We start from the raw sequence: 115,343 nt of genomic DNA on the forward strand, positions 1-115,343 counted from the left end.
ATCTCATCTGTTGAAAATGGTTCATTGTGTTCACATTTTTTCACAGCCGATTCAATCGCCTGCTCTCTTTTTTGTTCAAGTGCAAGAAAAGATTGGATATGGGCATGTTGTTTCTGTGAATGTGCAGAAATTTCTTCGTGTACGCTCGTCATCGTCTATCAGCTGCTTTCTTTTTTATATAGTCTATCATGAATCATATCGTTTTCAACTGGTTCTTCCATTCATTTGTTTGTTCATAAACTTGTTCAATGACCGCCTGTTTTTCAGCATCTGTTGTAAGGCTCGTCATAAATGTCTGTTTTTGCTCATTGAGCTGTTGGAGAGCATCTTGTTCGTACCTTTCCGTATAGGTCTTCACTAGCTTTTCATATCTGCTCAGCAACTCTTCTTTTTCGTTATCTGCCCAACGTGTTGTCATTTGATGTAGAACATCTCGAATGGCTTCAATAAACGTAGCCTTTTCATTTTGTTCAAAGAAGGCTTTCGCTGATTTTTGTTTCTTTAAAAGCGGCTCAAATGGTGCAATCTCTGCTTCGACTTCAATTTGTTTTAGCTCAGCGTTTTTCTCCTCAGGGGCTGATAGGCTGAGAGAAAAGTAAGGATCTTCCGCACATGCAGCCTGCATCCCTTTTTCCCACTCCTCCTGGAAATAATGGTGGATAAACGATTCCATTCGGATATCAAGCGCCTTGAGCTCCTGCACAAATTCAAATTCATACTCCTTTAACGCTTTCTCAAGTGCCTTTTTTAGCTGCTGACCAAAATTCCCTTGAGATATGCCAGGATAAAAGGCCGACTTTAACAGATCATTCGCAAATAATGAAAGCCGCTGTACAATATGATAAAGCTGTTCATGCACGTCTTTTTTTACGCTTTCGGTCACTAGCTTAGACCGTTTCACATCTTGCATTTTTTCGAGAATGGCTTCATAGGATGTCTTGATGTTTTTCTTTTCAGCTTCTTTCTCATCTTCTGATTGATGCAAGGTCGCACGTAGTCTATCGACCGTTGTACATAATGTATTAGCTTCAAAATGCAAAAGTTCAATGGCATCTTTCGTTAATTCTTCCTCAATAAAATAGTCGAGCTGTTTTCTCAGTGTTGCATATTGATTATAAGATGTCGGCTCTTTCCCCTCGATCTCTTCCTTACTAGACACATGATGCAGGTTGGGATTGCGGATGCCTTCTTTTGTAAGCTCGCTTCGTACATAGTCAAATACGGTTTCAAGCTCTGCTTGATCCTTAGCCAAATCAGCTGCATTGATGATAAAGAACATTTTATCCATGCTAAAGGAATCTTTTACGAGTCCAAGCTTCCGTAAAAATGAGCGATCAGCTTTTGAGAAAGAATGCTGATAATACGTTAAATAAAGAAGGGCGTCTGCATCCTTCATATACTGGAAGGCGATTTCTGTATGACGCTTATTCATACTGCTTGCACCTGGTGTATCGACAATCGTCAGCCCTTTATCTGTCAGAGGTGTACTTAAATACACCGTCACTTCCTTCACCACACAAGAAACAGATTCTTCCGCTACATAAGGCTTTAATTCTTGAAGTGTGACATGTAAATTGGTTTGGTTGTCAATGTCATCATGAAACTTGGCATAGGCTTGTAGAAAATGTTCTACAATGATTCGGTGATCCTGTTCGAGCTGCCGTTTTTTCAGTACTCTTTCCAGCTTTGCCTTAAACGAATCTCCTTTTTCTGTTGTGATCGAAAATCCAAGAATCTGATCGAGTTCCTCTAGAATGTCCTGCTTGGTTTTAAACACCACTTTGACACTTTCATGAGGATGATCTTCCGTAGGTCGTGTCAGTTTGTTAATTGTTGCAGTTGTTGGCGTAGGAGATGATGGTAACACCTTCCGTCCAACAAGCGCATTGGCAAAAGAAGATTTTCCAGAACTAAAAGCGCCAAATAAAGCGAGTGTAAATTCTTTTGCTTGCAGCCGTTCTGTTCGTTTTTCAAAGGAATCTCTTTGAGACTTTAGAATATCTAAAGGCGATAAAATGCGGGAAAGCTCTTTAAATTGTGCAATCGATTGTGCTGTTGTTAAATGCTGCGATTGGCGGTATTGATCACGCTCTGTCCGTTCAGTAGCTTGATCGCTCTCTTCAACATGAATTGATGCGCGATTCTTCTCCAGCTGGTCGTGCTGCATCCATTGCTTTTTCGCATAAAACCAGTCGCCTGGGATATGCTCATCCGTTCCGTTTTGCCAAATATCCCATAAATGCTGAATATCTAGTCTTATTTTTTCATTTTTTTCGTTGTACCCCTCAAGCCTCTGAAGCTCTTGTTTCGCTTGTTTCCATTTTTCCTCTTGCTTCTCTTGTTCATTCTTGAGCTGGTCTTTCAAGGTCTCAATCATCTGTTCAATCAATTGAAGCGCTTGCTGTTTTGCCTGTCTTTTCAATGCTTCACCAGCATCTTTTGCATATTGAAGAACGTATTCGTTAGAAAAAGTTGCCCCTTGGTGAATGACCTTTTCAAGCAGGGATTCTTCAATAGGTGTCTCAAATGCCATGGCTTTGTCTAATAACGCTTCCCCAAGCTGATGCTGTTTTATTTCTTTTTTGAAGAACTCGGCAATGTGCCAGTCAACTTCCGCTTTCATTCTCTTTTTTACATCTGCTAAGAAATCACTTGCCCGCTTTTCCTTTTCCTGCTCGGTTTTATTTTTGGCAAAAAGTAAACCCACTTTAAAGCCAGGTGCTTTCGATTCGATATAGTCACTTGCAAGCTCTCGCATCTTAAATGGCGTGAGGTTTGCATTTTTTAAGATGTTCTCTACTTCAGAAGACACTTCATCTTCTACTTGCTTTGCACCATTTTCAATAAATCGGCGTTTCTCTTCTAGTTCTTTCACTTCATTCCTTTTTTCTTGAAGCTGCGCGTCAAGGTCCTCTTCATGCAGTTCTTCTTTTAACGAGTCAATATGTTCTTTTAAAACATGTTCAATTTTCTGCTCTGTATAGGCTCGAAGCGATGCTTTAGGCATGGTTTGTAATTCTTGTAGTTTCTTCACTAAACGGATCATTTCGTTTTTTGGGTGTGCCTCATCCGTCACAGAAGTAAAATATAGATGTTCTTCTTCAATGCCTTCTTTTAAAAGCATCTCAACGACTTGTTTTTTGTAGTCTTCAAAAGTTGTCTCTTGTTCATCATGCCGATCCACTTGATTGACGATGAAATAAAGATTAGGCACTTTCTCTTTAATCGAGCGAATGAAGCGAATGTTTTCTTCAGAATGGACATGGTTATAATGAACGACATAAAAAAGAGCATCCGCTTGATGAAGAATAGAAGCAGCGGATAAAAAGTGCGCATGATCCGTTGAATCAATTCCCGGTGTATCGATGAGTGCCACTTTTTCTTCAAGTCCACTATAATCACCGCTAATTTCCACCATCTCAATCTGTTCCCCATCTTTACAAAAACGCTGCACCGCTTCTTTATCATAAGAACCGCTCATTTTTGCAAAACGTCCATCAGACGTATGGAGCTGAACTTCACTGACCCCTTTTCTGACAACAACCAAGTTTGCACTCGTTGGAATTGGGCTTGTGGGCAGGATGTGATCATGAAGAAGATGATTCACTAGTGATGACTTACCAGCAGAATAGTGGCCGGTAAATGCGATATACACTTCTTCTTCAGCTTCCTTTTTCATAATAGATGCAAGTTTGGCTGCGCGCTCGTGATCACCCCTTTTCAGAAGGCTTTGATATAAAGCACCTGTAGTTTGAACGAGCGAATCTCGAATAGACAAGTCTTTCATGACGATAAACCCCTTTGTTTTTAGAAAAGTCAGTTATGTATGTGTACCATTTTACACAAAATAAAGAGATTTTTCTTCTGATCTGAGGAAATAAAAAAATCTGCTGCCCGATCAGTCGCAATGGACTGCAATCAGGAAGCAGATTTTTTTGAAACACCTTTTAATACGAAGCCAATCAATAAGCTGTATACACAGACCGTACCGAGTAAGAAAATCATTGTCATGTGATCACCGTCCATCCTTCATGATTGAGAATGTTTATCATTAATGAAAGTGTAGCACAATTGATAATGATTTTCAATATTAATTTAGTAAATACTGATTCAGTGCTTTTTCTTCTGTTTGTATTCTGACCATCATCATCCATCCATTTAAACACGTAAACAAAATAGCAGTAATAAATGCGTTAAATAGCAGCGGAATGAACATCAGTTCAATCGCCACCACCACATAGTTAGGATGCTTTAACCAGCGATACGGCCCCTTTTTCACAATCATCGCATTTGGAACGACTAAGATTTTTGTATTCCAAAACGTCCCAAGTGAACATAGTGCCCAGTACCGAATCACCTGGGTCGCAAGCAGAAACACAAGCAGCAATAGGAAAAAACGAGACGGTTGACGATGCAGGAGCCATGTCTCTCCAATAAGCGAGAGGAAAAAAGCTGCATGCATAGCGACCATATAAGGATAATGGCTTGCACCAAATTCAATTGCTCCGATCGCCTTCACCTTCTTTTCATTTCTTTTCGCCACAAGCACTTCAATGAGGCGCTGACAAATGAAAATGCCAATCACTATCCAGAAAATCATCACGAGAGCCCCTCCCATTTCATGAGCAATAATTCTGACGAAAAGCCTGGACCAAGTGCTCCGCAAAGGCCCACCTGTCCTGCATCTAGTGACTGATGTTCAAGAAAATGCTTCATGACATATAAAACGGTGGCAGAAGACATGTTTCCATGCTGTTTCAGAACCTCTTTTGAAGAAAATAGCTGATGCTCTTGTAAAGATAGGCTTTCAAGATAGGCATCAATCACTTTTTTTCCTCCAGGGTGAGCAAGAAAAACGGATACATCCTCTGTTGAAAACCCTAGCTGATGTAAAAATTGATCCACTTGCTCTTTTAACCACCCAGAAATGATGGACGGAATGTCACGTGAGAAGATGACCCGAAATCCGTCGGCGGTAAAATCCCATCCCATCACATCTTCAGAATCTTTCATGGTCACTGACTGCGTGCCAAGCACTTTAGGTACTGTTTTTAACCGCGTATACTTAGAGGCAGCCTTTTCTCCAGTTAAAAGAACGGCCGCAGTCCCGTCACCGAACAGCGAGGTTCCAATTAAATTGCTTTTTGATTGATCTTGCGGCTGAAAAGTGAGGCTGCAAAGCTCGCAGGCAACAACGAGCACTTTCGCTTCTGGATACGCCCTGATGTATTCATAAGCTCGGGATAAGCCTGCCGCCCCGCCCCCGCATCCTAACCCCCAAATTGGCACTCGTTTCGTATAAGGAGAAAATGAAAGAACATTCATCAGCTTTGCATCAAGACTTGGCGTTGATAACCCTGTACTGGAGATGAAAAACAAAGCATCAATCTCATCAAAAGGAACTGGCATTGTAAGAAACGCTGTTTCATGCAGACAGTGAAAAACGGCTTCCTTCGCATGAGCCAATGCTTTTTCGACATAGAGATTATTTTTCTCTTCAAAAGAGTGATGTTCTTGATACCAATCAATAGGCTGGACAAACTGCCTGCTCTCTATTTCGCCATTATTAAAAGCTTTTAATAGCCGATCAATATCTTTAAACGATTGTTTAAATTGAGACCTTGCAAATTGAGCAGCTGCTTGCTGATCCACATGATGTTTTGGCAGACTTGTTCCAACTGAAAGAATGTACGCCATCGGCTTCACCTCTTTTTTCGGTTAATATCCCCAATCAAAAAAAGGATATACATGCCAAAACGACACAATTCAGTCAAAATATTTTCCTCCGTCTAACTTTTTGTCTTGACGACAATTGATAAATATTGGATAATATAGGTGAAAACATGATGTAGTTTTCCTCCTTCACAGGTTCGTTCCAAGCCAAGCGAACCTGCTTTTTTTATGCAATTTATGTTCAAAAATAATGGTGATTTAATGAAAAAAAAGAACTCCGTTAATTGGGAGTTCCTCTGTGAATGACCTCTCTTATGAACATCTAAAGAGCAAACCCTCACCTAAATCTTTTCGAGGATTGACTTAATAAAAGCAGTTTTTTCATGTGCGTATTTGTGTTTGTCATTTCCATGTAATCTTGATAATTTAAGTTTAAGCTGTTGGTACTCACTTCTAGCTTGCTCATTATTTCTCAAGTAATCTCTGAAATTTAACTGTTCAAGTAAATACTTATTATGTCTTTGGTACATATGGATTTGATGTGTTCGTGGTTCTCCTTTATTAAAGTAGTGTCTTTCAGGTAATACGTCTGTTCCTTTATATGAGTAACCGAGTGCTTCCAACGCTATTACACATTTTTCACCATCAAAAAAATGTTCTATTTCAATTGCAATATCAATAATTGGCTTAGCGCTTAAACCTTTTACTGCTGTACTTCCAATATGGTGTACATTGATTGTGTATGGACCAATATCAGCTATTATCTGGCGCTTTTCTTTTTCATATTCGTTTTTCCACTCCATAGACCAAGGCACTAAAAAAACTTCCCCTCTTGGTAATCCTAACATTTACTTATCCCACCTTTTATTAACACCCATTTGGAGAATGTTAATAAACCAACTTTATCATAAGTCCCATATGGAGAGAGCGGATAGATTTCAACAATCATCCTATTCGTTTAGATCTATTTCTTGGTTGATGTCATTCAAAACGATTCTTAACCATTCACTCTCATCTTATTTTATATCTAAAGAACAAAAATCCCTTCAACCGATTATTAATAGAGTTATTTAACATAGCTTTATGCAAAAAAACACCTCTCAAATGAGAAGAACCGTAGACAAACCCCACCTTTCATTTAAACATGAATGGATCACCTTTTTTTCTGATCAACACAAATAAATAACCATAAAATGCTAATTTATTTGATGATTATATATGAAAAGGGGGTTTTTTCCTGTATACTTAATCAATATGAACACCATGAAAAACAGTGAAAAAAGACAGAATCTACTTCATGATTCGGCACAAAATTTAATTGATTGGAGTGATTGTCATGAAAAAGGTGTCCAAAAAACAGACACCCTACAACACGATATTTCTCTCGAAGATAATTGGTTTAGTGCTTCTTACACTGTTTCTCGTTTTTATCTGGGATATGTCTAAACCCCATTTGCAGGCGACAAATGGGCAAGCAAAAATTGTTACTAGCAGTGACTTCCGAGACACAAGTATCAGTCTGAAAGCAAAAGATCATTCTACAAGAACATTGGATCAACAATTTAGGACCAATCCAAACCAACAGACAACGAATAAAACGGTCTTTTTAACATTTGATGATGGCCCTTCTGCTACATCAAATCAGCTGTTAAATGTCTTAAAAGCACATCAAGTGAAGGCGACATTCTTCATGCTTGGACCGCAAATCCAAGCTCACCAAGCAGCTGTGAAAAGACTTTATCAAGAAGGACATCAATTAGGGCTTCATGGCATGACGCATGATATAAACCGCTTTTACCAGAACAGTGAGTCTCCCGCAAATGAAATGAAAGAAGCTCAGCTCATTCTTGCTTCTGTTACAGGCGTTTACACCCGTCTTGTGAGAACACCTTATGGCAGTGTTCCAAATTTAACATATGATCAAAAAATACGTTTAAACCAAAATGGCTTTATTTACTGGGATTGGACGATTGATAGCCTTGACTGGAGATATAAAAACTCACAATATGTTCCAGAGGTATTGAATCAACTGCAAATGTTTGAGAAAAATAAACCATGGGAACCAAAAGTTATTTTAATGCATGATCAACCCTCTACCACGAACTATTTAGATAACCTGATTACACAACTAAAAGCAAGGGGCTATACTTTTGCAGTCATTAACGAAACAATGCCGCCGGTACAACATTAATAGCACTAATCACAACAAGCCCGTATCCAAAGGATGCGGGCTTTCAGCTCTCCAAGAGAAGTGATTACATAACAGATTGCTTAGGTTCTTCCATTAGCTCCTGCTCTGTTTCTTTTTTAAAAGGAATCATGTGATAAATAATATGAAGCAAAATAGCGGTAAAGCTTCCGGCGACAATTCCGTTACTTGTTAACAATTTAATCGATTCTGGCAAATGCTCAAACATTTGCGGTACAACCGTTACTCCTAGCCCGATGCCAACTGAGCATGCGACAATGAGCAAGTTTTCTTGTTTTGCAAAATCGACGCGCGAGAGCATTTTAATCCCGTACGCAATGACCATCCCAAACATGGCGACCATTGCACCGCCTAGAACGGACTTTGGAATAATCGTTGTAAATGCCGCGATTTTAGGAAAAAGGCCAAATACCATTAATAATACCCCTGTCACCACAATGACCTGATTTTTCTTCACACCTGTTAACTGGATCAATCCAACGTTTTGGGAGTAGGCTGTGTATGGAAAAGCGTTGAAGATACCGCCTAATAAGACGGCAATTCCCTCTGCACGATATCCCTTTGCTAAATCCTTCTCTTTTAATGAACGATTCGTTAAATCTCCGAGCGCAAAGTATACACCCGTTGATTCGACTAATGACACAATGGCAACTAATGTCATTGTCATGATTGGTGCAAATTCAAAAGTAGGCAACCCAAAGTAAAAAGGCTCAATGATGCGGAAAACTTGTGCATTCGCCACTTCTGCCGTCTCCACCTTCCCTAAGAAAGCAGCAACTGCTGTTCCGAGTAGAATGCCGATTAAGATGGCAATGGCTTTCATGAATCCCTTTGTAAATCGATAAAGAAGAACAATGATAAACAATACAAGAAAAGCAAGTCCAAGATTCTCAAAAGAACCATAGTCTGCACTTCCTTCACCACCTGCCATATTGTTCATGGCGACCGGAATTAAGGTAATTCCAATGATCGTGACGACGGAACCTGTGACAACGGGCGGGAAGAATTTCACAAGCTTCCCAAAGAAAAATGAAAGAGCAATGACAATACACCCTGCGGCGATAATACTTCCATATATAGACGAAATTCCATATTTAGAGCCAATCGCAATCATAGGAGAGACCGCAGTAAATGTACAGCCTAGTACAACAGGCAAACCGATGCCAAAAAAGCGGTTTTTCCATACTTGAAGCAGTGTGGCGGCACCGCACATGAAAATATCTGCCGAAATTAAGTACGTCAGCTGGGCTGGCGTGAGCCCAAGCGCATCTCCAACAATGAGCGGGACAAGAACCGCACCTGCATACATCGCTAGTACATGCTGTATCCCTAGCGAAAGGGTTTTGGCTTTTTTAGCGGCACTCATGATTGTACCTCGCGTACAAACGTGACTTTTCCTTCCTCGAGCGATTCGATACGTGCGAGTGACTCGACTCTATAGCCCATTTGCACAAGCTCTTTTCTTCCAGGCTGGAATGATTTCTCGATAACAATTCCAAAACCAGCTACTTTTGCTTTCGCTTGCTTTGCGATTGCAGCTAGTCCCTTAGCGGCTTCTCCATTTGCTAAAAAGTCGTCGATGATTAACACACAATCATCCTCACTAAGGTGCGTGTTAGAAACAGCGATCGTACTTTCTACTTTTTTGGTAAAAGAATACACACTTGCTGTCAAAAGGTTATCCGTTAAAGTCAGTGATTGCCGCTTTCGGGCAAAAACAACTGGCACATGAAGGGCAAGTCCAGCCATGACAGCAGGTGCAATACCAGAAGATTCGATTGTGATAATTTTAGTAATTCCATCATGCTTAAATAATCTAGCAAACTCTTGACCGATCTCATGCATTAACACAGGGTCAATTTGATGATTTAAAAAAGCATCTACCTTTAGCACTTGATTTGACAGAACGATTCCTTCGTTCTCGATCTTTTGACGTAACAATTCCATCATTCTTCCTCCCAGCATATTAGCAACTTTCATTTTTTTGCATAAAAAAAGCATTGCTGTCCATTAAGGAGCAAGCAATGCGAAAACGATCCACGGGATCTTCAGCTCATACAAAAGCTGTTTCATTTTGCTCACTCATAGTCGGACGGTATCGGTGTCCGGTAGAAACTTGCGTGCCTTCATCACGCGATTATATGAGTGTTTCATAGTGTTCAAATTATAACAAGATTTCAGACGCTTGGAAAGCACTTTTCTAGAAAAATACCGAACTTAAATAATCATTAAGCTTTAAACGTTCGTTTTTAGAATATTCAACCAGCAAAAAAGCACCCTTTTGATTAAAGGGTGCCTTTCATTTATGATAAATATAGTTTCGTGTACTTATCTGTTAAATAATCAATTAAGTATTGAACATTTAATTCTTCACCAGTTGCGTCTTGAATGATTTCAGATGGCTTTTTCCGTTTTCCATGCTTGTGGACATGTTCCGTTAGCCATTCTTTTATCGGTGCAAAAGACCCATTTTGAATCAGTTCATCAAAATTCGGTAAATCTTTGATCATTTGCTGCTTTAATTGCGCCGCATACATATAACCAAGTGCATATGAAGGGAAATAACCAAAACTACCATCAGACCAGTGAACATCCTGCAAAATACCAAGCGCATCGTTAGGCGGCGTAATGCCAAGATATGCTTTATATTTTTCATTCCATAACGCTGGCAGATCTTCAACGGCTACTTCTTCATTGAAAATGGCTTTTTCAATTTCATAGCGAATAATAATGTGAAGTGGATACGTGAGTTCATCTGCTTCAATTCGAATGTAAGTCGGCTTCGATTCATTCACCGCATGCACAAATTCTTCTAAAGTGACATCTTTAAATTGTTCAGGAGATGCCTCTTGCAGCTTTTGATAATACGTTTTCCAGAAATCTTCATGTCTGCCGATAAAGTTCTCAAAGAAAAGAGACTGTGATTCATGAATACCCATTGATGTGCCGTCACATAAGAGCGTTCCGCTCAGTGCCTCATCAATATTTTGTTCATAAATGGCGTGGCCGCATTCGTGAATGGTGCCAAAGATCGCCATGCGAAAATCGTGCTCATCATAACGCGTCGTCACACGTACATCCCCTCTGCTTAATGTCACAGCAAATGGATGAACCGTTGTATCAAGTCGTCCTGCGTCAAAGTCATACCCTAACTCTTTTAAGAAAAAGAGACTCAGCTCTTTTTGTTTGTCGATCGGGAAGCTTTTCGATAAAAACGAAGTATCCGGTTTATTTGGCGAAGCTTCAATTTTTTTCACGAGAGGAACGATGGCGTCTCGAAGTGCACCGAATTTTTGATCGAGTTGTTCAACCGTCATATCCGGCTCATAATTATTGAGCAGCACATCATATGGTGTTTTTTTCACGCCCCAGTATTGAATGAAACGCTTGTTAAAATCAATCAGCTGTTTTAAATAGGGTGCAAAGAGTGAAAAATCTGATTTCTCCCTTGCTTCTACCCAAACATGTTCTGCTTTTGATTGTAGAATGGAGTATTCTTTAAATTCTTCTTTTGGAATTTTGCTGTTTTCATCATATTCTTTTTGCGATAATTCGAGTGCCTTCTGCGTGTCTTTTGACAGCTTTTCTTTCTCTTTATTTAATGCATCAAGAAGATCTCTCATTTCATCAGAAGTCTTCATATTAAAGATATCGCTGGATAATTGACCGATGGTTTCTGCTCTGAAATCAGCACTTTTTTTAGGCGCTTGTGTTCGAGAGTCCCAATAAAGTAAATGAAGCGCCTCTGTATAATGGGCGATTTTTCCTAGTAATTGATAAAACGCTTTCTCTTTTGGTTCAAGACTCATGCGTTCGTTCCCCCAATCAATAAAATATGTATGTACGTTTCAAGGCTACTTCAATAAATGTTCTTTTGTCAATGAAAAAGGAGGATACGCTGATCGTATCCTCCTCTTATTGAATGGTTTTCTATCATTAAGAGATCACTGGCTTTACTGGAAGAACGGATTCAATTTTACTTTGTAGCTCAATATCTTTCTGACTGCCGAAGTAAATATGAATGCTGCCAGCATCTTGGCTTGTCCGAATCAGTCTCCCAATGCCCTGCCTTAGACGAAGCAGCATGTACGGAAGGTCCACTTCAGTAAATGCATCTTTCGCTTCATTCCGTTTTGCTTCAAATACTGGGTCATGCGGTGGATATGGAAGTCCCCAAATGACCACATTTGTTAAAGAATGTCCTGGAATATCCAGCCCTTCCCACAGGTGAACGGAACATAACACAGATGTTTCATCTGCTTGGAACTTTTGAACAATGGTACTGATCTCCTCGTCTCCTTCAAAATACACATGGAAAGGCAGTGGTTCATTTGATGCATCGAGCTGCTTTCTAAATACATGCAGTTCATCAAATGAAGGGAATAAAATAAGAGATCGACCGCCATTTTCTTTTACCTGAGATAGCACGTGCTGACCTTTTACATCTGACTCTGTCATTGGCTGCTGAATTCCGTGGAAATACATTTGCATTTGCTCCTCATAATCATACGGCGAAGCCACACTCATGGATAAATAATCTTTGATCCCAAGGCTTTCAGCTAAATAATCAAATGATTGGTTTTCAGACAACGTAGCAGATGAGAAAATATAAGGAATTTTTTGCGAAAATACCTTTTCACCGAGAACTTCTGCTACCGTTTTTGGCATGACGACAAATGTAGTATCTAATTCCTGTTTCTCAAGCCAGCTAATGGCATTTTTCTGATAAAGCGACAGAGAATACGCCATCTGTTCAATGTACTCTTCCACAACAGACAATTCGTATTGATCAATTGTGTACATCTCTGATTCAAATACGAGCGCTTCTCCAATCTTCTCAAGCAAATCACATAATTCACTTGCTGAACGCTTTACCTCATCTACACGACCAATTTCAAGACGGTGTGATCCTTTGATTTCTTTGGCATTCGTTTTTAAGAGGTAAAAGAACTGATCGTTTGTTGCAAGTGCATCTTCAACAAGCTCTGCAAACTCTTCACGAATGTCATTTTGCAAAAGACGCTCCAAGAACGTCTCAAGTGTTGATTGTTTCACTCGGTATGTTAGCGCTTTTTGTGCTGCAAATTCAAGAAGATGTCCTTCATCAAATACAACGGAGCTATGCTCAGGAAGGAGCGGCAGCTGTCCTTCACGTATACGTGACTCCTTTGTCCATACATGCTCCATGTAAAAGTCATGAGAACAAATGATGAGGTCTGTTGCTTTTCGGTAATGGTCTCTTGATAAATTCAAGCCACAGCGGTGCCGCATGTCGCACGTTAAGCAGTCCTGAAAAGAGTCATAGCCAATTCTTGACCACTCATCATTTGTTAATTCTGGATACTCTTTTCGATCACCATACGGATAAAATGTCTGCATCCCATGAGATTCATGAACAAATGAAGGAAGCGATTCATAAATGTCGAGCCACTTCTCATCATCTTCACGTTGCATCGTTTTCTCTAGTTTCTTTAAGCATAAATATTGATCATGCGATTTACTTAATCTCGCATCTATTTGAATATCAAGGTGATTGGCAATTTTATAGATATCACCTTCTTGTTTGACGAGCTGTTCAATTAACGTTTCATCTGCACATGCAATGATCGCAGGTTTCCCTGTATACCTTGCATATGTGACCGCAAATAAAAGATAAACGATTGTTTTGCCTGTGCCTACCCCAGCTTCGGCAAACATCACACTTTTTTCTTTAAAAGCTCTTTCTAACTGAAAAGCCATGAATATTTGTTCATCTCGAAGATCAAAGCCCTTTTCTGGCAAAATGTCATAAAACACATCACCAATCCAGTTGCCCAGTTCTTCGTAAAAATTATGTTCTTTTGTTAATGAAAAAGGCAAACGAGACGCTGTCACCTGCTTCAACCCCCAACTTTTGAATCATTCAGACATTCAATAGTACCATTTATGCTGGGGTATGACAATCTTTTTTTAAGAGCGCAGGCGATGTTGGTAGCTTTCCTTCATTAAAAATGCGTGCTCTGAATGGTCTATGTAGTTTTGAGCCATTGCTAAGTTCTCGATGGCTGCCGTAAGTTTAGCAGATTGTCCTGTTTCAATCCCTTCTATTTCTCGGGCTGTTGAAGCGAGTGCTTTTTGAATTAACTGAAATTGATCATAATGAATCATGAAGACACCTCTTTTTTTAAAATCAAGTTCAGTTTATTCCGTCCCGTCAAGACTTATACCTTTTTAGCATAAAAAATCCACACCTTCTCGTGGTGTGGACATTTGTTACGATTCAGTTGTTTGCTTTCTAGGCCGGCGTTTTCCCCAGTATTGATAATAGTCTGTTTTAATAAATCCATTAAACAGTTTTCTCTTTTTCGTCGCTTTTCTTCCGAAACATTCTTCGAATTTTTCATGTGACGTTAAAATGTAAATGGACCACGTATTTAGGTTTTTCAATGCTTCGCCCATGCCTTGATACATTTTTTCCACAGCTGGCTTATCGCTGAGACGTTCACCGTAAGGCGGATTTCCGACAATTACACCATACTCTTCTTTTGTTTGAAAGTCCTTCACTTGCATTTGCTTAAATTGAATCAGTTCACTAAGTCCAGCTTCTTCTGCGTTCAGTTTCGCAATCTCTATCATGCGATGATCAATATCGCTCGCGATAATGCGAAGCGGCTGATCATAGTTCGCCTTTTCTTCTACTTCAAGGCGTGCTTTGTTCCAAACGTCCTCACCGATCCATTCCCATGATTCAGATGCAAACTCCCGGTTAAATCCAGGGGCAATGTTTTGTCCAATCATCGCTGCTTCGATAGCAATTGTGCCTGATCCGCAAAAAGGATCGACAAACGGACGGTCAGGTGTCCAGTTCGTTAATAAGACAAGCGCCGCTGCAAGGGTTTCTTTAATAGGCGCCCCGCCTTGATCTGCACGGTATCCACGTTTATGAAGACCCACACCAGACGTATCGAGCGTCAGCAATACTTTATCTTTTAAAAGCGCTACCTCGATTTTGTATTCAGGACCCGTCTCTTCTAGCCATTCAGACTGTATGTTGTAAGATGATCTAAGTTTTTGCGCGATAGCCTTTTTGACGATACGCTGACAATCCGGCACACTGGCAAGCTGAGATTTAACAGATTTACCAATGACAGGGAATGTACTATTTTTCGGTAAAAATGCGGCCCAGTCAATGGCTTTAGTCTGCTCAAAAAGCTCGTCAAATGTTCTAGCCGAAAATTCAGCAACTTGGACCTTGATTCGGTCTGCTGTACGCAGCCATAGATTCGCACGGCAGATGGCAAGCGCATCTCCTTGAAAAATAACTTTTCCGTTATCTACGGTGCACTCATACCCGAGGTCTCTTACTTCTTTTGCAACAATCGCTTCAATTCCCATTGGCGCTGTTGCGATGAGTGTATAGGTTTTCATTTGTTTATCACCTGTTTTCTCGTTCTTTTCTTAATCAAGATAAAAGCTCTCCATATGTAGAAATAGGAGAGCTTTGATTTCATCATGTTTATGATAACGGATATAACGTTCTGTAAGCCATGTTTTGTTCCATCGTACTACAAACGGCAAAAGCCTCGTACTCAGGTGGTAATCATCTATCTACAGAATTCTCTGTCCTTCTCTCCGTTTGGTTCCTTTGAGAAAGTTCCCCTACCAAGTTTGGGTTTCTCGCTCGAGGGGTTTACCGCGTTCCACTCTCACCATTTCTAGTGAGACTTCGTCACTGTGGCACTTTCAAGGATACTTTGCCATATCCTAAAAGGACGTAGGCATTTTTCCTGCCGTCAGCCTTTCCCAGGCTGCCCTGGCTTATTTTTTCGCCAGGCACGAACACTACGGGCATCTCAGCACCGTGCGAGCATGGACTTTCCTCTGCAATGTCAAAGCATTACAGCGATTACCCGAACGTTAATCAACATGCGTTATTATAAACGACAATGTCATCTGACACAAGCTTTTTTGGTATTACTCAATCATAAAGTTTGCTGCCGAAAACGTGTTTCTCAAGATTAGATAGTCTTTTTAAAATATCAAAGTTTGTTGTATTGGACTGTGCAGGCTGTCTTTTCCCTTGCTCAACCGCTTCTTCAAGCTGTTTTGACAAGTGAAGGTTTTCTTGTTGGAGTTTTTCAATTTCTTGATGGAATGTCTCATAGTCTTTAATGACCATATCTAGAAATTTATCGACTTCTTCTTGTTTATACCCTCGGACACCTGTTTTAAATTCTTTTTCTAAAATTTCTTTCGCAGAAAGCTTTACTTTATCAGCAAGCATCTTTTTCACCTCATATCGTGAATTCATAGTATATTTTTTCAGAAATACGTGACGTTGTCAAATTTTCTCTTGCTTTTAGTCAAAAAACGGATCTTCCGCCTCAACCTGTGCTCTTAAATCATCCATTGTGATATACATAATTGGGTAGTCGGTATAGGTTTCAGCTTCTTTAATCATATATTTTGGCGAGCCTTCGTGCTCGGGATCATATAAGACGAGAAGGCCGTCCGTTTTTTCAATAAAAAAGCGGTTCTTTTGTTTAAATTGTGCCGGACTTTCATACGGTCTATGCGTGACACTTTCTACAAAATCAGCTTGTGCAAGAACGCCTTCATACAGCTCTTTATTTTGTTCATTCCAGCGCTCTTCCTGTTCATAAAATGGTGTAATGACAGCAAGTTTTAAATCTGGAAACTCCTCTTGAAGCTCAAAGACCACTTCAGCTGTCCATATTTCTGCCCCTAACTGACCTGAAATGAGCACCCATTCCAGCCCGTCTTCAATGAGTGCCGTCAGCCTTTTCCGAAGTTCCGCTTTTATGTATTGAAGTGCAGGCTCGTCTTGTTTGAAGATCCCAAGCTCAAATGGCTTGTACCCTGTGAAAGCAATAATTTTCATTTTTTCACCTGCTTTTAAAAAAAGGGACTTATAAAAGTCCCATTTCACTTTATCTGTTACAGCAAGGTCCACCGCAGTTAAAGTGTTGATGTGTTGCCGGGTCCACCTGAGAAAACGTATGCGGGAAGTAGTGAACATGTTGGAAATTTTGGTGATGAACATTTGTTACATGCTGCGGGTGGATGTGCGGCACAATTGTAGTTGACTCACTATGCGTACAGCAGTGATTCGTTGGATGTACAATTGGCTGTGTAACATTTGGATTGCAATGATGATGATGGTACATGTAGCATTCCCCTCTCCTTGATTTTCTTACATTAACAATGTATGAATCAAGAGGTGTACATGTACTAATGCATTAACCTATTTTAAAAGTTTGCAAGAAAAACATCTTTATAGTTTGAAAACACAAACGCGACCAATATGACAACAAGAAAAAACAAGTAGAAAAGACCCTTATACATGCTCTACGCTCCTCATTCAATATCTAACGTTATTTTACAGGATTCGTGACTTTTCTACAATAAAAGTGCTAAACAATTTTTATTTTCGGCCGAGAGCCGAACGTTGTCATTTTTTGCGCTTTCCCAGGCAATAATTTCATTGCCCAGCTTTTCTTAAGAGCCGCTTTTCTCGCTTGTCAAGTTCCACAATGTCTCGTTCACTTAAAGACGATTGTGATAACAATGTTTGGGTAAAGGAAAGGGCTGCTTTTGGATCTTTTTGACGGTGTTCTTCATACTTTGCTAGCTCTACACCCGCTTTTAATCTTACATGAACATCACTTGATTCAAATAGACGCCTCCATATGCATGCCGCTTCATCCCATTGTTTTAACCGCTTGTACTGTAATGATAGATCATAAGCTGCTTGATCCGCATGCTCAAACGCTGCTCCCGTTAATTCTTGCAGGTGCTTTGTTGCTTCCTGAACATCTCGGTGAGCAAGATGCCATTTAGCTAATGCATATTTCTCATCGTCTTCCTTCACCGCATCTTTGGATAAGATTTTTTTAGACAAATGAATGTAGAGACTGATTAACGATAAGACATCAAGTTCATTGTGAGTCAAAATTCCTTCAATCAGTTTCGGGTTTTGTTCCTTTAAAAAGTGAAAATAGATCATTGGTGCGAGGAACCCCGGTGTATCTCCCTCTCGATTGACGTGCAGTTCCTCTTTTTCTACAACCGAAAGAGCCATACGCTCATATTTATGTTTCCACAATCTCCTTGACCCATGCAGAAGGTCAAAATGACCAAATTCAGGTAGAGCAGGTATTTGATCGCGTAATAATGTATGCCTCGTTTTGACTTGAGGCCAGTCAAATGATTTTCCATTATATGTCACAAGTGATTCAACATCCACCTCACTAAGAAAGCTTTTATAAAGTGCCGCTTCATTTCCTGGATTCGTGAGCAGATGTTGTTTTACCACCACTTTATCTGAATAAACTCTCGCATGCCCAAGCAGAAAAATCATATTTCCCGTTCCGCCAGATAGTCCTGTTGTTTCTGTATCGAAGAAAAATAGCTCGTGAGGCTTGTAGCCTTTTGCAGAAAGAGAATGCTGAATCTCACTTTTGTTCCATGCACTCACCATCTCCGGCAGTTCTGCAAATGAATATCGCCCATGCTGATGGTCAAGTGGATAGGTCACTTCCCGAATGAGGCAGAAAGAGTCTTCAAAGTAGTAAGGAGCTGCACTTAATTCCCCCCACTCTTTTAGAAATGGAATGGTTTCAGCCGTCACAGTGTGCATTTGTTCCTCTTTTACTGCCACACGCTTTTCATCTGACTGATTGTGTGACAGGTGTTTTTTCATTCTGTTTAATTTTCCTTTTAATGACATGAGTACGTCTATTCCCCCTTCCCTTAAAATCCTGCCATCAATTGAATGATACTGCTTTTTCCATCGATCTCTTTCATTTCCATGCCAATACAAGATGGACAGCCGTTCTCGCAGCTGCATCGCTCAATCAGCTGAGTGGCTGCACGAGCAATTTCATCAAAGCGAGCCTGGACCTCTTTACTTAAACCGATTCCACCTGGGTAATGATCATATAAAAATACGGTCGGTTTCCCCGTATGGGCTGCCTTTATTTGAGAAATGACATGAATGTCTGAACGGTCACACATGACAAACGCCGGAACAATATGCTGAAGAACATTGGCAATACCGAGCAAGAGCTGTTCAAGTGTTTTTTCTTCAAATGTCCGCTCTGCTTCATGTAATTCAAACCAAGCAGCACTCGTATGAATCTCTTCTTCAGGTAAGTGAATCGGGCCGGAGCCGATATTTTCACCGGTTGATAATCGAATTTTTTTGAAAATGGTCGGCATTGCATTGACGGTCACATCACCGTAGTGAACAGATACCGCTTCCTTCTCTGTTGTCTGATCAATTTCAAGCACCTTGAGCTGAACCGCTAAATTCGCATCTGTATAGTATTCTACATCGACTTGTTTCACATAAGCCTTAAGATGCTCATAATCTAGCTTTTCCACTTGATACTGAACCCCTTCATGTAAATAAATCGCTTCATCATGAAGTAAGGTCATCGCACTGAATCGATCCATCTCCCCAATAATTCGAACGTTCGCTACATCGGATTGATCGACAATGACGACATTTTCCTGACTTGCAGATCTCAGACTGATGCCATGAGCCGGGAACGATTGATCTGACCAATAATAACGGTTCCCGCTGAAATGAAGAACCCCTTCTTCATGTAAGTATTGCAAGATTTCTTCTACTTCCATACCGCCAAACTGTTCATCTTCTCGAAACGGTAGCTCGTAGGACGCACATTTTAGATGATCGACTAGGATGATAAGGTTCTCAGGATTGATTCTTGCCGATTCAGGTGGCCTGTTAAAGAAGTATTCAGGGTGTCTGACAATATATTGGTCAAGTGGCGATGAGCTTGCGACCATGATAATGAGTGCTTCCTCATGACGCCTTCCAGCTCGTCCTGCCTGCTGCCACGTACTCGCTACACTGCCAGGATATCCGGTCATGATACAGACTTTTAGCTGTCCAATATCTACTCCTAATTCTAGTGCGTTTGTGCTGACAACACCGAGAATGTCTCCTTCCCTTAAGCCTTTTTCAATCATGCGCCGCTCTTTCGGCAAATAGCCCCCGCGATAACCACGGATCGATTTAGGACCAATTTCTTTTTTCACTAGTTCTTGAATATGACTTAGAATGACTTCAACTCTTACCCTACTTCTAGCAAAAACAATCGTTTGAATTTTTTCTTTTAAAAATGTTTTAGCGAGCTGATTCACAACAGTGGCCGCACTTTGTCTAATATTTAATGGCTTATTGACGACTGGCGGGTTGTAAAAGACAAAATTCTTTTTACCGCTAGGCGCTCCGTTGCGTTCAATGAGATGCACCTTGCTTCCGGTCAGCTGCTCTGCAAGCTCTTTCGGATTCGCAATGGTCGCTGATGTACAAATAAAGGTCGGGTCACTTCCGTAAAACGCACAAATTCGCTTTAGTCTTCGAATGACATTGGCGACATGACTGCCAAACACGCCTCGGTATGTATGAAGCTCATCAATGACAATATACTTTAAGTTCTCAAATAAACTGACCCATTTCGTATGATGAGGTAAAATCGCTGAATGCAGCATATCTGGATTTGTGATGACAATATGTCCTGCCTGTCTGACGCGCTGGCGAATCGCTGGGGAGGTGTCCCCGTCATAGGTTTCACTGTGAATTGGAACATCCATCTCATGAATGATTTCGTTTAATTCACTTTTTTGATCTTGCGCAAGTGCTTTTGTTGGAAATAAATAGAGGGAGCGGCTTGTCTGATCTTCTGAGATCGACTGAAGAACTGGCAGATTGTAACAAAGTGTTTTACCTGAAGCTGTAGGTGTCACAGTCACCACATTCTCACCATCCATCACACGTTCAAAGGCTTCCTTTTGATGAATGTATAGTTCGCTCACACCTCTTTTTTCAAGCGCCACTTTGAGCCTGTCATTTATTCTTTCAGGAATTGGAGAAGTCAGTGCAGGCTTCGCTTCAATTTCATGCCAATGCTCGACCTGTTCGTCTTTTTTTAAATCTTCTATGAGTTCGTTCATTGTTTTCTTCTTCATCTGGTATCCACCTCTCATTCTAGTGTACCGAATATTTGTTTGCATGACTAGGCGGCAATTTTTTGATGCACCGCTTGTGAGCAAATATTTTGATGTGTTGTAACAATATCTATTACACTTCTATAGTGAAATGATTTTATTAAGGAAGAAGATGATGAGATTGAAAAACGAATTTAAGCCTTTATTTGAACCTTTTACATTTCCAGGGGGTGCCTCTATTGTTGGCCGTTTAGTCGTTGCACCAATGACACACTTCGGTTCTCATGAGGATGGCACGATCTCAAAGGAAGAAATTGATTTTATCACCGCTAGATCAAGCGAAATGGGCATGGTCATCACCGCATGTGCAAACGTGACGCCAGATGGTAAGGCGTTTGAAGGACAGCCTTCTATTGCAAGAGATGAAGATATACCTGGCCTTCAAAAGCTTGCTTCTGCGATTCAAGCGAAAGGAACAAAAGCCATTATGCAAATTCATCATGGCGGCTCTCAGGCTCTCCCTCATTTAGTCCCAAACGGTGATGTCGTTGCGCCAAGTGATGTATTTAAAGATGGAAAACAAATTGCGAGAGCTTTGACAGAAGAAGAAATTCCTCACATCATCGACTCATTTAAAGAAGCAGCAAGGCGCGCAATCCAAGCGGGATTTGATGGGATCGAAATCCATGGAGCGAACGGATATTTATTACAGCAATTCTACTCCCCGCATAGTAATCAGCGTACAGATCAATGGGGCGGAAGCGAAGAAAAGCGTCTCGCATTTCCAATTGCAGTAGTAGCTGCAGTGAAAGAAGCAATCAAAGAGCATGTAACAAAACCATTTATCTTTGGGTATCGATTATCACCTGAAGAACCAGAAACACCTGGTTTAACCATGACAGAAACATTTACTTTAGTGGACGTACTTAAGACAAAAAACCTTGATTACTTGCATATTTCTTTAATGGAGATTGACGCTAAAGCAAGACGTGGTGCTGATACAAGTAAGACGCGGATGGAATTATTAAAAGAGCGCTGTGGTGACACGCTTCCACTCATCGGCGTCGGCAGCGTCATTACAGCTGAGGATGCACTGAATGCATACAATCAAGGGATTCCACTCATTGCTGTTGCAAGAGAAGTCATTGTTGATCCCGATTGGGCAGTAAAGATTAAAGAAGGCAGAGAAAACGAGATTGAAACCGTCATTAAACGCAGTCAAAAAGACAAGTACATGATTCCAGAGGGTTTATGGACTGTCATGGAAGCAAGTAAAGGCTGGGTTCCAATGGAGGATTAATGTCCTCAATCAAAAAACTACCCTATCAACTCAGGGTAGTTTTTTGGATTATTTCATTTTCACTGTAAAAAGCTTGGACGTCTGCTTTTCTACAGAGCCCTTAGGTTCTTTGTCAAGATGTTCTACTAAATCACCATTCATGATGACAATTGGTGTCACTGTGCTTGCCGCTTTTTCTTCAATCAGCGCTAAATCACACGTAATGAGAGGATCACCTGCTTTCACTTTATCCCCTTCTTTTATGTGTGCTTCAAAGCCTTCACCATTTAATCCAACCGTTTCAAGTCCGATATGAATCAGAAGCTCAAGCCCCGAGAGTGTTCGAATCCCAATTGCATGTTTTGTATGGAAGAGTTGAATAATTTCACCATCTACTGGCGACACAATGGTTCCGTTTTTTGGTTTTACAGCTACGCCGTCTCCCATCATCTTTTGAGAAAAAACGGGATCTGGTACATCGGTCATATCCATTAACTCTCCATCAACTGGAGAATAAATGACTTCTTCCTTTACATCATCTTGGTTTTTTCCGAAACCGAATAATTTTTTCAGCAATGTTCATTTGCTCCCTTCAAGCTTTGCTTCTAGATCTATTCAGCGTATAAACCTTCACGCCCATACACCTTGCTTCATTCAACACTATTTAATCATAATTTTTTCCTCTCATCAATTGATAACCGCCTGAGCCCCTTTTGCATAGGCTGTAGATGAGAGGTGATTCAAATGAAACATGAAAGTGAAAAGAAACACGAGTTGTTAACAAATGAAGACATTCTATATGAAGCGATTGAACAATTTTTTGCATCATCGCCGTTTCACGACATTTTAAATAGTGCAGAGGCGCTGATGACCACGAGCCATTCACTTGCATCCATTACAACCGATGTGACAGAAGATGATCAATATGTATATATTGAGATTCGATTTCCAGACCATTTTGTCGAAGGTGATATCGCACTAGAAGTGAAAGCGCAATATTTACACTTATCGGTACAGGAAAAAATCAAAACAGACACGACTTCCTCCTATTCGAGCTTTACCAAAACCATTTTAATGCCTGCAAAAATAGATGAAACCAATATGAAGAGCGTTTGGAAAAATCAATCACTTCGTGTGACTGCGCCAAAACAAACAACCCAATAGATGTATATCTATTGGGTTTTGCTATGCTTTAAAAATACTAGTAAATCCTTTCGCCAATGAGCCCACTTGATTCATTGTACTCATCATTTGTCCAGCAGTATCAAACATTTTATTAAAATCGTATTGCCCATTCGTTTTTTTAAATTGTGACAGCACACTTTTAAATTGAGATGATTGCTGTTTTTGTGGCCTTGGCAAAGGATAAGGATTCATAGGCTGTTGCATAGGCATCATGCCCGGCGGCTGCATTTGTGGCTGATTCATTGCTTCAGGCTGCGGCTGATAAGGCTGGAAGTTTTCCTGATATCCAAAAGGCGGCTGATAGCCTGCAGACGGCGGCTGGTTCATTTCACCTTGATATGGGGGCATGAAATATTCTGGAGGCTGCGGAGGCTGCTGCATATCTGGATACGGAAAAGGCCGTTGCTGAAATTGATTCATTTCATAAGATGGCTGGTTTGAATAAGGGAACATGTATCTCGCTCCTCTCGCTCTGAAAACATATTGAAGTCAATGATATATTATGTTCAGGAAGCAGAAGATGTGCCTACAGCAGCCATAAGAAAAACGCAGGCTGTTTCATCAGCTGCGTTTGTTGATTTCTTCTATTAAAAGGTTCAGTGTATAAATCACTGACTCAACTAAATTTTTCACACGAGGTGCATGCTGTTTGCCAAAATAAGATTGCAGCACAACCTCTTTTCCATTTTCTTGGACGGCTTCAAGCTGTTCTTGATGTAAGTATCTAGGTTTGGCCTGATGAATAAATGAGGTAGCAGCAGTAAGCCACTCTTCCATTTGCTGATCAAATTTGACAACGGCCGGTTGAATATCGTTGTAAAAATCATAAACTGGGTATTCCTCTTCTGCCTTTCCCTTTAGGTACTGCTCGTATGCTTCTTCGATCCACGTGATCAACTCTTGTGTATGTTTAAGTAATGTTTGATTATCCAAAGTGTTCACCTCTATGAACCATCCTATCAAACGTTTACTTATTGCTCAAATAGAAAAGCTATCCGGCGTGATATGCGGGTCTTGCCTGCAGTTTATACTCTGCTGCATGAATTTTCAATTCACATTCCTTCACTTCAGATTCAAGACGGTCAATGATTTGTTCTTGCTCCTCTACGGCAGCGTTTTTTGTTTTTTTGACAGCTAAAGACAGTTCTTCTTCCACCTCATCAATCTTTCGCTCAATTTCCTCTAACAATTGCATAATGGATTCTTTTGATACAAATTCGCTCATCATCAGATTCCTCCTTTATCATCTCTCGTTACATTCTCTTTTCTTTTACTCCCTCCTTCATACATGACAAAACTAGAACTAAATCGCCAATCTAAGTGAAGATAAGCGCAATTTCTTCCATTTCGACACGTGCTTGTCCTTCTTTGTATGATCGCGTCCGATTGTGTAAATTCTAAGGACAAAGGAGGTAGATGTCATGAAAAAGCAGCAAGCACCAAAAGAGCAAAAAACAAAAGGGAAAGAAAATAGTACAGATCAGCTTGATAAAAAGCTTGGCGGCCCTAACCGTCCATCCACGTAAAAAAAGCAGGTACCCCCTGCTTTTTATTTATGCAAAAAATAGTGTTCTAATGAGAAAAGAAAACGAAGCTGCCTTTTTTTATGAAAATACCAGTCGGTCAGCTCAATTTGTTTTGGTAAACGCTCTGCTTCAAACAAGGCTGGACTCAATTTCTTTTGAAACCAATCTTCCCTTTGATCGTCTAATGAATGTGTCATGACTGGATACACCGTTCTGAGGAAAGGGCTTGACCTTCGCGCAATCCCTAAAAACGGTTCAAAATCAAATCGAGATCCCGTATGCGGCACAGTATGCAAAAAATGATAAAAATCCGAAAACAAATCGGCTCGAAACAATAGTTTTGCTAGTTTTTTCCCTAACGTAATGCGCTCTTTTACTTGGGAAAACTTTCGTATGGTTAAGCCGTACAAATGCCCGTCTACTGTCGGAAAAACGACGGTTTGAAAATGTGCCCACTCGCTGAAAAGATATTGAATCGAGTGAAAAACATTCTTTTTCAGGAGAGGATTTTGTATAATAGGAGATTGTATAGTATATTGTTCATTTATGATGAGTGCATGCAGCAATCGCTCTGTGTCACGCTTTTGCCAAAATCGTTCCCACTCAGCGCTCATAAAACGAGACACACCGAAATTGGGCAGCAGATGAAATAAAGGTTTGCGGCACCTTTTTGACCATTCATACAAGAGAAGCTGCGGGTAAGCATCTGAAAAGATCAGCCAATTCGCTCTTTCATATGCTGTAAAGAACAGATGCCCTTGCTGATCCGTTAAACCCGGATGGAAGAGCTCGCCTTTTAAATCTGTCATCGACCATCCAGCATTTCTTGAGACAAAAGAAGCAAGCAGAGACCATTTCATCTCTGGATGACGGTCATAAAAGCGCTTGTACGCATTTGTCCTTGTCAGGTTGTCCTTATTTTTCGCTTTCGTTTCATGTAAAATATGCTGGGTAATCATGTGCTCTTGTTGTGACAACATGGTGATCTCTCCAATACAAAATGCATTAAAAGGAGGCTGAAACTTGATGATTCGGTATCCTAACGGAAAATCGTATCAGCCCATTCAACAAATTGGGACAAAAAAAAGAATCAGCGGCGAATCATCTTATAGTAACCGCGGGATGACGCTTGAAGCTGACTTAAATGAAACGAACCAGTACTATTTGGTCAACGGGATCGCAGTCATTCATAAAAAGCCTACCCCTGTTCAAATTGTCAATGTGGATTATCCAAAAAGAAGCGCTGCTGTCATTAAAGAAGCCTATTTTAAACAATCCTCCACAACAGACTACAACGGGGTATACAAAGGGCGCTATATCGATTTTGAAGCAAAGGAAACCAAAAGCACCACCTCGTTTCCGCTCAAAAATTTCCACAACCATCAAATTGAGCATATGAAACAGGTTGAAAAGCAAGGCGGTATTTGTTTTGTTATTATATCCGCATTTGGTTCCGTTTATTATTTGTCCGCTTCTGACCTCTTCTTCTTTTGGGAGCGGCAGCAGCAAAACGGCCGTAAATCCATTAGCAAAGATGAATTAATGGAAGCAGGCCACCTCATGACACTTGGATATTCGCCAAGAATTGATTATATTAAAGTAGTGGAGACACTTCATTTTTCGGATGAAAGCAAGCATCATTTACGTTCGAAAAAGGTTTAACACGAAAGGTTGAGATGTGATGTCTGATCAATTTACAAGTCGTGAACAGCGACGTAAAGCAAGTCAAGAAAACAATAAGAAGCAAAAGAACAAAAAAGGCAAAAAGAAAGCAGGTCTATTTAAAAAAATATTTTTATCTTTACTCGTGATCGGTCTTCTTTGTTTAGTAGCCGGAATCACAACTTTTGCCGTTTTTGCATCAAGCGCTCCTTCTATTGATGATAGCAAGCTAAAAACGCCGTATTCTTCAAAACTTTATGATAAAGACAAAAAAGTCTTTGCAGAAGTCGGGGCGGAGAAAAGAACGTATGTCTCGATTAAAGATATACCCGACGTGGTAAAAGATGCGTTTATTGCAACTGAAGATGCACGTTTTTATAAACACCACGGGATTGATCCTATCCGTATTGGCGGTGCTCTTGTCGCAAACGTCGAGGACGGTTTTGGAGCAGAAGGTGGAAGTACGATTACACAGCAGGTTGTGAAGAACTCCCTGCTTAACAATCAAAAGACGTTAAAACGTAAAGTTCAGGAAGTGTGGCTCTCGATTCAGCTTGAGCAAAAATACTCTAAAGATGAAATTTTAGAAATGTATTTAAACCGTATTTTCTTCTCTCCTTATGCTTATGGGGTTGGGAAAGCGGCTGAACAATTTTTCGGAGTGACAGATTTAAATAAACTAACTGTAGCACAGGCTGCTACACTTGCGGGTATGCCGCAAAGTCCTTCTGCGTATAACCCTGTGAAACATCCAGAGGCAGCGGAAAAACGCCGTAATATCGTTTTAGGTCTAATGAAAAAACAAGGCTATATTTCAGAAAAAGAGTATGAGGAAGCAAAAGCAACACCTGTCAGCAAAACCGTTGTTTCAGCTGATAAATATAAGAGTCAAAACTCAAGTAAGTACTCTGCTTATATTGAAGAAGTCATGGAAGAAGTACAGAAAAAAGCCAAAGTAGATGTATCAACAGATGGATTAAAAATCTATACTTCTCTTGATCGAAAAGCACAGGATCATCTGGATGACATCATCAATGGGGATTCAGCCGGATTTACGAAAGGTATGCAAGCTGGAGTCACCCTGCTAGATACAAAAAATGGTGAAATTCGTGCCATTGGCGGTGGACGTGATGTACCAGCCGGCGGCTTTAACTATGCCACTGATGCAAAACGCCAGCCGGGATCTACAATCAAACCAATTTTAGATTACGGCCCTGTAATTGAAAACAAAAAATGGTCAACATATCAGCAAATTGATGATGCGCCTTATACGTACTCTAACGGTACACCAATTAACAACTTTGACAGAAGACACTTAGGGAAAATGTCGATGAGAAGTGCTTTGGCACAATCACGAAACATCCCTGCTTTAAAAGCTTTCCAAGAAGCTGGTACAGATAATGCTGTTCAATTCGCCAATAACTTAGGTCTGGATTTACCTTCTGACATTCCTGAGTCTTACTCAATCGGCGGATTTGACGAAGGTGTCTCTTCACTTAAAATGGCTGGTGCATTTAGTGCATTCGGTAACAACGGATACTATAATGAACCGCATGCCGTAACATCTGTTGAATTTAATGACGGGACGAAGCTTGACTTAACTCCAGACTCTAAAGCAGCCATGAGTGATTACACTGCATTTATGATCACAGATATGCTGAAAACTGCTGTACAATCTGGAACAGGTACACTCGCACAAGTACCGAATGTTCAAGTAGCTGGTAAAACAGGTACAACCAACTTTACACAAGATGATATTAATAAATACAACATCCCTTCTGGCGGGGCGAAAGATTCTTGGTTTGTCGGTTACACGCCGCAATACACAGCAGCTGTGTGGACTGGAATCGGCAACTCAAAAGATGCGGACGGCAAAATGTGGCTTACGGATTATGAACAACGTGTTGCCAAAGTGGTCTTCCAGAAATTAATTTCTCAAATTGATGATGGAAGCGGCTCATTTGAAAAGCCAGACAGTGTCGTTGAAGCAACGGTTGAAAAAGGATCAGATCCAGCGAAGTTAGCTGGACCAAACACACCAAGTGATAAGAAGACAACGGAATACTTCGTCAAAGGAACTGTCCCAACAAAAGTTTCTGACACATATGAAAAGAAAGAAGCTGACAAACCATCTGACTTAAAAGCGGTGTATGATGAAGAGAAAAAATCGATTACACTCACTTGGGGTTATGATGACGATGCAGATGCAACATTTAATGTGAAGCAAGCGGTCGATGATGGCGGCTATAAAGACATTCAAAACAGCTCTTCTAAAGAAGCCGTCATCTCTGATGTAAAGCCAGGATCCACCTATAAATTCCAAGTGACAGCGACTGTAGACGATGTCACAAGTAAAGCTGCTTCTACCTTCCTCACCATTAAAGATGAGGAAGAAGAGGAAGAAAAAGCAGATGATGAGAACAAAGAAGAAGAGCCACAGCAACCTGATGATGAACAGACAGATCAAACAGATGATAATCAAAACCAAGGCACTGATGAGCAGAAGCCTGATGATAAAAAAGATCAAGATCAAGGCGGAAATACCGAAAATGGCAATGGTGGTTCAAGTGATGGCTCAGACAGTACAAATGGAAACAGCAACTCACAGAGCGATGCCAATAAAGATAAAAAGAAAGACGACGAGAAAGCCAATTCTCAAAGCTCAAATACTCAGTCAAATTCTACTTCTCGCAAAGAAGACGAATAACAAAAAAGCACTTGCCCTATGTGGCAAGTGCTTTTTTAACGATTTTGTTTTAACTTTCTGAGTGCTTCGTATTTTCCATACTGCTTTTTGAGCTCTGTGTATAACTCGTCCAATTGAATAAAGCAATGATATTGAGTAGGTTTAAGTAAAATAAACTCTAATCGTTCTGTCCAGTTAATGGGGGCTACTGGAAACGTCTGTTGTTTGATTTCCTCCCAATCAACGGTTTGAAGCTTCTCTCCTTTGATCCAGTAAAACATTGCAATCATACTGACAATGCCTTGCAGCATATCATCCTCTTCACACCGAGATTTTCTCGTTTGAAAGCGAGGAAGCATGTTGTCTTTTAATTCATTCCACAGATCAAACATCAAAGGAACAAATTCTTCCGTTTTCTGCCACGGTTGCTCATCTAGTAAAGGTTCTGAAGATAGATCAAATGCGAGTGGATTGATTCTTAATATATCCTTTTTTTCGCCGCTTATCTCTACCTTTTTCTCTTTTAGCTTTTCGACATATGAGGTGAAAACAGCTGCTCCGCTCATGCCAGCTTCACCAGCCCTTTTTTCAGCCTCTTCTGCCCTTCTCTGCACATATCAAGAAGTGGACAAGATTCACACTGTGGCCGCTGCGCCTTACAGTGATATCTGCCGAAAAAGATGAGACGATGATGGGTCACGGACCAATCCTCTTTTGGCACCTTCTTCATTAAGGTTTGCTCTACCTCAAGAACAGAATCCTTCCAGCGGCAAATCCCAAGTCGTTTGCTTACGCGCTCGACATGTGTATCTACTGCAATGGCGGGAATTCCAAAAGCGACAGACACAACGACATTTGCTGTTTTCCGTCCAACCCCTGGGAGCTTGATTAGCTCATCTCGATCTCTTGGCACTTCACCGCCATAATCTTCAATCAGCATTTGGCTTAATTTTTGAATGTTTTTTGCCTTATTACGATAAAGACCGATCGAACGAATATCCTGCTGCAACTCTTCAAGCGGCACACTTAAATAGTCTTCTGGTGTTTTATATTTTTGAAATAGATGTTTGGTCACTTTGTTCACTAGAACATCTGTACATTGCGCTGAGAGTGCGACAGCAATCACTAGTTCAAATGGATTGGAATGAACAAGCTCACACTCAGCCTCTGGAAACATATCTCCTATAATATCTAAACATTCATTGATTTGTTTTTTTGATAACATGCCTTCTCCTTTATTGGTTATTGTTCCAGCCAATTATAAAAAGGAACTTGTCTTTTATATGAAGATGTTTCTTCTTTTGAAGGTGGGGCTTTTTGCTGCGAACGGAAATGCTGGCTATGCTCTTTCGCTTCTTCCGCTGTTTTCAGCCCTTTCTTTTTCCACTCAAACAATATTCGATCGATATAGCGAAAATTTAATTTTCCTGATAAAACGGCTTCTCTTAGAGCAAGACGAATCATCTCAGCATCATGATGGTCTTGGTCCATCCAGATCGAGAGTGTTTCCCCTTCAAGAGGAGAAAGTGGTCTGCCAAACTCATCTTCAAATAGCGCATATAAAGATTTTTCAGCCTGCACATGATTCTTTTGCAGGTCTTTCGCCTGTTTTGCTTCTAAAAAGTCATACAGCACACCCCATAAGGGTTCTACCGAGTACCGGTCATGCTGAATACCAGACCTGTCTTCAAACGGCTGGATCGAAATAAACCCTTTTTGAATCAAATACTGCACCATATAAGCACATTCTTCGGCCGAAATGGTCATACCATGTGAAAGCTCTTCAAATGTCTGAAAAAAGACGCCTTGTTCTTCATTCATTTTAATCTTTAACATGACCATCATTTGTGATTCATTCAGTCCTAATTGCTCATAATGGGCAATCAGCAAATTAGGCAAACTGGTCGAACCCATTTTCTGCATATCTATAAATTGCTGCCTTTTCATCGGATACACCTCTTCACTTTCAGTATATCACGTTTTCTCATACGTGCTGTCCTTAAGACGTTTGAAAAAGCCTCCATATGTTGGAGGCTTTCACGTCTTAAGGATATAAACGGTTTAATAATCTTGGGAATGGAATTGTTTCACGCACATGCGGCGCTCCGCTAATCCAAGCAACTGTTCGTTCAAGTCCAAGACCAAAACCTGAATGTGGTACAGAACCATACTGTCTTAATTCTGTGTACCATTTGTACGTTTCTTGATCTAACCCATGTTCTTTTAGTCTTGCTTCAAGCAGATCTAAATCATGAACACGTTCAGAACCACCGATAATCTCTCCATAGCCTTCTGGCGCAATTAAATCTGCACAAAGGACGACATCATCACGGTCTGGTGCAGGCTGCATATAAAATGGTTTTAATGAGGTTGGGTAATGAGTGATAAAGACTGGTTTATCATAGCTTTCGGCGATCGCTGTTTCATGCGGCGCACCGAAGTCATCTCCCCATTCAATGTCATCAAATCCTTTATCCTGCAAGAATTTAATCGCTTCATCATATGTGATGCGCGGGAATGGTGCTTTGATGTTTTCTAATTTTGCTGTATCACGGCCAAGTGTGTGCAGTTCTACTTTACAATTTTCAAGTACACTTTGAACAACGTGAGACACATAATTTTCTTGGTACTCAAGGTTTTCATTAAATTCAACAAATGCCATCTCAGGCTCGATCATCCAGAACTCGATTAAATGACGTTTTGTTTTCGATTTTTCTGCTCTAAATGTTGGACCGAATGAGAATACTTTTCCGAGTGCCATCGCAGCAGCTTCCATGTAAAGCTGTCCACTTTGAGAAAGGTACGCATCTTCATCAAAATATTTAGTAGCAAACAGCTCTGTTGTTCCTTCAGGAGCACTTCCTGTTAAGATTGGCGGATCCACTTTCACGAAGCCTTCTTGATGGAAAAACTCATATGTAGCACGAATAATTTCATTACGGATTTTCATAATGGCATGCTGTTTTTTAGAACGCAGCCATAAATGACGGTGATCCATTAAGAATTCTGTTCCATGTTCTTTTGGTGTAATTGGGTAATCTGTTGCTTCGTGAATCACTTCAATGGATTTCACTTGTAATTCAAAACCAAGTGGTGAACGTTCGTCTTTTGTTACTTGTCCTGTGACATAGACCGATGTCTCTTGTGTCACTGATTTCGCAAGCTTAAAGACTTCCTCTTCCACCTCTGCTTTTACAACGACTCCTTGAATAAAGCCTGTCCCGTCGCGAAGCTGCAAGAATGCAATTTTCCCGCTTGAACGTTTATTGGCAATCCATGCGCCGATTGTTACTTCTTCATCGACGTGTTTGAACACTTGATTAATAGTTGTTTTCAACATATTTCCCTCCAAAGCCAGAAAGAAACTCACCTTGTTAAATAGGTGTGATTCTTTTTTCATACATTTTATTATAACCGTTCTAAATCAGCATGGTCAACGCAAGACAGAAGAAACTACGGTGTTAAATTTTTTTCCACTCGTCCTGTCGTAAAATCAACATAGCTGAAACTATATTGGTTGTTCTCATTTAAGTACGTTACTTCCCAAAGGAGGACGTCACCTTCTCGTGCTAATTGAACATTTTTTAGCTTAGAAATGGTGTTCTCCTTTTGAACGGCTTGTACTGCTTGGTTTGAAGTAATGCCTTCTTTTGCTTTTTTAGCAATGACTTTTTCTTTTTTGCTGGCAGGTACCCACACATAGATCGCTTCGTTTTGTTTGTTTTTACCTTCCACAATAAATTGCTTTTCTTTCCCAACAAAGGTATCCACTTGCTCTACTTGTTCTATTGATGCTTGCTTTTTTGCTCGTTCAATCGCTGCCTCATGACCTTCTTCTTTTTGTCCCATGGCAATTTGATAAATCCACGAAAAGCTAATGATGCCAATGAGTAAAACGAGCGCAGCAACGGATGAAATAATCCAAACTATTTTTTTCATGTCAAGCTTCCCCTATGTGCGATATATGGTAAATATCGCTTGATTTTGATCTTCTTGATCTAATGCTAATCCAAACATAAGATCTTCCCTTTTAAGCGTTCTGTTCAGCAAATCGACGATTTTGTATAGGTCTTCTGAATGCTTAATTTGAACAGTTGAAAGTACCTCTATTTTACTTTCCACTTCTAATTCCTCCTCGGTACGTAAATATTGTTAGTCATACTTTTCAATGTGAGAACCGATACTATTTTTACAACGGAACATAAAAAGCCGTTACGATAAATTAACTCCAAACCCACACCAGTGAAAGGCCGCTTATGACAGCGGCTTTTCGTTGTTAAGCTTTTCTATATACGCCTCAAGCGACTCTTTGGACATCTCGTGAACTGGCGCATGATGAAGTGATTCTAAAAATAGTTTTCCATACGAAGCGGTTTTCACTCGGCGGTCTAAAATCAGCAATGTTCCGATGTCTTTTTCCGAGCGCAGCAAGCGGCCTGCTCCTTGCTTAAAAGTTAACACAGCTTCCGGGAGAGCGACGGCTTTAAAGGGATTCTTCCCCTGTTTTTTTGCAGCTTCACATTTTGCTTCAATGAGCGGTGAATCGGGTGGTCGGAAAGGAAGCCTTGCCATAATGACGGTCGTTAGCTCTGAGCCAGGAAAATCCACACCTTCCCAGAAACTCCCTGTTCCTAGCAAGATGGCCTGCTTAGCCAATTTGAACATTTTTGTCAATTTTACAGGGCTCCCGCCTGTCAAACCTTGAGCAAACAATGCCGATTGCATACCTTCTGATTTCAGCTCTTCATACACTGCTTTTAACATCTCATGTGAATTAAATAACACCAATATTTTCGCTTGATCCTGCTTTTCCATGATCTTAATATATGTTGCAGCTTGCTTCACATATTCGCGTTCATCACGGTTTGTGATCGGCGGCATGTCAGCAGGTACAACGACCTTAAGCTGTTTTTCAAGTTCAAAAGGTGAATCAATTTGGACAAGGTGTGGGTAAAAATCTTGCAGGCCAAAACGTTCCAAGCAATAATCAAAGCGTTGATTGATGGTAAGCGTCCCTGATGTGAGGACAACGCTTTTTTTGTTCATGAAGAACCGATCAGCTAGCAACTCCCCTGTATCTAGCGGCTGCGCGTGCATAAAGACAGCATTCTTGGCACCCTTTGCATCAATCTCAATCCAAACGGTTTCATCATTGTTTGGTTCAAAGATAAACCGGTACAGCGTACTGCAGAATGTCTGCATAAATGACATCACTTGATCGTATTCTTCTGCTTCAAATGCAAACTGCTCTATGAACTGATCACTTTTGTGAAGCAACTCATTTTTTTGCTGCTCATACAGTTTCTCACAAGCAATCAATAACGAACAAAGCTTACTCGCTGATTCTTTAATTCGGACCCACTGAGCATGTTTTGAATGATGACGGACTCTATGAATGAGACGATTGATGTCCGCTTTTGGTTTTGTCCTTTTGACAAAAGAATGAACGGTACTAAAAAATGCGTCACTTTCCACCTGAAGCTGCTGAAGATACTCGTCCATTTCAATAAAGGTGTCAGTTGATAAACCTGCCCCATGAAATCTCTTTTTCAATTTCTTAAGCAGCCCGCCATGCAAAGAGCCAAGCTGCGTTAATTTCGCATGAAGCTGGATATAAGACGCACTGTCACCTAGCGTTTCATTGGCTGTTTTTTCAAATTGGTGGGCCTCATCAATCACATAGACGTCTGCATCCTGAAAGATAGAAGCTCCTTCCGTTTGGGATAAAAGCAGACGGTGATTCGTCAAAATTAAATCAGCGGTTTGAGCCTTTCGTTTAGCCCGTTCATAAAAACAATGTTCTTTAAAACGGCGTTTTTTCGATGTAAATGGCATGTGTACACAGGAGATACGGTCTTTTATATTTGCAGCTCCTGACGGTAAATTCAGTTCAGACAAATCACCTGTTTCAGTGACAAGGAGCCACATTAAAATTTGCGCTTTTGTTAAGACAACATCATAGTTATCATCTTCCTCATGCAGGACATGCTCAAACTTATCTAAACAAATATAATGTGCCCGCCCTTTAAACACACAGGCGGCTGGCTCAAATGGGAGCAATTGCTTGAGTAGCGGAACATCGCGCTGAAGCATTTGCTGCTGTAGTAAAATAGAATATGTACTGATAATGACAGGTTTTCCTGATTTCTTTGCTTCTAAAGCAGCTGGTATAAGATAAGCGAGTGTTTTCCCGATTCCTGGCGCCGCTTCAATTAGCGCATAAGCTCTTTCATGGAACGCATCTCTTACTTTGTTCATCATCGTGAGCTGGCCTTCTCTTACTTCATAGCCTTCTAATGTTTGAGGAAGTTTCTCTTTTATCTCCTCGAACAGCTGCTCGTCGTCAGCACCTACTGCATATGTCGATTCAGTGATCGGATTGGTCACATCTTTCACAGCAAAAGATCCTAATTCTACAAGCGAATCATCTTGATTCGTGTGATTGGTTTCAAGCTGCTTAATTAAAAGTCCTATATCACTTAGAAGATAAGAGGATAATCTGCGCAGCTGTTTTAACACATTTGGCGGTGTATTCCTTAATTGATGTAATAAGGTTAAAAATAACATGGCAGTAACTTCCGCATCACTATCCGCCCTGTGCGGGTGGTCATGTGGAAGCATGAGCTCTTCGCTTAATTCAGTTAACTTATAACCTTCAAGCTCAGGATAAAGAATTCTAGAAATTTCAACCGTATCAATCGCTAGCACATCCAGCTCATTTTTCCCGCATGCTTTTAGTTCATCGTTTAAAAAGTTCAAATCAAAATGAACATTGTGCGCAACAAAATAAGCGCCCTGTATGAGATCATACACCTCTTGGGCAATGTCCTCAAAAAACACCGCGTCATCAACCATGTGCTGTTTAATACCTGTCAGCTGTTCAATAAATCCAGGAATCGTTTTCCCTGGGTTCACATATTTTGAATACCGTTCGACAATTTGTCCATTTTCAATGACCACCGCAGCAATTTGAATGATTTTATCACCTTTTTTTGGTGAATTCCCGGTGGTTTCAATATCAACGACAACAAACCTTTGATCGGTCATAAAATGGACACCTCAATTCCTCGTTCCACTCATAGTGAAACACACTCTGGACAATATAGCTGAAACAGAACAGCTTCCTTATGATGAAACTGTTCTGTTTCCATGTGAGCGTGCGTTATAAAATCGTTCTCGCAGGCTCTTGCCCAATCATTTGTTCAATTTGATTTTGTTTATTTAACACGACCACTTTAGGTGTGTGCGATTTCGCTTCTTCCTCTGACAACATCCCATAAGCGATAATAATGACTTCATCTCCTGGCTGAACCAATCTTGCTGCCGCACCATTTAAACAAATGACACCGCTCTTTCTTTCTCCAGGGATGATATATGTTTCAAGTCTAGCACCATTGTGATTATTGACAATTTGCACTTTCTCATTTGCCATCATGCCTGCCGCATCAAGCAAATCTTCGTCGATGGTAATACTACCTACATAGTGTAAGTTTGCTTCAGTCACTGTCGCTTTATGAAGTTTCGAGGTCATAAAAGTTCTATACATGTTTTTCACCGCTTTCAGGAACATGGAAAATCACATTATCAATCAGTCTTGCCCGGGAGAACTTCACAGCAATGGCAATGATCACTTGGCCCGTTAAGTGCTGAAGGGGTTCAAGCTCTGGGTAGGAGTAAATGTCAATATAATCGATTTCCCCACTCGTTTGAAGAATCTCCTCTTCCACTAATTGATAAATACGATTTACATCATGTTCACCATTTTCTACAGCTGTCTGTCCTTTTTTTAATGCCCGGTATAAAGCAGGTGCTTCTTGCCTTTCTGTTTCTGACAGATACACGTTCCTTGAACTTTTCGCTAAACCGTCTTCTTCTCGAACAGTAGGAACAGACACAAGGTGAAGATCGAAAAAGAAATCCTTGATCATCGCATCGATAACAGCGACTTGCTGTGCATCCTTTAAACCAAAGTATACATTGGTTGGTGCGACAAGGTGAAACAGCTTTGTGAGCACCGTGACAACGCCGTCGAAGTGTCCTGGGCGTTTCTTCCCGCATAAGACGTCTGTGCGCTTTTGAACAGTCATCGTAATCGATGGCTCATCTTTGTACATTTCCTTCACATCAGGTGTAAATAATATATCTACTCCAGTTTCTTCGGCAAGACGCTGGTCTCTTTCCATATCTCTTGGATAGGATTCAAAGTCTTCATTCGGTCCAAATTGCAATGGATTAACAAAGATGCTCATCACCACGATGTCATTTTGATCTCTTGCTTCTTTTGCAAGCGTCAGATGTCCTTCATGAAGGAAACCCATTGTAGGGACAAATCCAATGGAATGCTGCTTCTTTTGATGCTGCTTGATCATGTCTTTTAGTTCATGAATATGGGAGACAACCTTCATTCCTTGATCCCCCCATATAAACCATCAAGGACTTCTTCTTTCATATGAAAGGTATGAGCATCCTCTGGGAATGTGCGTGCTTTTACTTCTTTTGTATATTGTATGAGCGCTTCTTCTAATACAGCATCGATTTGCGCGTATTGTTTCACAAATTTAGGTGTTCTAGACACGCCGTACCCTACCACATCATGGTAAACAAGAACTTGTCCATCTGCTTCAGCCCCTGCCCCAATTCCGATCACAGGAATCTTTAGCATGTCAGTAATCCGTTTTGTCAGTTCACCAGGTACACACTCTAACACAAGAGCGATGGCGCCTGCTTCCTCACATTTCAGACTATCTTCAATCAATTTCTGTGCACTCTCTTTGTCTTTTCCTTGCACTTTATAGCCGCCAAGGACACCGACTGATTGAGGGGTGAGCCCTAAATGGCTTACAACAGGAATACCGCCTCTTGTAAGTGCTTGGATGGATTCAAATACTCCGTCTCCACCTTCAAGCTTTAAGGCATCAGCACCGCTTTCTTGCATAATGCGTGCTGCATTTTTCATCGTTTCTTCTAATGAATAATGATAAGACATAAATGGCATATCCGTCACAACAAATGTGTCTTTTGCGCCTCTTTTGACTGCTTTTGTGTGATGAATCATATCATCCATCGTCACTTGCACTGTGGAATCAAGTCCAAGGACAACCATCCCAAGTGAGTCACCAACTAAGATCATGTCGACTTCCGCTTTTTCCGCTTGCTTTGCAGCTGGATAGTCGTATGCTGTCAGCATCACAATAGGTTCGTTTTGTTCTTTCATTTTGAAAAAATCTAACTTTGTCTTCATTTGTTCCTCCTCATTCTGGAGAGGAGATGGCTTGTCTGATCTCACACGTTTTTATCTCTCATGTGCAGACGAATCATCCCTCTGTCCAAGTCCCTTAGGATCAAGGCAGAAATTTATCGAATTTTTCTTCCTAACAGGTACAGTTCTTTTTCAGATACTGCCCACACGAAGTATATCAAAAATGTGCCGGGTGTTCCACTTAAGTTGACTTGATCTCAATGTCAGCGGAGTAGATGTTTTGGATTCCGCCCTCCGTTTCGAGTAAGAGGACCCCTTCATCATTAATCCCAAGCGCCGTTCCAGCATATTGTCCATTGACGGTGCGTGCGATGATACGCTTTCCAATGGTCATCGCATACGATTCCCATAATTGTTTGATCGGAGCAAAACCATAAGTCATATATTCATCATACCTTTTTTCAAAGGTGGACATGATGGTTTGAATCAGTGCCGCTCTGTCTACCTTTTCACCCAGTTCCATTTGCAAACTCGTCGCAACATCCTTTAATTCTTCAGGAAAATCATTTGCCGTCTGATTCACGTTAATGCCTGGGCCAATAATGACTGCGTGAACTTGGTCAGCTTCTGCTTTTAATTCAGTCAAAATACCAACGACCTTTTTTCCGTTTAGCAAAATATCGTTTGGCCATTTGATCGATGGACTGAGACCCGTTTGCTGCGCTATGGCTTCAGCGATCGCGACAGATGCTAAAAGCGTCATTTGCGGCGCTTTGTGCAGCGGTATTTCTGGCCGGAGAATCAAACTCATCCATATGCCTGTCCCATTTGGTGAGTGCCACGTTCTTTGAAGGCGTCCTTTTCCGTTTGTCTGATGATCACTGACAACAAGCGAGCCGTGCGGGGCTCCTTTATTGACGAGGTCATGGGCAATGAGCTGAGTTGAGGCGACTTCTTCTTGAAAATAAATATGCCTGCCAAACAGCTCTGTTTCCAAACCAAACAGAATTTCGTCTTCACTAATTTTGTCCGGTTTACGAAGCAGCCGGTATCCTTTTCTTCTGACCGCTTCGACCTCATATCCCTCTTTTCGCAAATCCTCTATATGCTTCCATACTGCCGTTCGGGAGCAGCCAAGCTCATCACATATTTGCTGGCTTGAGACAAAATCTTGCTCAGATGCTGTAAATAGTTCAATTAATCGTTTTCTAATCGCTGATCGCACGCTATGAGCCACTCCTCTATGGCTTCTTTTCGGTTTTCAAGCTGGTTTTGCAAAACGGCTTTTTTCACAGAAGCAAGCTCTTCTGCAATCCATTTACCAGCTGGCTTTTGCCGAAAGGCCATCAAATCTTTTCCTGACACTGCAAGGTCTTGAAGCTGTTTAATCGGCAGCGCATCATATGAACGTTTCGCCGCCTCCAGCTCATCAAAGAAAATGCGACGCTCATGTTTGAGCTGCGTGATTTTCATACTAGAAAGCAGGACATGTTCACCAGCTTCAAACATTTTTTCCGCATCCCAGTCACAATCAACATATTTGCTAATGGCAACGGCTTCTTTTAAAAGTTTCGTTGATAACTTCCATTCTTTTAAAAAGGACACCGCCTCCGCCTCATCTAGACCAAGTAAATGGATAAAGGCTCCCCACACCTCATCTAACCCATCCAATAAATAATACGGGAAAGCTTGGAACGTTTCATTCAGCTGATCCTTTTTGAGGCCGGGCAATTCTTCATACAATTTGGTGGAGATGAGCACCTTGATGGCTTGCTCACAGTAGCGGCCTTTTAAAAGTTTTTCCATTTCGATTTTTTTGCGTTCAACAGAGATGTTGGCAAGCAGATGTTTATCTTTTTTCATTGCTTCTTCCGTCTCTTTAGAAAGCTCAAACCCGAGCTGGCTTAAAAACCGCACCGCTCTCATCATCCGAAGCGCGTCTTCTTGAAAGCGGCACGCAGGATCTCCAACCGTTTGAATTCGTCTCCGCTTAATATCCCGCTTGCCGCCTACATGGTCAATGATGTCACCATGAATATCCATGGCTACTGCATTGATCGTTAAATCTCTTCTTAAAAGATCTTCTTTTAGTGATGAAATAAACGCCACTTCTTTAGGCCGGCGAAAGTCTTCATATTCTGATTCAGTCCGAAACGTAGTGACCTCATAGCTGACCCCGTCAAGTAACACAATAACAGTGCCATGCTCTTTGCCGACATCTACTGTTTTATCAAATAAAGACTCCACCACATCAGGTGTGGCATCTGTCGCAATATCGATATCCCCAACTTCCCTGCCTAAAAGGACATCTCTCACCGCACCGCCGACAAAATAAGCTTGATACCCATGTTCGTGCAGCGTATGTAAAATAGGGATCGCATGTGTGAATTGTTCATTCATCTTCAACATCACCTTCGATCAATTCTAAGTAAAGCTCTTCATACTCTCTCACAATTTTGTCAGAAGAGAAATTGGCTTCCACACTAGACTTGGCTGCCATCGATATTTGCTGATGGAGCGCATTGTCTTTCAGAATAGTGATGGCATGTTTTGCTGCTTTATCTACATCACCAAGCGGAACAAGGAATCCTGTCTCTCCATGTGCAATCACCTCTGGAATTCCTCCAACGTCTGTTCCTATACAAGGTACTCCGCATGCCATTGCTTCAAGTAGTACAAGACCAAAACTCTCTTTCTCAGAAAGCAGCAGCTTCAAATCACTAATCGAATAGAGCTCCTCCACCTTCTCTTGCTTGCCTAAAAATAGCACGCGGTCCGTTAATCCAAGCTTTTTCACAAGCTCGCAAACAACCGATTTTTCAGGGCCGTCCCCAATCAGTAGCAGTTTTGCATTCACCTGTTCAGAAATCTGTTTAAACACATGGATCACGTCATGCACCCGCTTCACTTTACGGAAATTTGATACATGAATGACGACCTTCTCATCCTGCAGAAGACCATAATGCGTCTTCAGCACTTCGTGATCTTCACGCAAATATACGCGCTCATCGACGAAATTATGGATCGTATCAATTTTTTTATTCGGTTTAATCAGATCGTATGTCTGCGCAGCTAATGAATGTGATACAGCCGTTACGCGGTCAGATGATTCGATCGCAAACCGGATGACTTCCTTTAAAGATGGGTCATAGCCTAAAACCGTAATATCCGTGCCGTGAAGCGTGGTGACGACTTTGACAGACTGTCCAGTCATTTGCTTAGCTAAGAACGCACAGACGGCGTGAGGGACCGCATAATGTGCATGAATAATATCAAGCTTCTCTCGTTTTGCCACTTCTGCGAGTTTACTTGCCAGTGCAAGGTCATAAGGCGGATATTGAAACACAGCATATTGATTGACATCCACCTCGTGAAAATAAATATTCGGATACACTTTATTGAGTCTAAACGGAATACTCGAGGTAATGAAATGAACATCGTGCCCTTTTTCAGCTAAACGTTTTCCAAGCTCTGTGGCAATAATGCCCGATCCGCCAACACTTGGATAACAAGTGATTCCGATCTTCAATTTTTTCATAATTACCCCCCAAGTAAGTCATCGTCCATCAAAAGTGGCTTCTTTGTCAGAAACCCTTCTGCAAAAGGTTTATTGACTTCCCTTCCATACATCGACTCTCTCATTTTGACAAAATCAATATAACCATTTACAAGCGGTGTCTCCACTGAACTCTCTGTTTTGACAAATTGGCTTTTATACGCATGTAAGCTATCAATTTTTTGGTTCATCTCGTCTGAGATATCGATCACAAAATCTGGACGATGGTGGCCGTTAATCATGTAATAATACATCTGGCTTATTTTATGCGCTGGCTGCTTGTATGAATCTTCAAATTTATGTATACCTGCAGAAAAAGCGGCCTCTTCTACAAGTGAACCCGCATGACCATGATCAGGATGTCGATCTTGGTGGTGCGGGGCAAAAATAAGTTTTGGTTTATATGTTCGGATGACACCTGCAATTTCTTTCATCGCTTTGTCATTCAGATAAAGTCCTCTATCTTGCAGCGTGAGCTGGATTCGAGTCGTGACGCCTAAAATGGCAGCGGCTGCTCTGGCCTCTTCTTTTCGGCTTTCAACCGTTCCATTTGAAGATAATTCAGCCTGAGTCAAGTCACAAATCCCAACACGCGCCCCTTTTTTTACGTATTTTGCAATCGTTCCACCCATACCGATCTCTACATCATCGCTATGGGCACCGAATGCAAGGATATCAAGTGGTTTCATGTGTTCCTCCGTTTTTTGCTACATCTCGAAAATCAAACGTACCTTTATTTAAATTCCTGACTAAAATTTCGGCAGTCCCCATATTGGTCGCTAATGGAATGGCATACACATCGCAAAGCCGGATGAGTGCAGATACATCCGGTTCATGCGGTTGTGCAGTGAGAGGGTCTCTAAAAAAGAGCACAAGATCCATTGCATTATCAGCAATCATGGCACCAATCTGCTGATCCCCTCCAAGTGGTCCTGATTGGAAACGATGAACGGGAAGCCCAGTCGCTTCTTTCACTCTTAAACCTGTTGTTCCTGTTGCATAAAGTGTATGATCGGCCAAAATATCTCGATACGCAATGGCGAATTGAATCATGTCACTTTTTTTCTTATCGTGAGCGATTAAAGCAATGTTCATCAGGGGTCCACTCCTTATTAGTCGATAATATTTTCTAAGCCATAGACGAGTTGATCAATATGCATCACCTGTTCAACAGAAAGCTTCACACCTGACATAAATGATGCACGGTTATAAGAATCATGACGGATCGTGAGCGTCTGTCCGTCCATTCCAAACAGCACTTCTTGATGTGCAATCATGCCTGGAAGTCTTACGCTGTGAAGGCGGATGCCATCATAATCTGCTCCTCGTGCACCTTCGATTAGTTCTTTTTCTTCAGGGTGCCCCTGCTTTTTGCTTTCTCTTACTTCTGCGATCATTTCAGCTGTTTTTAGTCCTGTACCGCTCGGAGCGTCCAATTTTTTATCATGATGAAGCTCAATGATTTCAACATCAGGAAAATAATTTGCTGCCATTTTGGCAAACTTCATCATTAAAACAGCACCAACAGCAAAGTTAGGCGCAATAATACAGCCTATCCCTTTTTCTTCTGTTAATTGCTGAAGTTCTTTTAGGTCGTCTTCTGAAAAACCTGTTGTGCCTACGACTGGACGTACGCCATGTTCAAGGGCTTTTTTTGTATGTACTTTCCCGATTTCTGGGGTCGTCAAATCAATTAATACATCCGGTGCTGTTTCTGAAAGACACACGTCAATATCCGTATAAATGGGCGCATCAGATGTTGTATGAAGCACATCTGATAGCTTTTTCCCCTCATGTGTGTGATCAAGTGCTGCTACTAGTTCGAAGTGGCTTGTTTCTTCTGCCAGCTTAACAGCCTCTATCCCCATTCTTCCTCTTGCTCCAGCGATTACAACTTTGATGGTTTGATTCGTCATCTTCTCTACTTCCCTTCTTTTTTCGTCCAGCGGTCTTTGTCTCTTGTATTGAATTTATGCATCACACGATCATGGGCTTCTTCAAGTGATATATTGAGTGAATTGGCAAGGCATGTTAACACAAACAGCACATCGCCAATTTCTTCTTCCATGCTTTTTTCTGTTTCCGTTGTTTTTTTCGGCTTTTCTCCATAGTAATGGTTGACCTCTCTTGCCAGCTCACCTAATTCTTCTGTCAGACGGGCCATCATGGCAAGCGGGCTGAAATAGCCTTCTTTAAATTGTCCTATGTAATCATCTACTTCTTGCTGCACGTGACGCAGCGTTTTTTCATTCGTCATGAAGCTCATCCTCCTATCCATCTCTTACATGTTAGCGAAATCATAAATATTTGACAAATGTTTAAAACTCAGTTTGCTTGTTTCTCTTCCATACCATATAATATTATCGCTGTCTAAGCAAAAAAAGGAGTGATCTTTTGCTAAAAGAAATTCGTCTTAAAAATATCGTATTTATTTTAATAGGATCTGCGATTTTTTCTTTCGGCCTTGTTCATTTTAATATGCAGAACAACTTGGCGGAAGGCGGATTTACAGGTATCACACTGCTTTTATATTTTCTATTTCACATTGATCCATCTATTTCAAACCTTGTGTTAAACATTCCGATCTTTTTTATCGGCTGGAAAATGCTTGGCAGAACCATGTTTACATATACAATTGTCGGAACCGTCAGTCTTTCTGTCTTTCTAGCCATCTTCCAGCGCTTTCAAATACATATGCCTCTTCAACACGATTTAGCCTTAGCCGCACTCTTTGCAGGTGTGTTTATCGGAACAGGCCTCGGAATCATCTTTAAATTCGGCGGGACAACAGGTGGCGTTGACATTATTGCAAGACTGATCAATAAACATTATCAAGTTGCAATGGGAAGAACGATGTTTATCTTCGATGCGTGCGTCATTACCATCTCTCTCACCTATTTAAATTACAAAGAAGCCATGTATACACTTGTTGCCGTATTTGTTGCTGCAAAAGTCATCGATTTCATGCAAGAAGGCGCATACGCTGCCAAAGGAGCGATGATTATTTCTGAAAAGGATGATATCATTCAAAAGAAAATCACAGAGGAAATGGAGCGCGGAGTGACCATTTTAAAGGGTGTCGGCTCCTATACGAAACAGGAACGCAACGTTCTTTACTGCGTCGTTCCAAAAAATGAGCTTGTCCACCTTAAGAGTGTCGTAACTTCCGTCGATCCTCATGCCTTTGTATCAGTGAGTGACGTGCATGACGTACTTGGTGAAGGCTTCACATTAGATGAACATAAAAAGCCGCTCAATCCCCACTAAAAAAGAAGCCCGATAACGGTGCTTCTTTTTTTATGACTTTGGATAATCGGCTTGTCGCTTTTGCTTTTTTTCTTTTTCAGCACGGTATTTCCTAAACCCAACATACGTTAAAGTGAGTAAAATCATACTTCCTGTTGTTAAAATGACCCATAAAAGCGATGGATCTGCTTCATCTTGATCAACGTTCGCAAACACACTTGATAAATCTTCTTCAAGTTTCGTGAGACGCTCAAGCTTTGTCCCACTCGATGCTTTTAAAAATTCACCTTGTTCAATTACTTCCATGTGCTGCTTAATCGTTTGCAGCTTTTCAGGCGAGATATCAATGGTTAAACTCGGATAAATCATATCATACAATGAAACCAGCTCATTCCAAGTTTCATAAAACGTCGTCGATTCTGGATCTTTTACTTCTTTTTTTAATGTCGGAAAAGACCCCATAATCGGCTTCTCGAGAGATCCCCAAAGAGGTTCTGAATTTGATTGTATCGCATCGAGAAGCATTCTAAACTGAGAGGCATACCGAAGTTTTTCGCGCTCATTTAAGTCTTCCTGCGGGAGTCCTTTAATGATATCTTGATAGCCAAGTGTAATTTGCCGAACCTGCGTATTCGTCAAAGTTCCGCGCCAATTCTCAGCTTTAAATGTCTTTTCAGCATACAATGCAACTTGTAATGCCTCATCATATTTAGCTTGTCTCGTTAATTGAAAGATTGAATCTGATAGTTCCGTTAATTCTTGCAGCGCTTTAGCAGCTGTTGTTTCCTCACCTTTTGCAGCAGCTGGATGCAAGACAAGAAATAATAATAGAATCATCGCGATTGACTTTCGTTTCATGCAAGTCCCTCCTAGCCTTTCTCCATACAGCGTATGAAGAAAAGGACAAGGTTAGACCAACATTGTTAAGGGAGTTCAAGCTTGACCGATTTTTTCGAGAGGACAAGATAATACGAAACAAGAAGAACGGCCATACTTAACCAAAACGTCACGTAGCCGATCTCATTTGAATAGGCAGAAAGCATAGAATAACGCGGCATCATTCCAAATACATAATCAATCACATCATTATGTAAAATCCATATGCCTGCTACAACCAAATGACGCATGTGAAAACGATAATACGGCGCAAATAACACAGCCTGTACCGCCATCGCAAAGTGCGAACCAATTAGCATATATCCTTCCCACGGAAAATCATCAACAGAAACGAGCACGAAAAGATTCATCCCTACAGCCCATAATCCATATTTAATCAAAGTGACAAGGGCCAGTGCTTCAAAATAAGGAGCATGGCGTTTCATTAGAAAGGCTAGTAATACAAATAAAAAGAAAAAGCTTGCCGTCGGACTGTCCGGTACAAAAGGTAAAAAGACAGCCGGCGTCTCAACGAGCTGCGGGATATACCAGTAGTAGCCGTACACAGTACCAAGAAAGTTGACAATGAGCACGAGCAAAAGCATGTAGCGTGTGGCTAGCAGATATTGAATCCATCTCATATTTCTCTTCACTCACGATCTGTTAAAATCAGAAAAAAGCTGACAGCGCCAGCTTTTTTCTCCTTTTGAGTATATCCTTGTACTTGCATTTAAACAACTGAATTATTTAGATTTGACCTCAGATAAATATTTCGAGAGCTTTTCAAGTTCTTCATCGCTGCCTTTAAAAATGCCCTTAGGCATGTTGCCTTTTCCTTCTACAGCGATTTTCGCAATTTCCTCTGGTGCTAAACCATTGTCAACAAGTGACGGTCCAGCTGCCCCGCCTTGCATATTATCTCCGTGACAGGAGATACATGTCTGCTCTTGATAGATTTTATACTCTTCAGCTGAGGTATCAATCTCTGCTTCTTTCTTGATTTCACCTTGCTTCGCAGCTGCTTCCCAGTCATGAGTAGCAACAGACTCCCATGTTAAATAGGTTGCTGCACCAACTGCAAGAATCATCATCCCAACTGCAATTGGTCTTCGATATGGCCTGCGTTCAGGACCAGAATCAAGAAATGGTGCGAGTAAAAGAGCACCAAACGCAATTCCAGGCATAATCATTGCGCCAACTACCGTATAGCTCCCTGCAGCAAACTCATATTTTAACAACTGGTACAAAAATAGGAAATACCAGTCTGGCAGCGGAATATAGCCCGTATCTGTCGGATCAGCCATCCGCTCAAGCGGAGGTGCATGAACAACAGTTAGGACAAGAAATCCAATTAAAAAAACAGCACCTACAAGCCATTCCTTTAAAAGAAAGTTCGGCCAAAAGGCTTCGGTTTTTCCCGGATATTCGGAATAGTCTTTAGGTATGTTAGGTTTTCTTTCTGCCGGTATTCTGGAATCTCCGACAAACTTCATCCCTTTTCCCCTATGCAAAGTCATCCCCTCCTCATTGAACATTCATCAAACGCAAAATTTTACAGCGGTCCAGAAATTCCTTGCTTACGAATCATAATAAAGTGGGCAGCCATCAGCCCAAATAATGCCGCTGGCAAGAAAAAGACATGGATAGCGAAAAATCTCGTCAGCGTTTGTGCACCTACAATGTCAGGATGACCTGCAAGCAGCGTTTTAATCTCTTTCCCAATGAAAGGTGTCGCCTCTGCAATTTGAAGACCAACCTTCGTCGCAAATAGCGCCTTCATATCCCACGGTAAAAGATATCCTGTAAAACCAAGTCCAAGCATCACAAAGAAAATGAGCACACCGACAATCCAGTTTAGCTCTCTAGGCTTTTTATACGCCCCTTGGAAAAAGACCCTCAGCGTATGTAAAAACATCATAACAATGACTAGACTCGCACCCCAGTGGTGCATCCCTCTTACAATCTGTCCGAATGCCACTTCATTTTGCAAATAATAGACAGATTCCCATGCGTTTTTAATATCCGGTACATAATACATCGTTAAAAACATGCCCGAAAGGACTTGAATGACCGTCACAAAAAACGTTAAACCGCCAAAACAATACACAAAAGCAGAGAAATGATGTGCTGGATTGACGTGCTCAGGCACTTCATGATCCGCAATGTCTCTCCATATCGGTGTGATGTCCAGCCGCTCATCTACCCAATCGTAAATCTTGTTAAGCATCGTTACCCTTCCCCTTTCGGCACAGCTTTTCCAAGATAGAGGTATCCGTCCTTCACTTGCTGCTTATAATGATCAAGCGGAGCAAGCGGCGGAGTTCCGGGTACGTTTGTACCATCCTTGTCGTACAGCCCATAATGGCATGGGCAGAAAAATTTGTTTGGATTTTTCGGATCACTGTTCCAGTTCACTGTACATCCCAAATGTTTACAGATTGGCGATAAAGCGACAATTTCATCCCCTTCTTTGTACACCCATGCAGACCTAGATTCCTTTGACTCATACCATGCATCTACTTGATCAATTTTAAAGTCAAAGCGCTTCGGTTCTTTTGTCAGTTCATCTACACTGACAACTTGAACCATATCCTGATCCTCTGTTCCTTTTAGCACAGGGTCAAGCGCAAAGCGAACCATAGGCATGAGCATTCCAGCGGCCATAAATCCCCCCACGCCGGTCAACGTGTAATTCAAAAATTGACGCCTGGACACTCCATGTCTCTTCTCGCTCATTTTTTTCTCCCCCCCTCAGGTCGTCAGCTACTTTATAACTGAATTAGAAAAAATTTCATAAAACTAGGACACCCTCATAATATATCAATCTATTCACAAGGTCAACAGCCTAAAAAGCTATGTACAATGCAAATGTAAGGGTTTTTATGAAGGGTTCCATTTTTGTAACAAAAAGTTCAAAATTTGTTCTACACTGTCTTGAATGACTTTTTGCTTTAAATTGACCTTTAAATGCTCAAGCGGAACAGACTGCAATATAAATGCCGATTCGCTCACTTCTAGCTGTTCTTTCCATTTGTTATCAGATGTGATAAACACAACATGCTGAAAATGTTCTTGCAATGATTGTTTTACTGCAAGTATGTCTTCTTGCTTACGATGATTTACTTCTAAATATGTATGTGGAGGAAAAAGAAACACTCTGCCTTTCAGTTGCCTTTCAAGATCCTCTGCCACAAGCATTGTAAACTCACCTAAAGACACGGTTTGTTTGATATGGCTTGCATCTATCCCAACTAATGGAATGATAGCGGTATCAATGTAATCTTTAGATTGTAAAAAGAGATCCGCGTCCTCCGCCTGAAACTTCATCTAGTTCCCCTCTTTCATCACATAAGCCCTGCCTGTATAGGGCAAGGCTTATTGGCTTGGTTTATGATAATAGGCTTAATTCTTTTGCTAACTTATTAAATGTTTCTTGATCATGACGGTCAAGCGCTTCATCGATTTCTTTCATCAGCCGTTCTTTTTGGAAAGTAGCAATAGAATGCTCTAGCACTTTCTCAGCAAGATCTTTATCTTTTTCATTTTCATAAAGATCTTTAGGAATATGAGGATTTGTTTCAAGTACAGCGGCATATTCCGGCGAACGATATGCAGATCGGAAATTCAATTGAATAAACAAATCTTGCTGTTTATTCAAACGAATATCATGAAATGATTTTTCTGCATCTGTCGTCATGATATTTTCTTTATAAAATCTAAAGGGAACTTCATCCACACAGTGTGTTGACATAATAATTCCCCTTGGGCAAAATTCTGCTTGCTCTACAAAATGAACCTTTTCCATCAAAGAGTCGTGACTCATTAAATAATTTAATATCCAAACACACTCTCTTCGCTTTAACTGATAATGGTTTAAGAACCACCGGATAAATTCCTTCTTTTCATTGACAGAAACAGGGGTCTGCATGTTATTCCCTCCTCTATCGTAAATTAAATTGCTATACATGAATTATTCAACAAACCAGTTCTTCATTCCTGCAAACTATAAGGAAATTTCGTCTTCAATTCTTAAAATCGTTTCTTCAATTTCTTCATTCGTGCCATCTTTCTGAAGAACTTTTCGTAATAACGGCAAGGCTTCTTTTTGTCTGCCTTCTTCTAAAAGGAACGAAGCATATTCATATAAAAAGTCACGTTCCTCATCAAAATCAGGCAGAGCAAGTTTGAAATACTCAGCGGCTTCATCGTATTCTTCTCGTCCGACAGAAGCAGAAGCAGCATACCAATTCCATTTTGGATCTTCTTCCCCAAAACTTTTAACCTCTTTAATCACATCCAGAATTTCATCAAACAGCTCTTCATTTAAATAGATCGCAAGCAGCGTTTGAACCGCTTCAATATATCCTGGATCAAGAGCAAGTGCTTCTTGAAGCAATTTTTTCGCATCTTCCGAATGGCCATTTTTCAAATCAATCTTTGCCCCATATAAATATAACTCTTTGTTATACTCATCCACTTTAATTCCTTCTTTTACTATCTCTAAAGCTTCATGATATAGTCCTTCTTCCTCATAGCTTTTGGCTAAAGGCATATAAAGTGACGAATACGAAGGATCAATATCTTTTAGTTCAGAAAGCTGCTGAATAGCCGTTTTCGTTCTGCCAGCCCTCATCGCTGTAAATCCGTAGCCAAAAAGTGTATTTGGATCCACTTGATCCTTTACAGCCTTTTCATACCATTCAAGGGCATCTTCAAATTCTCCAGCTGTGCTTAATGATTCAGCGAGCCGCTGATATACATTAACACCGCCAATTTCATTTTGTTGATCGGCCACTTTGTAGAAATAGTCGGCTGCTTTCTTTGAAAGACCTTGAGAAAAATACAATTCCCCTAAAGCAAAATCAATGACGGCTTCATGAGGTAGTAACTCTTTCGCTTTTAAAAGCTTTTGTTCACTGACTTCAAATAGTCCTTGCATTTGATACAAATCTGCCATTAACAATAAACTCTCTGGATACGCATCGTCATCTTCAGGAATCGTTTCAAGAACTGCTATTGCCTTCTCTTCTTCGTCAGAGTCTATTAAAAGCTCTGCATAAAAACAGGTTAATCCTGTTTCTTCTGGATATAAATCATGTAAATCACTAATGAGATTCCGTGCTTTATCAATATCTCCCCAGTCATAATATAACTGAGCTGCCTGCGCTTTTTCTTCATCATGAAGATGCTTCTCTGCTTGAGCAAGTGTTTGGAGTCCCTTTTCAGTCTCACCCGCCTCAACTAATTTTATGGCTTCTTGTAATGAACTATTCAAATCAAACCGTTCCTTTCTGTTTCCAAAAACCTAAACTGTTGTTACTTCATATCATAATCGACAGCTGCATATCCAGCAAATATGTTGCTCTTTTAACATGAAGCCATTTTTGTGTTTTGAAGACTCTTTTTCAATCAATACTTTACTAAACTGACGATTTGTAAACCGAATACGCTAAAAAATTGTTTTTGAATCAGCAAAATGCTCTTTTTCAAGGTTTCACCTTGAGACAAGCTATGCTATAGTTCTTTCAAATATGCAAAAGGAAAGAAAAAGCCTGAGGAAATCCTCAGACTGTTTGCGTTAAGTATTCAATGTGTTCAAAGAAATTTGGATAAGATACACGTACTGCATCTGTATCTTCAATCTCGATTGCTTGCTCTGTTATACATGCCGCAATTCCTAACATCATACCAATTCGATGATCTCCGTAGCTTGAGACGACTGCGCCGCCTTTAAGGCTCGTTTTACCATGAATCTTCATTCCATCATCTGTTGCTTCAATATGAGCACCTAGTTTTTTAAGTTCTGAAACGACTGTATCAATACGATTGGTTTCTTTCACTTTTAATTCAGCGGCATCTTTAATGATCGTTGTTCCTTCTGCTTGAGTAGCTAGGAGCGCAATAATAGGAATTTCGTCGATCAGTCTAGAGATCATATCGCCTGAAATGTCGATCCCTTTTAATGAAGAGGTAGAGATCGTTAAATCACCGTACGGTTCTCCGCCTTTAGCATCCACTTCTTGAATGTCAAGGTCTGCACCCATTTGTTTTAGCACATCTATAATACCAGTTCTCGTTTTGTTCAAACCGACATTTCTCAATACAATCCGGCTGTTTGGAACGATAGATCCAGCCACTAAGAAAAATGCAGCTGAAGAAATATCTCCAGGGACAAATACATCTGTTGCTTTTAACGTTTGTCCACCTTCAATTGAAACACTTTGTGCATCTTCATGTAGCGAGACACCAAACATTGATAACATTCTTTCGGTATGGTCTCTTGATTTATGCGGTTCAGTTAACGTCGTTGTTCCTTCTGCCTGCAGTCCAGCTAGAAGGACAGCCGACTTAATCTGGGCACTGGCAACTGGAGACTCATAAGAGATAGCTTTTAAATTGCCCCCACGAATAGAAAGCGGTGTATATTCACCATTTGCTCTACCATCGATCTTGGCTCCTAATTGTCTTAACGGACCTGTTACCCGTTTCATCGGTCTTTTGGCAATACTTTCGTCTCCGATCAGTGTACTGTGGAACTCACAGCCAGCCAAGATTCCCATCATTAAACGAATGGTCGTGCCTGAGTTACCAACATCGAGAATATCGCTCGGCTCTTTAAGTCCTTTTAGTCCCTTGCCATGAATGACAACATCTGTACCTTTTTGTTCGATGTCGACACCCATTTTTCTAAAACAATCAATCGTGCTTAAACAATCAGCGCCAGGAAGAAAGTTTTTTACTACTGTAGTCCCGTCAGCAATAGCGCCAAACATCACAGATCTATGAGAAATGGATTTATCTCCTGGAATATGAATTTCTCCATTCATAGGAGCACTTTTATGAATTTTCATGTTCCTCACCTCAATCAGCATAAAATGTATCGTAATTTGCTCTATTTTTTATACAGAGTTCTGCCCGCTTTCGATCGTCATCTGTTTGAAAACTGATGCGTAAAATCCCGTTAATGTCTTCTCGCGTCTCAATAATACGGATATTTGTAATACTAATGTTTTCATTTGCTAGATATCCTGTAATTTCCGAAATAACACCAGGATGATCAGGCACATCGACATAAAGATCATAAAAAGCAGGGATCGCTCCTTTTTTCCTTAGAGGCAGGCCGTCGCGATATTCCTTGGCCTCTTGGAAATAAGAGAATAACCCCTCAGCATCTTCTTGTTGCACAAAGGATTCAATGCGGTCAATCTCTTTTTTCCATTCATGAAATCGGTCTAAAATCTTGTTTTTATTATGCAAAAGGATATCGCGCCACATTGCAGGATTACTTGATGCAATACGGGTAATATCTCGAAAGCCTCCTGCAGCAAACCGTTTTACAAGAGGAAATTCTTCTTCAAAATGATGCGCTTGATGCACAAGACTGGCAGCGACGATGTGTGGAAAGTGACTAATCACACTTGTCACAGCATCATGTTCTTCGGGTGTCATTTCAATGAAATGAGCATTGGTTCCCTTCAGCAGATCCTTCAAACGGTCAACAGCCTGACGACTTGTTACCTTTGCTGGCGTTAAAATGTAGAATGCATTTTCAAATAAAAAGTCTTTCGCTGCAATGACACCTGACTTATGAGATCCTGCCATCGGATGCCCGCCAATAAATTGGTAATGATCAGGCAACGTTTTTTCAGCAAAGTGAACGACCTTTTGCTTTGTGCTCCCTACATCCGTAATCGTGAGCTCTCTTTCAATTCCAGATGCTGCAATATCACTTAACATTTTGACGGTTTGTTGTACTGGCGTTGCCAAAATAATCGTTGCTGATGCTTTTAAGCCTTCTATAAAGGACTCGGCAGTCGCGTCGATGATCCCTAGTTTTGTTGCAGCAATCATTTGTTCTTTAGAGACATCATAGCCTACAATTTTTTTATGTGGAAATTCTTTTTTAATCGACAGTGCAATAGAACCACCAATTAAACCGAGCCCAGCGATTAATATGGTTTCGTTTGCTTCATTCATGTTCATCACCTGATTTTTCGCGAAAATTAAACAAGCTGTTTCAATAGCTTATATGTATATTGGATGAGTTACAACGAAAGCCATATCCCATAAACAGGATATGACTTCATTGTTATGCTACGCACGAATGCCTTGTAATAAATCGGCAAGTGTAGTTAGGATTTCTTCATTTTGCTCCTTTGTTCCAACAGTAATACGTAAAGAAGTTGGGAATCCAAGAGCTTGACCAGATCGAACGATATAGCCCTTTTTCAAAAGTGCATTGAACAGCTCATCAGCATCTCTTTTAAAATCAATTAGCACAAAGTTTGTTTGAGACGGATAGATAAATAATCCAAAGCGGTCTGCAAATTCTTGATACTGCTTGAGACCTGCTTCATTTTTTTCCCTGCACGATTGAATGAAGTCTTGATCTTTTATGGCTGCACGTGCAGCTGCTTGAGCGATACGACTTGTATTAAATGGCTCTCTCGCAGGTTCAATGGCGGTAATCAATTCCTCTGAAGCAACCCCATAACCTACTCGAAGTGCCGCAAGTCCATATGCTTTAGAGAATGTGCGCAGTACAATGACATTTCGATAGGCTTTTAATAGAGATAAACTGTTCGGAAAGTCTTCCGCGCGAACATATTCAAAATATGCTTCATCTAGAACGACAAGCACGTGAGCAGGCACTTGATCTAAAAACGATACGAGCTCAGATTCTGACAAATGATTTCCTGTCGGATTGTTCGGGTTACACACCCAAACGACTTTTGTGTTGTCATCGATCGCATTCAGCATTCCCTTTAGATCATGAGCTCCTCCATTTAGAAGTGGCACTTCTCTAATCTCTGCATGCTCAATTACTGCATTGTGACGGTATTGCGGGAATGACGGAGATGGGATCACCGTATTTGTATGTTGATCAAGGAATGCCCTAGCAATAATTTGCACAAGTTCATCTGAGCCATTCCCGAATATTAATTGTGTTTCATTTACTTGAAGAAACTCAGCCAGTTCCGTTCTTAAACTTGCGCTGTATCCGTCTGGATAAATCGCTAAATGTTCAAGTTCAGCTTGTATGGCCTCTCTTGCATGTGTGGAACATCCAAAAGGGTTTTCATTTGAAGCCAATTTCACAATTTTGTCTAATTGATATTCTTTTTTGACCTCTTCAATTGGTTTCCCAGGTTGATACGGTTTTAGCTGTTTTAATTGATCTTTGATTTGCAAAATGTTTCACCTCATTTGAATGAATAGAGGGGACTAAATGTTTTTGCATATGTTTCAAATTCTCTTAAAGCCTCTTCGCGTGTATCACTTGCTACTAATTGTTCTTGAAGCTCTTCAATTTTTTTGACAAGGGCACTGCCGACAACGACACCATCACTCATTTTATTCATTGAGTCTACTTGTTCTCTTGTTGAAATACCAAAACCTACAGCAACTGGTATTTGACTCAGCTGTTTCACTTGTTGAATAAAATCTGTAATCGATGCGTCGAAAGATTGTCTGACACCTGTGACGCCGAGAGATGAAACACAATACACAAAACCTTCTGCCTGCTCTACAATTTTTTCTAATCGTTCCTTGCTTGTTGGTGCAACGAGTGATATATATGAAATGTCGTGTGCTTGACAGTTCTTCTGCAGCTCGCTGCTCTCTTCAAAAGGCAAGTCGGGTGTTAAGAGTCCCGAAATATGATTTTTGCGCAGTAAAGCGAAAAAGTATTCTGTGTCTAATTGTAACACAGGATTATAATACGTAAATAGAATTACAGGAATTTTTACGCCGTTTTTTTTCATCTTTCCTGCTAATTCTATCGCTTTTACGATATTCATACCATGATGAAGTGCTCTTTTAGAAGCTCTTTGAATGACAGGACCGTCCGCTAACGGATCGGAATACGGAACACCTAGTTCAATTGCATATGCTCCTGCTGATTGAAGTGCGAGGGCTAAATCAATGGTGATCTCTTCTGATGGATCACCCGCTGTAATAAATGGAATAAATAATTTCTGACCTTGCTCTAATTGAAATGTGATCATTTTGTTTCACCCTCACTTTCAAGCACATTCATTAATGTATGCACGTCCTTATCTCCTCTGCCTGACAAACAGACAAGAACAATGTCGTCTTCACTCATGTTCTGGCTCATTTCAAACGCTTTTGCTAAAGCATGTGCAGATTCGATCGCTGGCAGGATTCCTTCTTTTTCTGTGAGCAGCTTTAACGCATCTAGTGCTTCTTGATCTGTCGCACTCACATATTGAACCCGGCCGCTCGCATGCAAATACGCATGCTCTGGCCCAATCCCCGGATAGTCTAATCCAGCTGAAATCGAATAAGGCTCAATAATTTGACCAAATTCGTCTTGGATCAAGTATGTCAAAGATCCATGTATGACACCTTTTGTCCCTTTCGTGATGGTTGCTGCATGAAGCGGAGTGTCGATTCCTTTCCCAGCAGCTTCTACACCAATGATATCGACCTCTTCATCTAAGAACGCCCGGTACATTCCTATCGCATTGCTTCCGCCGCCAACACAGGCAACGACTTTATGAGGAAGCTGCCCTTCCTTTTCAAGTATCTGTGCTTTTGCCTCATCTCCGATCATCCGCTGAAATTCACTGACGATTTGAGGATACGGATGAGGTCCAACGACTGAGCCAATCATATAAAAGTGGTCACTGCAATGCTGGACCCAATAGCGGATGGCTTCATTGGTTGCATCCTTTAATGTTCCGTTCCCGCTAGTAACAGGTATGACTTCAGCGCCGAGTAGTTTCATTCGGAACACATTGAGTGATTGTCTTTCCACATCTTCTTTTCCCATAAATACAGTGCAGGATAAACCGAATTTTGCCGCCACTGTTGCAGCAGCTACACCGTGCTGACCTGCTCCTGTTTCGGCGATAATATTTGATTTCCCCATTTTTTTCGCTAGCAGTGCCTGCCCAAGCGCATTGTTAATTTTATGAGCGCCTGTATGGTTTAAATCTTCTCTTTTTAAATAGATTTTAGCACCGCCGAGATATGCTGATAATTGATCAGCATATGTGAGTGCAGTTGGTCTGCCTGAATAGTTTTTCAAAAGCGATATATATTCCTTTTGAAAAGCAGGGTCTTCTTTTAATTCACGAAAAGCTTGTTCGATCTCTTCTAGTGGCTGCATGAGCGTTTCAGGAACGAATTTCCCTCCAAATTCTCCATATCTGCCAATCTCATTTGGATATGCGTACATGGTTCAACATCCTTTCTTCGAGCGCTTTCATCTTTGTACTGCTTTTCTTCCCGTTTTCTTCTATACCGCTTGAAAGGTCTATGGCGTCTGGACCAAAAGCAAGCAGATCTATTATGGTATCTGGCGTGATCCCGCCAGCAATGGCGCAAGTTTTCCCCAGTTGTTTTGCAAGCTGAACATATGAAGGCACTGCCTCCCATGCAAAAGCTGTTCCAGAACCGCCTCTCATTCCTTTCACTTTCGCATCAATGAGAAAACCGTCGACACTTGGAGCGAATGCCGTCATATGTTCAAGTGTGTCGTTTACATCGGGTTCGTGATGGAACACTTTCCAAACGAGAGCCTTCGTTTGTTGTTTGATGTCGCTTGCATCTTCTGGCGTCTCATCACCATGAAGCTGCACAATATCTAAGGGGAGGTTGTTTGTAATCTCGCACACTTTTGGTGTTTTTTCATTCACAAATACCCCCACGATCTCTTTTTTACATTTTACTTGTGACAGCCAGTGTTTCACTTGATCTGGATCAACCCGTCTTTTACTCGGCGCAAAAATAAAACCGATGGCATCCGCTTGAGATTGCGAGATGCATGCGACATCCTCTTGTGAGACAGCACCGCAATATTTTAAGTAAGGCTTAATTTCCTTCATTCTCCGAACAATGCCTGAACGGCTTTCTCCTGTGATTGTTCCCTCATTAAAGATTCACCAACAAGAACGGCATTTGCTCCGTGCTGTTTCACAAAGGTCAGATCATCAAATGTCTTTATGCCGCTTTCACTTACTAGTAATACGTCTTTTGGAACAAGTGGCGCGATCTCTTTTGTTTGTTCAACAGTTGTTGTAAACGTATTGAGATTCCGGTTGTTCACACCGATGATCTCAGGAGTGAATAGGTGTAAAATCTTTTCTAGTGTATGTGCTGCATGTACTTCAACGAGGACATCCAGTCCTTTTTCTTGCGCTTCTGTATAGAGCTCATACAGCTTTTGCGGCTCAAGCACCTCTCCAATTAATAAAATGGCATCTGCCCCTATCCGTTTCGATTCTTCTATTTGTATAGAGTCAATAATGAAATCTTTTCTTAAAATAGGACGTGTGATGTGTTCTTTAATAAGAGACAAATATTCGTTTTTCCCTTGGAAAAACGGTTCATCCGTTAAGACAGATAAACAATCTGCATTTGATGTTTCGTATGCTTTCGCTGTCTGTAAAGGATCAAAATGAGGCTGAATGATTCCTCTGGAAGGAGACGCTTTTTTCACCTCAGCAATCAGTCCAATCGAGCGGTGAGGATTCATAAGGGCTTCTTTAAATGATTGTCTTTCATAATGTCCATCCTCAGGTAATTGCAAGGTTTGCACATGTTCTTTTTTACGATCGATAATTTGATTAAGCATAGATCTCTTCCTCTTTCGTTTTTTGTTTTAGACGGGCTAATTGTTCTTTAGCTGATCCGTTTTTGATCGTTTCTAATGCTTTCATTGTGCCTGCCATCAGACTCTCTGCTTTTCCTGCCACATATAATGCGGCCCCAGCATTAAGCGCTGTAATATGAAGCGGTGCTCCACCCGCTTGATAATTCAATATATTCTGAATCAATTTGGCGCTTTCTTCTGGTGATTGGACCTGAATGTCTGATAAATGCCCTTTTTCAAGTCCAAAGTCTTCTGGGTTTAACGTATATTCTGTCATGACACCTTTTTTGAGTTCAATGATGTATGAATTTGCTGTAATGGTTAATTCATCCAGCCCATCATCTCCGCAAACAAACAGGACATGTTCTGGCTCTAAAGGAGCAAGAGCTTTCGCCATGAGCTTTGCCTTTTCCTTTGCATACACACCAATGATTTGCTTTTTGGCCTGCATCGGGTGGCAAAGCGGTCCTAATAAGTTAAATACCGTCCGAAATCCGAGCTGCTTGCGTACGGTGGCTACTTGTTTCATCGAAGAATGATAGAGCGGTGCAAATAAAAAGCCCATGTTTTTCTGCTGTATTTGTCGTCTTGTTTCTTCAGGTGTGGATTGAATTTGAATACCAAGACATTCTAGCACGTCAGCACTCCCGCTTTTAGAGGAGACGGAACGATTTCCGTGCTTGGCGATTTTCGCCCCAGCAGCCGAAGCAACGATGGCAGCGGCTGTTGATATATTAAATGTTGATAAACCGTCGCCTCCTGTCCCGCACGTATCAACAACATCAAGTGACCTTTCTACTGGTGCTGCATGCTGCCTCATGGCTTTCACGAAGCCTGTCATTTCTTCGGCGGTTTCTCCTCGATGCGCTAAAATAGATAGACTAGCAGCGACTTCAGCATCTGTTAACGAGCCGCTCATCATATCATGCATCAGGCCATTCGCTTCTTTTTCTGATAGTTTTCCCCCATTAACAAGAGCTGATAGTCGTTGATTCATTTGGCACACTCTCCTTTTCCGAGAAAATATGTTCAGCAAGCTGAATGGCTTTTAGAAGTGCTCCTGCCTTATTACATGCCTCTTCCCATTCGTTTTCTGGAACGGAATCAGCGACAATGCCGGCACCTGCTTGTATTGAAGCAGTCTGATGTTTGACGCTCATTGTGCGAATGGTAATACAGGAATCGATATTGCCGTCGAAACCAATATAGGCAATACAGCCGCCATACGTCTCTCTTGGCTCAGGCTCCATTTCGTTTAATAATTGCATCGCCCTAATTTTTGGGGCGCCTGTCAATGTGCCTGCTGGAAAAGCGGACATAAGCGCGTCTACTGGATGAGTATCCTGCTTCAGCTTCCCTGTCACAATAGAAATAATGTGCATGACGTGCGAAAAATTCACGACTTTTGTAAAAGTTGGGACAGACACACTGCCGTATTCTGCTACACGCCCCACGTCATTTCGAGCCAGATCCACCAGCATGTAATGTTCTGCTTTTTCTTTTTCATCATCGAGCAACTCTCTTGCTAGTGCATCATCTTCTTCTTTTGTCATTCCTCGTTTTCTTGTACCAGCAATTGGATGGATTTCTAAGTGACCGTTTTTCGCATGGATTAATCGTTCTGGCGAGCTTCCCACTAAGTCTCGATCTTTTAATTTCATAAAATACATATACGGTGATGGATTGACGATCCGAAGCACACGATATAATTCAAATGAGCTCACTGTCACTGGAATGTCAAAACGCTGAGAAAGTACACCCTGGAAGATATCACCCGCTCGAATATACTCCTTGATTTTTTCGACATCCTTTAAAAATTTTGCTTTTTCATAGGTAGACGTCACCTGTTCAAACGAAGGGGGTTCATTCATATTCCCTGAGATAATCAGTTCTTTCATATCAATTTTTGTATGAAGCTGCTGTACCATCAGTTCAAGTTGCTTTTGATTTTCTCGATAAACCAGAATTTTTTCTTCGTCTGTTTCATGACCGTTCAGCTGCGTGTACTGAATAAAATGAACTTGGTTTGTTTCATGATCAAATGCGATCATTGTTTGGCAAACAAATAATGTGCAATTATCTGTTGTTGATGCATTCGGATGCGGCTTAACAGACGGCTCAATGTTGGGAATGAGGTCGTAACTTAAGTACCCTACGGCTCCGCCAGTAAATGGGATATCAATTTCAGGTGTCTTGATTTGATATTGCTCTTTCATCCAGTCAAGCAACTCTTTCAGCTCCGCTTTTTGCATCACTGACTGTCCTGCAGCGTCACGAGCAATATAATGGTCTTGCTCGTCATGTAATGTTAAAAAAGGATGTAATCCGATAAAGGAATATCTCGACCAGCTAGAAGATTCGTCTTTGCTTTCTAGCAAATACACAATATCCTGTTTCAGTTTCTCAACAATTTGTATGGGTGAGAGTGTATCAACTGTAATGGTTTCAACAATCGGGATGGTTTTGTAAAACTGACTGTCTCTTAAAAATTGGGTAAGGTTTGATTGGGATTTCATAAGCACACTCCTTAAATGGAATTAAGGAGAATGAGGGGACATCTTGAGGATTTGTTTGAGTATACGAAATAAGCCTAAAAGAGGCTTCGCTCTTTTAGGCAGTATGATTAAATAGAAGTATCGTATCTCTGCTCAACTCTACTCATCTCAACTACCCTAGTCTCATTCTCATCTTCTCTAAGCTTGCAATGCCGTTCACACCTGTGTGTAAACTTCGGCTGTTCATATCGTATTATAATTCCTTGTTTTTTGTCAACTGTAAATCAGGCCGAAGCGTGACAGCCTCTTCCAAGTATACGTGCTGTATGTCTTCCTGCTTGACATCTGTCTGAACGGTCATTAAAACGCGAATACACTTCTTTAGACCTCCATCAATGTCAAGCTCTTGCATACAAGTGACAGGCACATAAGTCCATCCTTCAAACTGCCTGAGTGCTTTTGCTGGAAAAACAGAGTGAATATCTTGTGTAGCTGAAATCAAGATCTGCACGACACGCTCTGGATCTACTTGGTTTTTTGAAATGATCGCTTCTAGCAGCTGCTTCGTTTTGGTTAACACTTCTGTTTCTGTATCTTCTGTCACAGTTGTAGCCCCGCGTATCCCGCGAAACATCATAGACAGCCCTCCTCCCGTTTCCATTCTTCGAGCCAGTGATACAGCTCATCTTTTGTGAAAGATTGCAGGGTGACGTCTCCAACTTGTTTTAGCAAAACAAACTGAACACTCCCGCCTCTTGCCTTCTTATCACCAATCATGCGATCGACAAATGTTTTGGTTGAAATCGTTTGTGTGACTTGTACTGGGAACCCTAGTTCTTTCATCCACACTTTAAGTTTCTCACGATCTAGGCTGAGTCCTTGCTCTTTTTCACTGACATATAAAGCAAACTGCATGCCAATTGCAATGGCATCTCCATGCGTGATCGCACCGTATCCATACTCCGCTTCAATGGCATGCCCTAGTGTATGACCTAAATTCAAGTATGCCCGCACACCTTGTTCTTTTTCATCTTCTTGAACAATGGATGCTTTCACTTGAATCCCTTGATAAAGCATATGCGCCAGTTCATCCTTTGATAATTCTGTCAACGAACGAATGGACATCAGTTCTGATAAAAAGACTTCACTTGAAATCAGTGCATGTTTTATCACTTCTGCAAAGCCTGATCTCAGCTCTATTGATGAGAGTGTCTCTAGCATACTTGTATCATAGATGACAGCTGCCGGTTGATGAAACGCACCAATTAAATTTTTACCGAGTGGATGATTGATTCCGGTTTTTCCGCCGACTGCACTATCATGTGCAAGTAGCGTGGTCGGTACTTGAATAAAATCAATGCCTCTCATATAAGTGGCAGCAGCAAAGCCAGCCAAGTCTCCAATCACCCCGCCTCCTAATGCAATGATGCATGAGGAGCGGTCGAGTTGAAATTGGATGGCTTTCGTATGAATCTGCTCAAACTGCGCAAAAGATTTTGATTGTTCTCCGTTTGGCACCACTACTTTTTGTACAGACCATTTCTGTTTAAGTAATTGAACCATTTCATCTCCATAAAGGGCATCGACGGCTGAATCTGTCACGATAAAGAGCTTCGTGTAGGATCGCCCAGTGGAAGTAATCAAGTCTACGATATTTTGTCTAATCCCATCACCGATATATACAGGATAAGTGGCTGAAGACGTCTTCACTTCCAGTGTTTTCATTAAAACTCCCTCTGAAGCTGGCGCATTTTGTCCACATTTTCTTTAATGCGGTCAATTTGATCAAGACCAAACTGCTCAACCACTGCATTGGCGATTTCCCATGCAACGACTGCTTCTGCCACAACACTTGCGGCTGGAACAGCACAGCTGTCAGAACGTTCAATACTTGCAGAGAAAGGTTCTTTTGTTTCAATATCCACGCTTTGCAATGGTTTGTATAAGGTTGGGATTGGTTTCATAACCCCTCTTACGACGATTGGCATGCCAGTTGACATTCCGCCTTCAAGACCACCTAAGCGGTTTGTTTTTCTCGTATAGCCTTTTTCTTCATCCCAGATGATTTCATCATGAACTTCACTGCCATTTTTAGAAGCTGCCTCAAAGCCAATACCAAATTCAACACCTTTAAAAGCGTTGATACTCAGTACTGCGCCTGCAAGCTTGCTATCCAGTTTGCGGTCATAGTGCACATAGCTGCCAACTCCAACTGGCATCCCTTCAACGATGACTTCGACAATACCACCAATTGAATCGCCGTTTTTCTTCGCTTCGTCAATGGCATCCATCATTTTTTGACCAGCTTCACTGTCATAGCATCGAACAGGTGATTCTTCTGTTACTTTTTGCAAATCTTCAATAGATTCATAAGCGGTATGGGAAGCTTTTACTCCACCAATTTCAAGGACGTGACCAGCCACTTTGATTCCAAGGTGAGCCAAAATTTGTTTCGCTACTGCACCTGCTGCTACACGAACCGTTGTCTCGCGTGCTGATGAGCGCTCTAATACGTTTCTCATATCACGGTGACCATATTTAATCGCACCATTTAAATCCGCATGCCCTGGTCTTGGACGAGAAATTTGACGCTTCATTTCACTCTCTTCTTCTTCAGTAATTGGCTCTGCACCCATGACCTTTGTCCAGTGCTTCCAATCATTATTTTCAACAACAAGTGCAATAGGAGAACCTAATGTTTTCCCGTGGCGGACACCACTTAACACTTTCGCTTGGTCTTTTTCAATCTGCATTCTTCTTCCGCGGCCATGACCTTTTTGTCTTCTAGCCAGTTCATAATTGATGTCATCCTGCTCTATGTAAAGTCCCGCTGGAACTCCTTCAATAATTGTGGTCAGTTGTGGACCATGTGATTCACCTGCTGTTAAGTACCTCATGACTTATTCTCCCTTCATCGCATTAACGCTTTTAAGTAAAACTATGATAACACACTTCCTACTAAAAAGTCAGCTACTACCCCTTCTTTTGATAAAAGAAAGTATCAGCAGAGGTTAATCCAAACTTTTCTGGGTGAAAAATTTGTTCTGTAGAACCAACAAATAATACGCCGTTTTGCTTTAAACTGCTGCTCATTTTTAAGTAAATTTCTTCTTTCGCCTCTTCTGTAAAGTAGATGAGGACATTTCTGCACACGATGAGATCCAGCTGTTTTTCATATGGATCTGCTAAAAGGTTGTGTTTCTTAAATTGAATGTGCTTTCGAATCTCATCCTTCACCGTGTAAAATGAAGAATCTTCTTTGGTAAAATATTTTTGCTTGATTTGATCTGGCACCTCTTGCAAAGATCGTTCATGATATCTTCCTTTTTGCGCAGATTGCAGGACTTTATCATCAATATCCGTTGCAATAATTTGGAAGTCTTTCACAAGCGGATGGCTTGATAGCAGCATTGAGAGTGTATACGGCTCTTCTCCAGTAGAGCAAGCTGCACTCCATATTTTTAGGGTGCCACTGTTTTTTGAAAGCAGCGGCAAGATTTTTTGATCAAGTACTTCCCAGCGCTGATAGTTTCGGTAAAATTCTGACACATTGATCGTCATTCGATCCATCGTTTCATCTAATAGCGCTTTGTCCTTTTCAAGAGCAGACGCAAATGCCTCAAAATCTTTATATCCTTTTTTATCATAAAGGGATGTTAATCTTCGTTTCATTTGTGCTTCTTTATATAAGTTCAGATCTACCCCAGTTAGTTTTTTCCATTTTCCAACAAATACTTGATACTGATCCATCAATGTCCTCTCCTGTCTCATCTGTCTTTGTCCTAGTATAGCTGTTTTTATCATAAATTTGTATCATCTCATGCGAAAATTCGTATAGAAATCTCAATATAAAAAAGCCAAAGTGATCATTTGATGAACACTTTGGCTTGAACATTAATAAATCCAGCTTGAGATCGTTTGATCCCAGTTTGTCAGTTCTTCTTGTTTGAAGAACAGGTTGATTTCTCTTTCGGCACTTTCTGGTGAGTCTGAGCCATGGATAATGTTTTTGCCAACAGTTAATCCATAGTCGCCTCTTATTGTTCCCGGAAGCGCTTCCTTCGGATTTGTCTTTCCAATTATCTGCCTTGTTACGTCTACGACTTGTTCACCTTGCCATACCATCGCAAATACAGGTCCTGACGTAATAAAGTCAACCAATTCACCGAAAAATGGTTTTTCTTTATGCTCTCCGTAATGTGTTTCTGCTACTTCTTTTGGAATGCTCATGAGCTTTGCTCCAACAAGCTGAAGCCCCTTTTTTTCGAATCTTGACACAATTTCACCGATTAATTGTCTTTCCACACCATCAGGTTTGACCATAAGAAATGTTTTGTCCATATACGTTTTCCACCCCGTCGTTATGTATGTATAGGCTTACATTGTTACAAAGTGATCGTATCATTTTTTTTTATAATAATCAATTTTTGACAAAAAATTTCACAAAAAAACCAACCAACGAAACGTTGATCAGAATTTTCGTTTACCAATATATTTTGCAATCGACGCTAATGAAGATTTAGCCCGCCCACGCGGAAGTTGATCGAGCTGTTCAAATGCTTTTTTCAAGTACATTTCACTCACTCGAATGGAACGGTCGATCGCATCTGTTTGTTTGAGATGTTCAATCACAGGTTTCAGCTGCTTTTCTGTCGTTTCACTATTTATCAGCTTCAACTGACCTTCTAATGTCGGGTTCTGAAGCGCATATAAAACGGGAAGAGTGACATTTCCTTGTAAAAGGTCCCCGCCAACAGGTTTGCCTAATTCTTCTTCAGTTGATGTAAAATCAAGGACATCATCAATGATCTGGTACGACATACCAACATAGTACCCAAACCAGTAAAGGGCTTTATGTGTTTTTTCATCTGTTCCAGCTGCAATCGCACCTAATTGGCAGCTGCCTGCAATAAGCAAGGCTGTTTTTCGTTTAATTCTTCTTAAATATGTACGAAGGTTTTGGTCCATGTTGTATTTATCTTTGACTTGTTCTATTTCCCCAAGACAGAGCTCGACGACCATTTTTGACAAAATTTCATGTGCCATTGGGTGATTGATTTTCGTCATGTACTCGAGTGATCTTGCAAATAAGTAATCCCCCGTGTACATCGCAATTCTGTTGTCCCATTTTGCTTTAATCGTCGGTTTTCCTCTTCTCAGTTCTGCATCATCAATGACATCGTCATGGACAAGTGATGCCATATGAATTAATTCAAGCGCTACGGCTACATATTTAATTTTATTAATATCATAGTCACCAAACATGCCTGAAAGGAGAACAAAAACGGGGCGGATTCGTTTTCCGCCCGCTTGCAGCAAATGAAGACCAGCTTCACTTAATAATGCATAATCAGAGCGAACGGTTTGTTCAAGCTCTTTTTCAATTATATCGATATCATGATTTAGAAAAGAAATCATTGCTTTTAGTTTCATTATTTTCACCCAAATATCGTTTATTCAAAGCTTCTTTCCGATATGTGTTGCTGCTACACCGCCTGTAAATGGATGATACGAGACATCAGACAGACCGGCCTCTTCAAAAAGAGACGCCAGTTCTTTCATGCCAGGGAACGTTTTGGCTGATTCTTGAAGCCATGAATACTCCTGATAGCTTTTGGCAAACAGCTTGCCAAAGAGCGGCATGATGTATTTGAAATAGACATAATACCCTTGTTTAAACCCAATCATCTCAGGCTGTGATGTTTCAAGGCAGACAACCATTCCACCGGGTTTTACCACTCGTGTCATTTCCTTTAGCACTGTTAAGTAATCAGGGACATTTCGAAGGCCAAAACCGATTGTGACATAATCAAATGAGTTGTCCTCAAAAGGAAGCTCCATTGCATTGCCGTGGAGCAGCTCAATTTGATTGTAGCCGCCTGTTTTCACCTTCGTTTCGCCAACACTCAGCATATTTTTACTGAAGTCAAGGCCTTTGACCTCGCCTGTTTCTCCAACAGCGTCTGCAAGCGCAATCGTCCAATCGGCAGTTCCGCAGCATACATCCAGTGCTTTGGCTCCTTTTTGAACATTCATGAGCTTCATTGTTTTATCGCGCCATTTTTTATGCTGTTTAAAGCTAATGACAGAGTTCATTTGGTCATAGTTTTTATAAATTTTTTCAAATACACCGTGTACTCGCTGTTCTTTTGATTGCTGCATGACTTACCCTTCTTCCACTTTCTGATGGTACGCAGGTTCATTTTTCATATGATCCAAGCGATTTAATAGCTCTTTTTGAACGATCGGAGATGAAACAAGATGCTCCTTGATTGATCGTTTGGCCTTTTCATAGCCTTCATTCTCAAAGTTGTCAAAACATGTATAGGCGTCCGTATAGCTATCGTTCAAAAAAAGTTTTAAATGTTTGTCGTCTTCTGCTTGTTTCATAAAACGTTTATAAACAAGGAAGCGACTTGCAATTTCATTCCAATGCGTCAATTGAAAGTGCTCAGAAATTCTTTGGAATAGCGCAGATTCTACTGTAGCAACACTTTTATAAAAGTGGGCTGCATCTTGAATGGATCGATCATATAGTCTAATTTTATGTTCATTAATCTCTTTGATCGCCGTGGCGAGAGTACGGATCATGTAAATATCTTTCATGTCAGAGAGAAGAGAGTAATAGAGACCGCTGAAATAGTCTCCTGCTAGGATGGTCAACTGACGATTTTTGAACTCGTCTTGTTTGATGGCTGCAGCAGTTGTGACTTCGTCATGGGTATCAAGGGCAATTTGCACAAGCATCGCCGTTAAAATATAATTTTCTTTTTTCTCAGCATCGATTTGAGCTTCATCAAACATTGCATGAAAAAGAAGGAGCTTATCTTCATCGATGAGCGGCGCACGCAAATGCTTCGCCAAATAAGGATGAGAAAGCTTTTTGTTTAATTTTATATTCAGATTAGATAAAATTCCGTAGATGTCTTGCAAAGATATCACCCTTGTCCCAAAAATTACAGTTTCATATGTAGCTCTCTACATTGAGATTTATTATACCATATCAGGCCTGACTTTCATGCTATCAAGTGCATAGTCGTGCGTTATTTCTTTGCTTCGCTTTGAATTTCACCGAAGCTTGTTTGAATGACAGCATCGCCCCGCACTTTGATGGCTGATGTGTGCTCAGTAAATTGTGCGATAATGACTTCACCTTTATCGAGCTTTTCGGAATGGTGAAATCTTGTATCGGAACCTCTAGTTAAGCCGATCACATTGACACCATTATCAATGGCTTTAATCACCACAAAATCAGATGCTTTATTTTCACTCAATCTGTTCACCTTCCATCTATGGATTAGTCGTTTTTAATAAATGAAAGCACTTCTGCTCTTGCTGCCGCATCATTTGCAAATGTACCGCGTACGGCTGAAGTGACTGTTTTAGCGCCGGGCTTCTTCACTCCGCGCATCGTCATACACATATGCTCTGCTTCAACGACAATCATCACACCATGTGGATTTAAAGTTTCCACCATACTATCTGCAATCGTTGATGTAATGCGCTCCTGAAGCTGCGGGCGCTTTGCCACGGCTTCTACTGCTCTCGCTAGCTTGCTGAGTCCAGTTACTTTTCCGCCGCGCGGAATATAAGCGACATGGGCTTTGCCATAGAATGGCACAAGATGGTGTTCACACATTGAATGAAAAGCAATATCTTTCACAAGAACAAGTTCTTCATGATCTTCACCAAAAATGGTTTTAAAATGTTCTTTTGGATCTTCATTTAATCCCGAGAACACTTCTTCATACATTTTTGCTACTCGTTTTGGGGTATCAAGAAGTCCTTCACGATCTGGATCTTCTCCGATTGCTTTTAATATATCGCGTACTGCGTGTTCGATTAATTCTTTATTTATTTCACTCATGTATTATATCCTCCAAAGGCGATTACATTTCATTCAGATTCTAGCACACTTCAGATCCTAAAAGCAAAGGAGAGCGTTCTAAACAAACCATTTGATTCAAAAGGAAAAGCCCCTTATCAAAGGGGCTTTTCTAGACCAGTGTGAAACTGTATATGTATAACTCCTTCAATAGGATCATTACACATAACGATTATTTACCTGCCACCGCGTCTTTAAGTGCTTTACCTGGTTTGAAAGCAGGTACTTTGCTTGCAGGGATTTCGATCTCTGCACCAGTTTGTGGGTTACGTCCTTTACGAGCTGAACGCTCACGTACTTCAAAGTTACCAAAACCAATAAGTTGGATTTTGTCACCATTTTTAAGTGCATCTAAAATTGTATCAAAAACAGAATCAACTGCTTTTGTCGCGTCTTTTTTAGATAACTCGCTTGCTTCAGCAACCGCGTTAATAAGTTCTGTCTTGTTCATGCCTTTCACCTCCTCCCAAAAATATGCATTCAATAGATTGTTATCATTTCTTCACAATTCATCTTCTTTCTATACACTTTTTTTGAAAAAAAGAGCGTCTAGAAAGCGTCATACATGGCTTTTCATTAGAAAACTTCTCTTTGAAGGAATGTTTGTCCAACAAAGTGAAGATTTTCTGTAAGTAGATTAACACATATGAAATACCATATCAAGCATTTTAAAGGGAAGAATCCTTATTCGTCAAGGATTAAGGGCACTTTTGCGAACGAATATTCCTAATTTCAGCCTGAATCTGACTAATCTTTATACAATTGTCTTTTTATGACTTCACCCGCACGCAAAAAAAGACCCCCATCAATGAGAGGTCTCACATCCTATAGAATAATCGCGATCAGACCGCCTGATCCTTCGTTAATAATTCGTTCAAGCGTTTCCTTTAGTTTATACCTTGCATTTTCCGGCATCAGCGAGAGTTTTGCTTGAATGCCTTCTCTGACAAGCGAGCTGAGTGAGCGTCCAAATATATCGGAATTCCAGATAGAAAGCGGATCATCCTCAAAGTCTTGCATTAAGTATCGGACGAGCTCTTCACTTTGTTTTTCTGTTCCAATAATCGGCGCAAACTCACTTTCTACATCTACCTTAATCATATGAATAGATGGTGCGACTGCTTTTAATCTGACGCCGAATCTTGATCCTTGCCTAATGATTTCCGGCTCATCTAAACTCATATCCGACAAAGCTGGTGCCGCAATTCCATAACCAGTCTGCTTCACCATTTTTAAAGCGTCAGACACTTGATCATACTCCGTTTTCGCATGTGCAAAATCTTGCATGAGCTCAAGAAGGTGATCTTTGCCCCTAATTTCCACACCAACCACTTCTTTTAGGATATGATCATATAGATCATCCGGCGCATACAGATCAATTTCTGCGATCCCTTGACCCATTTCAATGCCTGCTAAGCCCGCTCTTTCGATAAAATCGAATTCACTGAACTGACCTACCACTCGGTCAACATCTCTTAATCTCTTAATATCCTTGACGGTTTCTTTCACTGAATCCTGATAACTCTCTCTTAGCCAATGATCTTCTTTTAGTACCATGACCCAGCTTGGCAGGTTCACATTCACCTCAAGCACTGGGAATTCATATAATGCTTCACGAAGTACACTGAGGACGTCTTGTTCTCTCATACTTTCGACACTCATCGCGAGTACAGGAATATCATATTTTTGACTAAGTTCCTGCCGCAGTGCTTCTGTTTCAGGGTGATAAGGTCTCACAGAGTTGATCACCATAATAAAAGGCTTTCCAACTTCTTTGAGTTCGTCAATGACACGTTCTTCTGATTCAATATAGTCATGTCTTGGGATTTCCCCAATTGATCCATCTGTTGTAATCACAACACCAATGGTTGAATGCTCTTGAATGACCTTGCGTGTACCAATTTCCGCTGCTTCATGAAACGGGATTGGCTCTTCATACCACGGCGTATTAATCATTCTCGGACCATTTTCATCTTCATACCCGCGTGCACCAGGCACGGTGTAGCCTACACAATCGACAAGCCTAATGTTGACATCCAGGCCGTCACTCACGTGAATGGATGCCGCTTGATTTGGCACAAATTTTGGCTCTGTGGTCATAATGGTTTTTCCTGCTGCGCTTTGCGGCAATTCATCCTGTGCTCTTGCACGGTCTGCCTCATTATTGATATTCGGGAGCACCACGAGCTCCATAAACTTTTTAATAAACGTAGATTTCCCTGTACGAACGGCTCCAACGACTCCTAAATATATATCGCCTCCTGTTCGTTCAGCGATATCCTTGAAAATATCGACTTTTTCCAAGTGATCCCCTCCCGGACTTGCTATCCTCGTTTTCAAATAAAATACTCTATACTTCAATCAAACGGTGCTTGAAAGGTGTCAGGACAATATATGTGTATGACGTTGTCCTATTTGAATATGACACCTTTTTTGTTTTGAGAGTATGTTTAGCCATAAAAAAACCTTTCTCCTCATTTATATGCAGAGGAGAAAGGTTCATTCTTGTTTATGACGTCTTTTTTTCTAAAAAAGCCGGCTCACCTTTTTTGTTGATCGTATATGGAACAGAAAACGCCGGTACAAACGGGGTTTCCTGCCAATAGACATCTTGAATATTTTCACCTGGTTTCAGCTTTTGTTTCGTATTTTTCAAAATCTGGGCAAAATCACTGCGATAGTCAACATAGATTTCGCCATTTGAGGAAATCAGTAATGGAAGTGATTCACCCGTGACAGGGCTCGTCACTGTAGGCGGTGCTTTTAACCCTAGTTTTTTTTCATTTAACGTATATAAATCTTTGGATACTACTTTGCCATATGGCGGATATGTATGTTCATCTTGATATATTTTGATCCTCAGACGTAATTCACTGATCGTTTGTGTCATTTTGACATCAAGCAGTTTCACCGTTGGGTTTTGTTCGACGTCTGTGAGGACATAGATATATTCGCCCCCGCCTTCAAAAGATGTCGACGGTACATCGTGTAAATATCTTGGTGACAGACGCTTAAAGTCAATGACATACTTCTGATAAATCGGTGTGTCGCCTTCTTTTGTTTCAATCGGTAAAAGGCCATTTGTCGCTTTTTGAAAGTCTTCAATCGCTGTCTGCACACTTTGCAGCTGCTCTTTATATGGCACGCGGTTTTCAGCTTTGCGATTCTCTGGATAGAGGCACCCCGTAAGTAAAATAAGTGTTAACAGCATGACACTGATTTTTGCTTTGATCATCACATTCTTCCTTTTTCTTTATTCATTGACCGGCCCGCTAACTACAACTAAAAACACAATGATACCTGATATGAGCATTAAGCTGTACGCAACAGTCGAAGCTGTTATTTTCAGAAATCGGCTCTTCAGCTTAAACCTACTCAGATAAATGGTTACAACGGCTAAAAACATGAGCCCCATTGAACCAAGCGCAAACCACATCTTGATTAAAGCAAAACTCATCGTGCCTGTCCCCCTTTAATATAAACGAATTGTAAGCGTTTATATTTCATTCTAAACCAAAATTAAGTAAAATATCAATCATTTTTCCAATCATTCAGAAAAAAGTGAATAAAAAAACTGAAGCAAAGAGGGGGACTCTGCTTCAGTCATTAGGTCGACTATTTTTCCTCATTCTGTAGAGGCAAAGCTCTATTCAAACTTCATTGTTATGTTATGCAAGTCTTTCCCTTCTTGCATCCTCTACACGCCTAAGTTCAGTCTTCCAATTACTTTGTTTGGTTTTCGAACATGTTCACAAGGTCTTCCATCTCATGTGTTTTCACACGTGCCATCAAGGATTCTACAGCATCGTCAACCTTTTTCCCTTCAAATAGGACGCCGTAAAGAGCCTCTGTAATCGGCATGCTGACCTTGTATTCTTTGGAGAGCTGATAAGCGCCTTTTGTTGTGCGGACGCCTTCGACAACCATCCCCATTTTTTCAAGCACTTCTTCGAGCTTATATCCTTTACCGAGTAAATTCCCGCAGCGCCAGTTACGCGAATGAACACTTGTACATGTGACAATCAAATCTCCAACACCTGTTAATCCGGCAAACGTAAGAGGGTTTCCTCCCATTTTTGTGCCGAGGCGGGCGATTTCAGCAAGCCCCCTTGTGATGAGCGCTGCTTTCGCATTATCGCCATATCCGAGTCCATCTGTGATCCCTGCCGCAAGAGCGATGATGTTTTTCAGCGCCCCGCCAATTTCCACCCCAATCACATCAGGGTTGGTGTACACTCTAAAATGATTGTTCATGAACAAATCTTGAACAAATTGAGCTGCTTCAATATTTTCTGACGAGACAGTCACAGTTGTCGGATGACGCAAGCCAACTTCTTCAGCGTGACTTGGTCCTGACAGGACAACCACTGCTTCCCTTTTCGCTTCTGGGACTTCTTGTTCAATCATTTGAGAAATTCTAAGAAGCGTATCTGGTTCAATTCCTTTACTGACATGAACAAATGGCACCTTTGACGTAATGAACTCATTGGCCTGTTTCAATACTTCTCGAATAGCCTTTGTTGGCACAGCGACAATAATCGCATCTGTCCCTTCTAGTGCCTGTTTCATATCTGTTGTCGCTTGAATAGACGCTGGCAATGCAACATTAGGCAAGTAATCATGATTTTCATGTTTCTCGTTGATTTGATCAATTAATTCTTGTCTATGTCCCCACATGTGTACATCATGATGATTATCAGCTAATACAAGCGCAAGAGCTGTTCCCCAGCTCCCTGCTCCAAGTACTGAAATTTTCTTCATCCTGCTCACCCTTTTTATTTTCTCGCTCTCGCAAATATTTTAATTGGTGTTCCTTCAAAACCAAATGCATCTCGAATTCGGTTTTCTAGGAAACGCTCATAAGAAAAGTGCATAAGTTCTGGATCATTTACAAACACAACAAAGGACGGCGGTTTGATCGCCACTTGTGTTGCATAGTAAATTTTCAGACGCTGTCCGTTATGGGTCGGCGTTGGGTTCATTGCTACGGCATCCATGATAATATCGTTTAGAATGTTCGTTTGAACGCGCATCGCATGATTTTCACTAGCGGTAATAATTGTTGGCATTAACGTGTGAATTCTCTTTTTCGTAAGAGCAGACATGAATAAGACAGGTGCATAATCAAGGAATTGAAAATGCTCGCGAATGTTTTGCTCAAATTCCTTCATTGTACGCTCGTCTTTTTCAACAGCATCCCACTTGTTCACAATGATCACAACGGCTTTACCCGCTTCGTGTGCGTAGCCGGCAATACGTTTATCCTGTTCAATAATGCCTTCTTCACCATCAAGAACAACAGCGACAACATCCGATCGATCAATGGCTTTCAACGCACGGAGTACACTGTATTTCTCTGTTGTTTCATATACTTTCCCTTTTTTTCTCATACCGGCTGTGTCGACAATGACAAAGTCACGTTGGTTGTACGTAAACATTGTATCTACAGCGTCTCTTGTTGTACCAGCAATGTTGCTGACAATGACACGTTCTTCACCGAGCATCGCATTCACCAAAGAGGATTTCCCTACATTTGGGCGGCCGATTAAGCAGAACTGGACCACTTCTTCATCATACTGTGTATCTGGTAAGTTTTTGAAATGCTCTGCGACAGCATCAAGCAGATCACCTAGACCGAGTCCGTGTGTTCCAGAAATCGGATACGGTTCGCCAAATCCAAGTGCATAAAAGTCATACACGTCGCTTCTCATTTCAGGGTTGTCCAATTTATTGACAGCAAGTACGACAGGTTTTTTCGTGCGATATAAAATTTTTGCGACTTCTTCATCCGCAGATGTGACGCCATCTCTTCCATTGACCATAAAGATAATAACATCCGCTTCATCCATTGCGATTTCAGCCTGATGGCGAATTTGCGCCAAAAACGGCTCATCTCCAATATCAATTCCACCAGTATCTATTAAATTAAAGTCATAATTTAACCATTCAGCAGAGCTATAGATTCGATCTCTTGTTACACCAGGTGTGTCTTCTACAATCGATATTCTTTCGCCTGCGATTCGATTAAAAATTGTAGATTTTCCAACGTTGGGCCTTCCAACAATGGCTACGACAGGTTTACCCATAGTACCCTTCCTTTCAATCCAGCCGCGATTCAATATGTTCATCATCATGTTTCAACCGGGATTTATAATTTTCATTCAGTTTTATGAAATAAACCCTTCAAACATGAAGGGTTCAACTTATATATTATATCAATTTTTAATCAGACCACAATGAATAACTTAAAAATGTTTGACGATCAAGTAAAGATCTTCTCCAATGCCGTGTGCAATTCCATCTAAAATGGCCTCTAAATTCATGGCATACATGTCGAGCTCTTCTTTATTTTCACAGAAAAAAACGGCTGTTCCGCCAATGACCCGCTCTTTATTTGTTGTCGCCACAGCCAATATAAATTGTTCAATGGTGTTCGCCATGCCCTATTACCTCACTTTCTTTTTAATGAAATCTGTCGGCATTCTAATGGCATTTTCTAAAATAGGCACCTCTTCTAATACACGGACAGCCAAATCTTCACGCTGCCATTGCGGTAAAATGAATACGCCAAGTGTGCCATTATTCAGATCACGTTTTGCGAGCGGACAAAGCGATGGTTCACCAGAATCTCGGTATACACCAAGCACGTTGGATAAATCAAATAAGATGGCTTGCCGCTGCCCAAGGTTTGCGATGGTTGTGGCCGAGTTAAAATTCTTCGGAGTCAAGATGAACCCCATTCCATGCTCTAAAATCAATTTTTGCTTTTCAGGCAGCCCGATATTCATAATGTAAATATCATTTACGTAAAGTCCTGCGCCGTCAAAGCGAAGTTCCCCTTTTTGAATATTCACGATATCCTTTAATTGGCTCCCTGACATTAATAGTTTTGCCATGAAAAAACAAAGAATACCGACCACGGTCCCAACGACGAGCGAAAAGAAAATACAGGCGGTCGTTGTAATTAGAGCAGTAAGAATGGCAATATAATTTCGACTTTCAAAGGCGATCGCAATGCCTTCGATATATGTACTGCCTCGTGAGACAAGCTCATACGAATCCATTTGGGTCAATGTATTTCTTTCCATATTACGCACATCACGAAATTGCGTGGCTGCAAGCGTCAGAAAGGTAATTGCAGTGAATTCTTCCTGGATCAGTGCAGGCATAATAATAGCACCAAGGCCTGATGCGATAAAACCTAACGCAATGTGAATCACTTGTCCATGAATATATGTGGGATATTGCCGATAATCAGTTCTTAGCATATAAAGCCTAGCCGCCATCCCAAAGATGACACCAATAATCACAGGAAACGTGTAATCCGTCATGTTGATTTTGCAGCCCCTTTTACTGGTTTTCTAGATGAACGGGTGTTCAAGAGTTTTTCAAGCTGACCTACACCTAATAGAAAGACAGCTCCTTGAACAGCCATGGAAAGAAACGAGAGATCTCCTATGACAATGGAAGATGTGAGGCGATGAATCGTAAGCGCATAAAGGGCTTCCCCCAGACATATAGCCATCATCCATAAAGTGATCCGTTCCGTTAACTGATGCCCATATGTTAAACACATCAAGATCAGCAAGGCAAATACAACCCAGTCCACCTTTATTATCGTGAACCAAACTGGATCATATAATGCAAAAATCATAAAAAAGGCATACGCACTGACCATAGAACCTAATTGCATGATTCGCATGATTCGATGAGCAGGCCGAAAGATCACGAATGACATGCAAGCATATAAAAAGGTCATCAAAAATCCTGCATTGATCCTAATGTCTAAAATAGAAACCATGACATGACTGCATATAATATGAATGAGAACACATACGCCTAGCACATTGCGCCACGTGCTTTTCTCCATGATAAATGTCACCATAATCCAAACGAACCATATTGACCAATAATAGTACAATGCCTCCAACCCTCATCACCTCAATTACATTATGGGAAAATCTCCAGTTTTTAAACGTATGAGAAGGTGCGGGATTTGCATGAAATAAACAAGAGGTGACACCCTAATAGTTGAGGAGGGATGTATAATGGGTAAGGATAGACAGGAAAAACGCCTAAAGGCGTCAAGAAGAGTTGAATCTGACCGCGATCAATCCATTCATCACAAAGGGGCAACAACTTTAGAAGGCCCGGAAGACGCTCGCAAAAGAAATCAATAAAAAAAGACATGTGATCATCACATGTCTCAGCGTGTAGACAAACCCTCGCATTCAATGTCAGTCCTGCGCATTGGTGCTCATGAATGTCAAATTCGCTCCGCAAAAAGCAGCTGTCTTTCGTAGACAAAAAAGTTTTCTTTCACACTGAAAAGAAGACAAAGGGCTAAATTTCATTTAGTCCTTTGTCTTCTTATTTCTTAAACTATAGTACGTAGTATCAACGCCTCTTTCTTTCAGCCAATGACTTGTTTCCCCTGTAAGCACAATCGGAGCTTGCCTTAGCTCCTCAATTGTCTTCATGCCAAGTACTGTCATCAACATCTTCACATCATCTTGTAGATCAATGATATCAGAGATGAGGCCCTTTTCTCCTCCACTCGTCAGGGATTTTAAGAAAAAGCCGGCTAATCCAACGGCAGACGCACCAAGAGCAATTGATTTTGTCACATCAAGTGCATCTTGAATGCCTCCAGAAGCTAGGACGGTTTGATCTGGAAAGGCTGTATGTACTTCAGCCAGACTCGCTGCAGTTGGAATTCCCCACTGGTCAAAATAGCGAAGTGCTTTTTGACGGCGCAGGTTCTCGATTTTAGAAAAATTCGTTCCCCCAAATCCGCCTACATCAACAGCAGCAACTCCAGCATCAAATAATTTCTTTGCTGTTTCCTTATTCATCCCAAATCCAACTTCTTTGACGACAACAGGTACCTCAATTGATTCAGTGATGGCTGCGATCCGTTCAACAGCACCTCTGAAATCACGATCTCCTTCAGGCATGACGATCTCTTGAATCACGTTTAAGTGAATTTGGAGCATGTTTGCCTCCAGCATGTCAACGGCACCCCGCGCTTGCTGAATTGTCGCCTCACTGCCTAAATTGGCAAAAACGAGTCCATCCGGATTCACCTTTCGAACCACTTCATACGTACGACGTTCGTCTGCATCTTTCAGTGCAGCCATTTGTGATCCGACTGCTACTGGAATATTGGTTTCCTTCGCTGCGATAGATAAAGAGCGATTAATCTCATAGGTCGATTCTCCGCCTCCACCAGTCATTGCATTGATAAAAATTGGCGAACCGAAAGTCAGTCCGCCAATTGTCGTATGTGTATCAATTTGTGATGTCGCAAGATCTGGTAAACTGGCGTGAACGAAGGAAACATCTTGTAAACCTGTTGCTGCATGCTGGCCAGTCGACAAAGCATGCTCAATATGCTGTTTCTTTCTTTCTGCTCGCGTCAATTTTGATCACCAAATTATTTTAGTTTATTGAGTTTATCACCAATCAGGTCACCAAGCTGGAATCCGCTTGTATTTTCTTCTTTCGCCTGATATTGACGGTAATCCTCTTCAATTTGTTTTTCAGGATTCTCTTCTAATTCACGAATGCTAAGTGAAATGCGCTCTTCATCTTCATTGACATCAAGCACTTTCACTTTCACAGTCTGCCCTTCTTCAAGGACTTCTTGAGGAGTACCAATATGTTTGTGTGAAATTTGGGAAATATGCACAAGTCCTTCTACACCTGGCAGAATTTCAACAAATGCACCAAAGCTCACAAGACGTTGAACGGTTCCTTCAAGAACATCACCTTGTTTTACCTTTTCACCAATTTGGCTCCAAGGTCCTGGTAATGTTTCTTTAATAGATAGTGAGATACGTTCGTTATCGCGGTCAACAGCAAGAACTTTGACTTTCACTTCCTGTCCTTCTTCAACAACGTCAGATGGCTTTTCGACATGCGCATGGGATAGTTGAGAAATGTGAACTAATCCATCAATGCCGCCAATGTCAACAAATGCACCAAAGTCAGTCAGGCGCTGCACTTTTCCATCAATCACACTGCCTACTGCAAGCTTTTGCAGGAAGTCTTGCTTCTTGTCTAATTGTTCTTGCTCAACGACTGCACGATGCGATAGAATCACGCGGTTTTTTTCGCGGTCAAGCTCTACCACAACAAGCGAGAGTGTTTTTCCTTTGTAGTCAGTGAAGTCTTCTACATAGTGTGCCTCAACAAGAGACGCAGGAATAAATCCGCGAACACCAATGTCGACCACTAGACCACCTTTGACAACGTCTTTTACTTCTGCTTCAAATACTTCTTTTGTTTCAAACTTTTTCTCTAGGTCTTCCCAAGCGCGGTCTGCATCAACAGCACGTTTCGATAAAATCAAAGCATCGTCTTCGACCTTTGTTACTTTAAGCTCTAACTCGTCGCCATCTTTCACGACATCTGATGCTTTTTCAACGTGAAGACTTGATAATTCACTGATTGGGATGATCCCAGGTTGTTTCACATTGACGATATCTACATTGACATGCTTGTCCTCAACTTTAGAAACAATCCCTTTCACTACATCTCCAACCTCTGGTACCTGAACATCGATTTGATTCATTTCCTCTGTCATTTCGATAACCTCCTTGGTCCAAACCTACACAGCTTAGTTAAAACGACTGGGTGAATATGTGTCCTTAGCATGATGATTGCCAGCCGAATATGTATTATAGAAACATTCAAATCAACAGAATTGCTTGAATGATCAATAAAAATAGTATTAGTATAAACTTCTAATAAAAGACCTTGTTTGTCAAGAGATAAACCTCTAACTTATAAAAGTTTTCTAAAATTTCTTACTGTTTTTCTACACGCTCTGCTGCATCTAAAATTTTACCTGCAACCTCTTGAATAGAAAGAGAAGTCGTGTCAATTTCAATGGCGTCATCTGCTTTCTTCAGCGGTGATACCTCCCGCTCAGAATCAAGCTTGTCACGTCTTGCAATCTCTTCGATCAGCTGATCGTAATTGACATCATAGCCTTTTTTCTGATTTTCTTCAAAACGACGTTTTGCTCTTTCCTCTACTGACGCAAGTAAGAAAATTTTCACTTCTGCATCTGGAAGAACATGCGTGCCGATGTCTCTTCCATCCATGACAACACCGCCTCGGTTCCCCAGCTCTTGCTGCCTGCGGACCATTTCTTCCCGGACAGCTCGATGCTTTGCAACAACAGAGACTTGATTACTTACGCGGTCTGTTCTGATGTCTTCTGTGACATCGATCGTGTCTAAATGTACTTTTTGACCTTCGTCAGTTGACACAAGTTCAATGACTGTGTTTTTCAATAACGCATCAAGTGCCTGTTCGTCTTCAAGGTCTACGCCTTGATTGAGTGCTGCAAGTGTAATTGCGCGGTACATCGCACCTGTATCGATATAAATATATGATTTTTTCGCTGCGACAATTTTTGCCACAGTGCTTTTTCCTGCTGCAGCAGGACCGTCAATTGCGATAGATAATTTCTTTTTCATAATACCTCTCCTTGATTGAATCTCCCTTATGAATTGTAACACGATCACCGCTCAAACGGGGGAATTTTCTATCAATCCTTTTGCTTAAATGTCTCAATCCAATCTTCAATGCTCATGTTATTCACACCCTCATATTGCACGACTTTTGACAAAAATAGTTCTCCTTTCGTCAAGTGAAGGGTGACCTGAACCGCCAAAAGCAGAATGAGCTGAATGAGCACTGCTTTGAATAGCCATCTTTCCATTGTTTTCATACAAAAAGCCTCCAACGCTAGATTCTTTCTCTCTAGTATGGAAGCTTTTGACAACCTTTATTCTTATACTTTTTTCACACGTGTTAGAAGCTGCTGCTGGAAGCAGTACTTCATGATGTGCTGCTGGTGGTCGTTTGTGATTTCAGTAAATTCCATGATCGCTCTTGTTTTCCCGGTCTGTTCATCTTGATAAACACGATTCATTTCTGCAATCGCTTTAATTTCCACTGGTTCTTTCAGTGAAAGTTCAAACTCTGTGACGACCTCGCCATATTCTTTTAGTGAGACACCTTCTGGAACAGCAATTGCTACACCGCCAGCACTCATATTGACAATAAATGTGTCGAAGGTTTCTTCACCATTTTGCGTAATGGACGCTTTCACCATCGTATCCACTCGAAGATATTCTCTTCGCTGAAGCCGAATCATTTCTTCTTTTGGCGGAATCGAAACGACAATCATCGGGATATCTTCTTTTCTTTTCCCAATGACTTTGCTTGTACATTTGTATGGAATTTGATTTTCATCGAAAAAGAAGACGGTGATTTCTGTTTCTTGATTTAAATAGATCGTGCGCCCCGTTTCTTTATCAGCTGGATAATTAATGCAAATATCATCGTTATTATTTTCCAAAACTTTCGATTTTGCAGTTTTCACTTCTTTGTTCTCATTGACATACTCAATTGTGATTGCATCCCCTATTTGTAACATTCCTCATCACTCTTTTCATCTGTGAAATCGTATCCTCTCTTATATTAAACCATGTATAAAACAAAAGGAAAAGGCTTATTCGCCTTTTCCTTGCTCCCTTTTCTATAGGTCTTTATATATAGGTTCTGCATTTTTTAGCTTATCTACTCTTTCTTCTTTTCCAGTATCTGCATTAATAAACATTCGGTATGTGTCGTTTTTAATGGTTCCTAAAAACTCATAGCAAAGAACTTCCTCTGACATATCATTTTGAACAAGAGCTACATGTGTATCCTCGATCTTCACATGTTTATTTAAGGTCTTTTCAGCTTCTTTTCGAGAAATCTTTGGTGCTTTTATGTCACGTTTTCTGTGATTCATTAAATAGTCTTTCGCTGAGAATCCCACAACCTCTCCATCATCTAAAGCGACTTTCATTCGAATGCTATCTGGATAAAGCAATACGTTATTCTGTAAAGGGACATAGGTAAATACGCCGATATTATCAAATTGCGCACTCTCATCTAAATGAAATGATTCAGTATCGAATCCATGCTTCTTTAAGAAACTTAGTGCTTTTTCTGAGGCATCATTTAAACTGATTTTTTGTTTTTTCACTTCACGGTTCTGAAGAAGATAGACAGGATGGCCGCCTTTTTCAGTCAAGTCTAAATAAAAGTTTGCCCGGTTGTCTGGGTCAGACATTGACAGGCTGTAAACATCACGGTTCGTTTTACTCCCACTTTTTCTCACCTTAAAATCTTTGTTATGGTCAGGCGCAAATTGCTGGGCGATACGGATCGCTTCTTTTTTTGAAATCTTTTGCCCTTTTAAGTGATTGTAGCCTTGCGTTTCTGATTCAGTTGACACATTTGTAGGGCCAAGATCAACATCTGCAAACGCATCAGCATTTCTCTCAACGGTTTTTAATCCGTCAATGATGGTGTTGTCGTTTTTTCGATCTCCATCAGCCAGTGCCATTTCAACATCCATCCATTTTAAATTTTTGTTGAGTACGAGATGCTGCACTTGTCTAAGTTCGTTTTGAATATCTGCCGCTTGATCATATAAAGTGGTAATGGTTTTGTGTGTATCTTTGTTTAATGGTTCATCTGATAAAGATTTAAGTGACGATTTATAGCTAAAGTCACCGACATTCGCTAGAAACTCTTCTGTTTTGTTAAAAGGCATCAATGTGAGCGGAAGCTGACTGACATTGTTATGCGCTTCTGATGACATTCTCCATACATCTGCCAGTGCTGGAGATATAGATGTTTGGCTATTCATCGCAAGTGTTGCGCCAAGTTTATCGTGCAGCTGATCGACTTGATACGTTAAATCATGGAAGGCTCTTTGATAGTTGTTCTCTGCATGAAGCAGTACTGCATCTTTTTCTTGATGCTCTTTATAGCCCCAGTATCCTGTTGAGATGACAGCAATTCCTAAAATAGCAATCAATATTCCTCTGATCATTTATTTACACCTCTTTTTATTCACAGAAAATATGTTTCCCGATTCGTTTAATTTGTGGTCTTCCCCAAATCCATGGGCTTGTTGCTGTATCAGGATTAAAGTAATAAACGGCGCTTTCAGATGGGTCCCAGCCATTAATGGCATCAAATACTGCCTTTTTAGCGGTTTCATTTGGCGCCATATAAAATTGTCCATCTGCTACAGCAGTAAACGCAAGCGGTTCAAAAATGACACCAGCAATCGTGTTTGGAAAAGTCGGGTTGTTTAAACGGTTTAAGATGACGGCTGCGATCGCTACCTGTCCTTCATAAGGTTCACCTCTCGCTTCACTATACACAGCTTGTGAAAGAAGCTGAATGTCATTGCTTGAAAAACCACCTGGCATGTTGGCTGCTGTTTGTTTCGGCGTTTGATTTGCTTGACCATTTCCTGACTGGTTTCCAGACTTCCCAGACGAGCTGTTTCCTCCGCTTTGACTTTTTTGATTCTCTTTTGCACCTTGTGCTGTCTTTTTTTGCGTGTTTCTTTGCGCAGGAGCCTTTGTTTGCTGATCAAGAGGTTTCCCGCCGTAGTGCGTAAACTGATTCCCTTTTTGCAACTGCTGTTGCACAAACTCTTTATAGTATTTCGTCTTTTGAACTAATAGGCTTTTTGTTTTTTCCCCTACGAGTCCATCGACTTTCTTTACACCAAACTGGCTTTGAAAATTGCGCACGGCCCAGTAAGTTCCCCAGCCATACACCCCGTCTATTTTTCCATTGTAAAAACCATTGTATTGGAGCCTTGCCTGGAGCTCGACGACATCTTCTCCTGTAGCTCCCCGCTGAATCACTTGATTTGTGAAAGCTTCACTTTTTTCAGCTGTCATCAATGAAGACGCGAGCAGAACAATTGAGAAGATAAGGACGATTTGTTTCATGAAACGAGCTTTGTCCATATTTAATCCTCCTGTACTTTTGATGTTTGAATATATGTTTCTTCCGATCCCTATTTTTATACATTCATCACAGGAGGGAATTGGATGTAAAAGACAAAAAACGCCCTAAAGACGTATAGGACGTTTTCCAATTTAAATTTGTACCATCTTCACGGCACGGGCTTTTTTGGCTTTCCGCAGACCAAACCACCATAAAAAAATCATGAACGGCAACATGATATATCCCCAATTTTTCATGCCGAGAAGAATGAAATCATATAAGCCATGAAAAAGAATAGGAAGTATTAAAGAGAGAATCAGCCATTTTCGCTGCTCTTTTTTATCAGAGAAGCGAGCTTTACCTATATAAAATCCCATCACCACACCAAATAAAGCGTGGCTTGATACAGGCAGCAAGGCACGTGTAAACGCGTACTCTACCCCATGACCCACTAAGTACAAAATATTTTCAAGTGTCGCAAATCCAAGCGAGACACTTGTTCCATAGACAATCCCGTCATAGTGTTCATCAAACTGTACGTGCGCATAGACACTGACCATTAAAATAAACCACTTTAATGATTCTTCTAAAAAACCCGATGTCACAAATGAAATCACGATAGGATTCGTGGCGATATTTTCCTCTTGGAGGACATACTGAATAAACATGGTTGGAAACACAAGTATGACACCTAGCATAAAAGATCTGATGACCATATGAACCGGCTCATTGTCGTATTGATCTTTCAAATAAAAATAACTTAAAAGTGCGATGCCGGGAGCTAAACCTGCTGAAATGATTGCGATCATAATCAGACCTCTTTCCCTACATTATCCTTTATTATCGTACCACGAATCACCCCTTTTTTATATGACTCGAGCCCATTTTCCCCAAAATATTCTTCTATATAATCCCAATTTACATAAAAAAGAACTGAATCCCTTAGAAGGACCCAGTTCTTTTTTTACCCGTTGATTCTTTTGTTGATTTCTTCTGCAATTAACCCGCCATGAAATCTTCCATTTTCAATGAAAATTTCGTTGGCGTTGTTACCAGCTGCAATGACCCCTGCAATGAAAATACCTTCTACATTTGTTTCCATTGTTTGTTCATCAAATGCTGGGCGGCCTGATTCTGGATCGATTGTTACACCCATTTTTTCTAAAAATGAATGATCAGGATGATAACCTGTCATCGCAAACACATAATCACTTTTCACTCGATCCGTTTGGCCCTGCTGGTTTGTAAAGACAACATCCTGTTCTGTGATTTCCTTCACCTCTGCACCGAACTCCATTCGAATGGTGCCATTTCGAACAAGCGCTTCAAACTCTGGTAAAATCCAAGGTTTGATGCTGGATGAATATTCAGTTCCTCTATATAAAACCGTCACCCTGCTTCCGCATTTCACAAGTTCCAGGGCAGCATCAACACTAGAGTTCTTCCCGCCGATCACCGTCACATCTTTATCAAAGTAGGGGTGTCCTTCTTTAAAATAATGATACACATGAGGAAGGTCTTCCCCTTTTACATTCATATAGTTAGGATGATCATAGTAGCCAGTCGCAATCACAACATAGTCACATGTATAGTCGTCTTTTGATGTATTTACCGTAAAACGGCCATCTTTTTTCGTCACAGCGTTTACCTTTTCAAAAGCATTCACACGAAGGCTTTTTCGTCTGACCACCTCTCGGTAATAGGAAAGCGCCTGAATACGAACGGGTTTCCGGTTTTCAGTGATAAAAGCGACGTCACCGATCTCAAGCTTTTCACTTGTACTGAAGAAGGTTTGGTGTGTAGGGTAATGATAAATACTGTTGACCACATTGCCCTTTTCAATCACAAGTGCATCAATCCCAATTTGCTTGAATGCAATGGCAGCTGATAGACCGCACGGGCCTCCTCCTATTATGATCGCTTTTTCTTGTTTCATTTGTTCCACTCCTGTCGTTTCACTGCAATAACAATTGCTGGGCTGTTTGATTCTTTGCATGATTCCATAAAAAAATCTCCTATTTAAGGATAGGAGATTTTAAGGCGCGATGCAAATAAGTCGCTTAAATCCAGCCTCTGAATCGAGAAGCTTCAGCCATTTTACGTACACCGACCATATATGCTGCTAGTCGCATATCAATACGGCGGTTTTGCGCCATTTCATAAATATTATTAAATGATTTCACCATCATATCTTCTAAACGAGTTTCTACTTCTTCTTCTGTCCAGTAGAACCCTTGGTTATTCTGAACCCATTCAAAGTAAGAAACAGTCACTCCACCCGCACTTGCAAGTACGTCTGGAACAAGCAGTACACCACGATCTGAAAGAATTTTTGTCCCTTCCAATGTCGTTGGTCCATTTGCTGCTTCTACGACAATTTTGGCTTTAATGTTCGCCGCATTATCTTCTGTAATTTGATTTTCAATGGCTGCAGGTACTAAGATATCACAATCTAGCTCAAGCAGCTCTTGGTTTGTAATTGTATCATTAAATAATTTAGTGACGGTTCCAAAGCTGTCACGTCGGTCAAGCAAGTAGTCAATATCGAGACCATCTTCATCATACAAACCGCCGTAAGCATCTGAAATTCCTACGATTTTCGCTCCGGCATCATACATAAATTTAGCCAAGTAACTTCCTGCATTTCCGAATCCCTGAACGACAACACGAGCCCCATTGATGTCAATTCCTTTTTTCTTCGCCGCTTCTTTGATACAGATCGTTACACCTTTTGCAGTTGCAGTATCACGTCCATGTGAGCCTCCAAGAACAATTGGTTTTCCTGTAATAAATCCTGGCGAGTTAAATTCATCAATTCTAGAATACTCATCCATCATCCATGCCATGATTTGAGAGTTTGTAAACACATCTGGTGCTGGAACATCTTTTGTTGGTCCAACGATTTGGCTAATTGCGCGAACATAGCCGCGGCTTAGTTTTTCAAGCTCCCTAAATGACATTTCTCTTGGATCACAGATAATACCGCCTTTTCCTCCGCCATAAGGAAGATCCACAATACCACATTTTAAACTCATCCAAATTGAAAGCGCTTTTACTTCTTTTTCAGTAACGTTCGGGTGGAATCGAATTCCGCCTTTTGTTGGACCGACAGCATCATTATGCTGCGCACGATAACCAGTGAAAATTTTCACCGATCCATCATCCATACGTACTGGAATTTTGACCGTTAATAGGCGAATTGGCTCCTTCAGCAATTCATACACTTCTTGCGGATAGCCCAATTTATCAAGCGCTTTATGTATGACGGTTTGAGTTGACTTTAAAACATCTAGCTTATCTTCTGCGTTATGAGCGGCGTTTTGATCGGCTGCCATTAAAATAAACCCCCTAGAAATCTTTCATGATCTACTGCTCCCTTTCAAGCAATAGTATACACCTTCGTACTGGTAAAGCAAAGGTAAAAAGCGTTTTTTATCAAAATAAAATATCAGCGTTTATAAATATAAAAATGGATATAAAAAAATACTGTTGTTTCATCACAACAGTATTAAATATAATAGAAAAAAGTGATTAAAAATACAGTTGAATCGTTTTCACTGCATCTTCCTGCATGATCACTTTTCCGTATTCTTTTAACCGGTGAATGGTTAATGTCGTCGGTGAACCGAACTCCGCTAAAATAGAAATGACCGTATCTGCAGACAGTTCTTCGAAATCATCTAGGCTGAGAAAATATTGACCTTCATAATGGTAAACTGTACCCCCTAAAAGTCCAATACGACTTAAACTATGGGACAGTTGAATCACATCTTCAAACGAGGCAAATTGATAGAGCACATGCTTGCTCTCGTCGAGCTTGACTTGCATCTCAATGTAATCTTCATCAAACTCATCATCAGCATCTTCCTGCTGACTCTTTGTCACAATGACGACCATCCCCTGCGCCTGAAGAGAAAATACTTCAACAGCAATCGGTCCATTCGCTTCAAAACCGAGCTCCTGATTCGCTTCGTTCATCATGTCTTTAAACAGCTGATGAACTTTGAACGAATCTTTCCAAAGGTCTTCTTTCGTAAGACCTCGGTCTGTCAGATCATCTAGTGTGAGAAAAATTTTGATTTTATTATAATTCAGACGCTCTAGCCGCATAACGTTCCCTCCTGCCTCTTCTAACACACATCATACTGTAGTATATGAGATGATGAGTCATAGGTTCTTAATTTTGTATTCAGTTTACACTGTGTCAAGACGGAAGACAAGCATGAAGCTATGCTTACGGTGACTTTTATGGAAAATATTGATGGGGCATCAACTTAGCGCGTTTTTAGCGGCATTAAATAGATCAGATGGGTTTCTGGTTCTGCTCCAAGACGCATCGGAATCTTTGTTGTTCCGTAACCATTACTAATCAGAAAGAAAGCACCTTTGACTTGGCCTGTTCTTCCTTTTTCATACGGACCAAATTTCCCAATACGAATTTGACCCCCATGGGTATGACCGCTCAAAACAAGATCAATTCCCTCTTCTTCACTCATCAAATGATGCACATCTGGGTTGTGTGATAAAAGGATATTCACGTCTTCTTTGACAAACTCCGGCCGTATCGCTTCATAATCTGCTTTTTCAAGCCGGATATCATCGATTCCGCCTATTTTAATGGGCTGTCCTTCAAAATTCCACACAGCCGTCTCATTTTGCAATGTCGTCACCTGATAGGTATGGAGGATGTCTTTGAGTTTTTGCTGATGCAGCTCATGGTCGTTATTCCCCCACACAAAATACACCGGGGCAATCCTTGCTAAACGTTTCACATTTTCTTCAACTCTAGCATAAGGGACTCCCTTTTCAGCTAAGTCCCCGCCGATCATAATGACATCAGGCTGCTGCTCTTTTACTTCCGCTAATAAAGTATCACTAATTAGACGGCGATGGGTATCAGAAATAAAGAAAATGACTGCAGGTCGATCTGACTGAAGTCCTTCTATTGTAAAGTAATGCTTTTTGATGTTGTTTTGTTTTGCCGTTTTCACCATTTTCGCTGTTACACACACACCTGTTGTCACAGCCGCTATGGCAGCAGTAAATCCGATGGCATATTTCATTATGAATGACTCCCTTGTATCAGCTTTCTTTTATAAGACGCTTGAATGAAAAAAGACGTTTCAACTGTTTAAACGTCTTTTGCTCATTTATTTACTTTCATAATAGAGATTGATATCATATTGCGTCTGCATGAAGTGGAAAACGGCCTCGCGCTCTTTCCATTGATTTGATTGAGGCCATAAATCTGTGCTTTTCTGTATAATTTCACATCTGAGCTTATGATATTCATCCTCAGCCTTTTCTTCTTTTTTCTTATAATAATACGATGCGTAAAAAGCAAACACTTCAGCCATGATCCAAAACAGAAACACCTCATGGCCAAGCAATGTGGCAATCATCGCTTCCGGCTGCAGGGAGCCCCCGCTATTAGCTGTTATCACAAAATAAAACAGAAGAATCGCAAGTGATAAAAGGGCTGTCCATTGCCACCTTTTGCATTGTTTTGCAAACCCCTCGTATTTGCGCTTCCTTTTGATCAATGTTTCAATCATTTTCTGTGTCGGCTGATCCATATAGCGGCTGATTGCGTGCAATGTCATCACATACACCCTTGTCCCTTTTTTCTACATATGTATGTGCTTTTCGATTCATTCATGTCAAATATTAATTTTCTAATGGGATATTCAATACTTGTCCGCTGTACACGCTATTTCCTTTTAAATGATTGTAAGCTCGAATTTTCTCTTCCCCTGATCGGTTTTGATAATACTTCATGGAAATTCGATACAAGTTTTCCTCTGGTCCAACAGTATGCTGCACGACACGAACAGGCTTTTCTTCCTGTTTCTTCTTCTCTTCTGCTTCTTTTCGCTTTTTCTCTTCCTGCTGTTTTTGAAGAGCGAGCTGTTGCTGCTCACGCTTTTTTGCAGCTTCGGCCTTTTCACGCTCAGCCTTCTCTTTAGCGGCTTGTTCTTTTTTCTTTTGCTCTGCTTTTTCTTTTGAACGCTGCTTTTCTTTATCAGCATCTTTCTTTTTCTTCTCATCATCAGACGCATCCGCTTTGTCAGCGCTTGAATCATTTTTTGTGTCAACAAGTGCTGACGGGACTGGATCTGTGTCAGCACTCGATGTTTTATCAATATAAACACCTTGATTGTTGTTATCGTTAATTTCCTTTGATGTGTAATAAATCAACAGGAAGAAAACCGTGACGACAATAATAGGAAAGATAATAGCCAGTGTCGTAAACAATGGATTACGCACCTTTTTGGTTCGCTGCTTTTTATATTCATGAAAATCTTCTCGTGTAGGAAAGTGAGAGTCATCTGAAGGATGCACTTTTTCTTCTTCAAGATTTTTCTCTACATCATCATCATGGATGTTTGTCAGCTGCTGCTTTTTTCTCTTCATTCTCGACATTTCTTCCATGTTCATCCCTCCCCCAATATTTAAAACGAATTTGACATGCAAAGACTAGGTCAATGACAAAGTGTGTCATGACAGGAACGAATAAATTCCCTGTCCACTCGTATAAAAGTCCTAAAAAAATACTAATAGAAACCACAAGGATAAACAAGAGTATTTTTGACAAATAGCGAAAGTGAAGAAGTGCAAACACAATGCTTGCAATCTCCAGTCCAAATTGCTGCTGAACGATCCCGCGAAATAAAATTTCTTCTGAAAAGGCAATGAGCAGCGTTAACCAAACAATATGCGGGATGCTGCGGTTTTTGAACATTTTTTCATTTAATCCGCCATCATCGTACATATGAGCTGGAAACACCTTCATGACAATAGCGTCAACAATAATCACAAGCAAAGCGCCGCCAATTCCGTAAGTCAGGATACGCATATCTCGGATCTGCCATAGGGCTGTAAAATCAGTCCAATGATCAAACATAAACATCCCTAGTAAAAAAGAGACAATCAGCATGAGCAGCTGTGTAAAATACAACTGTTCTACTACTTGTCGATCGGTTAATTTTTCAATAATACGGCGATGTTGTTCAATCAATGCTGCGCCTCTTTTGTCAGATGAAATAGACGATCCAGCTCGGTCTTCCAGTGTTTCATTTCATTCAGCTCCAATGGTTGATCTTTTTTTTCGTAATCAGACAGGTCAAGTCCGCATGAAGAACAGCAGTTCCCAAAGGAAGCGTCCTCCGTTAGATCAAGCTGCTCATCAAAGTATGATAACAAAGATTGCCTAAAGCAGCGATGGCCAGTGATATGCTCTTTAAACTGCCACACTTTTTTTAGCTTTTCTGTTTGTCTATCCTGCAGCTTTTCTTTCAGCTTCTTCATGAGCAAACGGGGCTGTTCAGTTTGGTACATCGTGTAATAATGCGAGAGCATTCGCGCGCGCGTCTCCTGAAGCCCTGCTTCCATCAATTGTTCACGTAATTTCTTTTCATCATTGATCGGCATTTGTGATAATCGGGCTAAGAAAAAATCAATTTCTGGATCATCAAAACCTTCTGCTTGAATCAAATGACTTTGAATATCCGCATCCTCTTCTGTATATAAAAGAACGCTCACACTATTTTTCCCGTCCCGTCCAGCTCTTCCAATTTCCTGCATAAATGCTTCAATTGATTGAGGCGGACTCATATGAATCACAAAGCGTATATTTGCTTTATCAATTCCCATTCCAAAAGCACTTGTACAGCAAATGAGATCAATTTGACCACTGATAAATTGCTGCTGGATCAGCATGCGGTCCCCCGACTCCATTCCGCCATGATAAAACTCTACACGCTGATGCGTTTTTTGTTTCACCAAACGTGAAATATCTTCTGTCATTTGCCGGGTCGGACAATAAATCAGCCCAGGCCCTTGAAGGGTTTCCACAAGCTCAAGTGCTCGTTTCTCTTTTGCTTCTTTCGTTTCTTGCGCCTCTTTTAATAGTGCAATATTCGGCCGGTTAACTGAATGAATATGAACATCTGGATGCTCTAGCCGCAACGTTTGAACAGTATCTTTTAAGGTTTGTTTCGTCGCAGTTGCCGTTAGTGCTAAGGCAACAGGATTGCCGAGCGCTTCTCTCCATTCTCCAAGCTTGGAGTATTCCGGGCGGAAGTCATGTCCCCATTCCGATATACAGTGGGCTTCATCTACAACGAATAGCCCCACATGCATCGCTTTGAGCTGCTCTAACAATACCTCTGACATAAGCGCCTCAGGTGCGACAAATAAAAATTTATATGATGGCAAATGCCGAATAATATGTCTTCTTTCTTGAAAAGACAGTGTACTGTTAAGCGCAGCTACTCGCTTTTCACCGCGCATTTTCATGCGTTCCACTTGATCTTCCATGAGTGATAAAAGAGGTGAAATAATCAGCACTAACCCGTCTGTCAAATAGCCCGGAATTTGATAACAAAGTGACTTCCCGCCACCAGTAGGAAGCATGGCAACCGTATCTTTTTGTTGAAGTACACTTCGAATAATGTCCTCCTGACCTGTTTTGAAGGCATCATAACCAAAGTATCGCATCAGCGTCTGATGAAGCTTATCCATTTGCTTTCACCATCCTTGTCAATGCCAATCGTATTTGAAAATAAGTAAATGAATGCTCGAGACTTTCTTTGATCAGCTTCATCTTGTTGGTTTGGAGCTGACCGGCTACCTCATGTATCGCCTTTTGAGCTTCACTACTGACATATGGTTCAATCGAGAAGCTCGGCTCATGTATTGAGAGCTCCACAATATGATCTTCAATTGTCGCTTTTTTTAATGAACGAATATGAGCAATTTGATCAATACTGAACCCTTTTTGTACAAGCTCAAGCGTTTTATGGGTAGAGGTGGTCAGCACACGTTTGAATTGAAGATCATCTATCATTCGCTGGATGATCGGTGCCTCACCTTTTTGCGCACATTGAATAAAATAATGGAGCACATTCCAAAAAAGCAAGTAAACATACCATACATCTTCTTTCATCCATTCCGCCATTTGCTGGTACGTCCGTCCGATTCTTTCATTGGAAGTCAATGAATAAACAAAAAGCAGTGCCTCTTGATCAGTTAAATGAGCAAGAAGTGTTTCAAGCTCATGATGGATATCTTCAGAAAGCTTTTTCTTCTGGTGATATTGCGAGAAGAAGGATTTTGTCCAGTTTTGAACCGATATATCTCTTTGAATCGGCACATAGTGTTGTGACCCCGCTGCATGATGTGAAAGGACCTGCACAAGTAAAGACAGTCTCATCCATAACACCTTTGCTTTATCATGATACTTGGCACCATTAAAATAAACTGGCATCGGTTTTTCAGAGAAACACTGCCTGAGCATACTTATTCCTGCATCTGTGGCGATGAATGTATCCCCTGTCTTTCTGATGAAGTGCTGCTCTTTTAGCCTTTGTACAGAGCGGTTCAACTGATCCCTCGTAAAAGCTGGATAGCAGCCGAAGTAGCTAGAAAGCTGAAACAAACTTGCATCCTGTATCGTTTGTGATGATTTTTTTCCTTTAAAAAGATGGTAGACAGCACTAATGGAGCGTTCGCCGTTCAATTTATGTACGCTGTCCATCAACATGACATCCAAGTAATGAATCGTCATTGACCAAAGCACCTGTCTTCCTGACAAAATTCGAATATTTTCTCCCTTTATTTTAACAGATTTCATTGAAGAAGAAATGTTTAAACTCAATTAATGGGGGAAAGTTATGAACAAACCCTTATGTGATAAGCATTCTCAATCACTTTACAGTTGAAATGTGAATTTAAAATCATTACAATAAGGTTTGAGGAAATTGGTTTTTTATCGGTGAAACTAAAAAGGTTAAACCATTTGTTCCATCGAACAATCTGGGAGGTATTTTTTTAACATGGCAAAATATACAATTGTAGACAAAGACACATGTATTGCTTGCGGCGCATGCGGTGCAGCTGCTCCAGACATTTATGATTATGATGATGAAGGCATTGCATTTGTCACGCTTGATGACAATCAGGGGACTGTAGAAGTTCCAGAAGTACTTGAAGAAGATATGCTTGACGCATTTGAAGGTTGCCCAACTGACTCAATTAAAGTTGCGGACGAAACTTTCGATGGTGATCCACTTAAGCATGAATAGGATAAAAGCCCCTTTAAAAGGGGCTTTTTTTATATTAACTATTTTGAAGTCGGCGTTTATTTTCAAACCATGGACGCATTTTGACAAAAATGAAACTAAAGACGATGGTGATGATGATTCCTTTAATCAGGTTAAAAGGCAAGATCCCTGCTGTAATGGTTGCCTTTAGCACATGATCTGACAGGACGGGTGCATTCAAAAACCATGTATAAGCAGGTAGGAACAAGAAATAGTTTAAGATGCTCATCATGACTGTCATGAGTAATGTTCCGAGAATCATGGACCACGCTAACCCTCTTGCTGATTTAATCTTTTTAAAAATAAAAGCCACCGGTAAGATGAATAGTACACCTGCTGTAAAATTCGCTACTTGATCCACAGGAACACCGGACATGCTACCATGAATGAGGTAGTGCAGTAGATTCTTTAAAGCTTCAACAGCAATCCCAGCACCTGGCCCATAAATTAAAATCGCAATAATCGCAGGAATGTCACTAAAATCAATTTTTAAATACCCAGGAAGCCCAGGGAAAGGGAAATTCAATAACATTAATACAAATGCGATACTGCTAAGCATGCTGATGACAACTAAACGTTTTACTTTACTTTGATTCAATATTCTCTCTCCTTTTCGATCAAATCTTTCGAAAAGAGGATTGTTCAATTTTAGCCACAAAAAAACCGCTCTGAATACATACACAGGAGCGGGAAATTTAGGCTACACAAATAAACGTATAAACAGACATGTTTTCAACGTTTACGAACCTCCATCTTCTCCCATCCAGACTATACTGTCGGCTTCGGAATCACACCGAATCCTGCCAAAAAAGGCTCGCGGGCTTAGAGACTATGCCTCATCACCGCCGGTAGGGAATTACACCCTGCCCCGAAGATTGATCATTATTCAATTCGACATCATTATATATGATATATGAGCAATTGTACAGATAAAAATCCTGAGCAAATTCATCAGTTTTAAGAAATCGTAAAAAACCTAAAATTTATAATGACAAATGCGTAAAAATTGGTTATCTTTTGTTTAAAGGTGTCCATTCTTGATCAAGACACTAAAAAATGTTCGTGTTTTCTTTTTCGCTTTACTGCTTTAATTTGATTGACACAGTGAAAAGGAATATGGTAAATTATCAGATATTTATGACGTTTATTTTAGGAGGAAATCTTACGATGTTTCGAGTATTAGTCTCAGATAAGATGAGCAATGATGGTCTTTTACCACTATTAGAATCAGATTTTGTTGAAATTGTTCAAAAAAATGTAACAGAAGCAGAAGATGAATTACACACGTTTGATGCCTTACTTGTCAGAAGTGCCACAAAAGTGACAAAAGAACTTTATGAAAAAATGACTTCATTAAAAATTGTTGGCCGTGCCGGTGTGGGAGTCGACAACATTGACATTGATGAAGCAACAAAACATGGTGTGATTGTCATCAATGCACCAAATGGGAATACGATTTCAACAGCAGAGCATACGTTTGCGATGATCTCATCTCTCATGCGTCATATTCCTCAAGCGAATATTTCTGTTAAATCAAAAGAATGGAACAGAGGCGCATATGTCGGTGCTGAGCTTTACGGAAAATCTCTTGGGATTGTTGGCTTAGGCAGAATTGGAAGTGAAATCGCCCAGCGTGCAAGAGCATTTGGCATGACGGTCAACGTATTTGACCCTTTCCTCACAAAAGAACGTGCCGAAAAAATTGGTGTTAATGCAAAATCACTTGATGAAGTGCTTGAAGTATCAGATATTATTACGGTACATACACCTTTAACAAAAGAAACTAGAGGACTTCTCAATAAAGAAACAATCGCAAAAACGAAAAAAGGTGTTCGTCTAGTGAACTGTGCACGCGGCGGCATCATTGACGAACGCGACCTTCTTGAAGCACTTGAAAATGGTCATGTCGCAGGGGCTGCTCTCGATGTATTTGAAGTAGAACCACCTACTGAGAATCCACTTGTGGATCATCCAAACGTCATTGCCACTCCGCATCTTGGTGCATCTACAAAAGAAGCACAATTAAATGTGGCGGCACAAGTCTCTGAAGAAGTTCTTCAATTTGCAAAAGGACTCCCGGTCATGTCATCTATTAATCTACCAGCGATGACAAAAGACGAGTTCAAGAAAATCCAGCCTTATCATCAATTTGCAGGAAAACTTGGACGTCTTGTTTCTCAATCGATGAGAGAACCTGTAAAAGAAGTCAGCATTTCATATGAAGGATCTATCGCAAAACTCGAAACATCATTTATTACAAAAAGTCTGCTTTCTGGCTTTTTGAAAGAGCGTGTCGATTCGACTGTAAATGAAGTCAATGCTGGTATGGTGGCAAAAGAACGCGGCATTAGCTTTAGCGAGAAAATTTCTTCAAGCGAATCTGGCTATGAGAACAGCATTTCCATTGAAGTCAAAGGTGACCTTTCTACCTTTACATTAAAAGCAACGTATATCCCGCATCTAGGTGAACGTGTCGTTTCTATTAATGGTTTCAATATTGACTTTTACCCAGATGGGCACCTTGTCTATATTCAGCATACTGACGCACCTGGTGTCATCGGTCAAGTTGGAAAGATTTTAGGCGACCACGATGTGAACATCGCAACAATGCAAGTAGGCCGTAAAGAAAAAGGCGGCGAGGCCATCATGATGCTTTCTTTTGATAAGCACCTTGAAGATGAAATTGTCCAAACGTTAACTAAAGTGAGCGATATTCTTTCTGTACGTCTGATTGACCTTTAAAAAATGGTAAACCTCATGCTTTTGCATGAGGTTTATTTTGTTGAAACGATTAAACGTTCACCTGTACGTATGAGATGCGTTGTCAGTGCATTGATTTTCTTCAATTGATCAACGGTCATTTGATGTGCTTTAGCAATAGACCAGAGCGTGTCCCCTCGTTGTATGACATATGTATGTTTCTCATATCCATCTACATGGAGGGCTGGCTCTTGGAAACGATCTCTTGCAATGATTGTGAGCGGATCTACTGCATCTTCTTTACTAACTGACCAATTACCCCTGTGCACCTCAAAATGCAAATGAGTGCCCCTAGAGGCGCCTGTGTTGCCTATGATGCCGATCGGCTGCCCTGTTTGTACATGGTCACCATTCTTTACAAAACGCGCATTTAAATGCGCATAGACGGTTTCATATCCATTTGGATGCCGAATAAATACAACTTCACCATATGTAGCAGATACATAGGAACGAGTAACCACACCTTCGCTAGCAGCAAAAATGGATTCTCCTTCTGGTGCAGCAATGTCTAACCCCTTATGCGAACCACCTCTTGTCCCAAACAAATCAGTGACTTCACCTTTGATTGGTTCCACCCACTCGGTTGTTTTCTCTGCATGGGCAAACGGTGATAAGGTCAAGAACAAGAAACAGCTAGCACATATGTAGCAATACCTTTTCATCAGTGACTTCCCTTCTTTGAAGTTCTTTTCATGACAGCTTAGTATACCTCAAGGAAGCCCTTTTCTATACATGAAAAAAGAACGCAATAAGTTGCGTCCTCAGATTGTTGACAAAGGGCTAAAATGAACTTGATTTTAGCCCTTTGTCTTCTTTTCAGCGTGATAGAAAACCTTTGCAGTCTAGGAAGGACGAGCACCGGAGCAGAGTGAATTTGACATTCGTGAGCACCGGAGCGCAGGACTGACAAAGAATGCGAGGGTTTGTCTACACGCTGAGAACGCAATAAGTTGCGTCCTTTAGCGTTCTTTGATAACAACTGGGTTTGGCAGTGCCGGTACCTCTAGCGGTTCTTTTAATTCATATGGGCCTACTTGATCTGTTCCTGCATTTTGTATCGTGACATCTGTAAAACCGAAATCTTTCGCTGTGAGCAGCAGTCCTTCAATAAGTAAAATATGATCAATTGAGTCCGTTAATTGTGCTGATGCTCCAAACGTGATGGTTGCATGTTTTCCTTTTGTTGTCACCTTTTGAACAGGCTCTTCTTTAATGAGTGGATCGAGTCCTGCATCATTCGCCCGCTTCATCGCCTCTACTGCATCTTTATAAGAAGGATAATCATCTTTTGAGGGCACCAAAAATGTCCCGCTCTTATTTTCTAAAACGTAGTAAGCGTGCTTTGTTTGTTTATTAATTGAAATGGTACCAAGACGGCCATTCGTCCCTAATTGAAGGTGCGAGCCATTGACAGACTTGACCTGTACTTGTTTATATTGGCTCCATTTTAACGTTTCTTTGACCATGTCTTTAAAACGATTGGCTTCTTTTAATGTATCAAGAGACAAATCATTTTTCAGCTGAAAAATCAGTGTATCCCCTTTTTCACTCACATCCACCATATCCATATAAGCTTGAAGAGGTTTTGTCATTTCAGGCAGCTCCAGTTTTTCGTATGTATCAAGAAGCGCCTGCACATCATCATGCTTATTTTCTTTTTGAATACTGATTGGGACAACTTGAGAAGTCGATTCATCTATGTATGAAATCGTCATATACTTTTCTTTGTCAGATGCATAAGCAACATGTGAAGGATCATTTGTGTTTTTTACCGCCTCTAATGTAGCATTCACCTGTCCTTTTTCAGCACTCGAGTCCATTTTCACTTTCTTTATATCTTGAGCAGCCGGCTGAAATAAATGAGGAGAAATCAAAAACGCCATAAATAAGACCACAACGGTTGCGACCGCTGGACCGATCCATCTGGCACTTTTCTTTTTCTTCCCGCTTGCCATCAGCATTTGCTGGTAAATCTGCTTAGATGAACGGTTGTCCTCCACCTTTGGAAGCTGACTGAGTAATACTTTAATTCGTTCTTCGCTCCAATTGGACCTGTTCGTTTTCATTCACTAGCTCCTCCTTCAAAAGCTCCATATGTTTTCGGAGCACTTTCAGGCCTCGGTGCTGCGTTGTTTTGACTTTGCTTTCCGAGAACTTTAGCGCCTTGGCCGTCTCCATGATTGAGTAGCCTTGGATAAACCTTAAAATGATGACGGCTCGTTGATCAATGGTGCAATGATCAAGTGCGGCATAAATTTCTTTGATATTTTCATCCTGTACAGCCAATTCATCTGGGAGCAGGTCTGGATCTTTTACATCCTGTTTATCCCAATCAAACGTGCCGAGCACCCGTTGTCTGATAGTTTGCTGTTTGCGAAACCAGTCAATTGCCACATGCCTTGCAATTGAAAACAGCCATGTTTTCTCGCTGCTTCTTCCTTCAAAAGTTTTATATGAGTGAAGTACCCGAATGTAAACCTCCTGCACGAGATCCTCTGCCTGATTTTTATCTTTTACCATATAAAATAAAAATTGGTACAAATCTTGATGGTACGAATCATATATTTTTTGAAAGGTTTCATGCATAGGAAACCCCTCCGTTCACTTATTTTTGTCGAGTGACTCTCACAAAACGTTACATTACAACTTTATGACAAATATATTACAAGATCGACAATTTGGAAAGGGCTTTTAGTTTAACTTCTCCTTAAAAATATGAAAATAGAAAAAACACTTCATTTTCTTTCGAAAAGAAGTGTTTCTCATGTAACAAGATTCTTCGTCAAGATTAGACGAGTTCCTGCTTTTTTTTCGGAATATAGAAAGTGAAGTGAGTACCTGTTCCAGCTTTACTATGTGCATGAATGGAGCCTTGATGCGCTTCTACGATGTTTTTCACAATCGCAAGACCCAGCCCCGTACCGGAACGTCCTCTTGTTCTTGCTTTATCTGCTTTATAGAACCGTTCAAAAATAAACGGGAGATCCTCTTCAGGAATGCCGCTTCCCGAATCTTTCACATCCATCTTGAGCCCATTTTCCACCGATTGAACTGAGAAGTGAACTTCTCCGCCTTCTGGTGTATGACGAATGGCATTATCGATGAGATTTGTAAAAACCTGTTCTATTTTATCTGGATCAAATACAAAATACGGTTCTTCTACTTGAATTTCATACGTCAGGTTGATTTGTTTTTCTTTCGCAATTCCAAGGAATTTACGGTAAATTTTTTCAGTCAGCTCTTCTGTATCAGTTGATTCAAGATTCAGTGTAATATGACCAGCTTCCATACGTGCGAGATCGAGAAGATCATTCACAAGACGCCCCATTCGAAGTGATTCATCATAGATAATTTGGGCAATCTCTTTCTTTTCCTCTTCAGATCCGGCAATGTCATCGACAATCGCTTCACTATAGCCTTGCAGCATAGCAATAGGTGTGCGGAGTTCATGACTAACATTTGCAATGAAGTCTTTTCTTAGCTTATCCAGTCTTCTCTCTTCTGTCATATCGCGAAGTACCGCTACCGCTCCTCTGACATCTTGCTGGTTATAAAGCGGAGACATGAGAAGAACCCAAGTACGCCCTTGCAGCGTGACTTCGATCATTTGCTCTTTTTCCGTACTGACGGCAGTATGAAACAATTCACGCGCTTCTGGCGGCAGTTCATCCCCATCTTTGATCTTCATATTTTGCTCGTAATACCAAGCCTGCAAGAATCTTTCTGCAGGAGGGTTTGTCATAAGGATCGTCCCATCAATATTGATCGTGATGACACCGTCTGCCATACTGCTGAGAATGTTGGACAAATGTTCTTTTTCTTGATTTAAAGCGGTTATATGAAATTTAAGCTGCTTACCCATTTGATTAAAGGCGATCGCCAGTTCCCCAATTTCGTCTTGCGTTAAAATAGGAATCTTTGTATCAAATTTCCCTTTCGCCAAATCTTGTGCTCCCTCTCTCATCTTTCTGAGAGGATAGGTGACACGAGTAGATAAGAAGAAAGCGAAAATTGTTGTCAGCACAATCGCAATTCCGGCTGCGAGGAAGATATAACGCGTCGTATGTTTTGTTGTCTGCTCTACAGCAAGAAGGGATTGAGAAAGAAAGACCATCCCTTTCTTTCCGTTCGCCTCGTAAGGAACACCTACTACAATGCGTTCATCCTTCTGATTGCCTGTATCAGATTCAGCTCGTTTACTGATTTTTTTTCGTTGTGTCAGTGCTTTGTTCAAATCTTTGTCTGCTTCAATTTGTTCTTTTGTGATCGCAGGAAGCTTCCCGCCTTTTTCAGACGAATACCATTCTAGTCCATCCTCTTGAACAATCGCGATACTTGTCAATTTATCAGCTAGTTCTGATGTAATCGATCTTGCAAGTGATTGATCCTCATGGCTTTCTAAAATGACTGCTACTTTGTTGGCCATTTGTGTTAAATCAGACTTTGCTTCTTCCACATGGTAATTCTCAATGAACTCTAAAAGAAGCACAGTTAAAATCGATAAAACAATGAGTACGAGGAAAAGAATGGTTAACCATAGCTTTCCTACGACACTTTTCCACAGCTTCATTCAGCGCCGACCTCAAATTTGTACCCGACACCCCATACTGTCACGATTTTTTTCGCTGCTTCTGGTGACACTTTATTTAGTTTTTCGCGAAGCCTTTTGACGTGGGTATCCACTGTTCTCAGATCCCCAAAGAATTCATACTGCCACACTTCTTTGAGAAGCTTTTCCCTGTCATATACCTTATCCGGCGTTTTTGCCAAGAAGTACAAAAGTTCGTATTCTTTCGGCGTGAGGCTGACCTCTTTTCCATCTGCTGTGACCCGGTGTGCATCATGATCAATGGATAGATGAGAAAACACGAGAACATCTTTTGTGGTTGTTCCAGTATTAAGGTATGACGTTTGAGACGATCTTCTTAACAGTGCTTTCACACGAAGAACCACTTCACGCGGGCTGAAAGGTTTAACGATATAATCATCCGTTCCTGCCTCAAAGCCTTGTACACGGTTGGCTTCCTCACCTTTTGCTGTCAGCATAATAATTGGTGTAGCTTTTTTATCTCGAATTTGATTACACACTTCAATCCCATCTGTCCCAGGCATCATTAAATCAAGCAAAATGAGATCATAATCGGTTTGAAGTCCTTTTTGAATGGCTTCATCCCCATTTTCCGCTTCATCAATTTCATAATTTTCCCGTTCTAAATACATTTTTAAAAGGCGACGAATTCTTGCCTCATCATCGACGACTAATATTTTCGTTTGAGTTGTGTGTTCCATTAGACAATCCTCCTGCTTTCTCCGTTGTTACATACATTTTAACAAAAAGCCGAATCGAATCATAAAAGTTGGCCTTTTTCATGCGATTACGCGTAAGAATGAAGCCCCGCAATCACTAGGTTGACAAAGATAAGGTTAAACATAATGATCGCAAATCCGATTACAGCAAGCCAAGCGGACTTTTCACCATGCCAACCTCGTGATAACCGAAGGTGGAGATAGGCGGCGTAAAATAAAAATGTAATTAAAGCCCATACTTCCTTCGGGTCCCATCCCCAGAATCTCGTCCATGCAATTTGCGCCCAGATCATCGCAAAAATAAGACCGCCTAACGCAAATACAGGGAATCCTATGGAAACAGCCCTGTACCCAATTTCATCGACTAAATCGAGATTCACCTGTCTTACGAGCGGCTGAAGCAGCGCACTTAGTCGTTTGCGAATGATCAATCTTAGCAGTCCATAAATAATCAGCCCAACGCCAAATGACCATAGCACTGTATTCACCTTTCTACCTGAAAAAACAGGCGGCAGATCAACTACAGGCTCTAAACGATCTTTTGTGATAAGTTCTCCTTTATGAGGTCCTACTAAAGCAGGCAGCTCATAGACCATGACGCTCTCTTCTTTATTTTTATCTACCCAATTAAATTTCGCTTCATACCCTGTCATTCTAAAAATGGACGTGACAGCGATAAACGCAAGGGTGACCACAATCATAAACATGACCAGCTCTAAGCCAAAGGTTTTCTTCCCCGGTTTTGTTTGATCAACATGCTTCAAAAGAAAAATCACACCTGCCACAAAACTGATCGCCAAAATGGCTTGACCAAGCGCTGCTGTCGTGACGTGAATATATAGCCAATTACTTTGAAGCGAAGGAATCAGCGGTGAAATATCCGATGGAAACATGCTTGCATAAGCAATGATTAATAAAGCGATTGGAAGTGTGAATAAACCTAGCACAGACACTTGATAGACAAAATATAAAATAATAAATGCGAGCACCAGCATCATGCCAAAGGCTGTGGTGAATTCAAACAGATTACTGACTGGTGCGTGACCAGACGCGATCCACCTTGAAATAAAATAGCCAAATTGACTCAAAAAACCGATGATGGTGAGCGTTATGCCGATAAGTGCCGCCTTGTTTTTGCGCGGACCCTCTTCTTTCTTTTTTCCTTTAATGGCCCCTCCAAAAAAAGGAACTGCCGCTAAATACAATAGAAAAGCTGCAAATAACAGGTTTTCACTGACTGCCGCCATCTAATCCTTCCCCCTTGCTTTTGCTGATACTTGTTGTATCAGGCAGTTCTTTTTGATCCACTGGCTGTTTGATGCCACTGCCGTGCAGTAACACCTTGAGATCAGACTTTAAGCCGAACCAGTTTTTGTTTGTATGTCCTGCCACAAACACTTTTCCATCCTTTACCGACAGCCAAATTCTTCTATGCTGCCAGTACATCCCTTGTACGACACCAATCATAAAGATCATTCCGCCAACAATAAGTACCCAGAGTGTTAAGTCTTTTCGAACCGTTAAACCTGTCACGTTTTTTGTTTCAACCCGGTCAAATTTCATTTTATAAAGATTGTTATCAGAACCCTCTACTGTCTCTTGAATCGCGACAAAACTTTTTTCACCTTTTGGTTTTTCAGGAGAGATCATTTCAAAGACGAACGCAGGATTATTCGGATTCCTCGTTTTCGTACTAGGTGTGCCATCTTCGTCAAAATAAAAATCAGGCAAATAACTCATCACCTTGACTTTGTAACCGCTACCAAGATCATATTCTGACTTAGGCTCCAGCAGATTAATCTTCACTGTTCCGAAAGATTTCTCAGTATCTTTTCGAATCAGCTGAAAGACCATTTGATCGAGTTCATTTTGTTTAAAATCCACTTGATATAATGAGAAATTGTCAAACTTAAGCGGTTCATTCACTTTAATATCGTGTTCTGTTAACTGCTTCAGCTTTGGCTTTTCACCAAAAACAACTTCTCCTTCACGTTTGTATAAAACGGCATCGGTTTTATAACTTTTGACGACTTGACCATCGCCAGCCTTTTCAATCGCATTTTCAAAGACTTCTTTTTCTTTTTCAGATTCATAGCGGTCAATTGAAAACGCATTATTCTTTAAGAAGTATTGGCCTCCCGTCCCTGGGATTGGTGCCGTTTCGCCTTCTCTTACCCATAATGTTTCATCCACGTACATTCCCGGGACAAACCGAAGCATGGAGCCAATGAGAAATATAATTAATCCAATATGATTGACGTAAGGTCCCCAGCGGGAAAAGCGGCCTTTTTCAGCTAAAATATGTCCATCTTCTTCTCGTACGCGGTAACGCTTTTGTTTCATTTTACTAACGATGCCTTCATATGTATGTTGATCTAATGTTTGGTTTGTTTCGCTGAAAAGACGCTGCCTTCTCATAAAACCTTCTTTTTTGACAACCCCTTGATTTTTGAGTGCGCGATAAAGTGGAATCACTCGATCAAGGCTGCAAATCACAAGGGAAATTCCGATAGATGCGACAAGGGCTAAAAACCACCAAGAATTATAAAGATCATGGAATCCAAGGATGTAATATAACTTGCCAAACGACCCATATTGCTCCTCATAATAAGTGGAAGCTGATGCACCTGGCGGAATAAACCGCTCCTGCGGAAAAATAGTTCCTAGCGAAGAAGCTAACAGTGTGATGACAATGAGCCACACACCCACTTTTACGGAAGAAAAAAAGTTCCATACTTTATCAACAATCGTTTTGTTGTATGTTTGCGAGCGTCTTGCACTGCCGTCATATCTCATATCAAGCAGTTTTGATGAATTTTTCTCTTTTACTGAAATGGGATTCCCGCATGATTCACATAGAACAGTACCGATTGGATTAATATGTCCACACTCGCACTTTACCTCTTTCATTCTATGACCCCTTTGGTTTAATCAAATTCATATATTCATAGACATTACGTTCTGTCATCGTCCCCTTTATGACTTTGATTACTTTGCCTTCAGGATTAATTAAAAATGTGGTTGGCAGCGGCGTAATATCATATGCCTCTGTCACTTGACGATCTTTGTCCATGGCAACAGGAAAATTCACGCCATAAGCATCCATAAAATTCTTCACAGCAATATTGGATTCCCCCACATTCACGGCAACAATTTCGACACCGCGATCCTTGAACACTTCATACTGATTTGCCATATAAGGGAATTCCTGCTTACATGGACCGCACCATGTACCCCAAAAATTGAGAAAGACGCCTTTGCCTTTTAAGTCCTTTAATTCAATCCGTTCCCCATCTACCGATTGAAGGACAAAGTTCGGCGCAATAGATCCTTCTTTGATTTGATCCTGTTTGGCAAATACTGAGTTATACATCGTATAACACAGTGCAGCAAGCATCACGAGGAGAATGCCCGTCCGTATGAAAAATCGTCTTTTCTTCATCTGAAGTACCCCTTCCCCATAGACATTCAGGTAAATTATAGCATTCTCCTTCTTTTGATGCTTCTTCATTTTTTGAAGTTTATGTGAAAATTAAAAAGCGCTTTTCCCATGATCCGCAATCGCTCTTAGGCGTTTTACTTCATGCGGCGTCAATTCTCTGCGATCTCCTGGTCTCATGCCTTCAATATGAAGGAAAGCATATTGCTCTCTTTTGAGTTTTAAAACGTCGTGGCCGATTGCTTCAAACATACGGCGAACCTGTCTGTTTCTGCCTTCATGAATGGTTAATTGCACAATACATGTTTGCTTTCGTTTATCAATCGAGAGCATTTTGGCACGGGCAGGTGCTGTTTTTTTATGGTCTAACATGATTCCTTTTTCTAACTTTCTAAGCAATTCTTTTGAAGGGATGCCTTTTAGTTTCGCTGCATACGTTTTATCAATTTCATATTTCGGATGCATGAGCTTATGGGCAAATTCGCCATCATTTGTAATCAAAATTAAACCGCTCGTATCATAATCCAACCGGCCGATCGGATACAGACGCTGCGGAACATCATCAAAGAAGTCTGTCACGACTTTGCGTCCTTTATCATCCTCGGCAGCTGAAATGACGCCGCGCGGTTTATAAAGCATAAAGTAAACCGGTTCTTCTCTTTCAAGTTTTAAGCCATTGACTTCAATTTTATCTGAAGAGCCCACCTTTACTCCGAGCTCTGTCACTGTTTCACCATTAACGGTAACTCGTCCTTCTTTAATTAATTCTTCAGCCTTTCGTCTAGAAGCGACGCCGGCATGGGCAATTACTTTCTGTAAACGTTCCATTTGTCTTTCACCTCATGTACTATCTTACTTGCTTGGCTTGAAACAAACAAGCATTCGTGGAAAAATAAGCGTTTCATCTGTCTAATTTCGACAAAAAAGCTGTTTTCCATCCACGAAATAAAAAAAGCACCTGATTAGGCGCCGCTAAATAACAAACTGACGATAATAATTGATGCAATGATCCCAATCAGGTCTGCAAGCAGCCCCACTTTCAGTGCATCTCCCATTTTTTTAATACCAACTGCTCCAAAATAGACGGTTAAAATATAAAGGGTCGTATCCGTTGACCCTTGCATAACGGCAGCAAGCTTGCCGATAAAAGAGTCTGGACCATAAGTCGCAATTAAGTCTGATGTCATACCAAGCGCCGCTGTTCCTGATATAGGACGAATAAGCGCAAGCGGCACCACTTCTGTAGGAACACCAATCGCTGTAAACACAGGTTTCAATAATTCCATGACAAAATCAAGGGCACCTGATGCACGGAAAATCGTAATGGCGACAAGCATACCGACTAAATATGGAATGATTGAAAAGGCAATTTGAATGCCTTCTTTCCCGCCTTCTACAAATGTTTCGTACGTCGGTACTTTTTTAATCGTCCCTGCAATCAATATTCCTGCGATGATCAGTGGAATCAAAGCAAGTGACAGCCAGTTAATAAATGCCACAAGATCACCCCCGCCTGCTTCTGCGATAGTGGAAATAGCGATCAATCATAATCGCACCGATACCTGAAATAAGTGTCGCCAAAATGGTTGGGCCTACAATATCTGTTGGCTGATCTGCGCCATAGGTCATACGAATGGCAATGACAGTCGTTGGCACAAGTGTGATAGAAGATGTATTGACTGCTAAAAACGTAATCATAGATCGGCTCGCCTCATTTTTTCCGCCATTTAATGCTTTCATCTGCTCCATCGCCTTAATCCCAAGTGGAGTGGCAGCATTGCCAAGCCCAAAGAAATTTGCCATGAGATTGGACAGAATATACCCCATCGCTGGATGATTCGCAGGAATCTCAGGAAATAGTTTTGAGATAAAGGGCCGGCATAATTTACTAAAGAACTGCAACAACCCCGCTTCTTCTGCGATCTTCATCAATCCTAGCCAGAATACAAGAACACTAATCAACCCAATTGAAATGGTGACCGCTTCTTTTGATCCTTTAAAGACTGCTTCATTCACTTCATGCATCGTTCCGTTAAACATTGCATAGACAAGACCGATGACCGTGAGGAATACCCAAATCAGATTGACCATGAAGATCCGCCTATCGATGTCTGAAAGACAGACTTAAACATTTCTTGAAAACTTTTTTGAGGCATTCGGTTGCGTTTGTTTTCATAAAAAATGGGGACTTGCTCAATCACCTGACCATCCAGTAAAAACGTCATTTTCCCTACTACATCTGGGATCGCTTCTTTGTTTTTCTCCCATTTCTTTTCAGGCGTCAGCATTTCCGTTTCGATTTCCACTAGTTTTTTCTCATCCTCATTTAGTAAATAGTCCACATCCCGCTTAATAAACGCTTTTTTTTCGTAAAAAGTCCCTTTTAACGAAGCGAGCCTGCCTTTTTCAGCAAGCACATACGTTTTATAGTGATCAAATGCATACTCAAACATTGAGATATGATCCTTCCAGTCATCCGGTGCATTAATCGTCACAGCAATGAGCGCAGCATCTCCTTTTGCAGCTGTGGAGACAAGTGTGCGTTTTGCAAGTTTTGTATATCCTGTCTTCCCTCCAGTCGAATATTGATACAAACCCGTGAGCAGCTTGTTTTTATTTTTCCAATAACCCTCGATTGTTTTTGCTTTATAAAAGGTGGTACCGGCAATTTTTTGATATTGCTGATGCTTCATGGCGTACTTCGTTAAGATCGCCATATCATAAGCTGATGAATAATGGTTTCTATGATCATCGAGTCCATGCGGATTTTGAAAATTCGTATTCTCCATGCCTAGTTCAGAGGCCTTTTGGTTCATCATAAAAATAAAGCCTTCTAAGCTGCCGCCAACATGTTCTGCAATGGCAACAGCTGCATCATTTCCAGAGCGCAGCATGAGCCCGTATGTCAAGTCTTCTAAACTCACCTTCTGTCCTTCCTTTAAATAAATCGAAGAACCTTCCGCTTGAATCGCACGTTTTGACACTTTGACCATGTCGTTCATTTTTCCTGATTCAATGGCTAATACAGCCGTCATAATTTTTGTGATACTGGCGATTCTTCTTTTTTCGTGCTCGTCCTTTCCAAATAGGACCCTGCCTGACTGTCCATCTATTAAAATGGCGCTTCTCGCACTCACCGATAATGAGACGTCTGCTTGAGCGTGTGAGGAAAAAGGCAGTAAGAGTGTTAATAGAAGAAGGACTGCTGTTCCAATTTTTAAATAGGGCATGTTCATTCACGTCCTTGTCCGTTTTGTACAAGTGTATGCGCGGCTGAAAAAGTTATGATGCCTCGTCCATAAAAAAAAGCAACTCTCATGTGAGAGTTGCTTTGTCTTCTTTATACCATTTTCATTTGCTGATGAGATGTTGTATATTCCAGCTCTTCTCTCATCGTTAAAAAATCTTTTTCTAATGAAGAAAACAAACGTTTGACCTCAGCCGATACTTCATGATGGAAAACAATGCAGCTTTTTCCTGTGTAGGCTGAACGGCTATTTTCATACCATGTATCCTTTTTTGGTGTAAAAAATTCTTCAATACATTGATGATAAATACGATGAAGCGTCTGCTGTGCGGCTTGCTGCGGGAATGTCTGCTGCTGCCTGATTTTCCGACAAACCGCCGCGGCATCCTCGCTATAAACTGCAAGTTTCCGCAATGTACTTAATATGTCACAATAATAGGCTTCCGCTTCCGGGTTTAATCGTTTCAAGCTTGATAAGGTAGCTTCGTTCAGAAAATCATTCACTTCAACTGCAACCTTTGATAAGAAAACGCCTGCTTGATCAACTTGAGCCTTTACATTCATATGTGCCATTTGTTTCGTGTTTACCTTCCCCTCATGGCTTTGTCACCATTTTATCTTTCAAACGAAGATTTTAGACCTAAAATCTTTTTATATTTTATCATACATTTTTCCTTATTTTGAACTATTTTATCTCTTCAAATGTTTGATTGAAGTTTTCAAAAAAGAGATCAGCCTCTTCTTGCACCCCATCTGCTTCCACATTCTCTGGAAGTGGCGGTAATTCATCTAAGGCTTTTAAACCAAATTGCTCTAAAAAGGTAGGTGTTGTCCCATAAAGGATCGCTCGTCCCGGTCCATCGGCACGTCCTACTTCACAGAGCAGTGCTTTGGCAACTAAACTATGCAGCACTCGTTCTGATTTAACGCCTCTGATCTCCTCGACTTCGCTGCGTGTAATCGGTTGTTTATACGAGACAATGGCGAGCACTTCTAGCGCTGCCTGTGACAAACCTTTCGATGGTGTCTCTACTAATTTTTTTAAATATACGCTGTATTCTTTTTTCGTCAGCAGCATATATGAATCTGCATATTCAATAAGCTCAATCCCTCGTTCTTGTTTTTGATATTCTTCCTTTACGGCAGACATAATATCAAGCAACGCTGCCTCATCAACTTCAAGAACAGACATGAGCTGTTTTCTTGTTAAGCCTTCGTCACCTGCTGCATATAGCAGCGCTTCTAAGATGGCTTTCCAATTCACGATATCAAGCGTCATGAATCGTTTCACTCCCTATGATATAAATATCTTCAAAGTTTCCTTCCTGCTCCAGCATGATTTGATGGCTTTTCATCAATTCGAGAACAGCAAGAAACGTCACGACAAGGTGTTCCTTTTGATCATGTTGAAATAAAGTCATGAAATTGGTCCGCTTTTTTGTTTTTCTTAAATGGTTCATAATCTCATTCATTTTGTCTTCAATTGGGATTTCTTGTCTTGTAATCTTTGATGGTGCTGGTTTTGTTATTTTTTTGCGGTTCAATACCTTTTGGAACGCACCTAACATATCATACACCGTGACGTGTAAGTTTGTGTCCTTCGCTTCTGCTTCTTTTGCAAATTCACTTAAATCACTTGGTGGTTTTGTGAAGGCGTTTTGCCGCTCTTCTTCACGTTCCTTCAGTTCTTGCGCTGCATTTTTATACTTGCGGTATTCAATTAATTTGCCAATCAGCTCATCACGAGGGTCCTCTTCTTCTTCCATCAGGTCTTCATCAAACAGCTCTTCCTCTTGTTTTGGGAGAAGCATTCTGCTTTTAATGCTGAGGAGAGTTGCAGCCATCACCAAATACTCACTTGCAACATCCAGTTCAAGCTCCCTCATCGTGTGGACATATAATAAATACTGCTCCGTAATTTTAGCGACGGGAATATCATAAATATCAATTTCCAAACGGTTAATTAAATGTAAAAGCAAGTCCAAAGGACCCTCAAACGAATCTATTTTCACCTGATATTCCAGCATTCTTTTCTCACCATTTCTACTGTCTTCTAAGTACCGTTTTCATCGGCTAACCTTTAGTATAAGACACGATAAAGCTCTCGTCCAATATAATTTCGACCATGAGGCAGCAGGCAAAAAAAGAAAAACAGTGGATTCGCCCATACCAATGAGGGCATTTATACATAGAATACCATTGTAATCAGAACTGATGAAAAAGGAGGCCGTAACATTATGGGAGATGGTTATTACTTCGGCGGAGGATTTGCGCTTATTGTTGTGCTGTTCATCTTGCTGATCATCGTTGGCGCGGCTTGGGTTTATTAAAGAAACAGAGCGTCCTTTCATAAAGGGGCGCTCTTTCTTCTTTTCTTTTCGGTATGTTAGACTGATAGTGGAAAAGGAGTTGACCGCTGTGTATCCTAAAGCGTACGTGGCTTTTTTACATGAATTTCATACGACAAGAGATTATTTTGAGTGTCATGAAATTCTTGAAGAACTTTGGAAAGAAGATCCTCCTCATCAGCGCAAAAAGTACTGGGTGGGTCTCATTCAGCTTGCTGTTGCTTTGTATCATCAAAGACGAGGGAATGGAAAAGGAGCAAAACGGCTGATTTCAAACAGCCTTCATATATTAGATTCGGACCGGAACATACTAACAGAATTAGGTCTTGATGAAGAGGCATTTCTTTTGCTGCTGAGAACACTGAAAAAGAAAATCGATGAAGACATGCCCTACGAAAGTGTGATGCTGCCAATCCGAGATGAAACGCTTCTTTCTTTATGCCAAGAGATGGCCCAAAAAGAAGGCTTAACCTTCGGACAGGAGAGCAACTTATCCCATACATTCTTAATTGAAAAGCATAGACTGCGTGATCGAACGGACGTATTGCTTGAACGTGAAAAGCAGATGGAACGTAAAAAAAGCAGAGGCATATAACCTCTGCTTCAGCGTGTAGACAAACCCTCGCATTCGGTGTCAGTCCTGCGTGCCGGTGCTCACGAATATCGAATTCGCTCCGCTCCAGTACTCGTCCTTCCTAGACTGCAAAGGTTTTCTATCACGCTGAAAAGAAGACAAATGGCTAAAATCAAGTTCATTTTAGCCATTTGTCAACAATCTAAAGCAGAGGCATATAACCTCTGCTTTTACATGTGTGATATTTAGTTTGTTTCACTGTGACACTTATGAAAGAAGCCTTGCGTTAATTCATTTGGAATGAGTGTTTTCGTTTTGAATACTTCTTCCACGGCTAATACCATTTCCTTGCCGATGCCTTGGTCACGATGGGACGGATTGACACTAATATGTTCGATTTGTACTTGGTCGTCTGTTTTCAGCACACCAATCGCACCGACGATATCCTCACCATCTTTCCAAAGGAACAGCTGCCGATCTTCATCCATTTCATACGACTTTATCGTCTGCTGAAGCTGTTTGACGTCTTTCTCACCCGGCATAAAGGACAGGAGTCCCATGGCAATTTTTTCAAAAGACCTCTTGTAACGAATTAACATATATACCCCTCAATATTAAAATTATCCTATTTTCCAGCAAATGTCTTATGAATCACTTGCTCATCACACATTATAAACACTTTTAGGTTGTTTTTAAACTCTTTTTCATCAAATTAACGAAACGTTCGATTTAGGTTGGCCATTTCAATAGCAGCTGCAGCCGATTCACTGCCTTTATTTCCAGCCTTTGTACCGGCTCTTTCAATGGCTTGTTCAATAGATTCTGTTGTCAGTACACCAAAGATAATCGGCACCCCTGTTGAGATGGCACTTTGTGCGATTCCTTTAGCCGCTTCATTACAAACATAATCGTAATGTGATGTTGCCCCGCGAATCACGGTTCCAAGTGTAATGACTGCATCATATTTTTTTGTTTCTGCTAGTTTTTTTGCCATATACGGAATTTCAAAAGCCCCCGGCACCCACACGACATCAATATCGTCACCGTTTGCTCCGTGTCTAAGCAATGTATCTTCTGCTCCATCTAGCAATTTACTTGTAATAAAATCATTAAATCTAGCGACGACGATTCCAAACTTTAATCCTTCTGCTACTACATTCCCTTGTATTGTATTCATATGTTCATCATCCTTTTTTGTGATTTTTATTTTGTTTTCATTGTCGTTGTTTGCTTGTTTATATATGCCTGCAATGCTTCAATCGTCAGCATCTTTAAATCGTGTTCTTTTTGAATTTTTTGTAGTTCGGGTACGCGGGCCATGGTTCCATCTGCATTCATAATTTCACATATGACACCCGCTGGCACTGAACCCGCAAGTTTAGCAAGATCAACAGCCGCTTCTGTATGACCTGGTCTTTCTACTACGCCTCCCTCTTTCGCAATAAGAGGGAAAACATGACCTGGGCGGGCAAAATCTTCTGGTTTTGACTCTTTATTTAACATGGCCAAAATGGTCGTTGAGCGCTCAAAAGCACTTATACCAGTTGTCGTTGACGTATGGTCGATGCTCACTGTAAATGCTGTATGATGTGCATCCGTATTTCGCTCGACCATGGGATGCAGATCCAAGTGTTTCGCAATCGAGGCATGAACTGGTGTGCAAATAAGACCTCTTCCATGTAAAGCCATGAAGTTAATGACTTCCGGCGTTGCATGCTCAGCAAGTGCCACAAAGTCTCCTTCATTTTCTCTGTCTTCATCATCTACTACGATAATGATTTCTCCTCGTTTCAGGGCATTTACTGCCTCATCAACTGAATGATACATACAATCGCCTCCTAGAATCCGTGCTCTTTTAAAAATGATGGGGTTAATCGTGATGGCTGCTTTTCATTTTGCTCTTTTGTTAAAAAGCGATAAATGTATTTACCGATCATGTCACATTCAATATTTACTACATCCCCCATAGATTTAGTCGGGAAAATAGTTCCTTCAAGCGTATGTGGAATGATAGAAACTGTCACATGAGCATCTCGCAAATCGAAAATAGTCAAGCTGACGCCGTCTATTGCGATCGATCCCTTTTTTGTGAGCATATCTGTGAGGGTCTTGTCCATTTTCAAATCATAGTAAATGGCATTACTCTTCTTTTCTACACGGGTAATCACAGCCGTTCCATCGACATGGCCTGAAACAAAATGACCGCCGAATCGTCCATTTGATGACATCGCTCGCTCTAAATTCACTTGGCTACCTGGCGCAAGCTGATCAAGTGATGTCGCTTTGACCGTCTCAGGCATCACATCTGCCGCAAACTGTTCTTTTGTGAAGCTTGTGACAGTGAGACAAACGCCATTGATGGCGATACTATCGCCTAGGTGAACATCTTCTAGTACACGACTGCACTTGATGATGATTTCCATGGCATCTGCGGATCTTTTGCTCAATGACTTGACTGTACCCACTTCTTCAATAATCCCCGTAAACATGTGATCCTCCCTTTCTCTTTCTTTTGTATTTCTCACTTTATGAAAAAGCGATGTTTGGGACATGTGATCGATTGAACACCTTCGTCGCTTTTTATGGTCCATACAAGATGAGGGATCACCTAATAAACACTGCATGTGATGACTATATTGACATACAGAAAGCCCCGGAAAAATTCCGGGGCTGTGGTTTTTTTGCATTAGAAATAAAACTATGATCAACACATATTTTTTGTTCATACATAGCTCTCGTTATCCTTCTCCCATCCAGACTTTCACTGTCGGCTTCAGCTTCTCACTGAATCAACCGTTAATAAATTAACGGGTCACGGGCTGTAAAGCATTTGCTTTATTACCGTCGGTCGGGATTTTCACCCTGCCCCGAAGGATACAATCGATATTTAGCTGTCCTTAGGGGCTATTATAGCGATCCTTGTGGTCAAATGCAACAATCAAGATTTATCACCTGTTCATAAAAAAAGCCTCCCTATAGGAAAGGAGACTTGTTAATTGACGACTTTTACTACTTTTATAAGACCGTCTATTCTTTTTTCATTACTAAAGTATGCTTTAATACGATCGCCTTTTTTCAGATCGGCCACATCATCTTCAAATTTCTTTCCGTTAAAAATGATTTTCGTGCCATTTTTGGCTTGACCGTAATACTCATCACCATCAATTTTTGTAATGGTATATTCATAGATGGTGTAATCTTTATCATTATTCGTTAAACTTTCGCCAATGGCTGTTGGCACATCTTCAATTTTCATGCCATTCATGTATAAATAACCTGCGCCTAAACAAAGCAGTAAAACAAATAAGATTGCGATTTTTAATTTGATTTTCCCCATATTTAGAACCTCCATCATCTGCACTTCGCCTATTTGTATGTTCTATTCCTTCTTTTGATGAAATAAAACCAAAAAAGCTGATTTTCATTAATGGTTACTTATATAACGATTCAAGTGGACTTTTGGTTCCACCTTTTCATCATTACATATGATACGAATATGCGTTCTTTATTAAGGGGGTCTTTTTTCCTCTTTATCTGTTAGCAGGGTGAACAAGAAGGACGAGCTTTTTGATTATATTCTTTTCTCTAATGCGAATAGATCTTCCTCTAACAATTGAGATCTTTGAACAGCGATATTTCGGCTGTCACGAACCCCTTGATTATAATAG

General features: G+C 40.8%; 126 protein-coding genes, 1 other RNA gene and 3 riboswitches (2 of these 130 cut by a window edge). Of the genes, 12 read left to right on the forward strand and 115 right to left on the reverse strand.

The window, feature by feature from the left end; all coding sequences use genetic code 11:
• From LCD32_RS09580 to LCD32_RS09605, 6 genes are all read right to left on the reverse strand, one after another.
• On the reverse strand, positions 1–152 hold the 5' portion of the coding sequence (locus tag LCD32_RS09580; protein WP_008346351.1) for a YpbS family protein. The gene continues 112 nt to the left of window position 1, outside the view; the window shows 152 of its 264 coding nt (coding positions 1–152); its start codon is at positions 150–152; the stop codon falls past the left edge of the window.
• A gap of 41 nt (positions 153–193) precedes the next feature.
• Positions 194–3,787, reverse strand: coding sequence for a dynamin family protein (locus tag LCD32_RS09585; protein ID WP_224563675.1), 3,594 nt, complete (start codon positions 3,785–3,787; stop codon positions 194–196).
• Positions 3,788–3,918: 131 nt separating this feature from the next.
• On the reverse strand, positions 3,919–4,026 hold the full coding sequence (fbpC, locus tag LCD32_RS09590) for a Fur-regulated basic protein FbpC (protein ID WP_306172627.1): 108 nt from the start codon (positions 4,024–4,026) through the stop codon (positions 3,919–3,921).
• Positions 4,027–4,090: 64 nt separating this feature from the next.
• A complete protein-coding gene (locus tag LCD32_RS09595; protein WP_144610229.1) occupies positions 4,091–4,600 on the reverse strand; it encodes an isoprenylcysteine carboxyl methyltransferase family protein in 510 nt (169 codons plus the stop codon).
• Positions 4,600–5,697 carry a type III polyketide synthase gene (locus LCD32_RS09600; protein WP_224563677.1) on the reverse strand — a complete coding sequence of 366 codons (1,098 nt, stop codon included), beginning with the start codon at positions 5,695–5,697 and terminating at the stop codon, positions 4,600–4,602. Before LCD32_RS09600 ends, LCD32_RS09595 begins: the two co-directional genes overlap by 1 nt.
• 317 nt (positions 5,698–6,014) lie before the next feature.
• Positions 6,015–6,521 carry a GrpB family protein gene (locus LCD32_RS09605; RefSeq protein WP_017367478.1) on the reverse strand — a complete coding sequence of 169 codons (507 nt, stop codon included), beginning with the start codon at positions 6,519–6,521 and terminating at the stop codon, positions 6,015–6,017.
• A gap of 488 nt (positions 6,522–7,009) precedes the next feature.
• Here LCD32_RS09605 and LCD32_RS09610 point away from each other — a divergent pair, with 488 nt between their 5' ends.
• On the forward strand, positions 7,010–7,864 hold the full coding sequence (locus tag LCD32_RS09610) for a polysaccharide deacetylase family protein (protein WP_079919911.1): 855 nt from the start codon (positions 7,010–7,012) through the stop codon (positions 7,862–7,864).
• Between the two features lie 64 nt (positions 7,865–7,928).
• Here LCD32_RS09610 and pbuX read toward each other — a convergent pair whose 3' ends face one another.
• The 12 genes from pbuX to LCD32_RS09670 all read right to left on the reverse strand — a co-directional run bounded on the left by pbuX (position 7,929) and on the right by LCD32_RS09670 (position 20,881).
• The gene (gene pbuX, locus LCD32_RS09615) at positions 7,929–9,248 is read right to left on the reverse strand and encodes a xanthine permease PbuX (RefSeq protein WP_007500846.1); all 1,320 of its coding nucleotides are present in this window, start codon (positions 9,246–9,248) and stop codon (positions 7,929–7,931) included.
• Positions 9,245–9,829 (reverse strand): xanthine phosphoribosyltransferase, encoded by a 585-nt coding sequence (gene xpt, locus LCD32_RS09620; protein ID WP_008346333.1) that lies wholly within the window; start codon positions 9,827–9,829, stop codon positions 9,245–9,247. The genes pbuX and xpt overlap by 4 nt, the downstream gene beginning before the upstream one ends.
• Positions 9,830–9,947: 118 nt before the next feature.
• Positions 9,948–10,047, reverse strand: a riboswitch (purine riboswitch).
• Between the two features lie 138 nt (positions 10,048–10,185).
• Positions 10,186–11,691 carry a carboxypeptidase M32 gene (locus tag LCD32_RS09625; protein ID WP_144610233.1) on the reverse strand — a complete coding sequence of 502 codons (1,506 nt, stop codon included), beginning with the start codon at positions 11,689–11,691 and terminating at the stop codon, positions 10,186–10,188.
• A gap of 127 nt (positions 11,692–11,818) precedes the next feature.
• Positions 11,819–13,756 (reverse strand): ATP-dependent DNA helicase, encoded by a 1,938-nt coding sequence (locus LCD32_RS09630; protein WP_224563680.1) that lies wholly within the window; start codon positions 13,754–13,756, stop codon positions 11,819–11,821.
• 75 nt (positions 13,757–13,831) lie between these two features.
• Positions 13,832–14,029 carry a hypothetical protein gene (locus LCD32_RS09635; protein ID WP_017359721.1) on the reverse strand — a complete coding sequence of 66 codons (198 nt, stop codon included), beginning with the start codon at positions 14,027–14,029 and terminating at the stop codon, positions 13,832–13,834.
• A 105-nt stretch (positions 14,030–14,134) separates the two neighbouring features.
• Complete coding sequence (locus LCD32_RS09640; protein ID WP_081114622.1) at positions 14,135–15,289, reverse strand: class I SAM-dependent RNA methyltransferase; 1,155 nt, start codon at positions 15,287–15,289, stop codon at positions 14,135–14,137.
• A gap of 108 nt (positions 15,290–15,397) precedes the next feature.
• An RNA gene (gene rnpB / locus LCD32_RS09645) (RNase P RNA component class B) lies at positions 15,398–15,779 on the reverse strand.
• A gap of 60 nt (positions 15,780–15,839) precedes the next feature.
• Positions 15,840–16,145, reverse strand: a complete 306-nt coding sequence (gpsB, locus tag LCD32_RS09650) for a cell division regulator GpsB (RefSeq protein WP_008344631.1) — start codon at positions 16,143–16,145, stop codon at positions 15,840–15,842.
• 75 nt (positions 16,146–16,220) lie between these two features.
• Positions 16,221–16,763 (reverse strand): DUF1273 domain-containing protein, encoded by a 543-nt coding sequence (locus LCD32_RS09655; RefSeq protein WP_263485726.1) that lies wholly within the window; start codon positions 16,761–16,763, stop codon positions 16,221–16,223.
• A 49-nt stretch (positions 16,764–16,812) separates the two neighbouring features.
• The gene (gene cotD, locus LCD32_RS09660; protein ID WP_072368252.1) at positions 16,813–17,049 is read right to left on the reverse strand and encodes a spore coat protein CotD; all 237 of its coding nucleotides are present in this window, start codon (positions 17,047–17,049) and stop codon (positions 16,813–16,815) included.
• Positions 17,050–17,363: 314 nt separating this feature from the next.
• Positions 17,364–18,611, reverse strand: a complete 1,248-nt coding sequence (locus LCD32_RS09665; RefSeq protein WP_224563683.1) for a ribonuclease H-like domain-containing protein — start codon at positions 18,609–18,611, stop codon at positions 17,364–17,366.
• A gap of 23 nt (positions 18,612–18,634) precedes the next feature.
• Positions 18,635–20,881 carry a DEAD/DEAH box helicase gene (locus LCD32_RS09670; RefSeq protein ID WP_224563685.1) on the reverse strand — a complete coding sequence of 749 codons (2,247 nt, stop codon included), beginning with the start codon at positions 20,879–20,881 and terminating at the stop codon, positions 18,635–18,637.
• Positions 20,882–21,041: 160 nt separating this feature from the next.
• On the opposite strand from LCD32_RS09670, the gene LCD32_RS09675 reads away from it, so the two are divergent.
• Entirely contained in the window at positions 21,042–22,160 is a 1,119-nt protein-coding gene (locus LCD32_RS09675; RefSeq protein ID WP_224564584.1) for an NADH-dependent flavin oxidoreductase, read from the forward strand.
• Between the two features lie 48 nt (positions 22,161–22,208).
• On the opposite strand, the gene LCD32_RS09680 is transcribed toward LCD32_RS09675, so the two are convergent.
• A complete protein-coding gene (locus LCD32_RS09680; protein ID WP_008344623.1) occupies positions 22,209–22,715 on the reverse strand; it encodes a PTS glucose transporter subunit IIA in 507 nt (168 codons plus the stop codon).
• A 168-nt stretch (positions 22,716–22,883) separates the two neighbouring features.
• On the opposite strand from LCD32_RS09680, the gene LCD32_RS09685 reads away from it, so the two are divergent.
• On the forward strand, positions 22,884–23,303 hold the full coding sequence (locus LCD32_RS09685; protein ID WP_058214033.1) for an Hsp20/alpha crystallin family protein: 420 nt from the start codon (positions 22,884–22,886) through the stop codon (positions 23,301–23,303).
• A 21-nt stretch (positions 23,304–23,324) separates the two neighbouring features.
• Here the strand turns inward: LCD32_RS09685 and LCD32_RS09690 are convergent, their stop codons facing one another.
• From LCD32_RS09690 to LCD32_RS09700, 3 genes are all read right to left on the reverse strand, one after another.
• Positions 23,325–23,777, reverse strand: coding sequence for a YppG family protein (locus LCD32_RS09690; protein ID WP_017359729.1), 453 nt, complete (start codon positions 23,775–23,777; stop codon positions 23,325–23,327).
• A 108-nt stretch (positions 23,778–23,885) separates the two neighbouring features.
• Positions 23,886–24,266: a YppE family protein gene (locus LCD32_RS09695; protein ID WP_225310452.1), complete on the reverse strand. Its 381-nt coding sequence runs from the start codon at positions 24,264–24,266 to the stop codon at positions 23,886–23,888.
• 49 nt (positions 24,267–24,315) lie between these two features.
• On the reverse strand, positions 24,316–24,549 hold the full coding sequence (locus LCD32_RS09700) for a DUF5446 family protein (RefSeq protein WP_224563687.1): 234 nt from the start codon (positions 24,547–24,549) through the stop codon (positions 24,316–24,318).
• A 196-nt stretch (positions 24,550–24,745) separates the two neighbouring features.
• On the opposite strand from LCD32_RS09700, the gene sspM reads away from it, so the two are divergent.
• The gene (sspM, locus tag LCD32_RS09705; RefSeq protein WP_017359731.1) at positions 24,746–24,850 is read left to right on the forward strand and encodes an acid-soluble spore protein SspM; all 105 of its coding nucleotides are present in this window, start codon (positions 24,746–24,748) and stop codon (positions 24,848–24,850) included.
• Between the two features lie 23 nt (positions 24,851–24,873).
• On the opposite strand, the gene LCD32_RS09710 is transcribed toward sspM, so the two are convergent.
• On the reverse strand, positions 24,874–25,830 hold the full coding sequence (locus tag LCD32_RS09710; RefSeq protein ID WP_224563690.1) for a DUF2515 domain-containing protein: 957 nt from the start codon (positions 25,828–25,830) through the stop codon (positions 24,874–24,876).
• Positions 25,831–25,876: 46 nt separating this feature from the next.
• Here LCD32_RS09710 and recU point away from each other — a divergent pair, with 46 nt between their 5' ends.
• Together recU and LCD32_RS09720 are read left to right on the forward strand one after the other, a co-directional pair.
• Positions 25,877–26,512 (forward strand): Holliday junction resolvase RecU, encoded by a 636-nt coding sequence (recU, locus tag LCD32_RS09715; RefSeq protein WP_019744016.1) that lies wholly within the window; start codon positions 25,877–25,879, stop codon positions 26,510–26,512.
• Positions 26,513–26,531: 19 nt separating this feature from the next.
• Complete coding sequence (locus tag LCD32_RS09720) at positions 26,532–29,219, forward strand: PBP1A family penicillin-binding protein (protein ID WP_224563693.1); 2,688 nt, start codon at positions 26,532–26,534, stop codon at positions 29,217–29,219.
• A gap of 35 nt (positions 29,220–29,254) precedes the next feature.
• On the opposite strand, the gene LCD32_RS09725 is transcribed toward LCD32_RS09720, so the two are convergent.
• The 17 genes from LCD32_RS09725 to LCD32_RS09805 form a co-directional block, all read right to left on the reverse strand.
• Positions 29,255–29,764, reverse strand: coding sequence for a YpoC family protein (locus tag LCD32_RS09725; RefSeq protein ID WP_019744018.1), 510 nt, complete (start codon positions 29,762–29,764; stop codon positions 29,255–29,257).
• A complete protein-coding gene (gene nth, locus LCD32_RS09730; protein WP_008344602.1) occupies positions 29,761–30,423 on the reverse strand; it encodes an endonuclease III in 663 nt (220 codons plus the stop codon). Before nth ends, LCD32_RS09725 begins: the two co-directional genes overlap by 4 nt.
• A 17-nt stretch (positions 30,424–30,440) precedes the next feature.
• Positions 30,441–31,145, reverse strand: coding sequence for a DnaD domain-containing protein (locus LCD32_RS09735; RefSeq protein WP_007500879.1), 705 nt, complete (start codon positions 31,143–31,145; stop codon positions 30,441–30,443).
• A gap of 97 nt (positions 31,146–31,242) precedes the next feature.
• On the reverse strand, positions 31,243–32,535 hold the full coding sequence (gene asnS, locus LCD32_RS09740; protein ID WP_024718525.1) for an asparagine--tRNA ligase: 1,293 nt from the start codon (positions 32,533–32,535) through the stop codon (positions 31,243–31,245).
• 116 nt (positions 32,536–32,651) lie between these two features.
• The gene (tseB, locus tag LCD32_RS09745; RefSeq protein WP_035391675.1) at positions 32,652–33,137 is read right to left on the reverse strand and encodes a cell wall elongation/penicillin-binding protein regulator TseB; all 486 of its coding nucleotides are present in this window, start codon (positions 33,135–33,137) and stop codon (positions 32,652–32,654) included.
• A 12-nt stretch (positions 33,138–33,149) separates the two neighbouring features.
• Positions 33,150–33,320 (reverse strand): YpmA family protein, encoded by a 171-nt coding sequence (locus LCD32_RS09750; protein ID WP_008344594.1) that lies wholly within the window; start codon positions 33,318–33,320, stop codon positions 33,150–33,152.
• A gap of 132 nt (positions 33,321–33,452) precedes the next feature.
• Complete coding sequence (gene dinG / locus LCD32_RS09755; protein WP_224563696.1) at positions 33,453–36,245, reverse strand: ATP-dependent DNA helicase DinG; 2,793 nt, start codon at positions 36,243–36,245, stop codon at positions 33,453–33,455.
• 115 nt (positions 36,246–36,360) lie between these two features.
• Complete coding sequence (gene panD / locus LCD32_RS09760; protein ID WP_017359738.1) at positions 36,361–36,744, reverse strand: aspartate 1-decarboxylase; 384 nt, start codon at positions 36,742–36,744, stop codon at positions 36,361–36,363.
• On the reverse strand, positions 36,737–37,603 hold the full coding sequence (panC, locus tag LCD32_RS09765; RefSeq protein WP_224563700.1) for a pantoate--beta-alanine ligase: 867 nt from the start codon (positions 37,601–37,603) through the stop codon (positions 36,737–36,739). Before panC ends, panD begins: the two co-directional genes overlap by 8 nt.
• Entirely contained in the window at positions 37,600–38,439 is an 840-nt protein-coding gene (gene panB, locus LCD32_RS09770) for a 3-methyl-2-oxobutanoate hydroxymethyltransferase (protein ID WP_008344587.1), read from the reverse strand. Before panB ends, panC begins: the two co-directional genes overlap by 4 nt.
• Before the next feature lie 199 nt (positions 38,440–38,638).
• Positions 38,639–39,622, reverse strand: coding sequence for a bifunctional biotin--[acetyl-CoA-carboxylase] synthetase/biotin operon repressor (locus LCD32_RS09775; RefSeq protein ID WP_017367494.1), 984 nt, complete (start codon positions 39,620–39,622; stop codon positions 38,639–38,641).
• Positions 39,595–40,797, reverse strand: coding sequence for a CCA tRNA nucleotidyltransferase (locus LCD32_RS09780; RefSeq protein WP_146271202.1), 1,203 nt, complete (start codon positions 40,795–40,797; stop codon positions 39,595–39,597). Before LCD32_RS09780 ends, LCD32_RS09775 begins: the two co-directional genes overlap by 28 nt.
• Positions 40,790–41,935 (reverse strand): N-acetyl-alpha-D-glucosaminyl L-malate synthase BshA, encoded by a 1,146-nt coding sequence (gene bshA / locus LCD32_RS09785; protein ID WP_146271200.1) that lies wholly within the window; start codon positions 41,933–41,935, stop codon positions 40,790–40,792. Before bshA ends, LCD32_RS09780 begins: the two co-directional genes overlap by 8 nt.
• Before the next feature lie 2 nt (positions 41,936–41,937).
• Positions 41,938–42,642, reverse strand: a complete 705-nt coding sequence (bshB1, locus tag LCD32_RS09790; protein ID WP_224563703.1) for a bacillithiol biosynthesis deacetylase BshB1 — start codon at positions 42,640–42,642, stop codon at positions 41,938–41,940.
• Positions 42,629–43,048, reverse strand: coding sequence for a methylglyoxal synthase (gene mgsA, locus LCD32_RS09795; protein ID WP_048001888.1), 420 nt, complete (start codon positions 43,046–43,048; stop codon positions 42,629–42,631). Before mgsA ends, bshB1 begins: the two co-directional genes overlap by 14 nt.
• A 17-nt stretch (positions 43,049–43,065) precedes the next feature.
• The gene (gene dapB, locus LCD32_RS09800) at positions 43,066–43,869 is read right to left on the reverse strand and encodes a 4-hydroxy-tetrahydrodipicolinate reductase (RefSeq protein ID WP_017359745.1); all 804 of its coding nucleotides are present in this window, start codon (positions 43,867–43,869) and stop codon (positions 43,066–43,068) included.
• Between the two features lie 5 nt (positions 43,870–43,874).
• A complete protein-coding gene (locus tag LCD32_RS09805) occupies positions 43,875–44,210 on the reverse strand; it encodes a nucleotide pyrophosphohydrolase (RefSeq protein ID WP_008344575.1) in 336 nt (111 codons plus the stop codon).
• Between the two features lie 137 nt (positions 44,211–44,347).
• On the opposite strand from LCD32_RS09805, the gene LCD32_RS09810 reads away from it, so the two are divergent.
• On the forward strand, positions 44,348–45,220 hold the full coding sequence (locus LCD32_RS09810; protein WP_003215598.1) for a YitT family protein: 873 nt from the start codon (positions 44,348–44,350) through the stop codon (positions 45,218–45,220).
• A gap of 30 nt (positions 45,221–45,250) precedes the next feature.
• On the opposite strand, the gene ypjB is transcribed toward LCD32_RS09810, so the two are convergent.
• The 36 genes from ypjB to LCD32_RS09990 form a co-directional block, all read right to left on the reverse strand.
• Complete coding sequence (ypjB, locus tag LCD32_RS09815; protein WP_008344572.1) at positions 45,251–46,057, reverse strand: sporulation protein YpjB; 807 nt, start codon at positions 46,055–46,057, stop codon at positions 45,251–45,253.
• A 65-nt stretch (positions 46,058–46,122) separates the two neighbouring features.
• Positions 46,123–46,716 (reverse strand): DUF1405 domain-containing protein, encoded by a 594-nt coding sequence (locus tag LCD32_RS09820; RefSeq protein WP_025207541.1) that lies wholly within the window; start codon positions 46,714–46,716, stop codon positions 46,123–46,125.
• 102 nt (positions 46,717–46,818) lie between these two features.
• Positions 46,819–47,586 carry a menaquinol-cytochrome c reductase cytochrome b/c subunit gene (locus tag LCD32_RS09825; RefSeq protein ID WP_008344567.1) on the reverse strand — a complete coding sequence of 256 codons (768 nt, stop codon included), beginning with the start codon at positions 47,584–47,586 and terminating at the stop codon, positions 46,819–46,821.
• 41 nt (positions 47,587–47,627) lie between these two features.
• Positions 47,628–48,302, reverse strand: a complete 675-nt coding sequence (qcrB, locus tag LCD32_RS09830) for a menaquinol-cytochrome c reductase cytochrome b subunit (protein ID WP_003215804.1) — start codon at positions 48,300–48,302, stop codon at positions 47,628–47,630.
• 2 nt (positions 48,303–48,304) lie between these two features.
• A complete protein-coding gene (locus tag LCD32_RS09835; RefSeq protein ID WP_007500911.1) occupies positions 48,305–48,811 on the reverse strand; it encodes a ubiquinol-cytochrome c reductase iron-sulfur subunit in 507 nt (168 codons plus the stop codon).
• A gap of 144 nt (positions 48,812–48,955) precedes the next feature.
• Complete coding sequence (locus LCD32_RS09840) at positions 48,956–49,402, reverse strand: YpiF family protein (RefSeq protein WP_007500913.1); 447 nt, start codon at positions 49,400–49,402, stop codon at positions 48,956–48,958.
• A 61-nt stretch (positions 49,403–49,463) separates the two neighbouring features.
• A complete protein-coding gene (locus LCD32_RS09845) occupies positions 49,464–50,003 on the reverse strand; it encodes a ReoY family proteolytic degradation factor (RefSeq protein WP_008344562.1) in 540 nt (179 codons plus the stop codon).
• Between the two features lie 75 nt (positions 50,004–50,078).
• Entirely contained in the window at positions 50,079–51,350 is a 1,272-nt protein-coding gene (locus tag LCD32_RS09850; protein WP_035702924.1) for a tetratricopeptide repeat protein, read from the reverse strand.
• Positions 51,351–51,639: 289 nt separating this feature from the next.
• Positions 51,640–52,926 carry a 3-phosphoshikimate 1-carboxyvinyltransferase gene (gene aroA, locus LCD32_RS09855; protein ID WP_024718513.1) on the reverse strand — a complete coding sequence of 429 codons (1,287 nt, stop codon included), beginning with the start codon at positions 52,924–52,926 and terminating at the stop codon, positions 51,640–51,642.
• A 10-nt stretch (positions 52,927–52,936) separates the two neighbouring features.
• Complete coding sequence (locus LCD32_RS09860) at positions 52,937–54,052, reverse strand: prephenate dehydrogenase (protein WP_025207544.1); 1,116 nt, start codon at positions 54,050–54,052, stop codon at positions 52,937–52,939.
• A 117-nt stretch (positions 54,053–54,169) separates the two neighbouring features.
• Entirely contained in the window at positions 54,170–55,267 is a 1,098-nt protein-coding gene (gene hisC, locus LCD32_RS09865; RefSeq protein ID WP_060781144.1) for a histidinol-phosphate transaminase, read from the reverse strand.
• An 11-nt stretch (positions 55,268–55,278) separates the two neighbouring features.
• Positions 55,279–56,082, reverse strand: coding sequence for a tryptophan synthase subunit alpha (trpA, locus tag LCD32_RS09870; RefSeq protein WP_060781145.1), 804 nt, complete (start codon positions 56,080–56,082; stop codon positions 55,279–55,281).
• Positions 56,079–57,278, reverse strand: a complete 1,200-nt coding sequence (gene trpB, locus LCD32_RS09875; protein WP_007500937.1) for a tryptophan synthase subunit beta — start codon at positions 57,276–57,278, stop codon at positions 56,079–56,081. Before trpB ends, trpA begins: the two co-directional genes overlap by 4 nt.
• Positions 57,259–57,927, reverse strand: a complete 669-nt coding sequence (locus tag LCD32_RS09880; RefSeq protein WP_052320778.1) for a phosphoribosylanthranilate isomerase — start codon at positions 57,925–57,927, stop codon at positions 57,259–57,261. Before LCD32_RS09880 ends, trpB begins: the two co-directional genes overlap by 20 nt.
• On the reverse strand, positions 57,924–58,676 hold the full coding sequence (gene trpC, locus LCD32_RS09885; RefSeq protein ID WP_060781146.1) for an indole-3-glycerol phosphate synthase TrpC: 753 nt from the start codon (positions 58,674–58,676) through the stop codon (positions 57,924–57,926). The genes LCD32_RS09880 and trpC overlap by 4 nt, the downstream gene beginning before the upstream one ends.
• On the reverse strand, positions 58,669–59,691 hold the full coding sequence (trpD, locus tag LCD32_RS09890; protein ID WP_017367505.1) for an anthranilate phosphoribosyltransferase: 1,023 nt from the start codon (positions 59,689–59,691) through the stop codon (positions 58,669–58,671). The genes trpC and trpD overlap by 8 nt, the downstream gene beginning before the upstream one ends.
• Positions 59,663–61,210: an anthranilate synthase component I gene (trpE, locus tag LCD32_RS09895; protein ID WP_224563707.1), complete on the reverse strand. Its 1,548-nt coding sequence runs from the start codon at positions 61,208–61,210 to the stop codon at positions 59,663–59,665. Before trpE ends, trpD begins: the two co-directional genes overlap by 29 nt.
• Positions 61,211–61,442: 232 nt before the next feature.
• Complete coding sequence (gene aroH / locus LCD32_RS09900) at positions 61,443–61,826, reverse strand: chorismate mutase (RefSeq protein WP_008344549.1); 384 nt, start codon at positions 61,824–61,826, stop codon at positions 61,443–61,445.
• A complete protein-coding gene (gene aroB / locus LCD32_RS09905) occupies positions 61,823–62,914 on the reverse strand; it encodes a 3-dehydroquinate synthase (protein WP_224563710.1) in 1,092 nt (363 codons plus the stop codon). Before aroB ends, aroH begins: the two co-directional genes overlap by 4 nt.
• Positions 62,914–64,086, reverse strand: a complete 1,173-nt coding sequence (aroC, locus tag LCD32_RS09910; RefSeq protein WP_007500947.1) for a chorismate synthase — start codon at positions 64,084–64,086, stop codon at positions 62,914–62,916. Before aroC ends, aroB begins: the two co-directional genes overlap by 1 nt.
• A 76-nt stretch (positions 64,087–64,162) precedes the next feature.
• The gene (locus LCD32_RS09915) at positions 64,163–64,939 is read right to left on the reverse strand and encodes a CheR family methyltransferase (RefSeq protein ID WP_008344547.1); all 777 of its coding nucleotides are present in this window, start codon (positions 64,937–64,939) and stop codon (positions 64,163–64,165) included.
• 144 nt (positions 64,940–65,083) lie between these two features.
• Positions 65,084–65,530, reverse strand: coding sequence for a nucleoside-diphosphate kinase (ndk, locus tag LCD32_RS09920; RefSeq protein ID WP_003216015.1), 447 nt, complete (start codon positions 65,528–65,530; stop codon positions 65,084–65,086).
• Between the two features lie 129 nt (positions 65,531–65,659).
• Positions 65,660–66,622, reverse strand: a complete 963-nt coding sequence (gene hepT, locus LCD32_RS09925) for a heptaprenyl diphosphate synthase component II (RefSeq protein WP_007500951.1) — start codon at positions 66,620–66,622, stop codon at positions 65,660–65,662.
• A gap of 24 nt (positions 66,623–66,646) precedes the next feature.
• Positions 66,647–67,351: a demethylmenaquinone methyltransferase gene (locus tag LCD32_RS09930; RefSeq protein WP_007500957.1), complete on the reverse strand. Its 705-nt coding sequence runs from the start codon at positions 67,349–67,351 to the stop codon at positions 66,647–66,649.
• A gap of 3 nt (positions 67,352–67,354) precedes the next feature.
• Positions 67,355–68,122 carry a heptaprenyl diphosphate synthase component 1 gene (locus LCD32_RS09935; protein ID WP_007500958.1) on the reverse strand — a complete coding sequence of 256 codons (768 nt, stop codon included), beginning with the start codon at positions 68,120–68,122 and terminating at the stop codon, positions 67,355–67,357.
• 110 nt (positions 68,123–68,232) lie between these two features.
• Complete coding sequence (mtrB, locus tag LCD32_RS09940) at positions 68,233–68,463, reverse strand: trp RNA-binding attenuation protein MtrB (RefSeq protein WP_008344541.1); 231 nt, start codon at positions 68,461–68,463, stop codon at positions 68,233–68,235.
• A gap of 23 nt (positions 68,464–68,486) precedes the next feature.
• A complete protein-coding gene (gene folE / locus LCD32_RS09945; RefSeq protein WP_003215789.1) occupies positions 68,487–69,056 on the reverse strand; it encodes a GTP cyclohydrolase I FolE in 570 nt (189 codons plus the stop codon).
• 190 nt (positions 69,057–69,246) lie between these two features.
• Positions 69,247–69,525 (reverse strand): non-specific DNA-binding protein Hbs, encoded by a 279-nt coding sequence (gene hbs / locus LCD32_RS09950; protein ID WP_003215863.1) that lies wholly within the window; start codon positions 69,523–69,525, stop codon positions 69,247–69,249.
• Between the two features lie 374 nt (positions 69,526–69,899).
• On the reverse strand, positions 69,900–71,378 hold the full coding sequence (gene spoIVA / locus LCD32_RS09955; protein ID WP_008344534.1) for a stage IV sporulation protein A: 1,479 nt from the start codon (positions 71,376–71,378) through the stop codon (positions 69,900–69,902).
• Between the two features lie 205 nt (positions 71,379–71,583).
• Positions 71,584–72,309, reverse strand: a complete 726-nt coding sequence (locus tag LCD32_RS09960; RefSeq protein WP_007500961.1) for a hypothetical protein — start codon at positions 72,307–72,309, stop codon at positions 71,584–71,586.
• 18 nt (positions 72,310–72,327) lie between these two features.
• A complete protein-coding gene (locus LCD32_RS09965; protein WP_024718503.1) occupies positions 72,328–72,531 on the reverse strand; it encodes a DUF2768 domain-containing protein in 204 nt (67 codons plus the stop codon).
• A 266-nt stretch (positions 72,532–72,797) separates the two neighbouring features.
• Positions 72,798–73,835, reverse strand: a complete 1,038-nt coding sequence (locus tag LCD32_RS09970) for an NAD(P)H-dependent glycerol-3-phosphate dehydrogenase (RefSeq protein WP_024718502.1) — start codon at positions 73,833–73,835, stop codon at positions 72,798–72,800.
• Positions 73,836–73,849: 14 nt separating this feature from the next.
• On the reverse strand, positions 73,850–75,160 hold the full coding sequence (gene der / locus LCD32_RS09975) for a ribosome biogenesis GTPase Der (protein WP_008344528.1): 1,311 nt from the start codon (positions 75,158–75,160) through the stop codon (positions 73,850–73,852).
• A gap of 159 nt (positions 75,161–75,319) precedes the next feature.
• A complete protein-coding gene (locus LCD32_RS09980; protein ID WP_008344527.1) occupies positions 75,320–75,514 on the reverse strand; it encodes a capping complex subunit for YIEGIA in 195 nt (64 codons plus the stop codon).
• 6 nt (positions 75,515–75,520) lie between these two features.
• The gene (locus tag LCD32_RS09985) at positions 75,521–76,405 is read right to left on the reverse strand and encodes a YIEGIA family protein (RefSeq protein ID WP_007500964.1); all 885 of its coding nucleotides are present in this window, start codon (positions 76,403–76,405) and stop codon (positions 75,521–75,523) included.
• Positions 76,402–76,944 carry a hypothetical protein gene (locus LCD32_RS09990; RefSeq protein WP_017359763.1) on the reverse strand — a complete coding sequence of 181 codons (543 nt, stop codon included), beginning with the start codon at positions 76,942–76,944 and terminating at the stop codon, positions 76,402–76,404. The genes LCD32_RS09985 and LCD32_RS09990 overlap by 4 nt, the downstream gene beginning before the upstream one ends.
• A gap of 178 nt (positions 76,945–77,122) precedes the next feature.
• Here LCD32_RS09990 and LCD32_RS09995 point away from each other — a divergent pair, with 178 nt between their 5' ends.
• Positions 77,123–77,254: a YpzI family protein gene (locus LCD32_RS09995; RefSeq protein ID WP_008344525.1), complete on the forward strand. Its 132-nt coding sequence runs from the start codon at positions 77,123–77,125 to the stop codon at positions 77,252–77,254.
• 174 nt (positions 77,255–77,428) lie between these two features.
• On the opposite strand, the gene fni is transcribed toward LCD32_RS09995, so the two are convergent.
• The 17 genes from fni to LCD32_RS10080 form a co-directional block, all read right to left on the reverse strand.
• Entirely contained in the window at positions 77,429–78,496 is a 1,068-nt protein-coding gene (fni, locus tag LCD32_RS10000; protein ID WP_224563714.1) for a type 2 isopentenyl-diphosphate Delta-isomerase, read from the reverse strand.
• 14 nt (positions 78,497–78,510) lie between these two features.
• Complete coding sequence (rpsA, locus tag LCD32_RS10005; RefSeq protein ID WP_008344519.1) at positions 78,511–79,662, reverse strand: 30S ribosomal protein S1; 1,152 nt, start codon at positions 79,660–79,662, stop codon at positions 78,511–78,513.
• Between the two features lie 223 nt (positions 79,663–79,885).
• Positions 79,886–80,563, reverse strand: a complete 678-nt coding sequence (gene cmk / locus LCD32_RS10010) for a (d)CMP kinase (protein ID WP_017359766.1) — start codon at positions 80,561–80,563, stop codon at positions 79,886–79,888.
• 71 nt (positions 80,564–80,634) lie between these two features.
• Positions 80,635–80,817, reverse strand: a complete 183-nt coding sequence (locus tag LCD32_RS10015; RefSeq protein ID WP_008344514.1) for a YpfB family protein — start codon at positions 80,815–80,817, stop codon at positions 80,635–80,637.
• A gap of 63 nt (positions 80,818–80,880) precedes the next feature.
• The gene (locus LCD32_RS10020) at positions 80,881–81,528 is read right to left on the reverse strand and encodes a flagellar brake protein (RefSeq protein WP_060781150.1); all 648 of its coding nucleotides are present in this window, start codon (positions 81,526–81,528) and stop codon (positions 80,881–80,883) included.
• Between the two features lie 102 nt (positions 81,529–81,630).
• Positions 81,631–82,980 (reverse strand): germination protein YpeB, encoded by a 1,350-nt coding sequence (gene ypeB / locus LCD32_RS10025; protein ID WP_008344510.1) that lies wholly within the window; start codon positions 82,978–82,980, stop codon positions 81,631–81,633.
• 16 nt (positions 82,981–82,996) lie between these two features.
• Positions 82,997–83,917, reverse strand: a complete 921-nt coding sequence (sleB, locus tag LCD32_RS10030; RefSeq protein ID WP_045034327.1) for a spore cortex-lytic enzyme — start codon at positions 83,915–83,917, stop codon at positions 82,997–82,999.
• A gap of 132 nt (positions 83,918–84,049) precedes the next feature.
• Positions 84,050–84,706 carry a glutamic-type intramembrane protease PrsW gene (gene prsW / locus LCD32_RS10035; RefSeq protein WP_008344507.1) on the reverse strand — a complete coding sequence of 219 codons (657 nt, stop codon included), beginning with the start codon at positions 84,704–84,706 and terminating at the stop codon, positions 84,050–84,052.
• A gap of 155 nt (positions 84,707–84,861) precedes the next feature.
• Positions 84,862–85,833 (reverse strand): YpdA family putative bacillithiol disulfide reductase, encoded by a 972-nt coding sequence (locus LCD32_RS10040; protein WP_017367512.1) that lies wholly within the window; start codon positions 85,831–85,833, stop codon positions 84,862–84,864.
• A 124-nt stretch (positions 85,834–85,957) separates the two neighbouring features.
• On the reverse strand, positions 85,958–87,232 hold the full coding sequence (locus tag LCD32_RS10045) for a Glu/Leu/Phe/Val family dehydrogenase (protein ID WP_007500982.1): 1,275 nt from the start codon (positions 87,230–87,232) through the stop codon (positions 85,958–85,960).
• Positions 87,233–87,428: 196 nt separating this feature from the next.
• Positions 87,429–88,007: a genetic competence negative regulator gene (locus LCD32_RS10050; protein WP_007500984.1), complete on the reverse strand. Its 579-nt coding sequence runs from the start codon at positions 88,005–88,007 to the stop codon at positions 87,429–87,431.
• A gap of 164 nt (positions 88,008–88,171) precedes the next feature.
• On the reverse strand, positions 88,172–88,960 hold the full coding sequence (locus tag LCD32_RS10055) for a metallophosphoesterase (protein ID WP_017367513.1): 789 nt from the start codon (positions 88,958–88,960) through the stop codon (positions 88,172–88,174).
• 87 nt (positions 88,961–89,047) lie between these two features.
• Positions 89,048–89,500, reverse strand: a complete 453-nt coding sequence (locus LCD32_RS10060) for a DUF2663 family protein (RefSeq protein WP_007500988.1) — start codon at positions 89,498–89,500, stop codon at positions 89,048–89,050.
• 64 nt (positions 89,501–89,564) lie between these two features.
• Positions 89,565–90,329, reverse strand: coding sequence for a LysM peptidoglycan-binding domain-containing protein (locus LCD32_RS10065; RefSeq protein ID WP_039165777.1), 765 nt, complete (start codon positions 90,327–90,329; stop codon positions 89,565–89,567).
• Positions 90,274–90,915, reverse strand: coding sequence for a CPBP family intramembrane glutamic endopeptidase (locus LCD32_RS10070; protein WP_008344498.1), 642 nt, complete (start codon positions 90,913–90,915; stop codon positions 90,274–90,276). Before LCD32_RS10070 ends, LCD32_RS10065 begins: the two co-directional genes overlap by 56 nt.
• Positions 90,912–92,420 (reverse strand): ATP-dependent DNA helicase RecQ, encoded by a 1,509-nt coding sequence (locus LCD32_RS10075; RefSeq protein WP_057079343.1) that lies wholly within the window; start codon positions 92,418–92,420, stop codon positions 90,912–90,914. The genes LCD32_RS10070 and LCD32_RS10075 overlap by 4 nt, the downstream gene beginning before the upstream one ends.
• On the reverse strand, positions 92,413–93,465 hold the full coding sequence (locus LCD32_RS10080; protein ID WP_224563718.1) for a helix-turn-helix domain-containing protein: 1,053 nt from the start codon (positions 93,463–93,465) through the stop codon (positions 92,413–92,415). Before LCD32_RS10080 ends, LCD32_RS10075 begins: the two co-directional genes overlap by 8 nt.
• Before the next feature lie 268 nt (positions 93,466–93,733).
• Here LCD32_RS10080 and LCD32_RS10085 point away from each other — a divergent pair, with 268 nt between their 5' ends.
• The gene (locus tag LCD32_RS10085) at positions 93,734–93,982 is read left to right on the forward strand and encodes a ferredoxin (protein ID WP_008344492.1); all 249 of its coding nucleotides are present in this window, start codon (positions 93,734–93,736) and stop codon (positions 93,980–93,982) included.
• A 34-nt stretch (positions 93,983–94,016) separates the two neighbouring features.
• Here LCD32_RS10085 and LCD32_RS10090 read toward each other — a convergent pair whose 3' ends face one another.
• On the reverse strand, positions 94,017–94,598 hold the full coding sequence (locus LCD32_RS10090; protein WP_008344490.1) for an ECF transporter S component: 582 nt from the start codon (positions 94,596–94,598) through the stop codon (positions 94,017–94,019).
• 149 nt (positions 94,599–94,747) lie between these two features.
• Positions 94,748–94,880: riboswitch (FMN riboswitch) on the reverse strand.
• Between the two features lie 287 nt (positions 94,881–95,167).
• Here LCD32_RS10090 and serA point away from each other — a divergent pair.
• Positions 95,168–96,742: a phosphoglycerate dehydrogenase gene (gene serA / locus LCD32_RS10095; RefSeq protein ID WP_008344488.1), complete on the forward strand. Its 1,575-nt coding sequence runs from the start codon at positions 95,168–95,170 to the stop codon at positions 96,740–96,742.
• Between the two features lie 32 nt (positions 96,743–96,774).
• Here serA and LCD32_RS10100 read toward each other — a convergent pair whose 3' ends face one another.
• The 15 genes from LCD32_RS10100 to LCD32_RS10170 all read right to left on the reverse strand — a co-directional run bounded on the left by LCD32_RS10100 (position 96,775) and on the right by LCD32_RS10170 (position 110,780).
• Positions 96,775–97,422, reverse strand: coding sequence for a M23 family metallopeptidase (locus tag LCD32_RS10100; protein ID WP_035391628.1), 648 nt, complete (start codon positions 97,420–97,422; stop codon positions 96,775–96,777).
• 297 nt (positions 97,423–97,719) lie between these two features.
• Positions 97,720–98,826 carry a hypothetical protein gene (locus tag LCD32_RS10105; protein WP_060781154.1) on the reverse strand — a complete coding sequence of 369 codons (1,107 nt, stop codon included), beginning with the start codon at positions 98,824–98,826 and terminating at the stop codon, positions 97,720–97,722.
• Complete coding sequence (sigX, locus tag LCD32_RS10110; RefSeq protein ID WP_007501006.1) at positions 98,786–99,346, reverse strand: RNA polymerase sigma factor SigX; 561 nt, start codon at positions 99,344–99,346, stop codon at positions 98,786–98,788. Before sigX ends, LCD32_RS10105 begins: the two co-directional genes overlap by 41 nt.
• A gap of 202 nt (positions 99,347–99,548) precedes the next feature.
• Entirely contained in the window at positions 99,549–101,330 is a 1,782-nt protein-coding gene (locus LCD32_RS10115; RefSeq protein WP_008344481.1) for an ATP-binding protein, read from the reverse strand.
• On the reverse strand, positions 101,327–102,049 hold the full coding sequence (locus LCD32_RS10120) for a response regulator transcription factor (protein ID WP_003215596.1): 723 nt from the start codon (positions 102,047–102,049) through the stop codon (positions 101,327–101,329). Before LCD32_RS10120 ends, LCD32_RS10115 begins: the two co-directional genes overlap by 4 nt.
• Positions 102,050–102,135: 86 nt before the next feature.
• Positions 102,136–103,314 (reverse strand): c-type cytochrome biogenesis protein CcsB, encoded by a 1,179-nt coding sequence (gene ccsB, locus LCD32_RS10125; protein WP_017359778.1) that lies wholly within the window; start codon positions 103,312–103,314, stop codon positions 102,136–102,138.
• Positions 103,298–104,977 carry a cytochrome c biogenesis protein ResB gene (locus LCD32_RS10130; protein ID WP_060781155.1) on the reverse strand — a complete coding sequence of 560 codons (1,680 nt, stop codon included), beginning with the start codon at positions 104,975–104,977 and terminating at the stop codon, positions 103,298–103,300. The genes ccsB and LCD32_RS10130 overlap by 17 nt, the downstream gene beginning before the upstream one ends.
• Position 104,978: 1 nt before the next feature.
• Entirely contained in the window at positions 104,979–105,509 is a 531-nt protein-coding gene (gene resA, locus LCD32_RS10135; protein ID WP_017359780.1) for a thiol-disulfide oxidoreductase ResA, read from the reverse strand.
• A 90-nt stretch (positions 105,510–105,599) separates the two neighbouring features.
• Positions 105,600–106,334 (reverse strand): 23S rRNA pseudouridine(2605) synthase RluB, encoded by a 735-nt coding sequence (gene rluB / locus LCD32_RS10140; protein WP_007501012.1) that lies wholly within the window; start codon positions 106,332–106,334, stop codon positions 105,600–105,602.
• A 134-nt stretch (positions 106,335–106,468) separates the two neighbouring features.
• Positions 106,469–107,005, reverse strand: a complete 537-nt coding sequence (locus LCD32_RS10145) for a spore maturation protein (RefSeq protein ID WP_017359781.1) — start codon at positions 107,003–107,005, stop codon at positions 106,469–106,471.
• Positions 107,006–107,009: 4 nt separating this feature from the next.
• Positions 107,010–107,597, reverse strand: coding sequence for a nucleoside recognition domain-containing protein (locus LCD32_RS10150; protein WP_060781156.1), 588 nt, complete (start codon positions 107,595–107,597; stop codon positions 107,010–107,012).
• Positions 107,585–108,736: a D-alanyl-D-alanine carboxypeptidase family protein gene (locus tag LCD32_RS10155; RefSeq protein WP_224563721.1), complete on the reverse strand. Its 1,152-nt coding sequence runs from the start codon at positions 108,734–108,736 to the stop codon at positions 107,585–107,587. Before LCD32_RS10155 ends, LCD32_RS10150 begins: the two co-directional genes overlap by 13 nt.
• A gap of 110 nt (positions 108,737–108,846) precedes the next feature.
• Entirely contained in the window at positions 108,847–109,326 is a 480-nt protein-coding gene (locus tag LCD32_RS10160) for a YpuI family protein (RefSeq protein WP_024718922.1), read from the reverse strand.
• A gap of 112 nt (positions 109,327–109,438) precedes the next feature.
• On the reverse strand, positions 109,439–110,032 hold the full coding sequence (scpB, locus tag LCD32_RS10165; protein WP_008344462.1) for an SMC-Scp complex subunit ScpB: 594 nt from the start codon (positions 110,030–110,032) through the stop codon (positions 109,439–109,441).
• Positions 110,022–110,780 carry a segregation/condensation protein A gene (locus LCD32_RS10170; RefSeq protein ID WP_007501021.1) on the reverse strand — a complete coding sequence of 253 codons (759 nt, stop codon included), beginning with the start codon at positions 110,778–110,780 and terminating at the stop codon, positions 110,022–110,024. Before LCD32_RS10170 ends, scpB begins: the two co-directional genes overlap by 11 nt.
• Before the next feature lie 210 nt (positions 110,781–110,990).
• On the opposite strand from LCD32_RS10170, the gene LCD32_RS10175 reads away from it, so the two are divergent.
• Positions 110,991–111,083 (forward strand): YjcZ family sporulation protein, encoded by a 93-nt coding sequence (locus LCD32_RS10175; RefSeq protein ID WP_008359694.1) that lies wholly within the window; start codon positions 110,991–110,993, stop codon positions 111,081–111,083.
• A gap of 88 nt (positions 111,084–111,171) precedes the next feature.
• Positions 111,172–111,696: a DUF309 domain-containing protein gene (locus LCD32_RS10180; RefSeq protein ID WP_060781159.1), complete on the forward strand. Its 525-nt coding sequence runs from the start codon at positions 111,172–111,174 to the stop codon at positions 111,694–111,696.
• 224 nt (positions 111,697–111,920) lie between these two features.
• On the opposite strand, the gene LCD32_RS10185 is transcribed toward LCD32_RS10180, so the two are convergent.
• The 6 genes from LCD32_RS10185 to LCD32_RS10210 form a co-directional block, all read right to left on the reverse strand.
• On the reverse strand, positions 111,921–112,274 hold the full coding sequence (locus LCD32_RS10185) for a GNAT family N-acetyltransferase (protein WP_008344455.1): 354 nt from the start codon (positions 112,272–112,274) through the stop codon (positions 111,921–111,923).
• Between the two features lie 113 nt (positions 112,275–112,387).
• A complete protein-coding gene (ribE, locus tag LCD32_RS10190; protein ID WP_007501031.1) occupies positions 112,388–112,852 on the reverse strand; it encodes a 6,7-dimethyl-8-ribityllumazine synthase in 465 nt (154 codons plus the stop codon).
• Between the two features lie 26 nt (positions 112,853–112,878).
• Positions 112,879–113,502: a 3,4-dihydroxy-2-butanone-4-phosphate synthase gene (ribB, locus tag LCD32_RS10195; RefSeq protein ID WP_017359786.1), complete on the reverse strand. Its 624-nt coding sequence runs from the start codon at positions 113,500–113,502 to the stop codon at positions 112,879–112,881.
• 11 nt (positions 113,503–113,513) lie between these two features.
• Positions 113,514–114,164, reverse strand: coding sequence for a riboflavin synthase (gene ribE / locus LCD32_RS10200; RefSeq protein WP_048003386.1), 651 nt, complete (start codon positions 114,162–114,164; stop codon positions 113,514–113,516).
• Positions 114,165–114,412: 248 nt separating this feature from the next.
• A riboswitch (FMN riboswitch) is annotated at positions 114,413–114,554 on the reverse strand.
• A 113-nt stretch (positions 114,555–114,667) separates the two neighbouring features.
• Entirely contained in the window at positions 114,668–115,012 is a 345-nt protein-coding gene (locus LCD32_RS10205; protein WP_008344451.1) for a hypothetical protein, read from the reverse strand.
• A gap of 234 nt (positions 115,013–115,246) precedes the next feature.
• Positions 115,247–115,343 carry the 3' portion of a DUF2164 domain-containing protein gene (locus tag LCD32_RS10210; protein ID WP_017359788.1) on the reverse strand. The gene runs 140 nt beyond the window's last position, so 97 of the gene's 237 nt are visible here — the last part of the coding sequence; its start codon lies beyond the right edge, outside the window — the gene reads right to left on this strand; it ends in the stop codon at positions 115,247–115,249.

The organism is Bacillus sp. RSS_NA_20 (assembly GCF_020165915.1).
Lineage (GTDB): Bacteria > Bacillota > Bacilli > Bacillales > Bacillaceae > Bacillus > Bacillus altitudinis.

Coding starts and splice junctions, on each gene's coding strand:
- LCD32_RS09665 (WP_224563683.1), bottom strand. CDS start 18,611: ATGTCATTAAAAGGAAAATTAAACAGAATGAAAAAACACCTGTCACAC.
- LCD32_RS09600 (WP_224563677.1), bottom strand. CDS start 5,697: ATGGCGTACATTCTTTCAGTTGGAACAAGTCTGCCAAAACATCATGTG.
- LCD32_RS09625 (WP_144610233.1), bottom strand. CDS start 11,691: ATGAGTCTTGAACCAAAAGAGAAAGCGTTTTATCAATTACTAGGAAAA.
- cmk (WP_017359766.1), bottom strand. CDS start 80,563: ATGAAAAAGAAATTATCTATCGCAATTGACGGTCCTGCTGCAGCAGGA.
- rpsA (WP_008344519.1), bottom strand. CDS start 79,662: ATGACAGAGGAAATGAATCAAATCGATGTTCAGGTACCAGAGGTTGGA.
- panC (WP_224563700.1), bottom strand. CDS start 37,603: ATGAAGGTTGTCTCCCATATTCATGAACTAAAAGACATGATCAAGCAG.
- LCD32_RS10150 (WP_060781156.1), bottom strand. CDS start 107,597: ATGGTCAATCTGATTTGGGTATTCCTCACGGTCATCGGTCTTGTCTAT.
- fbpC (WP_306172627.1), bottom strand. CDS start 4,026: ATGGACGGTGATCACATGACAATGATTTTCTTACTCGGTACGGTCTGT.
- LCD32_RS09640 (WP_081114622.1), bottom strand. CDS start 15,289: ATGAAAACCTATACACTCATCGCAACAGCGCCAATGGGAATTGAAGCG.
- LCD32_RS09610 (WP_079919911.1), top strand. CDS start 7,010: ATGAAAAAGGTGTCCAAAAAACAGACACCCTACAACACGATATTTCTC.
- LCD32_RS09655 (WP_263485726.1), bottom strand. CDS start 16,763: ATGAAAATTATTGCTTTCACAGGGTACAAGCCATTTGAGCTTGGGATC.
- aroC (WP_007500947.1), bottom strand. CDS start 64,086: ATGAGGTACTTAACAGCAGGTGAATCACATGGTCCACAACTGACCACA.
- LCD32_RS09725 (WP_019744018.1), bottom strand. CDS start 29,764: ATGAGCGGAGCAGCTGTTTTCACCTCATATGTCGAAAAGCTAAAAGAG.
- LCD32_RS09820 (WP_025207541.1), bottom strand. CDS start 46,716: ATGAGATGGATTCAATATCTGCTAGCCACACGCTACATGCTTTTGCTC.
- LCD32_RS09685 (WP_058214033.1), top strand. CDS start 22,884: ATGAAACATGAAAGTGAAAAGAAACACGAGTTGTTAACAAATGAAGAC.
- sleB (WP_045034327.1), bottom strand. CDS start 83,917: ATGGACAAAGCTCGTTTCATGAAACAAATCGTCCTTATCTTCTCAATT.
- LCD32_RS09980 (WP_008344527.1), bottom strand. CDS start 75,514: ATGGCGAACACCATTGAACAATTTATATTGGCTGTGGCGACAACAAAT.
- ndk (WP_003216015.1), bottom strand. CDS start 65,530: ATGGACAAAACATTTCTTATGGTCAAACCTGATGGTGTGGAAAGACAA.
- LCD32_RS10170 (WP_007501021.1), bottom strand. CDS start 110,780: ATGCTGGAATATCAGGTGAAAATAGATTCGTTTGAGGGTCCTTTGGAC.
- dinG (WP_224563696.1), bottom strand. CDS start 36,245: ATGACCGATCAAAGGTTTGTTGTCGTTGATATTGAAACCACCGGGAAT.
- ccsB (WP_017359778.1), bottom strand. CDS start 103,314: ATGGCGGCAGTCAGTGAAAACCTGTTATTTGCAGCTTTTCTATTGTAT.
- LCD32_RS10020 (WP_060781150.1), bottom strand. CDS start 81,528: ATGTTACAAATAGGGGATGCAATCACAATTGAGTATGTCAATGAGAAC.
- trpA (WP_060781145.1), bottom strand. CDS start 56,082: ATGATCACATTTCAATTAGAGCAAGGTCAGAAATTATTTATTCCATTT.
- bshA (WP_146271200.1), bottom strand. CDS start 41,935: ATGAAAAAATTGAAGATCGGAATCACTTGTTATCCAAGTGTTGGCGGA.
- aroH (WP_008344549.1), bottom strand. CDS start 61,826: ATGATGTTTCGCGGGATACGCGGGGCTACAACTGTGACAGAAGATACA.
- LCD32_RS09635 (WP_017359721.1), bottom strand. CDS start 14,029: ATGATTCATTATGATCAATTTCAGTTAATTCAAAAAGCACTCGCTTCA.
- ypeB (WP_008344510.1), bottom strand. CDS start 82,980: ATGATCAGAGGAATATTGATTGCTATTTTAGGAATTGCTGTCATCTCA.
- LCD32_RS10160 (WP_024718922.1), bottom strand. CDS start 109,326: ATGGCACATATGAATGTAAAGGCTCAAGTTGATCAAGCAGGCGTTTTC.
- LCD32_RS09845 (WP_008344562.1), bottom strand. CDS start 50,003: ATGCAGACCCCTGTTTCTGTCAATGAAAAGAAGGAATTTATCCGGTGG.
- LCD32_RS09735 (WP_007500879.1), bottom strand. CDS start 31,145: ATGAAAAGGCAGCAATTTATAGATATGCAGAAAATGGGTTCGACCAGT.
- panD (WP_017359738.1), bottom strand. CDS start 36,744: ATGTATAGAACTTTTATGACCTCGAAACTTCATAAAGCGACAGTGACT.
- LCD32_RS09970 (WP_024718502.1), bottom strand. CDS start 73,835: ATGAAGAAAATTTCAGTACTTGGAGCAGGGAGCTGGGGAACAGCTCTT.
- LCD32_RS09805 (WP_008344575.1), bottom strand. CDS start 44,210: ATGACGAATGAAAAAACGCTGCGTCACGTGCAGCAAGAAGTAGATGAT.
- LCD32_RS10130 (WP_060781155.1), bottom strand. CDS start 104,977: ATGAAAGAGGTAAAGTGCGAGTGTGGACATATTAATCCAATCGGTACT.
- mgsA (WP_048001888.1), bottom strand. CDS start 43,048: ATGAACATTGCTTTAATCGCTCACGATAAGAAAAAAAGTGACATGATT.
- LCD32_RS10075 (WP_057079343.1), bottom strand. CDS start 92,420: ATGGATAAGCTTCATCAGACGCTGATGCGATACTTTGGTTATGATGCC.
- LCD32_RS10185 (WP_008344455.1), bottom strand. CDS start 112,274: ATGTTAATTCGTTACAAGAGGTCTTTTGAAAAAATTGCCATGGGACTC.
- LCD32_RS10055 (WP_017367513.1), bottom strand. CDS start 88,960: ATGAAATATGCCATCGGATTTACTGCTGCCATAGCGGCTGTGACAACA.
- LCD32_RS10175 (WP_008359694.1), top strand. CDS start 110,991: ATGGGAGATGGTTATTACTTCGGCGGAGGATTTGCGCTTATTGTTGTG.
- gpsB (WP_008344631.1), bottom strand. CDS start 16,145: ATGCTTGCTGATAAAGTAAAGCTTTCTGCGAAAGAAATTTTAGAAAAA.
- aroA (WP_024718513.1), bottom strand. CDS start 52,926: ATGAAAATTCATAAAAGTGCTCCTATGAATGGAGAAATTCATATTCCA.
- pbuX (WP_007500846.1), bottom strand. CDS start 9,248: ATGAGTGCCGCTAAAAAAGCCAAAACCCTTTCGCTAGGGATACAGCAT.
- xpt (WP_008346333.1), bottom strand. CDS start 9,829: ATGGAATTGTTACGTCAAAAGATCGAGAACGAAGGAATCGTTCTGTCA.
- LCD32_RS09990 (WP_017359763.1), bottom strand. CDS start 76,944: ATGGAGAAAAGCACGTGGCGCAATGTGCTAGGCGTATGTGTTCTCATT.
- sigX (WP_007501006.1), bottom strand. CDS start 99,346: ATGCATGAAACCTTTCAAAAAATATATGATTCGTACCATCAAGATTTG.
- LCD32_RS10205 (WP_008344451.1), bottom strand. CDS start 115,012: ATGGGGAAAATCAAATTAAAAATCGCAATCTTATTTGTTTTACTGCTT.
- LCD32_RS10100 (WP_035391628.1), bottom strand. CDS start 97,422: ATGAAAAGGTATTGCTACATATGTGCTAGCTGTTTCTTGTTCTTGACC.
- prsW (WP_008344507.1), bottom strand. CDS start 84,706: ATGATCGCAATCATTTCAGCAGGTTTAGCTCCCGGCATCGCACTTTTA.
- serA (WP_008344488.1), top strand. CDS start 95,168: ATGTTTCGAGTATTAGTCTCAGATAAGATGAGCAATGATGGTCTTTTA.
- qcrB (WP_003215804.1), bottom strand. CDS start 48,302: ATGCTTAACAAGATTTACGATTGGGTAGATGAGCGGCTGGACATCACA.
- trpE (WP_224563707.1), bottom strand. CDS start 61,210: ATGAAATCCCAATCAAACCTTACCCAATTTTTAAGAGACAGTCAGTTT.
- trpB (WP_007500937.1), bottom strand. CDS start 57,278: ATGTACGCATATCCAAATGAGATTGGCAGATATGGAGAATTTGGAGGG.
- folE (WP_003215789.1), bottom strand. CDS start 69,056: ATGAGTGAAATAAATAAAGAATTAATCGAACACGCAGTACGCGATATA.
- LCD32_RS10040 (WP_017367512.1), bottom strand. CDS start 85,833: ATGAAACAAGAAAAAGCGATCATAATAGGAGGAGGCCCGTGCGGTCTA.
- LCD32_RS09605 (WP_017367478.1), bottom strand. CDS start 6,521: ATGTTAGGATTACCAAGAGGGGAAGTTTTTTTAGTGCCTTGGTCTATG.
- dapB (WP_017359745.1), bottom strand. CDS start 43,869: ATGACGAATCAAACCATCAAAGTTGTAATCGCTGGAGCAAGAGGAAGA.
- der (WP_008344528.1), bottom strand. CDS start 75,160: ATGGGTAAACCTGTCGTAGCCATTGTTGGAAGGCCCAACGTTGGAAAA.
- ribB (WP_017359786.1), bottom strand. CDS start 113,502: ATGTATCATTCAGTTGATGAGGCAGTAAATGCCCTGAAACGAGGAGAA.
- LCD32_RS09585 (WP_224563675.1), bottom strand. CDS start 3,787: ATGAAAGACTTGTCTATTCGAGATTCGCTCGTTCAAACTACAGGTGCT.
- hbs (WP_003215863.1), bottom strand. CDS start 69,525: ATGAACAAGACAGAACTTATTAACGCGGTTGCTGAAGCAAGCGAGTTA.
- LCD32_RS09995 (WP_008344525.1), top strand. CDS start 77,123: ATGGGTAAGGATAGACAGGAAAAACGCCTAAAGGCGTCAAGAAGAGTT.
- aroB (WP_224563710.1), bottom strand. CDS start 62,914: ATGAAAACACTGGAAGTGAAGACGTCTTCAGCCACTTATCCTGTATAT.
- LCD32_RS09720 (WP_224563693.1), top strand. CDS start 26,532: ATGTCTGATCAATTTACAAGTCGTGAACAGCGACGTAAAGCAAGTCAA.
- tseB (WP_035391675.1), bottom strand. CDS start 33,137: ATGAAAAAAATAGTTTGGATTATTTCATCCGTTGCTGCGCTCGTTTTA.
- LCD32_RS09700 (WP_224563687.1), bottom strand. CDS start 24,549: ATGAGCGAATTTGTATCAAAAGAATCCATTATGCAATTGTTAGAGGAA.
- LCD32_RS09965 (WP_024718503.1), bottom strand. CDS start 72,531: ATGAGTTTTGCTTTAATCAAGATGTGGTTTGCGCTTGGTTCAATGGGG.
- hepT (WP_007500951.1), bottom strand. CDS start 66,622: ATGAAACTAAAAGCAATGATTTCTTTTCTAAATCATGATATCGATATA.
- trpC (WP_060781146.1), bottom strand. CDS start 58,676: ATGCTTAATCAAATTATCGATCGTAAAAAAGAACATGTGCAAACCTTG.
- LCD32_RS10155 (WP_224563721.1), bottom strand. CDS start 108,736: ATGCCCTATTTAAAAATTGGAACAGCAGTCCTTCTTCTATTAACACTC.
- LCD32_RS10015 (WP_008344514.1), bottom strand. CDS start 80,817: ATGAAAACAATGGAAAGATGGCTATTCAAAGCAGTGCTCATTCAGCTC.
- LCD32_RS10120 (WP_003215596.1), bottom strand. CDS start 102,049: ATGGAACACACAACTCAAACGAAAATATTAGTCGTCGATGATGAGGCA.
- ribE (WP_007501031.1), bottom strand. CDS start 112,852: ATGAATACAATACAAGGGAATGTAGTAGCAGAAGGATTAAAGTTTGGA.
- LCD32_RS09690 (WP_017359729.1), bottom strand. CDS start 23,777: ATGTTCCCTTATTCAAACCAGCCATCTTATGAAATGAATCAATTTCAG.
- LCD32_RS09915 (WP_008344547.1), bottom strand. CDS start 64,939: ATGGATCAGTATCAAGTATTTGTTGGAAAATGGAAAAAACTAACTGGG.
- LCD32_RS09985 (WP_007500964.1), bottom strand. CDS start 76,405: ATGACGGATTACACGTTTCCTGTGATTATTGGTGTCATCTTTGGGATG.
- panB (WP_008344587.1), bottom strand. CDS start 38,439: ATGAAGACAAAGTTAGATTTTTTCAAAATGAAAGAACAAAACGAACCT.
- LCD32_RS10065 (WP_039165777.1), bottom strand. CDS start 90,329: ATGGAAGAAATGTCGAGAATGAAGAGAAAAAAGCAGCAGCTGACAAAC.
- LCD32_RS09880 (WP_052320778.1), bottom strand. CDS start 57,927: ATGAAGGAAATTAAGCCTTACTTAAAATATTGCGGTGCTGTCTCACAA.
- LCD32_RS09595 (WP_144610229.1), bottom strand. CDS start 4,600: ATGATTTTCTGGATAGTGATTGGCATTTTCATTTGTCAGCGCCTCATT.
- rluB (WP_007501012.1), bottom strand. CDS start 106,334: ATGGAACGTTTACAGAAAGTAATTGCCCATGCCGGCGTCGCTTCTAGA.
- nth (WP_008344602.1), bottom strand. CDS start 30,423: ATGTTATCAAAAAAACAAATCAATGAATGTTTAGATATTATAGGAGAT.
- LCD32_RS10105 (WP_060781154.1), bottom strand. CDS start 98,826: ATGAAAACGAACAGGTCCAATTGGAGCGAAGAACGAATTAAAGTATTA.
- LCD32_RS10085 (WP_008344492.1), top strand. CDS start 93,734: ATGGCAAAATATACAATTGTAGACAAAGACACATGTATTGCTTGCGGC.
- LCD32_RS09780 (WP_146271202.1), bottom strand. CDS start 40,797: ATGAATGAACAATTCACACATGCGATCCCTATTTTACATACGCTGCAC.
- trpD (WP_017367505.1), bottom strand. CDS start 59,691: ATGAATCAACGACTATCAGCTCTTGTTAATGGGGGAAAACTATCAGAA.
- bshB1 (WP_224563703.1), bottom strand. CDS start 42,642: ATGAAACCACTTGATATCCTTGCATTCGGTGCCCATAGCGATGATGTA.
- LCD32_RS09840 (WP_007500913.1), bottom strand. CDS start 49,402: ATGAAGTTTCAGGCGGAGGACGCGGATCTCTTTTTACAATCTAAAGAT.
- scpB (WP_008344462.1), bottom strand. CDS start 110,032: ATGACGCTTGATATCGTGAATTGGAAAGCCATCTTAGAAGCGCTGCTA.
- LCD32_RS10080 (WP_224563718.1), bottom strand. CDS start 93,465: ATGACGATTCATTACTTGGATGTCATGTTGATGGACAGCGTACATAAA.
- LCD32_RS10115 (WP_008344481.1), bottom strand. CDS start 101,330: ATGAAGCTGTGGAAAAGTGTCGTAGGAAAGCTATGGTTAACCATTCTT.
- LCD32_RS09930 (WP_007500957.1), bottom strand. CDS start 67,351: ATGCAGCAATCAAAAGAACAGCGAGTACACGGTGTATTTGAAAAAATT.
- recU (WP_019744016.1), top strand. CDS start 25,877: ATGATTCGGTATCCTAACGGAAAATCGTATCAGCCCATTCAACAAATT.
- sspM (WP_017359731.1), top strand. CDS start 24,746: ATGAAAAAGCAGCAAGCACCAAAAGAGCAAAAAACAAAAGGGAAAGAA.
- cotD (WP_072368252.1), bottom strand. CDS start 17,049: ATGTACCATCATCATCATTGCAATCCAAATGTTACACAGCCAATTGTA.
- LCD32_RS09960 (WP_007500961.1), bottom strand. CDS start 72,309: ATGATCAAAGCAAAAATCAGTGTCATGCTGTTAACACTTATTTTACTT.
- ribE (WP_048003386.1), bottom strand. CDS start 114,164: ATGTTTACGGGGATTATTGAAGAAGTGGGTACAGTCAAGTCATTGAGC.
- LCD32_RS09670 (WP_224563685.1), bottom strand. CDS start 20,881: ATGAAGAAGAAAACAATGAACGAACTCATAGAAGATTTAAAAAAAGAC.
- LCD32_RS09835 (WP_007500911.1), bottom strand. CDS start 48,811: ATGAGCGAGAAGAGACATGGAGTGTCCAGGCGTCAATTTTTGAATTAC.
- LCD32_RS09860 (WP_025207544.1), bottom strand. CDS start 54,052: ATGAATGAAGCAAACGAAACCATATTAATCGCTGGGCTCGGTTTAATT.
- LCD32_RS10045 (WP_007500982.1), bottom strand. CDS start 87,232: ATGGCAGCCGATCAAAACGCCGCTCATAACGCAGAAGATAAGCTAGAT.
- LCD32_RS10060 (WP_007500988.1), bottom strand. CDS start 89,500: ATGACATTGCACGCAATCAGCCGCTATATGGATCAGCCGACACAGAAA.
- resA (WP_017359780.1), bottom strand. CDS start 105,509: ATGAAGAAAAGACGATTTTTCATACGGACGGGCATTCTCCTCGTGATG.
- ypjB (WP_008344572.1), bottom strand. CDS start 46,057: ATGAAACGAAAGTCAATCGCGATGATTCTATTATTATTTCTTGTCTTG.
- LCD32_RS09710 (WP_224563690.1), bottom strand. CDS start 25,830: ATGTTGTCACAACAAGAGCACATGATTACCCAGCATATTTTACATGAA.
- LCD32_RS10050 (WP_007500984.1), bottom strand. CDS start 88,007: ATGCGGCTAGAGCGTCTGAATTATAATAAAATCAAAATTTTTCTCACA.